Here is a 115,343-nt window from a genome sequence, read left to right as displayed (position 1 = left end):
GTGTGCGAAGTACCGGTGCTGGAGCTGCGCTTTCACTTTCACAACGAGGCACAGCTCAAGGATCTGGTGCGGCACTACGTGAAGGATCATCTCACCGGACAGACGCCGGCTGATCTGGCGCTGAAACTGCCGCCGCGCGGCGCATGGCTGGACAAGGTCACCGTACGCGATGTTAGGACTTCATCACGCCAGACACCCATGCGTGAACGCGAGGACATGCAGGTGCTCTTCACCGTGGCGGATCCTCTGCTGCATGAGCGTGGCAACCAGTCCGCTGCTTATGGCCGCGATGCGCAGGTGATGGCACTGCTAGGCAAACTGACGCATGAGCGCGCGCATGTGCTGCTCGTCGGCGCGGCCGGCAGCGGCAAGAGTACGATCATCTCCGATGCCGCGCGCCGCATGGCGCGGCTGAGCACGGAGGATGAGGCGGACAAATCCATGCGCACCTGGCGCTGCTGGCGTGGCAGCGGCGCGCGCATGATCGCCGGCATGAAATACCTTGGCCAATGGGAGGAACGCTGTGAGGAGTTCATCAGGCGCCTCAGCGAGATCGAAGGCATCTTCTGTGTGGAGAACCTGCTGGAGCTGCTGCGTGTGGGTGGCACCGAGGCCAATGACAGCGTGGGCGCTTTTCTGCTGCCGTATTTGCAGCGCCGTGATCTGCACATGGTCGCCGAGGCCACGCCTGCGGAGGTGGATGCCTGCCGTCGGCTCATGCCGGGCCTGCTGGATGTGTTTCAGATCATCCACGTGCCGCCGTTTGCGGATGCCGACGCGCTCTCGGTGCTGGAGCGTGTGGCGCATGCCTGCTCCACCGCCAGCAGGCTTGAGTTTGCGGCTGGCAGCGTGACGTTGGTGCACCGTTTGTTTCGTCGCTTCCAGCCCTATGCGGCGTTTCCAGGACCGGCGTCGGCTTTCATTCGCAAGCTGGCGGAGCAAGCAGCACGCAGACCTTTGGAGTCACGCCAGATTTCATGCGATGATGTGATGGCGCTGTTCATTCAACAGACCGGACTGCCTGAGCTGCTGCTGCGCGATGAGGTGACGCTGCCTCTGCCAGATGTTCACGCCACGCTCTCGCGGCAGATCATCGGCCAAGACGGTGCGGTGGATGCCGCGTCTCGTGTCATCACCAGCATCAAGGCGGGCATGACAGATCCTGGCAGGCCTCAGGGTGTGCTGCTCTTCTGCGGACCCACGGGTGTGGGCAAGACCGCGCTTGCGCGTGCGATGGCGGAGTTTTGCTTTGGAGCCGGTGCTGAGAAGGAACGCCTCGTTCGGCTGGACATGAGCGAGTACAGCGGCTGGGGCGCTGCGAACCGCCTGCTTCATGCTCCGAATGGGGATGCTGCCTCGTGGATTCAAAAGCTGCGCCGACAGCCCTTCAGCGTGCTGCTGTTTGATGAAGTCGAAAAAGCAGCCGCAGAAGTCTATGACGTGCTGCTGGGTCTGCTCGATGAAGGGCGCATCACCGATCGCTTTGGCCGTGTGACGGACTTCCGCAGCGCCATCATCGTGATGACCTCCAATCTCGGGGCCAGCGCGAAGGGCGCGATGGGTTTTGGTGCTGAAAATGTTGCGCCCGGTTTCGAGGGCGCGGTGAAGAAATTTTTCCGGCCCGAGTTTTTCAACCGCCTTGATGCGGTGGTGACGTTTGATGCGCTGACGAAAGAACACGTGCGAGAAATCGCGCTGAAGGAACTTCAGGACCTGTCCCAGCGCGAAGGTCTGTCTGCCGCCGGATTGAAACTGGAATGGAGTGACGCTTTGCTGGAAAAGCTCATCCAGGATGGCTATGATCATCGCTTTGGCGCGCGTCCGCTGCAGCGTGCGCTGGAGCGCCTCGTGGTGACTCCGCTGGCAAAGTGGCGGCTGGCACATCCGCAGCATCAAAAAGGGACGATCACCGCCGCGTGGACGGACGGCGCAGCGCAGCTGCTCTGGTCTTGATTTCCAAGGCCGCGAAGGCGGTGAGAAGCGATGCCTGTGGATGGCCGTGCCTCCATCGCACCCCGCATGAATGATCTCGACTACGCCCGTTCGCAGATGGCGATGTCGCTGGCCTTTCACATCATCTTTGCGGCCATGGGAATCGGCATGCCGGTGCTGATGTGTGCCGCCGAGTGGCTGCACCTGCGCACCGGCCGGCCGGTGTATCTGGACCTCTGCAAACGCTGGGCACGAGGCACCGCCATTCTTTTTGCGGTGGGCGCTGTTTCAGGCACGGTGCTCTCCTTTGAGCTGGGGCTGCTCTGGCCCGGCTTCATGAAGGAAGCAGGCGCGATCATTGGCATGCCGTTTTCTCTGGAGGGTTTCGCCTTTTTTTCGGAGGCCATTTTCCTCGGCATTTATCTCTATGGCTGGAAGCGCATCTCGCCGCTGATGCACTGGCTTGCTGGTGTGGTGCTGGCGGCGAGCGGCATTCTCTCGGGAGTGTTTGTGGTGACGGCCAATGCATGGATGAATGCGCCTGCTGGATTCAAGAGGGTGAACGGCAGGTTCATTGAGATCGATCCCATCGCGGCGATGCTCAATCCGGGCAGTCTGCATCAGGTGCTGCACATGACACTGGCAGCATTGGTGGCTCTGGGTTTTGCGGTGGCGGGTGTGCATGCCTTCTTTCTTCTGCGGGATCGCAGCAGCGAGTTTCATCGGGCCGCGCTGGGCATTGCGCTCGTCACCGCCTGCGTCAGCGCGCCGTTGCAGATCGTGAGCGGTGACTACAGCGCGCGCAGTGTGGCAAAACTGCAGCCGGTCAAGCTCGCTGCGATGGAGGCGCACTACCACACAGGGAAAGGTGCGCCTTTGTCCCTCGGCGGCGTTCCAAATGATGAACGGCAGACCATCGAGTACGCGGTGCGGATACCGAAGGGCCTGAGCTTCCTCGCCACGCATGATCCCGATGCACGCATTCCCGGACTGGAGGAATATCCCCGCGACGACTGGCCGAACGTACGCATCGTACACTGGGCGTTCGATCTGATGATTCTTTGCGGCATGGCACTGCTCGGCTTATCGGCGTGGACGGGAGGGTGCTGGTGGAGAAAACGCCCCCTGCGTGACAACCCATGGCTGCTGCGTGCGGTGGTGCTGGTATGCCCGCTGGGATTTGTAGCCCTCGAGGCGGGCTGGGTGGTGACGGAGGTGGGACGTCAGCCCTGGATCATTCAGGGCGTCATGCGCACGGCGGATGCAGTGACGCCCATGCAGCACATCGCCGTGCCCTTCTTCGCCTTCACGCTGCTGTATTTTTTTCTTTCCATCGTGCTCGTCGTCCTGATGCGGCGGCAGTTTCTCGAAACGACCGACACTCCTGCCTGAACACTCGCCATGGATGAAATGATCATCATCGCTTTCATGCTGTGCTCCCTGATCCTCTACGTGGTTCTGGGCGGTGCGGATTTTGGAGGAGGCATGTGGGATCTGCTGGCGCGTGGGCCGCGTGCCGAGATGCAACGAAAGGCCATCGCCGCGGCAATCAAGCCGGTGTGGGAGGCGAATCACGTGTGGCTCATTCTGATCATCGTGCTGCTTTTCACCGCCTTTCCACCCGCATTCGCCGTGCTGATGACGGCGCTGCACATTCCCTTCACGCTGATGCTGGGAGGCATCGTGCTGCGTGGCTCGGCTTTCATTTTCCGAAACTACGACTCCCAAGGCAAAGGAGTGCGGCATCTCTGGGGCGCGGTGTTTGGAGCCGCCTGCTTCTTCACGCCGTTTCTGCAGGGCATGGTGCTTGGCGCGCTTTCCACTGGAGACATCCGCCGCGCCGGAGACCGCATCTCTTCGGGTTTTCTTGCCGGATGGCTGACGCCGTTTGCCTTTGCATGCGGCGCTCTGGCGCTGGTGTTGTGCGCCTACCTGGCGGCCATCTACCTGACGCTGTACACGCGTAACGATGCTGAACTGCAGAATGATTTCCGGCGGCGTGCTCTAGGTGCAGGACTGGCGGTCGTTCCGGCAGCACTGATGGCTTTTCTCACTGCGAAGGAGGGAGCGCCCGATTTGTTTCGTGACTGGAATCAGGGCTGGGAACTGCTGTTGCTGGGCTGCGCAGGTGCCTGTGCATTGGCGGCATGGCTGGCGCTGTGGTGGCGCAGGATCGTGCTCGCACGTGCGGCCGCGGTGATGCAGGTCGCTCTTATGATCACGAGCTGGAGCGCTTCGCAGTACCCTCACCTGATCAAGCCGGACGTCACCTTCCATGCCAGCGCCGCGCCGGAGGCCACACTGCGTCTGCTCAGCCTGGCTCTGGGCATTGGCGCTGTGCTGCTGCTGCCCGCGCTGGTCTTTTTGTTTCGTCTCTTCAGCCACCCCGAACCCAGCAAGGACAACGTACAATGAATCTCAAAGGCAAAACCGCCATCGTCACCGGAGGCAACAGCGGCATCGGCCTCGCGATCGTCTTGGAACTCGCGCGCCAGGGCGCGAACATCGTCATCGACTATCTCGTGCATCCGGAGGCCACCGAAAAACTCGAAACCCAGGTGCGTGCGCTGGGCAACTGCGTCATCGGCGTGAAGGCAGATGTCAGCAAGGTTACCGAGCTGCAGGCGCTGTTTGCCCAGGCGGTGGAGGCCTTTAGCCGGGTGGACATCATGGTCAACAACGCCGGCGTGGAAACCCGCACCTCCGTTCTCGACACGACGGAGGAGCAGTATGACCGGGTGCTTTCCATTAATCTCAAAAGCGCGTTTTTCGGCACGCAACTCGCAGCGCAGCAGATGATCAAGCAGGGCGGCGGCGGGCGCATCATCAACATTAGCTCCGTGCATGAAGACTGGCCCATGCCGGGCAACACGGCGTACTGCCTGTCCAAAGGCGGCATGCGCATGCTGACGCGTACGGCAGGCGTGGAACTGGCGCCGCACAACATTCTCGTGGTCGGCGTGGGACCCGGTGCTGTGTCCACACCGATCAACAGCGTAACGATGAGCGATGAGGCGCTGTTAAAAAAACTCGATGCCTCCATTCCGCTCGGCCGCGTGGCAAAGCCGGAGGAGATTGCGAACCTCGTCGCGTTTCTAGCCGGTGATGGGGCGAGCTACCTGACGGCGACCACCATCTTTGCGGATGGTGGGATTATGCAGAGCAGTCCGGGGCTGTGAGCGGTGCACGTCCTTTGCTACCAAACAGGGGACCAAGATGGTCCCCCTCCTTGAAGTTGATCAATGCGAGGTCGCCTTCTCCGCACCGAGGCCGGTGTGGGCGCGAACGGTTAGCTCGGCGAACTTGGCCTCGGCTTCGAGATCACGTGCGGTGAAGATGGTACCAAGATAAGCGGCCAGGAAACCGATGGGGATGCTCACGATGCCCGGATTTTCCAATGGGAAGATGGCGCCGGCTTTGCCGAAGATGCCGTTCGGGCTGAGCAAAATCAGGATGATGGAGGAGAGCAGGCCCACGCTGAGGCCGGCCACTGCGCCCGAGGTGTTGAAGCGCTTCCAGAACACACTGAAGATGATCACCGGCAGGTTGGCGCTGGCAGCCACGGCAAAGGCCAGGCCGACGAGGAAGGCGGTGTTCACGCTGGGGCCGAGGAAGATGGCGATGCCGATGCTGACCGCGCCCACGCAGAAGGCGGTGATGCGCGCGACTTTCATTTCGGCTCCCGGACGGCTTGTTTTGCCGTGGTGAATGACGTTGGAATAGAAGTCATGCGCGAAGCTGGCGCTGGCGCTCATGGTCAGGCCCGCAACCACGGCAAGGATTGTGGCAAAGGCGACGGCGCTGATGAAGGCGAAGAAGTACTCCCCGCCCAGATGTCCGGCCAGGATGGGCGCGACCATGTTGATGTCAGGCTTGCCAAGGGCGGTGGTGATGTCCGCCTTCTTGAGGATGGTGGCGGCACCGAACCCAAAGAAGGTGGTCATGATGTAGAACAGGCCGATGATGGCCATGGCCCACACCACGCTGGAGCGCGCGGTCTTGGCATCTGGCACGGTGTAAAAACGCACGAGAATGTGCGGCAGGCCGGCGGTGCCCAGCACGAGGCCGAGGCAGAGGGAAATGAGATCCAGCGGCCCCCACGGACCGGCGGCGGCCACGCCATATTTCAAGCCAGGCTGCATGAGGTTTTTCGGTTCCGCGGTGCCACCGTAGTCGGCTTTGGAAACAGAGGTGAAGAACTCGGAGAAGCTGAAGTGGTGGTGCTTCAGCACCAGGAAGCTAAGAAGCAGCGCGCCTGCGATGAGCAGCAGCGCCTTGATGATCTGCACCCAGGTGGTGGCCAGCATGCCGCCAAAGACCACATACACCAGCATGAGCACGCCCACGCCAATCACCGCGGGCGCGAACTGAACATTGATCAGGCGCTCGATGATGCCGCCCGCGCCGACCATCTGCGCGATCATGTAGATGGTGGAGACCACCAGCGTGCTGAGGGAAGCCAGCGCGCGCACCGGACGAGGCTTCAGGCGGTAGGCCAGAAGGTCCGCCATGGTGTATTTGCCCGCATTGCGCAGCGGCTCTGCCACGATGAGCAGCACGGTGATGTAGGCCACCAGGAAGCCGACGGAGTACATGAAACCGTCATAGCCGGAGAAGCAAATAGCGCCCGAGATGCCAAGGAAAGAGGCGGCGCTCATGTAGTCACCTGCGACGGCAAGACCGTTCTGCCAGCCGGTGATGCTGCGGCCCGCCGCGAAGTAGGCGCTGGCCCCCGTGTTCTTTTTGGCAGCGTAGAAGGTGATAAGGAGCGTGAGGCCGACGAAGGCCGTGAACATGATCTGAGCGATTGTCATAGAAGAAAAAGAAGGTCGGAATTTAAAACCAGGAGGTCAGCAGCAAGCCATGGCTCTTTCTTAATGATGACCGTGGATCACTTCAGCGGCGGCTTTGTCCCACTTGGCCGCAACACGCACGTAGATGAAGGCCATGATCCAGGCCATGAAGAACTGCGAGAGCGCGAAGACGTAGGCGATGTTCACCTCTCCCCACACCTTTTGCTTCATGAGGTCGGGCCAGTAGCCGACGAGGATGGGCAGCGCGAGGTAGTAGATCAGGAAGAAGATCGTCGCGGGAACGATGAAGGCTTTTTTTCGCTTCATCAGCGCACGGAATTCCGGCTTCGCCTCCAGCTGCTCCCAGTTCACAGGTGATTTTTCGCTCATAGTGGGCGCGAGAGTATGAAGTGAGACGCTGGATGGCAAGGGGGGAAAGCAGCGGAGATGGAAAATGCCGCTGTTTTCTCCCTCTGGCATGGACCATGGCTTGACTCTCGGTAAATTACCTTGGAAAAAGGCCCATGACTTCACGGCAAAAGTGCGCGCAGTGCGGAATCCTCGCGATCTTTCAAGACGACTTCTGCACCTCGTGCTGGAGCCACCGCAAGAAGGGCAAGGTGCTGACGGAGGAGCAGATCGCCGCATGCAAGAAGCAAATGGCTGATGCCAATGAAAAGAAGCTCTGGCAGGCGGAACTGGAGAAGTGGCAGAACTGGATCCTGCTGCCGTCCATCCTGATGACGCTCTGGTACCTTTACGCGGCCTCCGTGCTGCTGCCCGTCCTGCTGAGAATCGGGGCTGGCAAGCCGGACATGGCCGTCTGCTTCCTCGGCGCCGCGGTTTTTGCGGGCGGCGGTTATCTGGTGGGAGGCTCCAAGGCCCTGCGCATCGCCTGCCCTTTGCTGATCGTCGCGAGCGTCTTGGCCATGATCCACATTGGAGATTTCCTGATCAATGTGGTCCCTGAGCTCGCGGAGCGGCAGAGCGACGAGAAGATCGCCAAAGGCATGCTCTTCGGCAGCATCCGCCTGGTGCTCTGCGGCGTGATCATCTTCTCAGCCATCAAGATCCTGCGCCTGAAGCGCCCGGGGGCCTGAGCACTCAGCTCACTCAAACGCGCTGGTCACTGGCTTGCCGTCAAACTCGACGGGCACCGGCAGATCAAGCAGCCACAATGCGGTGGCGGCGGTGTCGTAGGTAGTGACGGGGGCGCTGATGGTGTAGTTCTTCTTCACGCCTTTGCCCCAGACCACCCAAGGGATGATCATGTCGTCCGGAATGTTCAGGCCGTGCGTTTTGTCGTGCCCGCCGTGGTCGGCGCTGATGATCATGACGCTGGTGTCCGCGATGCCCGCGTCCTTGATGGCCTGCCACACCTGCCACAGGGCCTGGTCAGTGACTTTGAGTGCTTCTTTCTGCTGAGGGGAGCCCCAGCCGTCCTTGTGGCCGGCGGTGTCCACGTCCGGGAAATGAATGAAGGCTAGGCGCGGCTTCTTTTCCTTGATCCATGGCGCAGCCTGTTTGGCCACGGTTTGGGAGGGCTTTTTGTCTTTCTCGATTTCCTGAGATCCAGCCACGGGGGCGTCAGTCTGCGGACCGCCAAAGTCAAACACGTCCAGGGAATCCTTCAGCCAGAGGTGGCGAAACTTCACCTTGCCGACAAACATGCCGTCCACCGCCGAGGGGTCGGCAGCCTTGAGCAGCGAGAAGACCGTGGGCACCTTCACAAAGCCCTTCACTGGTGTGAAAGCGTTCCACAAAATCTGGTGCTTGTCCGGTCCGACTCCTGTGAGCATGGAGGTGTGGGACGGAAGCGTGATCGAAGGGAAAATCGTGCTGGCCTGCCACGTCACCGCGCCTTCAGCAGCGATTTTTTTCAGCGTCGGCGCTTCACTTTCCGCGATCACCGCCGGCTTGCCGCCATCGATGCTGATGATGAAAACGTGCTCCGCGCGCGGAGCCGCAAGTGCCTGAAGGCTGAAGGAGAGAGTGACAAGGACAGTGAGTACAGTGCGCATGACGGTGGGCGCGAAGTAACGCCCGCAGGTGATGATTGCTTCCACAAAATCGACATGCGGGTGCGGTTTAAGCGGCTTGCTCCTTGAGCAGTGTATTTCTCTGCGCCAATGGTGCGGACGAATGGAAGCCTGGATCGTCATAGGACTGCTCGTCTTAGCAGTCATCGCCTTTGCCACGGAGAAAATCTCCGTGGACATCGTCACTCTATCCCTGCTGTGCGTGCTGGTCATGTGCGGCATTTTGAAGGCCGACCGCGCCTTTGCAGGATTTGGAGACAGAGTGATCATTCTGCTGGCGGCCATTTTTGTCATCGGTGCCGCGTTGCGCGAGACTGGCGTGCTTGACATGATGGGCGGGGTGCTGGCGCAGACCTTCGGCACCCATCCCAAGCGGCTCATGGGCTTCATGATGGCCGTGGTGGCCGGCGTCTCCGCCTTCATGAACAACACCACCGTCACGGCCGTGTTTGTAGGTCCGGTGATGGGACTCGCCCGCAAGCTGCGCATCCCGCCCTCGCGCCTGCTCATGCCGCTGGCCTTTGCCTCCCTGATGGGCGGCACCTGTACGCTCATCGGCACCTCCACGAACGTCGCTGTCAGCGGGGCCATCTCCAAGCTGGGCCTGGAGCCGCTGCGCATGTTTGAGTTTACCGGCATTGGCCTCGTCCTCACGCTGACGGGCATTCTCTACATGGTCTTCATCGGCAGCCGCATGGTGCCGGAGCGCGACAAAGCGGCGGCCATCAGCGGGGACTCCATGCGCGACTACCTGGCCGAAGTCGTGGTGCTCCCTGGCTCTCCGCTCATCGGTCAGGCTGCATTTGATTCAGACTTTTCCGCGATGGACTTTCAGGTGCTGAAGATCCGCCGCGCCGACCATCCTCTGGATGCCGGACCCAACCTCCGATTCGAAGAAGGAGATGTCGTCCTAGTGTCTGGAAAGGTGGAAAATCTGATCCGCGTGAAGAAGATCGAAGGTCTCGACATTCTCGAAGACGTCACGCTGCGCTCCTCGGGCATCGATATGCGTGACGCGCAGGTGGCCGAGGTCGTTCTCACGCCGCGCTCCGGCTTTGTGGGCCGCTCCCTGCGTGAAAACAATTTCCGCCAGCGCACCGGCCTCTCCGTGCTCGCTCTCATGCGCGGGGACCGTGCGCTGATGCACCACATGGCGGATGAAAAGCTGCGGGCGGGCGATGTGCTTCTGCTGCAGGGGCCGAGCGACCGCTTCCGTGCCTTCGAGGAAGGCAATGACATGATCGTCATCACGCAGCATCAGTTCAGCGACGAGACGCGCAAACGCGGCCTCAGGCTGCTGGGCGCCTTTGTCCTCGCCGTGATCGCAAGCAGCTTTGACTGGATCCCCGATACGGCCGTGTTTGTGATGGTGGCCATCATGGCGGTAATGACGCGCTGCATCAAGCTGGAGAACGCTTACGCGAACATCGACTGGCGCCTGCTCATCCTGATCGGCGGCATGATGGCATTTGGCGAAGCGATGAAAACGTCCGGAGCTTCACTCATGATCGCGCAATTTATCACCGGCTGGCTTCAGCCCATGGGTGTGTTTGCCGTCTTCACCGGCTTCTGCCTGCTGACGATCCTGCTGACGCAGCCGATGTCCAATGCAGCAGCGGCGCTCGTCGTCCTGCCTGTGGCGCTGCAGGCCGCTGAAACAATGGGCGCAGATCCGCGCGCCTTTGCCATCGGCGTCATGCTCAGCGCCTCCGCCTCCACGCTCACACCGTTTGAGCCCAGCTGCATTCTCGTCTATGGCCCAGGTAAATACCGCTTTGCGGACTTTATCAAAGTGGGCGGCGGCCTGACGGTGGCGATGCTCCTCGTCATTCTGGCCATGGTGCCGGTGTTTTGGCCGCTGCAGGCGAAATAAAGGTGTCTGCCACCTTTGTCCGCCATGCCCGTCACTCAGGCCCCAGCCCGGTCTTCTGTTTCAACACGATTTTTTCCATGGCTTTCATCTTCGAATAAGGCGGATGCGGCAGGGACACGAGCGATGCGATCAGGCCGCCCTGATGCACCACGGCGCGCTCGTGGGAAAACGTGCGGAAGCTGTGATGTCCATGGTAGCTCCCCTGCCCGCTCTGGCCCGTGCCGCCAAAAGGCAGATGCGAATTGACGATGTGCAGCAGGGTGTTGTTGATGACCGTGCCGCCGGCGCTGGTCTCGCTCAGCATGCGCTGGATGAAGGCCTCATCGCCACCGAAGGCGTAGAGCGCGAGCGGCTTGCCGCCGGACTGAATGAACGAGAGCACCTCCTCCAGCGAATCATACGCTAGCACTGGCAGCAACGGCCCGAAGATCTCCTCCTGCATGATGAGCATGGATGGCGTGACTTCGGTCAAAACGGTGGGCGCCACATAGCAGGAGGCCTCGTCTGTGTCTCCGCCGATGGCCACCTGCGCACCTGCGGTGCTGGAGGTGTCCAGCAGACGCTTCATGCGCTGCCAGCCGCGGGCATCCACTACTCGCGCAAAGTCAGGCGAGGCACGGCGCTGCTCGGGGGTCTCGCCATAAAATTCTCGAATTCGCTGGCAGATGGCGGCCACAAACTCGCCACACAAGGCACGGGGCACCCACACATGATCCGGGCAGATGCAGGTCTGCCCCGCATTGAGGAATTTGCCAAACGCGATGGCTTGAGCTGCTTTGGAAATATCGGCGGTCTCATGCAGCACTGCGGGCGATTTGCCACCCAGCTCCAAGGTGACGGTGGCCAGGTGTTGCGCGGCTTTGGCCATGATCTTTTTTCCCACCGCGGGGCTGCCCGTGAAGAAGACATGATCAAAGGGGCATTCCATCAGCGCTTCCGCCGTCGGCACACCACCCATGAACGCGGCGACCTCATTGGACGAGAAGGTTTCGTTGATGAGCCTGGTCAGCACAGCCTCTGTCTGAGGCGTACGATCTGAGGCAGACATCATCACCACATTGCCCGCAGCGATCGCGCCCACGAGTGGCAGCAAAAACAGATGCACGGGATAATTCCACGGCGCAAGAATGAGCACCTGGCCCCTGGGCTCATGACGGATCTCGCTGCGAGAACCGAGCGTGAAGAGATGAGCGGCCACGCGTTTCGGTTTCATCCAGCGCTTCAGGCGCGCGCACACAAACGCGATCTCTTCCGTGATCGGAGCGATCTCAGAGAGCGCCACTTCTGCCTGACACTTGCCGAAATCATTCCGCATGGCCGCAACGATTTCATTGCGGTGCGAGATCAAAGCAGCGCGAAGCTTCTTCAGCTTTTCGATGCGCTGCTCCGCCGTGCTTTGCGCGATGTGCCAGCGATTTTTTCGCTGCGCTTCAAAAACTTCCTGGATCTGGGAGGAGTTCATGGAGACGAGAAGCTCAGGAGAAAACGAGTTGTTCCCAGCTCTTATGATTGGGAGTGATTAGGTTGCCTGAAAACTCATATCCGTAAGTACTGCGAACAACTCCAACAAGTGCGTTCCGCCTTGGAAATACAGGGGTTCCACGGGCACTCGCGGTGTGGACGGTTCCGGCAGCAAATGTGAGCGAACTGGAATAACCGGAGGTGTTCGCCCTTGTTCTCATGGCTTGCGGTTTTGTTGGTCGAGTTGTGCACGTGTTGTTCGCAGCAGTTCACCGAGCGCCGGATTGTCGAGCGCGGTCTGTGCGGCCTGCACTTCCGCATCTTTTTTGCTGCGTCCGCTCCCACGTCCCAGCTGGGCACCCTGCCAGGATACGGTGGCGATGAAGTTTTTGGCGTGGTCCGGTCCTTCGGCACCCACGATTTCATACTGTGGCGGTTCAATGCCCACGGCCTGAATGAGTTCCTGAAGCTGTCCTTTGGGATTGGCATCCAGAGGGCCGCGACTGAGGGCTTCGAGATCTTCAGCAAAAAGTCGTGCGGCGAATTCATGGGCGGCTGCACTCCCGGAGTCGAGGTGGATGGCGCCTGCCACGGCTTCGAGCGCATCGGCCAGTGTGGATTCGCGATTCCGGCCGCCGTTCGCCTCCTCCCCGCGTCCCATGCGCAGGTAGGCACCGAGCCCGATCCGGCGTGCGATGCGAGCAAGCGCCTTGGTGGACACCAGCTGGGCGCGCGCCTGGGTCAGCACGCCTTCGTCCGCCTGGTCCAGGCGGTGAAAGAGCAGATGGGAGAGTGCCAGCTGCAGCACGGCATCGCCCAGAAACTCAAGACGTTGATTGTCCGACTGGGCGCGCTGGCTTTCATAGCCGACACTGCCGTGCGTGAGCGCGATCTGGAGCAATGCGGGATCGCGAAAGGTATGACCGAGGACGTTTTCCAGCGCTTGCATGAGTGCCTCCTTTGTAGCCGGAAGTCCGGCAGCACTCCATGAAAAAAGTGGGGTGACCGACGGGACTCGAACCCGCAACAACCAGAATCACAATCTGGGGCTCTACCGTTGAACTACGGCCACCATCTCTAATCGAGAGTCAGGGATAGTAGCCAGACAAAGCCGGTGCGCCAGCGAAAAATCAGGGGGGTGCGGCCGGGGGGTGAAATCGGGTTCAGTGCTGGCGGCGGAACCACACCCAGGGCAGGGCGAAAGCGGCGGTGACGAGCACCGTGAGCACCCCAATCATGGCGGTCATGCCGAGGGTGATGAGGCCGCGATTGCTGCCAGCCGCCAGGGCGCCAAATCCCAGTCCGGTGCTCAGTCCGCAGTAGGCCAGCGAGCGGCCGAGGGAGGCAATGCGCTCACGGTTCATGCCGGGTTCCCGCAGGGAATGCATGACATGAATGGTGAAATCCAGCCCCAGGCCCAGACAAAGCGGCACTGCGCCCACGCTCATGAGGTTCCAGGTCAAACCACAGGCCGTCATGCTGCCAAGCAGGATCCAGCCGCTGGCTGCCAAGGTCAAGAATGCGAACAGCCGCTCCCGCCAGCCATGAAACACAAGCAAGAACAGCACGCACGCGATGACGACGGTCGGCACGCAGACGCGCAGGATTTCCTGTTTCAGCAGTGGCTCCAGGGAGGTGCGCAAAAAGGCCCAGCCTGCGGGGTGTGCGCCGGGGATCTTTTCCACCGCATGCAGCACCGGCGCATTTTCCAGGCTGCGCCCCGCAGTGAGGCGCACGGAACCGATGGCCATCAAACCGTGCTCCGCATGCTGGGAGACGATGCCGCCGAGGTTTTCGAGAACGATGGGTTTGGGCCACAGGGGCAGCGAGGGCTTGGTAGCAGCCCACGCCTGCCATTGCTTGAAAACTCGTTCGGTCAGAGCGTAGGCCACGTCGGTGAATCCCGCGGCATCCGTGGCCTGCCTGAGTGCATCCGAGCGCGTGGCGAGCGATTGCAGGAGGGCGAGGTTTGCCTGCTGCGCCGCTGCATCTGGCACGAGCGCGAGCGGCAGCATGTTCGCCTCGACTTCGTCACTCTTGAGGATCTTCTCCGCGGCGAGGATGCTCTCGCGCAGAGAGGAGCTGTCTTTGGCTGCGAAGATCAGCGGCACATTGCGCCCGGGTTCGGCGCTGCTGTTCAGCATGCGTTTCTCGATGTCGTCGATGACGTCAAAGGCCTCGCTCTTGTCAGGCCGCAGCACTGCGGAGCCGAAGTCCATCTTGGGCAGGCCTTTCCATCCCATCACCACACTGGCGGCGATGAGCGCGCCCAGAACGCACACGACCATGACGCCCTGCATCTTCATGGCAAAGCGTGTGGTGCCGTGGTGCTCCTCAAGTTTTCCCGTGGTCATGCCCAGTGGCAGAAAGCCAAAGATCATGACCGCCGCGCCGATCAGCACACCGAGCGCGGACAGGACACCGAGCTGGGCCACACCAGGCAGCTGGCTCAGCCCCAGCATGGCAAAGATGCCTGCGATGCTGACCGCAGACCACGTGACACTGGGCAACGCACGCCTGCAGATGCTGCCAAAACCTTCGCCTGGATGCTCGCGTGCCACATGCAGACCCACGACGCCAAAGTCTTCGATCAAGCCGGTGAGGATCGCCGCGAATCCCATCGACATCACATTGAGCGAGCCATAGATCGCACCTGCGGTTCCGAGCGTGAGCATGTTGGCGCAGAGGATGGCCAGCAGCAGCCAGAAGAGCGGCTTCACGCTGCGATGCAGCAGCCAGAAGAGGAAGCCGACGATGAATGTGACCGCGCCGATGGACTGCCGCATGTCTCCTTCCATGCCTGTGGCAATCTCTGCCTGAAACGCAGGATCACCGGTGAAGCCAATTTTCACGCCCTTGAGCTCTCCCTGCTGCGGCAGCCACTTTTCGCGCACTTCGGCTTTGATCTGCGTGAGCCAGGCATTGGCTCCGCGGTAGTCCGCCAGCGCCTGGCCCGGTGGTGTGACAAACAGCAGACGCAGGGTGCCGTCGCTGCTGCTGAACTCATCCGTCATGAGGCTGCTCATGTCCCCTCCCCCGCTCATGAGTGCCAGCGCGCCGCGTGCGAGACCCAGCGGATCATAACCGCTGAGCGTGGCGTTTTGCAGATCCAGCGAAGAGCTTGCCGCTGCCTTCGACTTTGCCAGCAGCGCATCGATGGAAGCGGGATCGAGCGATGCGGCCAGCTTGGCCACCTCCTGCGGCGGTGCGTTCAGCCAGAGATAGGCCACCACTTCGGCGATGATCGCGGGGTCCGATTGCAGCAGCGATTTGCTACGCACACTCGCGCTCAACTCCGGCTTTGCCGCCAGGTGCTCGGCCAGCGCATCCGCCGTGACCTCCACCAGCGCGGGATCTTCCGCCTGCACCGCGATGAGGAGCAGATTGCGTTTCTGCTCCCGCAGCAGCCTCGTGCCCTGCAGGCCAGGCAGCTCCTGAGGGAGCAGGCTCAACGGATCCACATCAAAGTCCAGCCGCGAAATCCCAAACCATCCCGCTGCAATGACGAGCAGGACAAAGAACAAACGAAGCGCGGCAGGTTTCCTCATGAGTGGCTGAAAGAAGCGGTGTCAGGAGGGATGTCCACTGTCGAATGGTCCTGCGTACGCACCACCTCTTTTAAACTCGCGCAAGCAGCCGCACCATGGGCTGGCGCATGGGCAGGTCGTGGGAGCGGCATCACTTCGGAATGGCTGTCCGCATGTCGTCAAAGACCTTGCCAGACTTCTGCTGGTTCTGCTGCTGAATCTCGGTCTGGCGTGTCGCGGCGAGTTGTATCTCGGCCATCGCCGTGTTGAAGGTTTTTAGGTCATTGTCATCGTTAAACAGGAACTTGCCGTTGCTCACCTGCCAATGACCGCGTCTTTTCCGCAGCAGCTCCATGATGTTTGCCATCTGGTCCACGACACTTTCCTCAAGCTTCCAAGTCTCGTTAAAGGTGGCGAGAGCCGGCGGTATGCCTTTCTCTGCGCCAACGGCGCCGCTTTCTTTTTCCGCGAGGCTGATGGTGCTGGCGCGAATCTTCTCCGGCAGGCTGGACAGCGCGGCGCGCATTTTGTCGCCCTGCTTTCTCACCAGCACACGGACGCGTGCCAGGATGGTCTCAGTCTCGCTGAAATCGGTGTCCGCCTGCACCCGTGCGGTATCGAGGAGGCGTGTGAATCCAGTCTTGTCGAGCTCCTCGGTGTATTCCTTTTGCAAGGCTGCCATTTCCTCAAAGTACTGCCGTGAGATGAGCACGAGTTTTTCCATGTCGCTCGCATCATCCGGCGCCGGGGTGGGTGTCGCGGAGGGTGGTGCATCTGCAGTGGGAGGGATTGCTCCCGCCTGCATCTTCTTCATGTCGTCCTCCAGCTTGTTCAGCTCCTCACGTGCTCTCTCGTTGCTTTGGGATGACTGCACCACAGGCCGTGACGCAGAGCCGAGGCGCTGCAGCAGCATGGCCCCCGCCATCATCAGCAAAGCGAAGAGCACCGCGCCGATGCCATAGCTGCGTGCCAGCACGCTCGTAAACGACTTTTTGCATGCGGCAGCGATTCCCGCGATCACAAGTGCGGTCACCACCGCGAAGATGCACACGGCCAGCGTATAACCGATGGCACCGCCTAAAACGGCTGGCAGGCCCGTGTTTCCGAGGGCGACGTCCAGGCTCGAAACAGGCTCGATGAACTTCTTCATCAGGCAGAAAAAGAACGTCACTCCCGTGCCGATGATGGGGAACCAGAGGCGCCCTTTGTCGGTCAGAGATGACTGCTGGCCCTGATGAAAGGACTGCCCCTGAGGAATCGCAGGTGGCTGGTAGGGCTGATATTCCTGCGAGGGCGCGGATGCGGGCGCTGCGCCTGGAACTTGGACCACGCCGCGGCAGCCTGGACAACCGACCTCCATGCCTGCCAGTGACACGTCGGCATCGATCGGCTGACCACAATGTTGGCAGTAGAATACAGGCATGAAATCAAAGAGTGAATGTTGCTATGAGCTGCGGGCGCAGTGCTGCTGGCGCTGGAACGACGTGGACCGCTGCGCTCTCACCGCTTTTTTCGTGATGGCGAAACGCGGTCTATTTGAAGGCTCCCGCCACCAGCATGGAGATCAGGAAAGCGGTGCCCAGCCCCCCAACGATCAGGCCAAAGATGGCCCGGCCCATGCCGTGTTTGGGATTTGCCGTCGTCCTGCTCTTCCGAATGTCCCGGATGGCCACGATGGAGACGATCACTGCCAGCGGCGCGGGCAGGACCACAAGGCTGAACAGTCCCAGATAACCCGCCGCGATGGCCCATCCGGAGCGGCCCACCGGCAGCAGCATGCGCATGGCAGCGCTGTCAGCCAACTTGGTGGGGGCGGCCATGGGCGGCGGCTGCGGCGTGCCGAAGACAGGTGGCGGCGGGGGGGATGGGATGGGCGGCGGAGTTTGCATGAGAAGTAGTGCGGGATTCGAGCAGCCACGGCATGCGGAACCCATGAGAAGGAGCAGGGCATGCCATACGGGGTCCTTTTAACAAGGCATCCGAAGAGCTGTCAACGGCATTCAGACTGGGATCCTGCCGCTGATCTTGCAGGCAGGCATTGTGCTGACCGAACTACGAGTCAATTGCGGTATCACAGCGGCCACTCAAGATCTGCACTAAATTTTTGGCTGCATAAATAAGGCACCCTGCGCAGACAGTTCCGAGTGCACTGGCAGCGCGCCTTTGAGAAGACTGCATCGCCAGCCAAGTGAAAAATCCCAATGGCAATGCCGCTATCAATGCCGCCGTCATTCTTATCAAACTAGACTTCCGGATGGTGGCTTTTTTCGCCCTCATTCCAACTGCGATCATTTCATCGGCCTCTTTCTCGATGATGCCGTGCTTATCGCTCAACCACTCGCGCACCTCAGATTCGGAGGCGTCCCAAGACATCTTGCCATTGAGTTGTTCCTGAATTTTGTCGCGGGTCATGGTTTTTTGGTATTACCGAATCGCTGAATGGAACACCGGCCTCATTCGCCGCATCTCCCAGCTCAACAGCCCCTCGGGGCTTCGCATCTGAATGAAGGTTATGACCATCCCAACTGCTGAAGACCGAAGATGTCATTCCAAATCTTGGTCATGTGCCGAATGCGACCATCTTCAAACTGCATCGCATACATATATTCAGCCGACAGCGTCTTGCCGGTAGGCTCAACCGGTCCTCCCGGTCCGGTATGCGTGCCGTAATAGACGCCGTAACCCGCAACGCACTGGCGCTCATGGTCTTCTGCGAAGAATCTCAGCTCGTAGCGTCCGTCCGGTACCGGCGTGAAAAAACCCTTCATCCAGTCGGTGTAACCTTCCAAGGTCTTGACGTCGGCGAGCGCCGCACCCTGCGCCGAGAACGTGGCATCTGGATGGCAGTACTCTTTACAAACCTGCCAGCCTTGACCGCTGTCACAGGCGTCAAAAAACAATCTGGCTTTGTCGTAGATGGTGCTCATGTGTTTGATTGGTTGTTAATCCAAAGCTGATTCTACCGGCGACCTTCTTGCCGGGGTACTGCGGGTGTTTTAGCTCTTGGGACCAGAATGGCAACCCCACAGTCGGCTTTCACGGGGGTGATGGATGGTGGCAGCGAGTTGACAGTGCGTGCAGCAGGCCGCATGACTCGCACGCATGACTGGCATCGCATCGCACGAACAAATCAGCGCACTCATCCGTCATCGTCGTTCCATCAAACCGGTGGACATGGATGCAGCGCGTGGCGTGGACCGCGCTCTGCTGTCACAAGTGCTCGAAGATGCCACCTGGGCGCCCACGCATGGACTGACGGAGCCGTGGAGGTTCATCGTTCATCAGGGAGCGGCACGTCAGCGTCTCGCGGACGCCATGCAGAGAGTGTATCGTGAGACGACCCCGGCGCATGAGTTCCGCGAGGACAAGATGAAGAAGATGGGGGAGAACCCGCTGCTCTCCGCCGTGGTGATCGCGGCGGTGATGGAACGTCGCGGTGGGGATAAAATTCCTGAACTCGAAGAGATCGAGGCAGTGGCCTGTGCGCTGCAAAATCTGCAGCTATCCGCCACGGCCGCAGGCCTGGCCTGCTACTGGTCTTCACCTCCGCTGCTGGGCACGCGCGAGTTTGCGGAGTGGTTGCAGATCGGTGCGGCGGATCGCTGCGTGGGCCTGATTTACCTCGGCTGGCCGCGCGCCGGACTGAACTGGCCGCGGAGCGTGCGCAAACCGGTCGAATCCAAAACCCTCTGGCTCGATGACTGAGTGGTTCAGCCATGCCTGGGATGCGACGACGCATTTTTTTACCACCATGCCCTGGGCCATGTGGGGTGTGTGGACGCTGACGATCTGCCTGCTCGTCGTGGGCATCGTCGGTTCCGTCGTGCCGTTTCTCCCCGGTCCGATGCTCATCTTTGCCGCGGCCATCATTCATACCGTGCTGCGTCCTGAGTCCGGCATGAGCCTCTGGGGTTTTGTCTTTTTATCTCTCGAACTGGTGCTGTCTTATGTGGTCGATTTTGCCAGCGGTGCCATGGGCGCGCGCTGGTTTGGCGCGAGCCGCTGGGGCATTGCCGGTGTGTTCATCGGCGGCATCGTGGGCATGTTCTTCATGCCGTTTGGTCTGGTGCTCGGCCCCTTGATTGGTGGCATTTCCTTCGAGCTGGTCTTTGCCAAAAAGCGGCTGCAGCCTGCGGCGAAATCCGCCTGGGGTTCACTGCTCGGCACGGGCGTGGGCCTGGTGCTGCGCCTCGTCGTCGCCTTCATCATGGTGGCGACTTTCTTTCTCGATGCGCTGGTGTGGTGAACCTCACGCCTTCCCATACAGCAGCATGCGCGCGCCGAAAGTGACAAGCACAAAGCCGAAGATTCGTGTGAGCGTCTCACTGCTCAGCGTCTTCATCCAGTTCGCTCCGAAGTAGGCGAAGATGGATGCGGACACCGCGGTGATGGCGGCCACTTTCCATTCCACGTAGCCGTTTCTAGCATTCTGTGTCGTGGCCATCAGCGCCGTGGGAATGATGATGGCCAGCGAAGTGGCGACCGCCGTTTTATGAGGCAGCTTCAGGAAGAACACAAACGCCGGCACCATGACCACGCCGCCGCCGACACCGCACAGTGCGGCGACCGCACCGCTGATAACACCGATGGCGAGACAGGTAAGAATGGTGGAGGTGGACATGGGAAAATCAGCGGGATTGACGGGCCAGCAGGCCCACGAGCAGACGCTCGAGCACGAGCTTGGGATCGAGCGATGAAGTGACGAGCTTTGAATTGGCAGCGAGGCAGGCTTTGAAGCCTGCGTGCAGTTCATCGAGTGTGAAGTTTCCTGCTTCTGGCAGCGCGAGAAACATGGGATACGCATTGAAGCCGGTGCCGTCTTTTTTCCGCGGCAGATGCGAGGTGGCCGTGGAGGGCAGTGCTTCAAGGGAGGAGCAGAAGCCGTTGTAGTTCATCTTGTTCAGCCGGTGGCGCGAACCGAGGTCCTTGATGAGAAGCAGGCTGCGCACCCGCGGAACGATGGCGGCGAGCAGCAGTCCGATGGCGTTCTGCCCCTGGTACATCAGCGTGCCCAGCAGGTCCAGCGCACGCGGCAGATCTCGTTTTCCGATGGCATTGCCCAGATCCCACAGCACCCCTGCCCTGCTCATGGACACCATGTGCTGCACCGTCTTCAATCCGGCACGCCGGCGCTCTCCGAGATAGAGGTCGATCTTTTCCAGTTCGTTCTCCATCTGCCGCGTGTCATCGCCGGCCATCTGCACCAGCAGTTCCAGCGCTCCGCTTTCAAAGGTGATGCCCAGATCCTTTGCTTTGCGCGAGGCCATGGCGAGCACCGGACCCTCCCAGCCTGCGCGGGAGGTGTCGGGTTTGTCGAAGACCTCCATCGCTGCGATTTTGGAAATGCGCTTGTAGGAGCCGCGGCGTTTGTCGATGGCCGTGGCGCTGATGACAAAGCTCACATCAGAACCGAGGCCGCGTTCGACCACGTCGAGAATGCGTTCAAATCCGTTCACCGCGTCCTGCCCTTTGCCGGGACCGGAGTCGCCGAGGAAGTTGGCGTTTTTCAGCCACACCACTTTGCTGCCGCCGAAGAATGGCAGCGTCTGCAGCGCCATGCATACATTGGAGCAGATGGTGCCGGCGTGCTCCGCATTGTCAGCGGTGCCGTCGATGATGTCGTTGCTAAAGTCTCCGGCATCCGGTGGTGTGAGGCTGCGCACCAGCATGAGCGCGGCCTCTTTCACCCGCGCCTCATCACTGCCCATGAAGACACTGATCTGGCTGGCTGCGGTTTTTTTCGGTGGCGGCATGCTTCACCGATGGAGCAGGATGCGCGCGGCATCAAGCCTCGCCGTGCGTGCGCGGTCTTGACATTCTTTCAGCGATTTGATGAAATCAGACAAATTCATCCACCACCATGAAAACATCATTGATTGGGTCCAGGGTTTCGACGGCGGTTTTGTTTCTCACCACTGCCTTGTTCATGTCCGCAGCGAGCATCTCAAAGGGAGCGGAAGATCTGAATGCCGTGTATCAGCAAGGACGGGCCGCCTATTATAAAGGAGACCTCGACACGGCCTACCGTCTTCTGTCCCGCGTGGCAGCGGCCAATCCAAAACACGCCGAGACCGCCAACATGCTGGCCTACATCCGCGCCAATTATCAGCCAAAGGATGACTCGCTGAAAAATCAGTACGCCGCGCTCATCCTGCCGAAGATCGAAATGTCTGACGTCACCCTCACGGAGGCAATCGAAGGTTTGCGGTCTCTCTCCAAAAATGCCAGCGGTGGGAAGGTGGTGCCCAATGTCATCGTGAAAGGCGCGGAGCTAGGAGAGAAAAAGCTGAGCCTGTCTCTCTCCAACGTGCCTTTGAGCGAAGCGCTAAACTATGTGACCCAGCTCAGCGGTGCCAAGGCCACTTACGAAAAGCATGCGGTCATTCTGAGTCCCGAAGCCGACACCACTACCTCGACCGCTGCGGCGAAGTGAAGGTGCCTAGATTCAAATGATTGATTTTGAGCAAGATAAGTGAGTTGTTCAAAGAACGTAACTGAGCAGGATACCAAGAAGTTTGGTATCAAGGGCAAATGCGCTTCCCAAGCTCGAGCCAAAGGGAGATCGAGGCCTGCTGGCATACACGAGGCTTGGGGTCTTGGGCATCGAGGCATTTGGCATCTTTCCAAAGATGACCATTGAATCGGCCGCTGCGGGGATCAGGTGTGGGCAAGAAAATGGGAGAGCGAAAGCTCTCCCATCCAAAACTCGGACTGAAGGTTTGTCCTCTCAGTCGTTGAAGAAGTGCCGCCCGGTCTGGCCGGCTTCGGTCTTGTTGTCCACCTCCCAGTACACATCTTCAAAGATGGTTTCCGGTTCGGGATAAGGACTGGACTTCGCAAACTCGGCTGAGTCCTCAGCTTCCTTCTGCGCTTCCTTGTCGATCTTCTTCAGGTCTTCTTCCGTGGCCACGCCCTCGTTGAGAAGGTTGCGCTTCCAAACCTGGATCGGGTCGTGGTCGTTCTGGAACTTCTCCACCTCTTCCTTGGTGCGGTACTTGAACTTGTTGGCGTCCGCGACGGAGTGGCCTTCCCAGCGGTAGGTGGCGATTTCGAGGATGCTCGGCTTCGACTCATTATGGGCGCGTGCGATGGCCTTGCCCACACCGGCGCGGACTTCATAGACGTCCTCACCATTGAACTGCTCCCAGGCCATGCCGTAGCCTTCGGCCCGTTTCGCCAGGAAATCCTGGTAAGCGGAGGAGCGCTGCTGGCTGGTTCCCATGGAGTAGCCATTGTTTTCGATCACATAGATCACGGGCAGATCCCACAGCTCGGCGAGATTCAGAGACTCATGGAAGGCACCCTGGTTCACTGCACCATCGCCGAGGAAGCAAAGGGCTGCACCTTTGAGGCCACGATATTTCAGGCCGTAGGCGAGTCCAAGGCCGAGAGGAGTCTGGCCGGCGACGATTCCGTGACCGCCCCAGTAGTTCTTGTCCGGCGCGAAATAGTGCATCGAGCCGCCCTTGCCGCGGGAGCAGCCGGTGGCCTTGCCGAAGAGTTCCGCCATGCACTCGTTCATGCCCATGCCCACAGCCAGTGCGTGACCATGATCGCGATAAGCGGTGATGACGTGATCGTTCTCACCCATCACGGAAACCGTGCCCACGGCCACGGATTCCTGGCCGATGTAAAGGTGAAGGAAGCCACCCATGCGACCAGCTTGGTAGTGCTGCAGGGACACCTGCTCGAAGCGGCGGATGCGGACCATCTTGCGGTAGAGCTCGATCTTGTCGGCAGCGGTAAGCTTCTGATTGATGGGGTCGGCAGCGTGTTTTGCCAGGGCGTTTGAAGGGGCGGTTGCAGTGGCCATGTGATAGGGTTCGATACTAGCTGGATGCATGCCGGAAGCAAGCAGGGTGTTTAGCCCGCGGAATGGGATGTAAAGGGTCCCTTGTGCAGGTGCCGGAATCCCTGCACAGGTAGGGCAAAACTGCCCTCAGTCCCCCAAGTCTATGGCGCTGCAAATCTCCACTTAGGGGCAGGTCGTTCTTCTGGCGGCGGTCCCCACCGCTGTCGCCCAGCGGCTACCCACAAGTCCTTCTCGCTCACGGCAGAGGCTGGAAGACTAGTCCCCTACCCCACACTGTGTGTCATACCCAGCGCAGGTAGGGCGGACTGTCCTCAGTCCGCCGTGGTCCATGGCATTGAAAACCTCCACTTTGGGCATGCTGCACCTCTAGCAGCGGTCCCCACCGCTGTCGCCCAGCGGCTACCCACAAGTCCTTCTCGCTCCCGGCAGAGGCTGGAAGACTAGTCCCCTAACCCCGCACTGTGTGTCATACCCAGCGCAGGTAGGGCGGACTGTCCTCAGTCCGCCGTGGTCCATGGCGCTGAAAACCTCCACTTTGGGCAGGAGGCATTTCCGGCAAGCGGTGGCCAACGCAGGCACCATGCACCCCTCACGTCCTTTCACTGACGGCGGAAGCGGAAGAACCCACCCCCGCTGCATGCTCCCAGCTCCCCCGCGATTCACCTTTTCTCCTCATCTCATGGTCAGATTGTCTCCTCGCCTTCCCCCCTTCCCCGCCGGTTTGAAACGCTTCCGGCGATTCCCTTTTGTTCCACATGGAACAATTCTGTGCCCTGTGCTACCCTGATCGCCCCCATGTCCAACAGCCTCTTTACCTTCCCCAAGCACTACGACGTCATTGTCTGCGGAGCCGGCCATGCCGGGGTGGAGGCGGCGATGGCGGCGGCAAGGCTGGGATGCCAGACGGCCATCCTCACTCAGAACTTGGACACCATTTCCCAGATGTCCTGCAACCCCGCCATCGGGGGTCTGGCCAAGGGTCATGTGGTGCGGGAGATCGACGCCCTCGGTGGTGTCATGGGCCGGAACACGGACGCCACAGGCATCCAGTTCCGCATGCTGAACGCCCGCAAAGGCCCCAGTGTGCAAGCCCCCCGGGCCCAGTGCGACAAGAAGGCCTATCAGTTCCGCATGAAGTGGCTGCTCGAAAACCAGCCCAATCTGGACATGCATCAAGGCAACGCTGCCGAGATCCTGGTCGAGAACGATGTCGTGGTCGGCGTGCGGACCAGCCTCGGCATGGTCTATCGGGCCAAGGCGGTGGTCATTTCCTCGGGCACTTTCATGCGCGGCCTTCTCCATGTGGGCCAGCAGAATCAGGCTGGGGGCCGCATGGGGGACAGCATTTCCACCCTTTCTGACAGCCTCCGCACCCTCGGCTTTGACGTCCAACGCTTCAAAACCGGCACCCCCTGCCGCCTCAACAGCCGCAGTATCGACTTCTCCAAGTGCGAGCTGCAGCCCGGCGACGAGCCAGCTCCGCGCTTCAGCTACCTCTCCGGGACCCTCCCGGAGGATGAACTTGAGGATCCCATGGAAGGCGCCACCCCCCTTCCCGGCACCGGTCCCAGCCAGTTCACCCTCAATTCCTGGGGTCCTGTAACGTTCCACGTGGAACAAATTCCCTGCTGGATCACCTACACCACCCCCCAAACTCACGACATCATCCGGGCCAACATCCACAAGTCGGCCATGTATTCCGGCAAGATCGAGGGGGTGGGACCCCGCTACTGCCCCTCCGTGGAGGACAAGGTGGTGCGCTTTGCGGAGAAGGAGAGGCACCAGATTTTCCTGGAACCTGAGGGTCGTCACACCCGCGAATTCTACGTGAACGGTGTCTCCACCTCCCTGCCGTTCGAGGTGCAATATGACTTTATCCGCTCGATCCCCGGCCTGGAAAAGGCCGAGATCATCCGCCCCGGTTACGCGGTGGAGTATGACTATTGCCCCCCAACCCAGCTCCACCCCACTCTGGAGACCAAGCGCGTCTCCGGCCTCTACTTCGCAGGGCAGATCAACGGCACCTCCGGCTACGAAGAAGCCGCCGGACAGGGTCTCATCGCGGGTGCCAATGCCGCCCTTAAGGCCACCGGCCGTCCCCCTTTCCTGCTCCAGCGCAGCCAGGCCTACCTGGCCGTGATGATCGACGACCTTGTGACCAAGGGCACCACCGAGCCCTACCGCCTCTTCACCTCTCGTGCCGAGTACCGCCTGCTCCTCCGCCAGGACAACTGTGACCTCCGCCTTACCCCGCTGGCAGCTCAGGCAGGTCTCGTCTCCCCTTTCCGCATCCGCCATACCGAGGTAAAAATTGCCGCCATCGCCGCCGCCCGCACCTTGCTGCAGGAGGCCCGTATGGGCGATGTGACGCTGGAAAAATGGCTGCGCCGCCCGGAGAGCACCCCTGCCCAGCTCCCCGCCGAGCTGTATTCCCGCTTCACCCCCGAGGTCTGGAGCCTGGTGGAAAACGACGTCAAATACGCCGGCTACATCACCCGGCAGGAAGACATGGTGGCCAAGACCTCCCGCATGGAGGAAAAGATGATTCCCGCCGACTTCGACTACCACGCCATCCCCGGCCTCAAAACCGAAGCCAAGCACCGCCTCACCGCCCTCCGCCCCGCCACCCTCGGCCAGGCCGCCCGCGCCCAAGGCGTGAACCCGGCGGACATCGCCCTGCTGGCGGTGATGCTGAAGAGAGGCATGAAGGAAACCGAGGGTGCTGAAGCGGAGTTGTAGATTTCCTTCTTGGAAGATTAAGCCTCGAATCTCAGCCCACCCACGAATGAATCCTCTCGATCCTTCTGGCTATCTCTTCTGGCTGATCCTTGCCTTTGGGCTCCTTGGTCTGGTACGACGTCGGCGTTCTAGGTCGGCAACTTCAGATACTCTGGAGAGCCGTTTCGTGATTCACCTGAGCGAAACGGAAGTTTCCTGCCACCGTCCGGATGGGATGATCGAAAGCGTGCGTTGGGATGATTTGCAGAAGGTGGAAGTGCTCACCAATAGCGACGGGCCACTGCTGCCTGATGTTTTCTGGTTGCTGCACGGTACGGAGAAAGGCTGCTGCATTCCGCAAGGTGCCACTGGGGATGGGGCGCTTCTGGACCGGCTGCAATAACTCCCCGGCTTTGACAATGGTGTCGTCATCGAGGCGATGGGCAGCACTAAGAAAGCCCATTTTATGTGCTGGCAGAGGCCTGGCTAAAGTCGGGATGTACATCCCAAAACTCTGGCATTCCAAGGCGGGAATCTAGTGTATTCTGACCGTCACTCCATCATGCATACCTTCCCTGCCATTGACCGCCTCAAGGCAACGCTGGATCAGCATCGGCCTCTGGACCCGGTCATCGTGCGGAATCTGCGGGAGGATCTCATCGTGCGCTGGACTTACCATTCCAATGCCATTGAGGGTAACACTCTCACGCTTCAGGAAACCAAGGTGGCGCTGGAGGGCATCACCATCGGCGGAAAAACTCTGCGCGAGCACTTGGAGGCGGTGAACCATCGCAATGCCATCCTGCTGCTGGAAGAGCTGGTGCAAAAAAACGAGCCTCTCACCGAGTGGACCATCAAGTCCCTTCATCAGCTCATTCTCAGAGGCATCGATGACGACAACGCCGGGCGTTATCGCAGTGTCAACGTACGTATCGCGGGGGCCGGGCACCTTCCGCCTGATCAGCTGATCGTGCCGCAGTTGATGGAGAGTTTTATCACTTGGTATCAAAACGAAGCCATGGCGATGCACCCCATCGAGCGCGCTGCCCGGGTGCATAGCGACTTCGTGAAGATCCACCCCTTTGCCGACGGCAACGGACGCACCTCACGCCTGCTCATGAATCTAGAGCTCATGAAGGCGGGTTACCCTCCCGCAGTACTTCCGGTCGAGATGCGCCTGGCGTATTACACCGCGCTCGATGCTGATCACGTCCGTGGGGAAAAGGACGACTTTGTTCAAATGGTGGGCAGCATTTCGAAAGACGCCTTCCGCCCCTACTTCCATGCCTTGAGCCTGCCTTGGGAAGAAAGCCAGTGATCCGAGTGGACATACGGGAGCGTTTCCAATAAAAAGCAGTCGTCTCTGGCGTAAATCACGCCCCTGTTCCTGTACGGGATCTGGCCGCAACATTCACCCTTTCTTCCTTCCCATGCTTGAATGGTTCACCGAAACAACGGGCCGTGAGCGGTTGGTTTATGGTCTGGTAGGTCTCGGCATCAATCTGGCACTGCTTTTCTTCGTGGGCCTGATCTGGTTCTGGCTTTGGGCAGTTACAGCCGTGCTGCTGCTCTCTTCCATGTTTGGAGAATGGTAAGATCCACTTCGAAATTTTCTAATCATGACATGCACCCCCCTTTCACTGCTGCGGCTACTTGCGATGGTCGCCGTTCTTCTGGCCGGACTGGCGCTCAGCACCCTTCCCGCCGCCGAGGCTCCCGCGAAAAACGGCAAATCCGGCAAAGGCAAAGCAGGCGGCGGCCCCGCACGATGGGAGGAGACGATCAAAAAATTTGAGGCGGCCGATGCCAGCACGCCGGCACCCAAGGGAGCGGTCCTGCTTGTGGGCGGGTCCAATGCACGACGCTGGACCGATGTGGGCACCTACTTCCAGGATCGCAAGGTTATCAATCGCGGGTTCGGCGGCGCGCAGCTCACGGACGTGCTGCATTACGCCGACCGCATTGTGATCCCCTATGCGCCGAAGGTCATCCTTCTCAACGCCGGCGGCAACGACCTCGCTGCCGGCAAGTCGCCCGAGCAGATCCGCGATGCCGCCCGCGACTTCATCACCAAGGTCCACGCCACCCTGCCAGACACCCGCATCTTCTGCATCGGCCTTCCTCCCGTGCGCCGTTCGAGTTCACCGGAAGTGCTGGCGGTGATCCAGAAGATGAACACCCTCCTGGCCGAACTCGCGAAGAGCGAAAAGAACACCGAATTCATCGACCTCTTCCCCGCCTTCCTTGATCCCGAGGGCAAACCACGTACCGACTTCTTCGTCGAAGACGGCACCCACTTCAGCCCCAAGGGATATGCCGCAGTGCGGGATCTGCTGAAGGGGAAATTTTGATCGCCATGCCTGCGGTGCGGTGCGGCATCCACAAAGGTGCCTCACTTTCCGGCCTGCACCACCAGTCCCCTCACCTCCACCGCCTCCCCGGGGCGCAGCTTGAAGCAAAAATAACATTTCATACCAGAAGATGCTTTGCCGTCCACGGCTGGGGCGGAGGCCTCTTCGATGCGTGCGGCGTACCGGCCCTCCTTGCGGCCCAGCAGGATGGAGCGCCAGCGGCTGTCCTGCGGCGGGTTCATGCAGGAGACACGCTGGTTGGCGCCGTCTGCGGCCTGGAGGTCAAAGGATTCCAGCTGCCCGCGATACTCCGCAGAGACGATGAAGTCGCCTGCCAGCTCGGTTCCGCGATAGACGAGAATGGCGCGGGGCCAGCCATCGTTCGTCGTGTTCCGTGCGGTCAGCACACCATTGGCGATCTGCACGCTCATCTTCTCCAGCGGGTGCTCGATCCAGCGGTTGTCTGCTTTGGACCAGCACCACACACGCCAGTCTGCCGTCTGCATGGCAATCTTGCGTGCGGCCATGGTGGATGGAGGTGGCTGGTTTGCCGCTGCTGCCGCAGGACCACTGCCGGCACCAGTCCGCAGCTCGCGGATCTTGAGATTGCGATACGCCACCTCCGCCCCGTGGTCCTGCAGGGCGATGGCCGTGGCACGCTTCACACCCACACCGGGGTAGGGCTTGTACTTGCTGCTGGCGATGATGCGCTGCAGCTCCGCGCTGCCCAGTTCGCACTCCGCCACCTTGCGGCCGTTGAGCCAGTGCTCCACATGGTTGCCATCCACCACTATGCGGCCCTGATTGAACTCGCCCACTGGCCGCAGCGTCTTCCCGACAGGCGTGATCAGCGAGTAGATGGAGGCTGCGAGTCGGTCCGCGGCATTGCCGGCGTGCGGCGCATCATCCAGCACCTGGTATTCAAAGCCGACCGGGCTTTCGCCAGTGTCCCCTGGGTAAAAATTCGCAGGGCGTTTCTCGCCTTCGGTGAAGAGATACTCTACGCCGCTGTTCCCGCCCGCACCCACGCGCCATTCAAAGGAGAACTCGAAGTTCGTGTACTTGGCGTCTGTCACCAGATCGCCGCCATGGCCGTTCGGGCGGCCATTGCCTTTGGGAAGAACAAGGCAGCCGTCCTCGATGCGCCAGGAGCCATTCGCCACATGGGTTTTGCCATACGTATGCCAGTTTGCGGTGCTGCGTCCATCAAACAGCAGCCGCCAGCCCGCGGCCTGTTCCTGCGGCGTCAGCGTGTTGGCATCCGCGGCCATGATGCTGGGGGATGGAAACAGCAGCGCCTTCGCCATCACAATCAAGCAGGATAAACGAAAGGAAGTCCGGAGCATGGCATGCGGGGTTTTCAAAATGAAAGCGGAAGGCCCGGGCGAACACAAGCAAGGAAACGATGGTCGTGCTTCCGGAACTAAGAAGCAGAAAGCGTTTCAAACACCAAAAATATCGCGGCACGATATTTCGGTGCATCAATTTTCAACGTCGAATCGTTAATACGAACCCATGAAGCGACTCAACCCCACCGTCTCCATTGTCCTTGGTCTTGCCATGCTGCTCGCACCCTCCTGCGCCCCGGTTCCTGGCGAAAACGGCACCTTCAATGGCAGGCCAGTCCTCACTCGCGCCAGTCATCCTTCGGGTGGTCCCATGCATGAGGTGAAGGGCCGCTACCTGGGCCGTCGCTACTTCACACCGCCCGGCTCCAAAAGCGGACTTCAGTGGGTCGATGTTTACGGCCAGTGAACAGCGCCGCCACGTGAGGCTGCAGCAGTCAGTTCCGAAATGATAAGAGTCTGCAAGCGCCCGCTGCGTCGTCAGGCTCCTTTTACCATCGCTCATCCACAGCAGGATATGGAATGTGGTCGCGAAGGGAGGAAAAACCACCGCTACCCCTTTCCGCCGGCTCATTTCGTTCTCGACAAAACGGCGGAGCATCGCGCATAACGTCATCCGTCAGCCATACTTCGACTGGGTGCGCTCCGCTGCTCTCTGAAAATGAGACTGGCAGTCGCAGCTGCATTCCGGCAACCGCTTGCCACCATGAAACGCCCCTACCCTCTTCATGTCCTTCTCGTCGTCGCACTGCTTGGACTTGCCTCTTTTTCTCAAGCTGCGGAGGACCGGGATGACGTGGCTGAGGCCTATTTTCAGGCGTTTGTGGTATGCAATGCCGGAATGAAAGCCGCGCTGGCAGGCCAGCGTGAGGCTGCCATTGCAAATTTGAAATCGGCACAGTCAGCCATTCTGGAGATCCAGAAAAGCCATCCCACCTGGCAGTCTGAGATAGTCGCCTTCCGGCTCAAGAAGATCGCCACCGCCCTCAAATCTCTGGGTGAAGAGTGAGCAACTTTCCGCATACTGCTGCGGCCTCCTCGCGCCTCATGACCTCAAACTCGCTGCTCAGCCTCCTGATGCGTGCCATCGGTCTGCGAAGAACGTCGGATTTTCGGCGCGGCACTGGCATGGCAAACCAGTTCGTCCGCATGCCCCGCGATCGCTATGACCCGGATGATCTGCTGAAGCAGGTCGCGCAGCAACAGCCCCGTCCCGTAGGCGGCATGTGGGAGTTGGAGCTGGAGAATGATCTCTGCGAAATCGGCATTACGCTGCCGGGCGCCAGCGGAGCTCCTGATCCCGAAGCAAAGGCGTTTCTCGTCGAAGTTCTGCGCCAGGTGCGCACGCTCGACAATCTGGTGCAGCTCTCCTGCGAGCAGGAGTGTGTCCGCACAGGGCTGGGTTCTGAGAACTACGAGCTTGCGATCAGCTGGGTGTTCGTCGGGCCGGAAAACCTGGCGGAGCAAACCTTGGCGCTCACCTACTACGGCATGTGTGTGAACACGGAATGGGATGCCAAGTTCAAACGCGATGCCTCAGGCACATGGCAGCCGGTGAATTTTCTGCAACCAGCCGCGGATGAAAAACCAGCGTGAAATGTCGTTTCACCCTTCTTCGCTCCACCGAATGTTGCGCCGCACACCCACATTGTGGAAATGCGCATCCGCATCCTGAATATAGCCCTCTTTGTCGATCTTCAGTCCTTCGGCTTTCAGGCGGCGGCGCTGCTTCCGGGCCGAAGCTTCAGGCATGTTGGGGCTGATGCGCGCATTCGCCGCCACCACCCGGTGCCATGGCAGTACGGCAGATTCCTCCGGTGTCAGATGGCCCAGCACCGTCGCCACATGGCGCGGGATCACATTCATGTGAATGGCGATGCTGCCATACGTGGTGAACCTGCCCTCCGGGATCAGCCCCACCAGCCGCACCACCTCCGCACGAATGCGGGCAAACGCGATGGATTTTTCTCGGGCGGCCATGAGTGCTGACCATGCGCAGTTCCCTCCCTTTGTCGATGGCGGCGAAGCACCGCCTGCTTCCATAACATCACGTGAAATGTCATGGCATCTTCGGGCACACTGGCACAGGTTTGCGTTCGCTATCACATCTTATGCAAAGCCCGATCGCCCCGCACAAAACCTTGGAAAGTGTCGAACTGGAACCCGGCCTCACCGCCTTCCGCTGCCCTAAAACCGGCGGCCATTGGATCCCGGCGCAGAATTACTGGAGCTGGCGCAGCGGCCTGCCCGCCGCAGAAGCAGCCGGGGCCAGCCATGCGGAGAATGCCGCGCCGGTGAGTGAGTATGACGATGTGGTGAAGCTCTGCCCCGAGTCCGGCACCGTCATGACGCGCTACCGGGTCGGGCATGGTCAGCCGTTTCGCGTGGAGCGCTCCCACACCGGCGGCATCTGGCTGGACGGCGGCGAATGGGAGGCTCTCTGCGCCGGGCATTTGAAAAGTTCCATCCACCTCATCTTCGCGGCCCCATGGCAGAAGGCCGTGCGGCAGGAGGCCTCAGACGCAAGCCATTTGGAGCACCTGCGGCAGAGGCTGGGTGCGGAACTGCTCGAGCGTGTGCAGGCTTTGCGCGCGGAACTGGCAGATCACCCGGAGCGTTCCGCGGCCCTGGCTCTTTTGAACGCCCCTGTGTGAGGGATGGATCGAAGTGGGCCGAGTTTTGCGGAGAGACTCCATGGCACAAATTTCGGCCCGCAAAAATCGAATGGGTGATCAGGAAGGGTCGTCAAAATCGGTGGAGCAAAAACCTCCCCAAACTTTATGAAAGCACTTCTTTCCCTTCTTGCAGCGGTCAGCGTGTTGAGCTTTGCAGCTCCGGCCAGCGCGGCCCATTACCCTTTCCCCACTCAGCGCCGCATCGTGAACTACGTCAATGGCATGCCCGTTTACGCTGTGTATCAGGTCGTGGGCTACAACCGCATGGGCCACCCCATTTATCAGTGGGTGACTCAGCCGATGCGCCCAGTGTATTCCAAGCCCATGCCTCCTGGTCACTGGAATCATTTTGATCACCACGACCATGGCCTGCACAAGGGCTGGTTTAAACACTAAGCGCTCGATGGCCTGGCTCGAAAAACGAAGGTGCTCTGTTTTTGGAGGCGGCCTTTCCAACAGTGCTGGACTTCACTGCGCATGAACGCCGCTGATCTGAAACACGCCGCTGTCGCTCGTCTTTGATTCCAGGTACCACGTCCCGGTAAGCAAATCCGAACCCGGTGGGAGGGAGCCGTGGTAAATCACAGCGGGCTCTTTCGAGTGGCGGAAAGTTTTGCGAAACTTCAGATGGGTGTAGCCGCTGTCGCTCTCGCAGGTCCCACGGATGTCCGACCAAACAAAGCCGTTCTGGAGGGTGCCGGTGCCGTTGTAGGCTTCTTTGATGACGCCGGTCACCTGCCCGGAACTGCGGGACTGCCGCAGTGATATCTCAAAGTTCACTGACTGGCCGGTCAGCTTCTGGTAGGCGCCCCCATACGTGTAGGAACCTTGGTAAACACCCTGCAGATTGGGTGCGGGAGTGCCGGAGAGCCCGTTATTGCCAATGGGGCCGGCGCAAGAGGTCATGGCCAGCAGCAGACCCATGCTGCACGCCCAGATCCGCCATGGCTGAAAAAGAAGACACAGGCCCCGCTTGGAGATTTCTTTCATCGGCCCAGTTTGCGTGCGGGGAGGCTGCGCTGTCAATTGGCTTGTCCCCTATCTTCACGGGGGCCTTCACCTTCATTTCGGCGGAACCGGTGCTGGCGGAGGCGCCGGTGTGGTCGCAGGCGCAGGAAGAGGGGGCGTGGAGGTGGGAACGGTCGATCCCGGCGAGAGCGCCTCCCTGGCATCTTCCTCTTTTTGTTCCGCTGCTTTGTTGGCTGCGCCCTCCTTGATCGCCGCCGCTTCTCGGTCGGCCTTTTCCCGGACCTCGACGGCCTTTTGCCGGGTTTCGGCATCCATCTTCGCCTGCGGCGGAGTGATGTCTTTATGGCATGCTCCCAGGTAAAGGGCCGGGAACAAAAAGATCAAACGAAAGGGGGAGTTCATGAAGGCACCTGGAGATTGGATTTACCCGTCAGGATCACCAAGGCATGGCAAAAGGGGCATATAAGATACGCAAGCCACGCAGCCCGCGGCTGTCGCCAATACAGCATTTCAACCGGGTGCGAGAAGCCCAAGCGCTGCGCAAAAGTGCGGCACAGGCTGTGGTGCGCTCAGAGATGCCTGGAGGCACCCCCATACCGGATTTCCTTGAAATTTACTTCCCGACCAGCAGCCGCACACATTCGGCATCGGGTGTTTCTGTCAGAGATTCCGGTATGGGGGAGTCAGCAACTTGCCTGCCCACGCGGATACGTTATAGGCCGATTCCGAGTTTCGCGTCTAAATGGACACTCAGAGTGCCCTCAACCGGAGTTTAGAAAATCCCAGTTCTCAAAGCCAGGCCGGATGCCGCGGATAGAACCCCGCATAGGAACGGCTGGCCACGCGCCAGCGCGGACCTTCCCCGGTCACCGTGCCGGAAGTGTCAAAGCGCAGGCCGCAGATCTGCATGAACACGTGGTGGCCGGGATTGACGAACAGCGTGACGTAACATCCAGGCCCAGGCCATGCATAGCGGGCGAAGGCCGAGGAGCTGAGCGGACGGTCCAGCAGCTGCGCGCGATACAGCACATGCGAGACGGAACCCGAGCAATCAAATCCGTTGTCGAACAACACCCGATGCCCGCCGCCCCATTTGTAGGGTTTCCCCACCAGTTCGTTCGCAGCCGCCACCAGCTGATGAATCACCGGCGGGTGGCTTTCGTGCGCAAAGGCATACAGACCATTGAAGTAGAGCGGCAGGACTGCAGGAGGCGCCATCATGTAGCCCAGTCCCCCTCCAATGGTGCCCAAGGCTCCCCAGATGCCCAGCTTCATCCAGTGCCTCCGCCCGACCAGCTGCCGTACACATTCGGCTTCGGGCGTGTCACTCAGAGATTCTGTGATGGGGGTGTCAGCCTCCTGATTTTCCACGTGTGAACGGTAGGAGCCCAGTCTGAGGCCTGCTTCTAAATCACCCCTCACTTTGGCCGCGAAACTGCCTTAGCCCCGTCCTAGGCCGCCACACAATCCACGCAACCAGCAGAAACAATGTTGGTTCCACACGTCCTGATGAACGTTGCATCCACAGACCAGAAGGGCAGATCCATCCGCCTCCTGCTCTCGCTTCCTCTGCTGCTGTGGCTCTTTGTGCTGCTGCATGTGCTGCGTCTTTCCACGGGCTTCAACTGGCTGGTCAAACACCTCACGCCCTACGTGGTGTTTGGCGTGATGACGCTGTGCCCTCTGGCGGCAGCATGGCAGGGCTGGCGCATGCTCCGGCAGCGAACATCCGTAGTTCTCGCGCGAGTGGCTCTGGTTGGGGGCAGTTTGCTCTTTGCAGGTTTCATCATCTACCCGGGCATTCCGCTTGTGCGCAAATGGACGGCGCCCAAGACTGCTAAGAATCCCAGCCAGCCCAGTGCGCTGCCGCCACTGCAGGGGCTGGCGGTGTTTCCTGGCGCGGAAGGTTTTGGCACGCGCACGCCGGCGGGGCGTGGTGGCAAGGTCATCGAAGTCACCTCCCTGGCAGATCACGGCGCAGGCTCTTTGCGTGAGGCCCTGAATGATCCTGCGCCGCGCACCATCGTTTTTCGTGTGGGCGGCACGATCGAGCTCGAGAGCCCGCTCATCGTCATGCATCCGTTTCTCACCCTCGCCGGCCAGACGGCACCTGGAGATGGTATCTGCCTGAAGAACGCCGGACTGACCCTCGCCACGCATGATGTGCTCATCCAGCACCTGCGCCTTCGCCCCGGCAGTGAAGGCCGCTCGATGGAACCTGATGACAATGATGCGCTTTCGATCCTGGGCACCCACGGCCGGGTGATCGATGGTGCGCATCATGTGGTGATCGATCACGTCTCTGCAAGCTGGAGCGAAGATGAAGCCGTGAGCACCTGGTTCGGTGCGCATGACATCACCTTCAGCTGGTGCATCGTCAGCGAGGCCTTGGATCAAAGCCGCCACCACAAAGGCCACCACAGTGCCGGCCTGCTGATTGGTGACGGCTGCGACCACGTCACCGTGCATCACACGCTGATGGCGCACAACGGCTTCCGCAATCCGCTCATCTCCGCCGGCGGCACGCACGACATCATCAACAACGTCGTCTATGATGCGGGGAATCTCGCCGCCGAAGTTTTTGACAATGACTCCAACTCCTTCGTGAACTTCGTCGGCAACTTCTTCAAACCCGGTCGCTCCACCGAGACCGGCTTGTACGAGATCATCGTCAATGCCAGCGGCACTCCAAAGATCTTCGTCGAGGGAAACAAAGGCCCGCATCGCGCGCAGAGCGGCGGCGATGACTGGTCCCTGGTGAGCTACAAATTTGACCAGAAGATCGCGCCCACGCAGTATCGCGCCGCACAGCGCTACGCCACCTGGCCGGTCACCGCTACCGATGCCGATACCGCTTATTCAAACGTGCTCGCCCAAGCCGGTGCCACACAACCCAAACGCGATGCCGTGGATGCACGCATCGTTGCCGACGTGAAAAATGGCACAGGTTCCATGATCAACTCACCCGCAGAGGTCGGTGGTCATCCGAAGCTGGCTGGAGGCACCGCTCCTCCAGACACCGATCACGATGGCATGCCTGATGCCTGGGAGCAGGCCCATGGCCATGACTCGCAAAATGCAGCGGATGGCAAGGCGGATGCCGACAGCGACGGCTACACCAACCTCGAGGAGTATCTGCATTCGCTGACGGAGTAGAGCCCAAGGAGAGGGATCATCCTGATCCCTCACACTTTCGTATCGTCCATCGTTCCCAAACCGGGGAACAAGATGGTCCCCATCCTTCCGTGGCACAAAAAAACCGCCGCCCCGTGAAGGGCGGCGGTTGTGCAGACAGATTGTGCTTCAGAATCAGGCGCCAGCCTTCTTCTCGTCCTTCTTCTTCGCAGCGGGTTTCGGACGCTCTGGCGGGGAGAGCGGCTCGGGAGCGGCTTCCGGCGGGAACTCGATGAGCGGGAAGGGATTGGCCTGCGGCTCCATGGCGTACTCGCGGTCCTTGAACTGACCGGATTTCGGATAGGGATAGTTGCCATCCTTATCGGCGACCAGTGGCGGCGGGCCGTCGAGGGTGAGCTGATCCACATTCGGAGAGAACTCGAAGGGGCTGTTGATGTAGTCGTTGTAGCGAATGACCTGGCCAGTGTGGGCAGCGGCACGGCCCATGGCGGTGGTCACGCTGGACTTGATGCCGCGCTCCACTTCGTTGTAGGGCTTGTCGTTGGTGATGGCCTCGATGAGGTCCTGCCACTCAAGGTCATACGGATTCGGCTCAGGCTGTTTGCCGCGCCAGATGATGTTGGAGCGCACCATGTTCTGGCCCTTGAAAGTCATGGCCTTGGAGGGGAAGTGACCTGCGGTGGAGACGATGGCGCTGCCCTTGGTGCCGTGCACCTGAGTGGCGAACTGCGTGTGCACGTTCAGCGCGGTGCGGCCTTCGAGGTAGAGCTTGGCGCCGTCCTTGAAGGTGTACTCGCAGGAGTAGTGGTCGAAGTTCTGATCAACATTGTCGCCACGATCCGTGCGGCCGCCGCTGGCCTGCACTTCCACCGGCCAGTCGTTCTTCATCCAGCAGGCTTCGTCGATGTTGTGGATGTTGAAGTCGCTGAAGCCGCCGCCGGAGGCCCACAGGAAGCTGTGGAAGTTTTTGATCTGCCAGAGCAGCTCGTTCGGATTGCGGGTCACATCACGACGCGGGGTGAACACGCTGCCGATGACGCCCTGCATGCGGTAGGCGCGCATGAGCATCAGGTCGCCGATTTCACCGTCCTGAATGCGGTTGAAAAGCTCTCCACGCACGCGGCAGTGGCGGCACATCAGGCCGACGCCCACCTTCAAATTCTTCTTCTTGGCCTCTTCGTTCAGCGCCAGCAGACGACGCGCCGTGGGGCCGTCGGTGCAGATGGGCTTTTCCATGAAGATGTTCACGCCCTTGTCGATCGCATACTTGAAGTGCACCCAGCGGAAGGCCACCGGGGTGGTGAAGATGGCCACGTCTCCTTTGCGCAGGGTGTCGATGGCGTTCTTGTAGGCGTCAAAGCCGATGAACTTGGCATCTTCAGACACGGACATGCGGTCAGGATGCTTCTTGGTCAGTCCTTCAAAGCTCTGATCGAGGCGTTCCTTGGAGACGTCCGCCATCGCCACCAGACGCGTCATGCGGGACTGCACTCCCATCGCATTGCTCGCGGCTCCAGTGCCACGACCACCGCAGCCAATCAGGGCCGTGCGGATTTCATCGCTGCCGGCGGCATGCACAAACGGAATGTTGATGCCGGAGAGCGCGGACAGAGTGGCGACTGTCTTCGTGGTGGTCTTGAGAAACTCGCGTCGCGATGCCGCGACAGGGTCGGTGATAATGGTATTCATGTGGAGCACTTTGGTACGTAGCCGGACCGGCGGAGCTTGCCAAAGAATCGTCACTATTCCTCTCCGGAAAATTGAGGCGCGCGGCGGCGATTGCGCACGCCACTTGTACGACGAGCCTTGTATGCTCGCGGCTCCGTCAGCCGAGCATCCCGCCGCGGGCGGAGATTTCTGAGAACGCGCGTGTCAGAGCGTTGTTCAGTTCATGCAGCGTCGCCTGTTCCAGCTGCGGGTCCAGCGTTGCGGTGAGAGTTGGCGGCAGAACGATCGCCTGATTGACAGAAGCCACCTTGCTCACCACGACGGGTGTATCGGCGGCTGCGACGGGCGGAGGCAGCGGTGTCTGGACCGGGTGCGGAGCTTCGAACAGGGTTGCCATGGAAAGGCCGCTCTTGGCCTCCTCCTTGGGCTTTGCCGCACACAGCTTGTGCAGGCTCGCCAGCTGGGCGTCCAGCTGGCTGTTAAACCAATCCCGCGTGCGCTGAATGTCCTGGACCAGCGATGCAAACTCATGGGCAAACGGTTCCCCGGAATGAATCGGAACGCCGGGAGGCGGCAGAGTGGCGGTGAGAGGTCGAGAGCTCATACTGCATGAAATCTATTAAAAATTCCATAAACAATCAAGCCTTCTTCACTCTCAAGACTCTGAAATTTCAAAATATCGGAGATCGAACTCTCTTAATTTTAAAGATCTATCGCACTGTAAATCAAAGTTTAGGGATAATTTGAATCATCATTTGGCCTTCTTTTTCCCCTTCCCCCCACGCTTTTGCACCAACGGCCAGTCCGGATCGGGTGTGCGGGAGGACTGCATCAGTGCCTCCGCTTTAGCCACAAGATCAGGTTTTTCCTTGGCCAGATCATGGGCCTCCGCTGCATCCGTTTTCAGATCATAGAGCTCGATGGCACTCTCAGGTCCATTGCGCACTGCTTTCCAGTCGCCAAAGCGCACCGCCTGCAGTGAGGCCGCTTCATGCAACTCCCAGTAAAAATGATCCCGCTTCGGCGCGGGGCCGCCTTTGAGGAAGGAAACCAGCGAGAGACCGTCTGTCTTGCACTCGGCAGGAATCTTGGCGCCGGCAAGTTCCGCTGCGGTTGGCAGGAAATCCCAGAAGGCCCACGGCTCATCCGTCACGCGTCCCGCAGGCACCTGCCCCGGCCAGCGTGCCAGCGCCGCCTGTCTCAGACCGCCCTCATAAAGGCTGCGCTTGTAGCCGCGCAAACCATTGGCGGCCTGGTCGAAGAGCTTCCCCATTTCGGAAGAGGGTTCAAAGGAGGAGCCGTTGTCGCCGGAGGTCATGACGAGGGTGTTGTCGTCGATGCCGCATTCTTTGAGCGTGGCGAGCAGCCGGCCCACATCGCTGTCCAGGCGGGTGACCATCGCGGCGTAGTTCTTCTGCTTTTCGGTCCAGGGCTTGTCCTTGTAGATGCCCTGGTCGTCGATCTCGAAGTCGCCATGCGGCAGCGTGATGGAGAAGTAGAGAAAGAACGGCCCTGCCTTGTGCTCGCGCACCCAGCGGATGACTTCGTCGGAGATGAGATTTTGCGCGTAGGTCTTGCCCACGCCTTTGCCGGTGTTGCCGGGGAGGTCAAAGCGCTTGTCGTCGTTGTAAAGATACGTGGGGAAGTAGCTGTGCGCGTGGCGCTGGCAGTTGTAGCCGTAGAAGTGGTCAAAGCCCAGCTTCAGCGGGCTGCCCGTGGTGTCGAACATGCCCATGCCCCACTTCCCCATGCAGGCGGTGGCGTAGCCGGCATCATGCAAAATCTGCGCGACGGTGATTGTGCCCGCCGGCAGCGGCTTCTGCCCTTCGGCGCCGATTTCTCGATTCGCCCGGATCGGGCAGTGCCCCGTGTGCAAACCAGTCATCAAGCAGGAACGCGAAGGCGCGCACACACTCGTGCCGCTGTACCCTTGCAGGTAGCGCGTGCCCTCCTTCGCCATGCGGTCCAGGTTCGGTGTCTGGATCAGTTTTTGCCCATAGCAGCCCAGATCTCCCTGCGCGAGGTCGTCGCTCAGGATAAAAACGAGGTTGGGCTGGCTGGCGGCGCTGGCTGGGAGAACGCAGGCAAATAGGAGTGGGACGAGGAGTCGGAGCATGGTGCGACTGGGAACGCTCGCATCACTGCCGATCTAGCCGAAGCCTGCGCGTGCTCGCCTTCGCCTGAGTTACCGGACATTGCAGAGCGTCTTTGCCACCGCTTTGGAGAAGGCGTCGGAAATGGTGTAGCGGCTCACGGTCGCGCCATAGAGTCCGCCGATCATGAAGTGCTTGTTGATGGAGAACTCACCGACCGGCACGCGCCTTGGCATCTGATACAACGTCACGGTTCCCTCCGTGCGGATCTGTCCGCTGCCGGGCAGCAGGGTGCGCGCAAAGAAGTTCCCGCCCGTGTAACGGGTGATGTTCACCTCTGCATGATAGCGTCGGGGTGCGCCCGTGGGAGGCAGAGAAATTGCCTGCACATCCCGGTCGATCTGGGCGCCGAGAGTCTCGCACGCCGCCCGCGACATCCGGCCGTCGGCAGAGGTGACGTTGGCGTGGAATTCATCCCCCTGGCAGACCTGGGCGGTGAGCGGCGCGATGATGGTGGCGCGCGGCGTGCTGGTGGCGCAGCTGGAGAGGAGGAGTGCCGCAGTGATGGTGGAAAGGCGGCGAAGGGTGTCGGGGATGTTCATGACAGATGATGAGAGATGAAAGCGGAATGTCCCAAGCATTTTTTAAATGGGACTGCCATAGGTCAAAACGGGGGAAGAAGGAAGGGCGGCTGCTTTATTGCTGCATTTGCACTCGATTCTGAAGAGAGAACAGGTGCAAAAAGAAGCGGCCCGGATTTGCTTCCGGGCCGCCGAGGCAGGTTTGGGTTTAGGATGCCATCACATCACACAAGATGTGCTGCTGACGCCATTCCGCCGCCGGCGGCGCAGCACCAAGGCACCGAAACCAGAGAGCAGAAACAGCACCCGGCTTGGCTCAGGCGCCACGAAGACGACGCCCGTGGTCATGAACTGGCTCACGTCCCAGAATTCGCCGTTGGTCAGAACCGGCAGCGTGAGATCTCCAAAGGTCCCACCTGCGCCCTGCAGGGTGCTGCCGATGGAGAAGGTGCCTCCCAGGCTGGTCCAGTCGAGGATGTTGAAAACGTCCCCGTAGGCTGCGGTGGTGGAATAGGAGGGAGAAAGGCTCGTGACGACCACGACACTGCCGGAGGAACCCGTGCCGCCGAGTGTGAGGGCACCGTTCACCGTGAGCAGGTCGTTGCTCGTGCCACCCGCGTCGTTCGCATGGCTGGCAGCCCATGTGGCCAGAGTGCCACCCGCTACGGCGTCGGCCAGACCCACGGCGTCGTTGTTGCTGGCGGTGCCGCTGATGTCCAGGCGGATGCTGGAGGCCGTGGCGACGGAGAGCGTGTTATTGATCGTGAGCGTTCCCACTCCCGTGCCGGCCGAGCCGCCCGGCTTGATGCTTCCCTGGGTCACCACGGTGGCACCATTGATGGTGCCCGTTCCCGCCAGGACAGCGCCGGCACCATTGACGGTGATGGCGCTGCTGCCGGTGGAACCTGCCTGCACATCGCCCACCTGAAAGGTGCCTGCGCTCACCGTTGTGGCGCCGGTGTAGCTGTTGGTACCCAGCAGTGTCAGTGTTCCGGTCGTCGTCTTCGTGACGGCACCGCCGCCGTTGATTTCATTGGCATTGGCCAGCACGCCAGACTGGGCGTTGAAGACGATCTGGTTCGTCGATGTCCCCATGTTTTTCCCGGTCAGATCCAGAGTGCCTCCATTCAGCGTCACAGTGGCCGTAGTGCCAGTGCCCCCGGTCTTGGTGATGTCCACATTCGAGGTGAAGGTGCCACCGGTGATGTTAAGCGTGCCCGTCGCGGTGCCAGTCGTTACGCTGTTGGCGGCCATCGCGAAACTGCCGCCTGCGTTCACCGTGAAGGAGGCCGTCCCGGAAAGATTGATGATGCCAGCACCCGTGCCCGAACCATTCGTGCCGGCCTTGGATCCCAGCAGCACGTTGTCGGCGGTGAAGGTGCCGCTGTCCATGCTGATCGTGCCGGTCGCTCCACCCGTGAGGGTGTTGTTGGCGATGCCGAGCTGCACGGAACCGGCGGTGATGGTTGCCACGTGCCCGCGCAGGTCGAGCACGCCGGAATCGGCCGCTCCCGTCGCGGTGCCGTTGTTGCTGCCGATGATGAAATTCGCTCCCGCTGCGCTCTTGCCACCGATCGTCACCGTGCCGGCGCTGCCCGCCGTCTGGGAGGCAAATTGAACAACCCCCGCCGCCTTCGAGAAACCAACGTTGAAGTTGTCCACCGCGAAGATGTTCGTGCCGGTTCCCAGCGTCAGAGTGCTCGTGGAATTGGAGTTGAGCGCGAGCGAGTGCGCCACATACAGCGTCGTCGCCGTGATGCTGTTCGCCGTGTTGGAAAGAATGACGATGCCATTGGTGAGCTGGCCGTAGCCGATGCGCACTTCGTTGAGCGCCGCCCCGCTGCTGCCGAGCGTCACACTGCCCAGACCCGAAAGATCCAGTGTGCCGGTGTGGGCGAAGTTGGCGGAAGCCTGGCCGATGCCGACCGTGACATTTTGTGTCCCCGTCGGTGTCATGACCAGCGCACCGCCTCCCGTCATGGTCAGCTTGCTGGTGCTGACCGCACCCTGGTCCGTGCCCACCAGCAGGCTGCCGGTGAGAGTCAGCGTCTCCGCCGCACCCACGGTGATCACGTTCGCCGTGGCACTGTTGGAGGAAACCGTCAGGCCTGCGAATTTCTGACTCGCGTTGGTCAGATCAATGTTCGCCGTGCTGGTGCTGTTGTTGCCGATTCCCACACTGGAGACCGTGGAGAGCGCATTGTCCGTGGCGATCGCCAGGGTGCCGGCGTTGATGATCGTCGCGCCGGTGTAGGTGCTGGCGTTTGAAGGGCCGCCGAAGGTGGTGGTGTTGGGGCCGTTGAGGGTGAGGCCTCCCGTGCCGTTCGCCAGAATGGGAGCATCGATCTCCACGCCGCCGGTGCTGTAGTTGTTAATCGCGACGGTGGCGTTGCTTGTGGAGCTCTTCAGGGCCGCTGTTGCAGCGCCTGTGTTGGTGATGGTGTAGCTGTTGCTGCCATTGAAAGACCAGCCATCGCTCGTGAGCACAAATCCGTTCAAGTCCAGCGTCCCAGCGCTGGCGGAGGTGTCCACGGTCACGGTGGCGGCGCCTTCATTCGCAGTCAGCGTCAGGCTGCTGCTGCCTGGGGCGGAAGGACCGCCGGCGTTGTTGTCCACCAGGTAGTTGGTGCTGCTGACGGCTCCAAACGCTGGCAGCAGATTGGAAACCACCAGGCGCACGACGTTTCCGCCCACCACGGTGGCGAAGCCGGTGCCGGTGCTGTCCGTGACGGTGATGCCGCTGTTGATGATGCCGTTGGTCAGCGTGGGATTCCAGGCAACGATGCCGGTGCCCAGGGTGTCCGTGGAGGCATCCGCACCACCCGCTGCGGTGTTGAAGTTCAGGGTGGAACCCGAACCCATGGTCACTGTGTTGCTGGTGATGGTCAGCTTTTGATTGGCACTGCCCAGAACGACATTCGCCACCGCATTGGCGCTCACGGCGATGCTGGCAATGATCTCATTCGTCACCGCGCCGGTCAGGCTCAGGGTCGCATTGCCCAAAGTTACGGCCGAAGCATCCCCGATGAGGTTGGTGGAGCCGCTGGCATAGTTCAACACCAGCGAGCCGCTGTTGATGGCGGTGGTGCCGGAGTAGGCGTTCGAGCCTGCAGCGGTGAAGGTCAGCGTGCCGCTGCCGGATTTGACGATATTGATCTTGCCCGCACCATCCGCGATCGTGGCGCCGAAGCTGCCGCTGCCGGTGCTGCTGGTCAGCGTGGATGTGGTGGCACTGGTGTTGGTCACATTGCCGCCCGTGCCGCTGAGAGCACCCACCACTTCATTCTTCCCGTTCATGTCCAGGGTGCCGCTGTTGATGACCACGCCGACCGTGTCCACGATCTGATCTCCACCCGTGCCTGCGAGCTGCACGGTGCCACCGGCGATGGTCAGAGTACTGGTGACGGTGTTCACACTGGCGCTGCTCGCCTTGGCGAGCACCAGCGTTCCTGCCGTGACGGTCGGTGCGACGCCGGAGTTGGTGGCCGAGCCCGCCAGAGTGAGCGTGCCAGCTCCTGTCTTGGTAAACGCTCCTGACAAGGCTGCGCCGGTGCCCACCGTCAGGTTTGTTCCCGCATTGGTGACCTCGATCTTGCCGCCCGCGCTGCTGGTGAAAGCCCGGTCGATGGAGACTGTCGCGCCGGTGTATTGGAAAGTGCCGGAAGCGCCGATGACCAGATTCGCCGCCGCATTGGAGGAAGCGCCCACGCCGCTTGCCGTGCCGCCGTTTGCCAGAGTGGAAACGCTCAGCACGCCGCCGCTCACGGTGGTTTTTCCTGTGTAAGTGTTCACTCCGCCCAGAGTCATGGTGCCCGTGCCGCTGTAGGTGACGGCGTTCGCAAATGCCGCACCGTTGCTGATCACGCCGGCGACGGAGATGTTTCCGGTGCCCGCGAACGTCTGGGTGATGGCAGCTGATCCGCCGGTCTGCAGCACCAGGCTGCCAAGGGCCAGTGTATTCCCCGCACCATTGACCGTCAGCGTCTGCGCGGAAGCGGTGGTATTTGATACCACACCGCCGAAGGTCAGCGTGGTGCCAGTGCCATTGAGGGTCACGGTGCGGCTGCCCGTCACAGACACCGCGCCGGTGCCGAAGTTGAGATTGTTGCTGGCAGTGCCTGCCGCTGTGGAGAAGGCAAAGCTGGCACCCAGGGTGATGGCATTGTTGGTCGCCTCTGTCAGAGCCGCTCCGCTGGTGTTGTCCAGGGTGCCTCCGCTGATCGTCAGGGCGCCGGAGCCAAGGGCATTCGTGCTGTTCACATTCAGCACGCCTGCGGAGAGAATGGTGCCGCCGGTGTGGCTGTTCGTTCCTGCGAGCGTCAGGGCTCCGGTGCCCGCCTTGGTCAGCACCAGGCCGGCGCTCGCTTCAGTGATGTTGCCCGTCACCGACAGTGGAGCCGTGACGGCATTGCTCACCGTCCATGTCTGGCTGGCACCCAGCACCACATCCGCGCTGATGGTGTTGGCGCCGGAGCCGGTGGCCACGGTGATGCCATTGCCGGCGGTGTTGCCATTGGCGTTGGTGGCATTGATCGTGAGTTTGTTTGACCCCGTGCCGGAGGCGATGGTCGAGCCTGCGGTGTTTGCCGTACCAGTGCCGCTGAAGGTGAGGCTGTTGATGGAGAAATTCGCGTCCAGTGTGGTGCTCAGATTCGTGGCGGTGTTCGCGGTGAAGGTGACGTTAGTGTTCGCCGAAGGCTGGATCAGCGTGTTTGCCGTGCCTGCCGCGGAGGTGGCAAAGTTCGTGTTAAAAGTGGTGCCGGTGTTGCTGGTGTTCCAGCTGCTGTCCTGGCTTCCCGTCCAAAACGCAGCAGTGGCTGCATTGGCGGTGGCGGAAACGGTGAGGATCTCGGCTGTGCCTATCGAGGAACTCAGCGAGAGTCCATACCGAACTCCTCCCACGGCGATATTGATTGTGCCGAGGCTGAAGTTGGCCGTGCCCAGTCCGCTGGCAGCTGTGATGAAGTTGTAGTTGCCCGTCGTGAGCGCGGTGCTGCCGATGCCGGTGATGTAAACCACGCCGCCCGCAGTCGTGGCGGCTCCCGTGATGGCGAGGCGGTCGATGGCCGTCGTTGTGCCGCCAATGTCAAAGTTCAGGCTGCCCGTGGTGTTGAAGGTGGTGGCGCCCGTTACGTTGAAGGTGCTCGTCGCACCGTCGTTCATGGTGAAGATGGAGCCTGCATTCAGCACCAGCGTGCTGCCGGCAGCGGTCGTGGCACCCGTCGTTCCCGGATTCACCGCCAGAGTGGCACCGCTGCTCACCGTGATGGCTGTGACGCCCAGGTTGGCGCCGCTGCCCAGCACCAGCGTGCCACCGGTGATGGCGGTCGCCCCCGTGTAGGTTTCGGTGTTGGTCAGCGTCCAGGTGCTGGTGTTGCTCTTTGTCAGCGAGAGGGTGTTGAGATTGTTGGAAATGACGCCTGAAATCACATTTCCGCTGCTGGTACCACCCAGGTTGAGAGTCTTGGCAAAGTTGTTGGAGCCAATATTGACTGCGCCCACGATAGTGACCGTTGCCGTGGTGGGATTCAGGACCACCGTCCCGCCCCCGCCTGCAGAGAGATTGAGGGAGGCAAAGGAAACTCCTGCCGTGCCGCTGGTTACATTCGTTCCTGCGGTGATGTTCACGGTGTTGTTTCCAAAGCCCACCGCGCCCAGCACATGAGTGATCCCCGCGCCTGCCGTGGCTCGGTCGGAGATGAGGCTGCTGGCGTTGTTGCTGCTGGAGCTCAGAACCAGCGCGTTCACGGAGGTGTCCGTCGCCAGACGCAGGGTCGCCGCGCCGTTGGTGGACAGGGTGATCGTGCGCGTTGTCGGCAGAGCGGCGGCATTGCCCAGCACGACCGTGCCACCATCGAGGGTGATCCCGCCGGTGCCCGCCAGCGAGTTCGCCGCATTCAGCGTCAGCGTGCCGGTGCCGTTTTTGGTGAAGGTAGGGTTGTTCGTGGCACCCTGCGTGATGATGCCGTTCACAGTGGTGTTCCCGGCACCTGAGAAAGTGATGGCGTTGTTCCCCACCGCCATCGCTCCGCCCAGGGTCAGCGTGCCTGCCGTGGAACCAATGGTGGAAGCCGAACCGAGCGTGACGGTGCCGCCGAAGGAATTGGTGCCGCTGATGTTCCGCAGGGCGCCTGCCGCGGAGATGCCCGTGCCGTTGATCGTCAGAGCCTCCGCTCCCACCGCGATGCTGCCGGAAAGCTCCAGCGCCGCGCCGGTGAAAACCGTCGTCCCGCTCGCAGTGCCGCCGAGTGCGGAGCTGTTCTGAATTTCCAGGGCCCCCGCATTGATCGTGGTCGTTCCCGTGTAGGTGTTCGTTCCTGCCAGCACCACACGTCCCGTGCCCGTTTTGCTCACGGAAACTGCTCCTCCACCCGCGTTGTTCGCCACGATGGCATTCACCGTCAGCGTGCCGGTGCTGTTCAGTTCATGCAGCGTCAGCGCTCCCGTTCCGGTAGCGCCAGCGGTGAGCGTGCCGTCATCCACCGCCGTGCCGATGGTCAGGTTTCCAGCCGTCGCGTCGGCAAGGATGCCCCCGGAATTGGCCAGCTGCAGGGTGTTCCCCGTGCCGAGGCTCATCGTGCGCGCTGCCGCGTCATTGTAGTCCAGGCCGGCGATCACCGTCGTGCCTGCAGCCTGGGTCGTATTCCCCGTGGAGCTGCTGTCCAGTGCCATGATGCCCGTGGAGGAATAACCGGCCACCTGGTCGATGGTCTTGCCTGTTTCATAGATGAAATCAGGCGTGGCCGCTGTCACGAAACCTCCCGCCACTTTGGCAAATGTGACGCCGCCCGTAGTGCTGGTGTAGGTGACGTTTCCCCCCATCAGCCCTGCCGCGTTCGTGGTGGCGATGCTGCCGGAGGCCGGAGCCACGATGTTCAGTGCGGCGGCGCTGTTGACCGTGATGGCCTTCAGATTGACGTTCAGTGTTCCGCCCGTGCCGGAGACGAGAGACAGGGTGTTGTTGCCGCTTGAAATCGTGGTGGAGGCAAAGGTCTGGCTGTCGGTTTCTGACGCGGCCCCGAGTACGCTGAGAGTAGCGCTTCCGTTCGTGGCAGCAGGATTCATGGTCAGCGCACTGGAACCGCTGACGATGTTGGTGGTGGTGCCGCCGGCGGAGGTGAAGTCCAGGGCCAGCGTGCCCTGCGTGATGGTGGTGGTTCCCGTGTAGGCGTTGGTCCCGGTGAGCGTGAAGATGTTCGAGCCCTGCTTGGTCAGCGCAAACAAAGCCGAACCATTGTCCGTGATGAGGCCGTCAAAGGTGGCGTTCGTGCTCGAACTCACGTTCAACGTGGTCGTTCCTGCGGTACCGGAGCCGTTCATCACCGTGCCCGTGCCGAGCAGACGGGAGATCGTGTCCCCGCTGAAGCGGTCATCGTAGGTCGCTCCGGATGCCAGCGTGATCACGCTGTTGGAAGACAAGCCCGCGCCGCCTGCCACGCGGAGCGTGGCAGTGCTGGCTACATTGATCGTGGTCATGTCAGAGGCCGCCGAACCGGAAAGGTTCAGGAAGAACACGCCCGCATTGATGTTGAGCGCACCGGTGGTGTTGATGTCCCCGCTCCAAGTCACCGTTCCCGTTCCGTTCTTGGTGATGGCCGACGTGTTGCTGGATGGAGTGGTCGCGGTGATGGCGAAGTTTCCTGTGCCATCAAACGTCAGCGTTCCTGCAGCCAGGGGAATGAGATTACCTGCAACAGTCAGCGTGCTGCCAGAGTTGTTCAGCCAGGTTTGACTCGCGGTCAGCGTCACTCCCAAATTGGCGGAACCCACCGTCGTCGCCAGTGCGCCGGCATTCAGGGTGATGCCACCGCTGCCGATCGTGAGAATCTGCCCCGAGGTGCTTGCGGAAAGCGTGTAGCCGGTGGTGGTCGTCTGGCCAAAAATCAGACCGTTGATGCTCTGCGTGCTGACATTCACGGTGCCCCCAGCACCCGTGTTGTTGCCGAATTGAGCGATGTCCGTAACGGCATCATTCGTTGTCGCCACATTCGTGGTGCCGTTCCAGAAGTTGGTGGCTCCCACGGTCCAGTTCCCCGCTCCATCCTGAGCGTCCGAGGTGGTTGAGTTGATGTCCCACAGCACAGTGGTCGCGAAGGACGGCGTGGCCAGCAGCAGGACGAAAGCTAAATGGGTCAGAGATTTGCGAAACGAGGGGAGGGTCAAGCTCACCGGCGAGGAAACCGCAGTGCAGGGCATCTTAAATTGGGGGCTGGGGGTTTTTAAAGGAAGAGCAACGATTGGGGCGTGCCTGTCGTTCGACCGCTATCAGGCCAGCAGTGCTTAAAATTAAACACACAATTCGCTGCGCATCCTTTGGGGGGGATCTCCCCTATCGCATCGTCGTGCCGCTGTCAAACTTCCCACGTATTAGCTGCGTGTGGCGCTCGCCGCCATCTCGCTACAGAATATTGGAGTACTGGGGCTCCGCATATCACGCGAAACCACTCCATGCTTCGACTGCAAAGCTCAGCAAAATGGTCGGCCGGCTTACCGCACCTGGCAAACCGTCTTCGCCACGCCTTCGGCAAAGGCGGCGTTGATCTTGTCCATGTTCACCGTCAGGCCATAGATGCCGCCGATCGCAAACGACTTGCGCACGATGAACTCTCCCATCGGCACATGCTTGGGCATCTGATAAATCGTCACCACGCCATCCACGTGCATCTGCCCCATGCCTGGCATCGCCGTGCGCACCACGCCGCTGCCTTTGGTGTAGCGCGTGATGTTCACCACCAGCTCATAGCTGTGGCGCGCGCCACCCGGCTGCGCCAGCGCCTGCACATTCTGCGTGATGCGGTCCGCGAGCATCATGCGCTCGCCTTCACTCATCCGGGCGTCCGTGGTGCTCACCTGCGTGCTGACCCGGTCTCCCTGGCAGACGACAGCCGTGAGCGGCGTCACAAACGTGGCATGGGGCGCACTCGTGGCGCAGTTGGAAAGCGTGAACGCAGCGGCGATGACGGAGAGAGCGCGGAGAGCTTGGGGGAGGTTCATGAGAGAGAATGGGAAGTGAATGCAGGGAGCAGCAGGAAAACATCCAAATATGAGTGACCTTGAGAGTTATTCAATCTTCCTCCTCCTGGAGTTCCGGCCAAAGTACTCATGAGCTTTGGCTCATTCCGAAGTTCTCGGTGCTGGGTCCGGCGCCTCAAGTCCGAACCAGACCTAATGCCGCTAGGCAAAAGAGGAGGCGTTGAAAGGAGCGCTGTACAAATAAACTGCACGGTTAACGGAAGGTGGATGCATACAGCATCCATCTATGATCCTTCACCCGCAGATTTTGAACTCTCCCTCCAGGCGCGGCTGTGGCGTTGGTTGGAGCAAAGGCTGCTGGAGAAGCCCGGGTTTGTTGAAGGGCGTCATCAGGGACCGCGGCAGAAGTTGCAGGGCTGGCAGATCATCGTGGGACTGACGGCGCAGTGCCTGCACTGCCGCAGCATCCTGCAGCACTTTTTCCTTCGCGGGTGAGCAGTTCGGCTTTAAGTCAGCGCCACGCCTTCTTCCGCAAATGAACTCCGCCGCATTCAACATCTTTGAGCGGATCGTGATGTCGGAGGCGGATGAGTATCAAGGGCAGCGGCTTCCGCGCATGGAAGTTCGCCGGGCTTCCATTCCCACGGAGGTGCTGCGGCGCCGCTTTAGTGGATGCTCGGACGCGCCCCGCTTTCCCGTCAGCGCACTGCTGAACGGAAAGGACGAAGGGACGGATCTCGCGGCGTTCTTCACGCTTGATCCCCTGGCAAACCGCGTGGAGCGCGATGTCGCGGAGCTGTTGTTTTCACATTATTCGCGCCGCGAACGGAATTCGCAGGGTCGTGCGGTGTTTGTTTTTTCCATGCCCGTGCCGGTGGAGGGCGGTCATCTTCTATACTATGGGGCAAACTTTGGATTTCTGACAGGACACGATTTGCTGTGCAGGTTTGAGGGCAGCTTTGACTCGCCCACCTCGTTGGAGTTCCTTCTTCTTGGCATGTCATGACAACCCAGCTTGCATGCCCCCATTGCCACAAGACTTCGACTCTTGAAGAAGTGCTGGAAGGGTCTCGCTTGTCGTGGCCTGCACAACGTTGGCTGTATTTCTACTGCCCGGCATGCGAACAGCCGTCCCATGTCGAGATTTCAGAATCGCGAGTGCGCATCGGTACGCTCGATGGTGTGCCGGGTCCTTGTTTTATCCCTGACACCACCATGGCTGTGCAGGATTTGCGGGTCACATCCAGCGAACAGGGCATCGAGCTTCGGTACGCAGGCAGAGTTTGGTTCGTGCAGGCACATCAATGACGGCGTCCGACGGATTGGACACGACTTCACTTCACCTTCACCCGCGCATAATAAATCGCCGTCTTCCCCTCATGGCTGGAGTGATACGTCACATGCAGCAGATCATCGTGCCAGTACAGTCCCGCGTAGCTGCAATCACCACCGCTGGGCAGCTCCAATATCGGCGTGAGGCTGGTGGGGGTCATGGCAAAGAGCACCATGTGGGGGCCGGGGGTGGCGCCAAAGCCGCGGGAAGCGGCGATGATTTTGCCGTCGGGAAGCTCGATGAAGTTAGGGCCGCCGAGGGGGAGGCCGGTGGCGGCCCAGGTCCAGTCGCGGTAGGGGGCTTTGGCGGTGCCGATCACGCCTTTGCGGTCGGCGCCGTTGCGGGAGACGAGGGCCAGCGCGGTGCCGTCTTTGAGGAAGCGCAGCGTGGTTTCCCCGGGCTGGCCCGGCACTTTCATGATGGAGGAAAGCTGCCACACACTGCCGTCCGAGCTCGCGTAGGTCTTGAGCGACCACTCAGCCTCGGGCGCAGGGCCGCCGGAGTTTGGGTGGATGTTGAAGCTCGCGCCGTAGAAGCGCTTGTCCGCGGGATTGATGGTGGCGCGCCAGAGCCAGTCGCCCTTGGTCAGCAGCTTTTGCCGAGGGGTCCAGACCTTGCCGTCCATGCTGGTGGAGTAGCGCGGCTGGCGCCCTTCTGTGGGGGACACGCTTTCGCACAAAAGGTAGAGCCGCTTTTCGTCCGGGGTGACGATGAGTTTGGGATCGCGCAGGTCCAGGCCTGCATCGTTCAGGGTCGTGTTTTCCACCCAGGTCTTGCCGCTGGCGGAAATGAGGGTGCGGATGGTGCCCTCCCCTTTGGTGGCGGACTCTGCCTCGCGGAAACAGCAGTAAAACAGGTTCTGAAACCGCGTCAGGTCCGTGAAGCCGTTGTGCGCGCCTTTGTCCCAGATTTTTTCCACGGAGACCAGCTCCGCCACGGGTGCCTGCGCGTGCAGCAGGCGGCTGGGCATGAGCAGGGTGCTGGCGGCGAGAAGCAACGACGGGAAGATGCGGGAGGTCATGGTGGGTTGGGCTATGCAATCGTACGCCATGACTCTCCCGGGATTTCAAGAAGAATGCCCGCATGAAACGCGGGTTTCCGCCTACTTCGTCATCTCCTCCTGCACGATCCTGGTGATCTCGGGCTGAAGTCCCTTCATCTTTTCCTGGGTCATTTTCATGACTTCTTTGAGGAGCGTGGCCTGCTTGGAGACGAACACCTGGCCCGCCGGGGACCCCATGAGTTCGGTGATGTCGGTCGCTTCCTTCTCGGAGTAAACCTGGGCGTAGGCGTTGATCATGTCGGCCTTCATCGTGCTCCAGCCCATGGTGCTCATCAGCTTGGCCTGCACTTTGGTCATGGCGGACTTGAACTTGTCCTGCTGCTCCTGCGGCAGGGCTTTGATCTGGTCCTCGCTGATGCCAATGCCGGATTCAAAGGAAGAGATCAGGTTGGCCTCATACTGGGCGTCGATCTTCATGACGGCGAACATCTTTTCGATCGCCGCGGCATGAGACGGGGCTACTTCCGCCTGGGCGGTGCAGAGAGAAAGGGCGGCGAAGGTGGCGAGGATGAGGAGTTTTTTCATAGGAGATGAAGCGCAAGGTTTAGCGCACCGGATTCAAATCGTGAAGGACCAAATGGCGGTCTTACAAAAAATCACGGATTCTGGAAATTGTCCGGGAGGGTGTGGAGTTGCATTTCGATTCATTGGAGAGCATCTGGAATCAAAGAGGCTGAATCGTGTCACGGAAATGGAACTCTCACCGGCTCTTCGGCCGCGTCACCACAAACAGCACGATGCCCAGGCAGGAGACGAGGAAGATGCCGATGTTCACCACCGTCAGCACCAGGTCGCGCGTCTTCTTGTCGGAGATGAATCCCAGCTTGTGAAAGTTGGTGAAGATGTTCGCCTCAAACTGCCGCTGCTTGTCGGTGTGGCGCGTCATGCTGCCGGTGGTGGTGGAGACATAGACGCGCGTCTCCAGCGCATCGCCCGCATCGAAGCGATACACGGGCAGCACGCGGAAAATGTTGATGTACTCGCTGTTGAAGTTCGTGAGGTAGTCCGTCTTCTTCACGCTTGCTCCGCCGAGAAACTTGGACGCGATCTCCGACGCGTAGGCTTCGTCCATCGCGGGATCCACACGGCCGTCCACCGCGCTCACGTAGCGCGGCCCGCCCGAGGTGGTGGTGAAAATTTTCTGCGTGGCCGGCGCCTTGACGAAAATCTGGTACCACGGCTGCCCGCCGATGCCGCGCAGGTTCACCGCCAGCACCTCCGGCTTGTCATCGCCCAGCTTTGCCACGGCCTCCGCCACGCTGAGCTTGATCGCGTTCACATCCATCCCTCCGCCCGAAGGCTTCACCGGCGGCGGCGGCGCCTGCGTGCTCGTCATCACATTATGAATGATCCCACTGCCTGAGGCGATGAGTACGGAGACACTGAAGGCCAGCCCGAGCCAGCGGTGAAGTTTGCGGATGATGCGGGAGTTCATGAGAGAAGGGGCGGATGGTCAGACAATGAGACAGGGGAGTTGGTAAGGCGGATGGCAGGTGTAGGAACGTTCGCTTTGCCGCAGAGAGGCGGAGGCGGCGGCGGCGGCGGATTGATAGAGGTCTGAAAAACTTAAGGGCGTGATTGATTGTTGGCTGGGTTCAATTTTTGAAAACCTCTGCTGCCTCTGCCCCTTTGCCTCTCTGCGGCAAATTCGAACGTCCTATCGGCTTGCACTCGGGTGTGCCCGAGGGCCGGGGCCCGGGGCGCATGCTGCTCGTCGCGAGACGGGCGGGCTTTCGCCGCACCCATCCCACGACCAGACAGCATTCTCACCATTTCCATTCGATGCCGCCGTAGAAGCTCCGCCCATCGCCAGGCAGAAACACCGCCGTGCTTCCTGCCACGGTGGCATTCGTCACCACGTTCACGGTGGGGCTGTAGATCTCGTTCGTCAGGTTGCGTGCCTCCACGTAGAAGGACAGGCCCTTCTTGGTGCGGTAGCCCAGCTTCATGCCCAGCAGCGCATACGGATCCGCAAACGTCGTGCGCGCCAGATCCGCGGCGTATTTGAAGGGAGACCACTCCAGCGTCGGCCCCACGTAGAAGCCGCTCGGGTGCTGGTAGAGCAGCTGCGCGCGGTAATACACCGGCGAATACCCCGGCAGCAGGCGGTCGCCATAGGCAGCGCTTTTGCTGAAGCGGAAGTCATTCCAGAGAAAATTCTGGTTCAGCATCAGCCGGTCTGAGGACACGGCCAGGTTCCGCAGCAGCTCCGCGTTCAGTGCGAACTCCACGCCCTGATGAATCGTCTGCCCCGCGTTCACCGTCGTTGTCGGCGTCAGCACCGGAGATCCCAGCGCCAGCAGCTCGCGCTCCACCCACGCATAGTAGTAGCTGAAATCCCACGAGATGCGGCTGCGCTGCCCGCGTGTGCCCAGCTCCAGCGTCGTCGCCGTCTGCGGCTTCAGCGCCAGCAGGCCGTTGCCCGCCGGCGTGGCTTCGCCGAGCGTCGGTGGCTCAAAGCTCCGGCTCGCATTGAAATAAATTTGAGTCTTCGGGTCCACCTCATACAGCAGGCCCAGCTTCGGGCTGAAACCCCAGGCCTCGATGCGGTCGCTGTTGTTCACCAGGTTCGGCAGTCCGGTGAACTGCCCCGGCGGATTCACCCCGCCAAACGTCTGCAGCTCATCCAGCTCGCGCGAGGCATACGCCACATTCGCACCCGCCACCAGGGAGAGCTTGTCCGTCAGTTGCAGCTTGTCCTGAAAGTAGAAGCTGAAATTCGTGGCCTGCAGCCGGTAGGCACCCACCTGCGCACCGCGTGTACCGTTGATGTTGAAGAAGCGGTTGTCGTTCGTGCCGCCGTACATGAAGTTAGTGCCCACCGTGAAAGTGTTGTCACGGCCCAGCAGCTTCCCCTTGTGATCATAGCGCAAATCAAAGCCCAGATCATTGCTGAGCTGGTCGATCACCTGGAAGATCGGATGGTTCAGATCCTTCCACGACCAGAAGGCGCTGAAGGTCAGCGTGTTGCTGTCCCCGTCGCTGTACGTCAGCTTGTTCGCCAGTCGGAAGAGCCGGTAGTCACGCTCCTGATACCCCGCGCCGCCAGGCACCGTCGGGATGAAGGACCCCGGCGCCGCCATCTGCGGATTTGCCATCATCTGCGCCTTCGTCAGGTTCCCAGGAAGCTGCGAGTTGCTGTCCACATACGTGATGTACACGCGGTTCTCCAGATTGGGGCTGATCTTCGTGCCGATGTTCGCAAACACCCGGAAGCTCTCCTGCTTGCTCCAGTCCCGGAAGCCGTCCGTGTGCGAGGCCGTGATGCTCACATACACATCCGTGTTTCCGCTCACGAAGCCCGAGGAAATCTGCCCGCGGTACGTGTTGAAGCTGCCCACCTCCATCCGCGCCTGCGAAGCCGGAGCCGTGTAGCCCGTGTTGGAGATGAAATTGATCGCACCGCCCAGCGTTGCGGAGCCGTACTGCAGCGCATTCGCACCGCGGAACACCTCCACGTAGTTCGCCGTCAGCGGTTCGATCGCCTGCATGTCAAAGCCGCCGTCCGCCAGGTTCAGCGGCATGCCGTCCTGCATCATCCAGATGCCGCGTCCGTGAAACGTGCGCTGCAAGCCGCTGCCACGAATGGCCAGGCGCGACTCCTCCGCGCCGAAGCGCGACTGCACCAGCACGCCGGGTGCGAAATCCAGCGCGTCCTTCAGCGTGGAGGCGCGGCCGGTCTTGTAGAATTCCGCATCCATCACGTTCGCGCCGCCGGCCACGGACTGGAAGATCTGCTCCTTCCGCGTCTCGAGGCTCGGCACGGTGAGTGAGGGCGAATCTTTCGTCGCGGTGATGACGACTTCCTTGAGCGGAGTCGGAGTGGTTTGGGAGGCTTGGGTCGGTTTGGCAGACTGCGCGAACGCAGCGCCGGAGAGAGCTAGCAAAGAGAAAAGAGAAAGTGGTTTCATGTAGTGAGAGTGGTCAGAGGCACCGCTGCGCGTCGCGGCGTGTGCACAGGATTGTTTTGCGCCGGGAGTTGGGCACCGGCAGCGGGTTCGCGGCGCGGCGTTTTTTTGGAAAACGGCGCCACAGGGTCAGTTCACGTCAGGCCAGCCCGCGTCGTGGCGGTGGCGTCTCCGGCATCTCATTGCGTTTCATCATCATCTCGCGGATCATCGCGAATGAAATCGTATCGCCTGCTGGAGGAATCAGCACCACTGTGCGAACCAGCACCGCGTTCAGCCCTTTCACGGCATCATCTTCCTGCGTGCCTTGGTCGTGGTTGTCGGAGTCCTGCGTCCCCTCCTGCACCTTCTTGCACAGCGCGCAGCCATGCTGACCGTCAAAGGTCTTCTCCACGGCCTCAATCACCGATCCCTCCCGTGCAAAGCTGATGAACATTCCCGTCCACGCGATGCCCTGCAGCAGCGCCCATTGCAGACCCAGCGCCAGGCACAGCACCACCACCATTCCGCGCTGCGCGTGGCGCAGCCAGGGGCGTTGAGGTGCATTTTGGGCGGAAAGCATGGGTGGCGAGTATGGAAGCGGGAGATTCGGTGTCAAGACAAGCAAGGGTCTACTTTGCAGCATCAGGCGGCACACCGGCAAAGCTCATGCACCCCAGCAGGAACAGCGTTCCATTTATGGTTTCGCAAGTCCTTCGGGCAGCTTGGAGAGGCGTTCAAGCTCGGTGACTTCGTGGAAGAACCACGGTTTGCCGTCCTTCACTTTGAAGATGATCGTCTTGCTGGCGTATTTGAGGCCGTCGTGCTCCTTCCATTCGCTGAAACGATAGAAGTCACCGCGCCAGTCGAGGCGGTGGAGGAGGGAGGTCTCCTTGTCGAAGTAGAAGCTCATCGCGGGCGTGACGCTGCCGCTGACGCGGAGACCTGCACAGTTTTTCCCTTCGTCGGTAAGGTCAGGGATGATCTCGAACTTGGACTTTTCATCAACGAGCAGGTCGAGCGACCATGCGCGCACATCATCCTTCGCCGGTTCGGCACCACGTTCCTTTTTGTTGATCCACCACTTGTCCGGCTGGGAGAGGATGGACTCGCGAGTGGAGCGCTTTTTGCCCTCGGCTGGTTCGGGCGTGCTGCCAAAGTGGAAGATTTCCTTGATGCGAAAGTTTTTGAGCAGCTTGTCCTTTCCACCGACGGCGCTGAGGGCTTTTTCGACAAGGGGCTTCGGATCGGCGGTCTGGGCCTGTGAGAAGGTGGTGAGCGAGATGGCAGCGAAGAGGCAGAAAAGACGAGGGTTCATGGAAGGCAGGTGATACGGCAGGCGAACATGGAAGTTAACAGCGGGGCTGAAAATGGTGTGTCGCAGGCTGGGGTGTGGCGCGGATTTTATTCTGCGGGATTGTCGAGGAGGAACTGTACATCGCGCCTGAGCTGTTCAGACATGCGTGCGGCTTCTTCACGCAGAGGAAGAAACACCGCGTAGTGGCCGCGCACACGGCCCTGGCGGTCCACAAGCACGAGGCGCAGATCGTACTTGTAGAGATCGAGCGGGCTCATGCGCTTTTCTGGCGGTACGGCGGTCGGGGCCTGGAGTCGCAGCCCAGAGGTCATAAAGTCCCAGGTGGGCTGCTGCTCGCCTACCACGAACCACCATGGATCTGCGGGTCTGACGCCGACGCCTTGCGCATAAGAGTTGAGGAAAGCCGGCGTGTCCTGCTGAGGTGACAGAGCCAGCGAGACCTGCAGGAAGTCCGGCCGCTCCCGATAGGCGGCATTCAGCCTCCTCATCTGGGTCATGATGGGAGCGCTCCCATGCGGACAGACCGTGTACAGGGCGGCTATGACGGTGACTTTGCCGCGCAGGGCGGAAAGATCCACCTTCTGCCCGCTGCGTTCGGTCACTTCGAAGTGGCCGCCGATTTGTGCCACAACCGGCAGCGCCATTTTTGCGGGCTGGGACGGGCTCTGCGGAGGCGCCTGCACACCATGGCGTCCAAACAGCAGCACTCCAGCGACGGCCATGCCGATGCCAAGCACCATCCTCACCCAGGAGCCAATGCTGACGTGATGCCCGGCACTGGCGGTGGGGGGATGAATGTCCGGTGAAGGTGAAACTGGAGGTGTTGGAGGCATTGGATCAATCCACGCTGATTTTTTTGTCTCGGCTTCCGTCCACATGACGCTGCGAACTTCTCCGTGCGTGGAGGCGGCCTCAAGGCATGCCGGAACTTATTTGGCTTTGACGAGCTTCAGGCTGCGTATGTCATAGGTCTTGGCGTAGTCGCCCAGGGCCTTGACGGCATCCTTCTTGGTGATCGTGGCCGAAGTGGCGGTGATCTCGAGCTTTGGCACTCCGCCCTCCTTTTCTGCGGGCAGCACTTTCACCGTTTCCACTCCTTTCATTTTGGCGAGGGCGGTTTGCACATGGTCGGAACAGGCGCTGCACATGACGCCGGCGACTTCTCCTTTGTAGAGAAAAGTGACGGGTTCCCCGGCGCTGCAGGAAACGATGGCGACAAGACTGAGGAGGAGGGTGATGATGTGTTTCATAGGTTTGGATGTGGTTTGATTTGCTTTGGTTTGTTATTCTGCGGGATTGTCGAGAAGGCGCTGCACGTCACGGCCGAGCTTTTCGGTCATGAGCGTGGCGATCTCGGGTTGAGGGTGAAAGACAGCGTAGTAGCCGCGCACGCGGCCCTGGCGGTCGATGAGCACGAGGCGCAGGTCGTGCTCGTAAAAGTCCAGCGGATTGATGCGCTTTTCCTCCGGGATGGGAACAGGAGCCTGCAATTGCAGTTCATGCGTCATGTAGTCCCAGATGCGCTGCTGCTCACCGGTCACGAACCACCAGGGATCTTCCGGCTTCGCGCCCACGCCTTCGGCGTAGGCTTTGAGGAAGTCCGGGGTGTCGCGCTCCGGCGCCACGGCGAGCGAGACCAGATGGAAATCCGGCCGCGTGCGATAGGCGGCATTGAGCTTTTGCATCTGCGCCACTACTGCCGCGCACCCATGCGGGCAGACGGTGTAGAGGCAGGCCATGACGGTGACCTTCCCGCGCAGGGCGGAAAGCTTCACCGTCTGCCCGCTGCGCTCGGTGACTTCCAGGTCGCCTGTGATTTGAGCGACCACAGGCAGCGGTGTCTGTGGGAGAGCCTGCCGGGCATAATGCCCCAGCATCAGCACGCCCGCTATGGCCATGCCAATGCCCAGCCCCATGCGCAGCCATGAGCCGGTGCTGACGCGAACGTCTGCACCGGCGGAGGTATAGCGAATGCTCGGAGGCGGCGGTTCCGGAGTCACGGGGCCGGCCTTGTTGCCAAAATTGCTGCGCACATAGGTCAGCACGCCGGCGATCTGCTCGTCACTCAGCGCCCCTCCCTGCGGCGGCATCATCGGCGCTAGAGAGGTGAAAGGTGCGCCATTGATGGTGATGGGGCCGGTAAACCCGTGCAGCACCATGCGGATCATGCGGTCAGGCTTCTTCACGTTCACCCAGTCCGATCCCGCGAGCGGTGGAAACATGGGTGGCAGGCCCTGCCCCGTGGGCTGGTGGCATGCGATGCACACGGTGGAGTAGATGCGCTGGCCCGTGGCCAGCAGGTCTGCCCCGCCGCCAGCAGCCGGTGCGGGAGCAGGAGAAGTGGCCGCCGCAGCAGGCGCTGGAGACGGGGCGTTGGCCGCAGCCGGTGCCGCAGCCGGAACAGCTTCCGTTTCCAGTGCCACCGGTTCAGGCTTGGCACGCAACGCTCCGAAGGAGCCGATGACAAACGCGCCCACAATGAGGAAGAGGCCGCCGCCCATCACCGTGCCGGTGCCATAGGTGAGCAGATCCGTGATGCGAGAGGCGAGTTCGCCTGAGGAGGAAGAAGATGATTTCTTGGACATGTGTTTGAAGGATGAACTGGGTGTTTGTTGACTGGGTTATTCCGTGGGGATCTTGCTGATCTCCGCTTCCGTCCACATGGCGGTGCGGGCTTTCTCGGCTTCACGGATGGCCTTGACCTCATCGGCTGTCACAACGCTGGCCTTGTTGCCAAAGCTGTTGCGCACATAGGTCAGCACATCGGCGATCTGCGTGTCGCTCAGTGCCGCGCCCTGCGGTGGCATCAGCGGCGCGGGAGAGGCAAAGGGTTTGCCATTCAGAGTGATGGGTCCGGTGAAGCCATGCAGCACCATGCGGATGATGCGGTCCGGCTTCTTCGCCGCCACCCAGTCCGAGCTGGCCAGCGGAGGGAACATGCCCGGCAGGCCCAGCCCGGTGGGCTGATGGCACGCGAAGCAGACCTGCATGTAAACCGTCTGGCCGCGTGTGATGGACTCCGCCGAGGGAGCCGCATCCTGCGCATGGATGAGCGAAGTGAAAGGCAGCACGCAAACGGCTGCGAGGAAGTGTTTGAGGGAAGTTTTCATGAATGTTGGGGGATGGGGTTTTTTTTGGATAGGTTGATTCGATGAGGGTGACCGGGGCTCGTGCTTCAGCCGCCTTTGAGGATGGCTTCCACTTTCTGGTGAAAGCCTGCGAGCATCTCCACCATGAGCTGCCTGGTCTTGGCAGGTGCTTTGGCAGGATCTCCTGCCGTCGTGGGCGGATGCGGGTCGTATTCGGCCAGCAAAGCCAGGCAGTCCGTGTATTCCCGGTCCCGCCATTTCAGGGACATGTGCAGGCCAAAATCCATGCCGGCGGTGACACCGGCGGCGGTGATGACCTTGCCATCCTCCACGATACGGTTGTTGGAAACCGTGGCACCAAAGTGATGCAGCAGATCTTTGACCAGCCAGTGGGAGGTGGCCTTCCTGCCTTTCAGCAGACCAGCGGCACCGAGGATGAGCGAGCCGGTGCAGACGGAGGAGACGACCTTCGCCGCCGCTCCCGCCTTGCGGATGAAAGCCATCGTCTCCGCGTCCTGCATGGCGGCCAGAGTGCCCGTCGTGCCACCAGGCACGCAGAGCAGATCCAGCGCCGCCGGGCAGTCGGCGAAGGTGATGTCGGGCATGATTTTCACGCCCGAGTCTGAACTGACGAGTTCCATGCTCTTCGCCGCCAGCAGCACTTTGGCTCCCATCAGGGAGGACAGAAAGTAATGCGGGCCGATGAGATCGAGCGCCGTGAATCCAGGGTAAAGCACCTGCACGATCACTTCGTGCCCCATCCAGCCGGGAGGCATGGCGGACATGTCATGTGCAGGCTTGGGTGTCTCTGCGGCAGCCTGGGCGCTGGTAGTTTGTGCCAGCGCGGCCAGGCCGGGCAGCACGCAGGTGAGTTGACGTAGAAATTCACGACGCTCGGTCTTCATGGAGTTCAGGCGTTGAGATTAAAAGCGCACCGTGGCCTGGCAGAAGACGTTGAAGGGCGCGTTGGGAGCCACCGATCCGCCCAGGAATGCCTGCGGCTGGTAGTAGCGTGCGTCGAAGAGGTTCTGAATGCCCACAGACACCGTGGCCGGGCCGCGTGTGTAGCCGAGTTGGGCGTCCACCGTGGCGTAGGCCGGAGTGGAGAAGGTGTTGGCGGAGTTCCCCGGACGGGAGGTGCCCATGCTCACACCCATGCCAATGCCAAAGCCGCGGAAGATGCCCTCGCTGTGGTCATAACGCACCGCCACACGCCCCGTGTGCTCCGGGATACGCGGCAGGCGTGCTCCGGTGGGCAGGGTCGTGTCTGAAACAATGCGGGCATCCTGCCATGCATAGTTCATCAGAACGGTGAAACCATTGAGCGGCTTCCAGATCAGGTCTGCTTCGATGCCGTAGGCGCGCTGCACACCGGATTGAACGCTGAGCAGGCCCGTGGAGACGGGCACGTTCGTGCGCTCATTGCGGAACCAGGCCAGTGAGCCCTGCAGCTTCTTGCTGAGCTCAAACTTCAGCCCTGCCTCCATCTGCTCTCCGCTGATGACCTTCTTAGCCCCTGCGATGGGCACGCCCACCGGTGCCTGGAAGCCCTGGCCCCAGCCCGCAAAGGCCGTCATCCAGCTCGTCACATCCACCGAGGCCCCCGCACGGCTGGTGAGGCGGTGCTCGTTCAGGCGGGAGTCGATGCCCGCCGCCGTGTCCACATCGTGCACCTTGAGCTGGCTGTAGCGCAGGGAGCCCATGAGATGGAATTTTTCGGCAAACGTGACCTGATCCTGCACAAATCCGGCGATGGTCTGGTAGTCGTTGTGCTGGTCTGAGAAAGGAAGGCCGCCGCCCGCCCAGGCCGGGTAGGAGGAGGACGGATTGCTCATGTCCATGATGCCGATGAACGGGTTCACCAGCAGCACGCCGTTGTCGGTGGTCTGGTCAAAGTCCATGCCCGTCGTCAGGCTGTGCTTGAGGGCTCCGGTTTCAAACTTGCCGTTCACCCGCGCATTGAAGGCAAAGGAGTGCATGTTTTGCAGCAGCGTGCCGGAGTCCACCGGGTAGAACGAGCCGAATGGCGCGCCAAAGAAGCTGGGGAACACCGAGAACTGGTCAAAGTTCATGTCGATGAAGTTGGCTTCGAGGATCACGTTCCAGTCGCTGTTGAAGCTGTGCTTCAGCTCGGCGTTCAGGCTGCGGGTCTTGGATGAGGTCGCAGGCTGGCCTTCCGCGCGGAAGATGTCGTAGCGGCCAAAGGTGAATCCTCCGGGGGCCACCGTGCCGGCACCGGGCAGGCCGCTGTAGTCTGTCATGGAGCGGTCGGAATAGCGGCCACGCAGCGTCAGGGTGGTGTCATCGCTCAGGGAGATGGCCAGCGTGGGGAAGAAGCTGGTCAGGTGCCCCTTGATGAATGCATTCACGTCACGTGTGTCGCGCACATCTCCAGTGATGCGGAAGAGAATGCGCCCCTTGTCATCCAGGGGCTGGTTCACATCCCAGATGTTGCCGTAGGAGCCCCAGGTGCCCGCGCTCATGCCCACCATGTAGTGGGCTTCCTTTTCAGGCCGCTTGGAGACGAAGTTCAGCAGGCCGCCCAGAGGGCCGCCGGCAGCGCCGCCAAACATCGTGCCGGTGGGGCCTTTCACCACCTCCACGCGCTCGGTGTTGATCAGCGTCTCGGAGGCGGGTCCGGGATAGTAGAGCTGGAAGCTGTCCAGGTACGGCGCGGACTGAAAGCCGCGGATGTAGTACTGGGTGTTGTTCATTTCACGCCAGTCGTTGCCCACCACACCGCTGAAGTTTTTCACCACATCCCCCGGGTGCTGGGTCAGCTGGTTGTCCATCAGCTTGCGGGTGATGACCTGCGCGGACTGCGGCAGCTGTCGCAACGGCACCTCCGAGCGAGTGGTCATGTTGGCATAAGGTGCCAGATAGGGGTCCGCCTGCGCAGTGATGAGGATCTCCGGCAGCACTGTGGGCTCCTGGCGCGCGAGGTCTGCGGGCGTGGAGGCAGGCTTGGGTGTGGTCTTGGATTTGGTCGCAGGCGTCTGAGCCAAAGCGCTGCCAGCAAGAACAGGCAGAAGCAGAGTTGCCAGGCCGCAGGCCAGACGAGAAAAGGAGAAATGAGCTAGCATAATAAAAAGCGAAAATGGAGAAATTGGAAAAAGGGGGCAGAACTCCGCCTGGATGCCTGAAGGCATGACGGGGCCGCCTGGATTCGACAGACTTGCGCGGGCAGCACGCGACAGACGCACCGGCATCAGCATGCTGAACGGTGCATGGACGCACGATGCGTCCGCGGTGCCTCAACCAACGAGATTGCTAGACTTCGCCGCGTCGTGGCGGCGGAAAGGGAGGCTTGGTGCGTCGTACGATGCCGTGTGGAAAATCTGGCAGTGGGGAAAGTGTAGGCGCTGGCGGAGTCAGGACGAGCTCCGCAGGAAAGGTCAGCGCCAGTTCAATCTTCTGTTTGGGGTCCGCCTGCCGCGTCTCCTTTTTCTCAGACTGTTTGCCCTTTTTGATCGCAAGGCAGAGCGGGCAGGGATGCTCGCTGTCGAAGGTCTGGCTCACTCCGGTGAGCAGAGAGCCTCCCTGCACTGTGTAGGTGACGAGCATGCCCGCCCAGGCGGCGGATTGCAGCACGACCCAGTGCAGCCCGATGGAAAACATCAGGGCGGCAACAATGAAGAGGCGTGCGGCGCGGCGGAGCATGCTGGGGGGGCGGCCTTGATCCGAGGAGGCTCCGCAGACAGTCGCGGAGCCTCCTGGAGATCAGGCGAGGAGGTTATTTGCCTTTGAAGCCATCATGGCAGGCTTTGCAGTTCACGGCTTTCTTGAAGTCGCTGACACCGGAAGCGTCCTTGGACTGGACCTTCTTCACAGCGCTGATGAGCGCATCACACTTCTCCGCCCAGACGGCCTTGTCGCCCTTCGGCGGCGTGGCACCCTTCATGTCTTCATAGGCTTTGAGCAGTGTGCTGAGGTCAGCACTGGTGGCTTCGCCTTTGCCGACCTTTTTGCAAAGGGCGTCTTCGGGCTTGTGGTATTTCTTCATGACGTCCTTGATCACATCGTCAGCGGCGGCAGATCCGATGCCAATGGCGGTAAGCAGGAGGGCGAGTGCTGTCTTCTTCATTTGTGGTGTTGGGTGTGTGGTGTTTGTGTTTCAAATCCGTCGCATGATGCGACGAACCGGAAATCTTTCGCCGCCGCCCGGAGACCGGCTGAACGGGAGCGTCTGGTGGAAACACGGCTTGCGCCGTGAAACACTGTTCACCAGAAAGGATGGGTGATCTGTGGGAGATCATGTGATGCAGGGCATCAGCCCCGCACAAAATCAGAGCGCTGGCTTTTTTAAAAGCCGGTCGGTCAGATCAAACCAGCCCGTGTCTGGGCGGTGGTGTCTCCGGCAGTTCGGTGCGTTGCACCAGCCTTTCGTGCAGCGGCACGAATGAAAAAATGTTTCCCGCAGGTGCGGTCAGAGCCGTCATCTCCACCAGCACCGCATTGATCTTCTGCAAAGACTGCCCCGCCTGCTGCTGATTCCCGCGCTTGGAGGAGTTCTGGCCTTCCTTCACCCTTTTGCACAGCGCGCAGCCATGCTGCCCGTCAAAGGTCTTCTGCACCGCCTCCATCACGGACCCTTCCTTGGCAAAGGAGATCAGCATCCCCGTCCACGCCACCCCTTGCAGCAGCGCCCAGTGCATCCCCAGAGTCAGGCAGATCGCCCCCACGACCACCAGCCGCGCGATTCGCGGCAGCAGCGGCACTTCAGTTCGGGACGACATGGCCGCGAGTATGGGAGGCGCAATGCGCGGTGTCAACCCTCTTGCCGGAGCCCGAGATTCATCTTGAACAAAGAGCAGTGAATTTTGTATGCTTTGTTTTTATACCATGAAAAGCCGCCTCCTGCTTCTCTTCGCTTTCGGCATCCAGTGCCTTCTTTTGCATGCTCAAACCGTGCCCGCTGAAATGGAGCGCCTGCAGACCGCCTATGAGGCCGCACGCGAACGTGTCACCCGTCCGCTGGATGAAAAGTACCTCGCAGAACTCCTCAAACTGCAGGACACCTACACCAAGGCCGCCAAGCTCGAGGAAGCCCTGGTCATCGCCAATGAGATCAAAGGCATGAAGGAGCGCCTCGGTCTCGGCGGCAAATCCACGACTTCCTCCAGAACTGTTTCGACCTCCTCCTCCTCTTCCTCCGGCTCGAAGGAAACCATCGTCACCATTCCTGCCAATGATCCCAACGGACGCCGCATCGGCGCCGTGAAAAAAGGAGACACCATCTCCCTCGAATACGTGACCGGAAAATGGAAGAGCAAGGGCGGCATCGCCACGGAGAATCCTGACGATCCCAAAGCCACTTACAAAGACGATGACCGCCTCGTCATCGCAGAGCCTGCGGATGACAAAGGCATGCCCGGCAAGGTCCTCGCCATCGTCGATCCCGAGACCACGCTCAAGCCCTTCACCTACCTCGTCCAAACCTCCCGGCCCGAGGTCGTGCTTCGCATCAACACCAACAGCGAACGCAAAGAGAACCCCGGCGAAGTGACCTACAAGCTCAAGGTCAGCCATTAGACCAGCACTCGAAGAGAGTTGTTTGGATTGGAGGCTGCAGCGGGCCTCCAACCACCCCTCACTTCATATTCTCAAACCACGCCAGCAGATCCAGAATCTGCTCCGCCTTCAGCGAGTTCAGCAAGCCCTGCGGCATCGGCGAAATCTCCGACACTCTGCGTTCTTTGATCATCGCCTTCGCGATCTCCGTCTTCTCCGCTGCCAGCGGATTCGTCTTCAGCACCACGCGCTCATCATCCTCGCTCTCCAGACTGCCGGTGATGGTTTTCCCATCGCTCGTCTTCACCGTCACGTAGCGGAACTTCTCATCGATGAACTTGGACGGATTCAAAATATGGTCCAGCAGATCGCGCCGGTTGAAGCGCGCCGACACCTGCACCAGATCCGGCCCAAACACGCCCGCAGGCAGCGCGGGGTCATTGCTCACTTTATGGCAGAACACACACTGCGCGCGGATGAGCGCATCCTTCGCGCTCTCGCGGTTGCGCGTCTTCGCATCCATCTTCGCCAGCAGCGGCGTCAGATCATCGAGCGTCCAGTTCTTGAACGAATGCCCCGGCAGCGCATGCGCGGACAGCACCGCAGGCTTCGCCGGCGAGATCACCGCCGCCAGCTCCTTCGCCTCCTCTGGCTTCAGCGCCGCCGCCAGCTCGCTGCGCGTATCACTGATCGCTTTGAAAAAGGTCGAAGCCCCGTTCATCTTCTCCGCCTTGTTCAGCGCCTCAAACACGATGCGCCTTTGCTCCAGAGTCCAGCCCTCCTTCAGGTAACGCAGCATGAAAGGGTAATACAGCAGGTCCTCCGAAGTCGTAGCCGCCTTGAGCAGCGGCATCGTTTTCGCGATGACCGTGGGGGATTTGAGATAGACCAGGAGGCGGCAGGCTTCGCGGTTGAGGAAAACGTCATCGCGCGGAAACACTACCCAGGCCATCAGCTTCTGATGATGCGCCTCATCCGGTGCGCCATGGCGTGCGATGGCCACGGCGACGACGCGCAGCGCATCCAGCGTGGGTGCGGGCGCTGCTTTCGTCACCGCATCCAAAATGGCGGGCAGGTCCGCAGGTTGGCCGACACGCGCGAGAGCTAGAAGCGCATGAATGCTCTTCCCCGCCAAGGCACGCTCTCTCCACAGAGCGGGATCAGATTTTTCCAGGTCCAGACGCGCGGCGTTGGTCACAAACCGATCAGGGGATTCGATGCCTTGAAAGGTGAAGGAGAGATCCGCTGTCCAGCCTCCGTCCACGCTTCGTTCGCGTATCGTGTCTGCTTGCAGCTCAGTGCCGGAGGAGTGGCGTAAGAGGCGGTTGGGCATCGGAGAAAGAGAGGGCTTCTTGCCAGCCCAGGACACTCGATAAAGTCCGCTCTGGGTTCCTCGTCCGCCCGTGATGAACCACATGGCACCGTCCGGCCCGATGCAGCCGTCGGTGACATTCAGCGGCCTGCCCGTCACAAAATCTGCCTGCATCGCCGTGTATGCAGCTCCTTCGGATTTGCAAAAAGCCACCTGGATGATGCGCCCATAGCTCCAGTCCAGCAGGTACAACACGCGACGATACGAATCTGGAAAAGCCGCTTCATACCCAAAGAAAATCCCCGTGGGCGAAGACAGCCCAATATCGATCACACTCGGCAGCGTGTCCGCATACCATGCCGGAAAACGCCCCGTGCCACGCCGCCAGCCGTAGTCCGCACCCGGCACGATCTGCAGCACCCGCGTCGGCATATACCAAGGCGTGCCCACATCGCGCTCCATATCGGCGTCAAAGGTAAACAGCTCGCCATAGTAGTTAAACGCAATATCCAGCGGATTCCGCAAGCCGCCCGCGATCAGCGTCACCTTGCTTCCATCCGGCTTCACTTTCAGGATGTGCCCCGCAGGCAGCTCCACGTTGCCGTCAAACATGCTGCTGTCCCACGGGTTCGGAATCAGCTGATCATTCGCATAATTCTTCAGTGGCGAATCAGGATCGAGGTTCTTTGGCAGCAGCACGTTGTTGCCATGCGCCACGTAGATGTCCCCGTCCGGACCGAGCTTGATGTGATTGCGGCCATGGCCCACACCGCCCTCCGTGCGCATCAGCACCTTTCGCTCTTCAAACACACCATCGCCATCCGCATCCGTGAGGCGGTAGAGCGCCTTGGTGTTGTTCGCATTCGCGAACAGCGAACCATGCGCATAGAGCAGCCCACGACACTCCAGCAGCTCATCATCGATCACCTCCACCTTCTGGTCCCCGCTGCCGCTCAGCGTCAGACGTAGCAGGCCCTTCTTCTCCTTCCCCAGTGTGATGCGTCCCTGCGGATCAAACGCCATGGACACCCACGAATCCTCCCCCGGCTGCGCCGAGCGAATCAGCTCCGCTTTGAAGCCCGGCGGCACGGTCAGTGTCGCGGCATCCGTCGCCTGATTCTGCGCTCCCGGTTTCGCCAGTTGCCAGGAGTTGTAGGCATCAAAGGTCTTCTTCAAATCAAACGGGTTCTTCGCCGCGTCCGCATCCGTCGCCCCTGCCACCACCGCATTCTGCCAGCTCGCATCCGTCACGATCCAGCGCACCGCAGCCAGATCGCCATTGAGTTCCAGCAGCGCCGCCGCCTTCGCCTTGCCCGGCACACGCAGGCCCAGCACATGCTCTTTGCCATCGCCCAGCTGCCGCGTCAGGTCCGTGCCACTCGCCGCCTCCGCCGCTTTCACCGTGGCGATGCTGTTGCCATCCAGCATTACCTCCACCGCCGCATCACCGGCCGTCAGCAGCACCGCTTTGAGCAGCTTGCCCTCATGCTTCACCTTCTGCGTAAACGTCGCTCCCCCATCAGCCGCCGCCAGCCATTGCGGCACCGGTGGTCGGTTGGCCATTTGGGCGAAAGCACTTGCGGACAACAGCAGAATCAAAAAGCAGCGTGGCATGGGCACAAAACGCGCCCCGCCGCACCGGCCTGTCGCCATGCATCAAAACGTCGTCTCGCTCCCCACCGTGAAGGTCACGTTTTGGATCCCCGCCTTGTGCAGCGAATTGAGCACATCAATGATGCGCTCGTAGCTCGCCTGCTCCTCCGCCTGCAGCGTCACCAGCACCTTTTGATTCTGCCGTTTGGAGGACTCCTGCGCGCGGATGAGGCTTTCCGTCAGCCGTGGCAACGCCTTGGCCTTGGGCGTGTCAAACTCCTGCTCGTTCATCGTCACCGTGCCATCCTCCGCGATGCCGATGGTGATTTCATCGGGCGGAAAATCGACGGGCGACGTCGTCGTTCCTGGACAAGGCAGCCACGTTCTCAATTCCCGCTCCACCTTCACGCTTCCTGTCATCACCATGAAAAACAGCATGATCACGAAGACCACATCGATCATGGGGGCGATTTGAAAACCAATCGCGGTGGTGTCGGAGTGGATGGTGTTTTTCATGGCGTCTGGCAGCATGACGGGGGTCGTAATCCAATCTTGGGGTGCAAATTGCGGATTTTTGCAGGCTCGCCACCCGCCTCTCCGACCCCAGGATGGACATTTTTTGACCATTATAATCCATTCTCAGATGACCTCAGGGCGTTGAATGGCAATGCAATGCGCACTGCGGTTCAACCTTTCTTAAGAACGTAGGCTTGACATTGATTTGAAAATGAGTCCTCTACTCTCACCGTGAAAAGTAAAATCTATATACTCGACGACCACCCTATCGTTATCGAAGGGCTTAAGAAACTGATCGACCAGCAGGAAGACATGCAGGTGATCGGTAGTGCTGAAGACGCCAACACCGCGCTCCAGCAGATCACCAAGATCAAGCCCGACGTAGTCGTTCTTGACATCACGTTGAAGGATCGCAGCGGCGTGGACCTCATCAAAAAGCTCCGTGCCAGCCATCCGAACATGCAGATTCTGGTGTACTCCATGCACGACGAAAACGTGTATGCAGAGCGCTGCCTGCGTGCCGGTGCCATGGGCTACGTCATGAAGGGAGAGCCCAGCACCCGCGTGCTTCAGGGCCTTCGTCAGGTCGCCGCCGGTTCCTTCTTCTTCAGCGCCGCTCTGCTCGGCAGCATCGTCTCCGGTGGCGGCCCTCGTGGCGGCTCCCGTGGCGAGCCCGCCCGCATGCTCAGCGACCGCCAGCTTGAAATCTTCGAGATGGTGGGCCGTGGTTTCGACTCCCACAGCATCGCCGAAAAGCTGGCCCTCAGCGCCAAGACCGTGGACGCCCACAAGGCCAACATCCGTCAGAAGCTCGGCCTCGCCTCCGCCCGCGAACTCCTCATGGAAGCCGTCCGCTGGGTCGAGAAATAGGATCTGTCTCTTCTCACAACACCAACCTCTTCAACGGGCGGCGCTTCGGCACCGCCCGTTTTCGTTGGTGCTGTCCTTCAGAGAGGCCTCTTCAAAAGAGGGACAAATCGTCGATCCAAGAAATCAAGAGTCCACGGATCGGAGCGCCAAAGGCGCGCTCTATCGCAGCCCAGGGCGAAGCCCTGGGAACAGGCCATTAACCTCCATCCCGCATCTGGTCGAGCCCTGAAAGGGCGGCCTAATTCACTGCGCCTACACGACCTCCAACTGATCCTTTCAATCCCACACATACCTTTCATCGAACCGGATTTTATGCCGGGAGAGAAACTCCCGGTACTCTTCCTGAAATGTCTTCACGCGATGATGCTCCTCCTGATTGCGAATGTAATTCGCCACTTTGGGCACGTTGGATTCGCTCACTGAGAAGGCTCCATATCCCGCCTGCCAGGCGAAGGTTCCTAACTCCGGCCCTTGGGTCTTGATCCATTTGGAGGACGACTTTTTCACATCCTCCACCACCTGCGCGAGCGTGACCGTGCGGCCCATGTTGAAAAGAAGATGAACGTGATCAGCCACCGAGTTGATAAGCACCGCCGACGAGTTCAAATTCGCCAGCACCGTGGCCATGTAAGCGTGAAGATCAGGACGCACCTTCGCCGTGAGAAACGGCACCCGCTCCTTCGTGGAGAAGATCAAGTGTATGTAAAGATTTGCGAGCGATTGCGGCATGGACGGTGCGATAACTGGCAAAGTTAGGCCGCCCTTTCAGGGCTTCACACCTTTAAAAGGGCACACATCGCCAAACCCAGGGCTTCGCCCTGGGCTGCGATAGCCCGCGCCTTCGGCGCTCAAGAGCCAGACACGCCGCACCTTTCCACCGCGCAGTGATACGAACAGCGCCCGATCGAATTCTGATCCTGTTTTCGAATGCACGCCGCATTCGTGTTGGAAATTCCGAACTACCTTAGATGCCCTGCAAAGGGGCAGAGAGGCAGAGGGAGCAGAGAATCAATGCCTTCAAATCTCTGCTCCTTTGCCCCTCTGCGGCCAGCCGAATTTCCTCAACGTCGTCTCCACGCCCAAACCTCAATCCTTCACCACCGCATCCATATCCGCCCGCGCCTTCACCCGCATGCGTTCCTTCATCGTCGCCAGCACGTCCGGCTGCTGGGCCGCCACGTCTTTTGTCTCATTCGGGTCCGCCAGAATATCATACAGCTCGTACTTCGCCTTCTCCCCGCTGCCATGTTCCACCAGCTTCCATGGATCGCACCGCAGCGCGCGTGATTTAAAACCAGGCGCCACCGTGTACAGCATGCGCGGCTGAGGCGGCGCACCCTCCACCAGCTGCGGCCACAGGTTCACACCATCCCATTTCAAATCCTTCGCAGGCTTGAACCCCACCAGCGCGCAGAAGGTCGGCATCCAGTCGATGATCTGCACCGGCGCGTCATGCTTCCCCGGCTTCACCACGCCCGGCCAGTTCAGCACGCACGGCACCCGCGTGCCGCCCTCATACACCGTCCCCTTTTCATTGCGCAGCGGCTTGTTGTTCCCCGTCAGCGGTCCGGACTCATAGCCGTCCGGCGGATAGGACTGCCCGTTGTTCTCCGCCGTGCTCCCGCCGTTGTCACTGGTAAAAACGAGCATCGTGCTGCCGCGCTGCCCGTTCTTCTCCAGCGCCTCCACGATCTGCCCCACCGCTGCGTCCAGGTGCATGATGCACGCTGCATACTGCCGCGCCACCGCCCCCGTCAAACCCGCGGGCACCTTGCTCACCCACTCCTCCGGCTCTTTCACCGGCAGATGCACCGCCGTCATCGGCACGTAGAGGAAAAACGGCGCACTGTCCTTCCGCTTTCCCAGCCACTCGCAGGCCTCCTTGGCGATGAGGTCCGTCACGTGCCCCTTCTCCTCAATGAGCTTCTCATTCCGCTGCCACGTCACCATGAACGGCCCCTTTTTGTAGTGATGGTCCCACGGGCCCACCCCGCCCGCCAGCGAGCCATAGCTGTGATCAAACCCAAAGTGGTTCGGACCCCACTCCGGCTTCGAGCCCAGATGCCACTTGCCCGTCAGGCACGTTTCATAGCCCAGCGTTTTCAGCGCCAGCGGCAGCGTCATCGTATCCCACGGCAGCGCCCGCTCATTCTGCGGCGTCGTCACCCCAAAGCGGCTCCAGCAGCGTCCCGTCATCAGCCCCGTGCGCGTCGGGCTGCAAACCGGTGCCGAATAATGGTGCGTCAGCTCCAGCCCCTCCGCCGCCAGCTTGTCCAGCACCGGCGTCGGCGCGTTCCCGCCGTGAAACGCCACATCCGCCCAGCCCAGGTCATCCGCCATGATGAAGACAATGTTCGGCTTGGCCGGGACCGATGTCGCATGCAGCGGCAGTGAATACGGCAGTAGCAGACAGCAAATCGTGAGCAGAAAAAGAAAGCGTTGCATGGGAGGCCAAACGAAGCCCGCCGCGCCGATCTCGCATGAAGGGTTGCGTGCTCCAAAGCGTTGCGGCATAAGGAAAGGCACATGGGCCGCTCCAAAGACTCCGCCAGTTTCTCCACGCGCACCGTGCAGTGGCTGGTTTACGCCCTGTTCCGGTGCATTGAAGGCGTGCTCTGGCTCCTGCCGCTTATCGTCATCTGGTACATCGGCCGCGTCCTCGGCGCCATCGCCTACGTCCTCGGCGGCAAATACCGCCGCCTCGCCCAGCACAATTTGCGCATCGCCTTCGGTCGCGAAAAATCCCCTGCCGAGCTCCGCCGCATCGCCCGCGAGCATTTTCGCAGCCTCTTTGCCAACATCCTCTGCGGCTTCAAGCTCCCCCTCATGACCGAGGCGCAAATCTGCATGCGCCTGCAGGCCAGCGGAACGGAACGTGCCCAGTCCGCCTACAACGACGAACGGCGTCCTGTCCTGAATCTGGTGCTGCATGCCAGCTGCTGGGAACTCCTCACTCAGGTGCCATCCATGTATGTGCGCGGTCATCAGGCCGCCGCCATATACCAGCCCCTGCGCAATCCCTGGCTCAATGCCCTCGTCCTGCGCCGCCGCGAAAAGCTCGGCTACACCTTGTTCGACCGGCAGAGCGGCTTCAATGGACCCATGAAGTTCATGCGCGACGGCGGTCAGGTCGGCGTCCTCGTCGATCAGCATGCCGGCGACCACGGCCTCTGGTGCCCTTTCTTTGACCGCCTTGCCTCCACCACCACCATTGGTGCCCTCATGGCCATGCGCACCGATGCCGTCGTGCTCCCCATGATGGTGTACAATGACGGCCCCGCCCGCTGGCGGCTGCTCTGCGCCCCAGAAGTCAGGGCAGATCCATCCCAGCCCGGTGCCGAAGGTCTCACCCTCGCCATCAACGCCGCCGTGGAGGGCCTCATCCGCAAGCAGCCCGAAGCCTGGTTCTGGGTGCACAACCGCTGGAAAACTCCCAAGCCCCACTTCCTCCTCTCCAACTACCGCCGTGGCGTCGCCTTCCCCGCAGGCTACGACATGGAGCGCCTGCAGCCCTTTGAGCTGCTCATCCGCAGCCCCAACTGGCTCGGCGATGCCTGCATGGCCTTCCCCATGGTCCGTGCCATCAAACGCGGCCGCCCCGACCTCAAGATCACCATCCTCGGCCCCGACAAGCTCGAAGAACTCTGGCTCTCCATGCCCGAAGTCTCCCGCTACATCGCCAAGCCCGCCAAGGAAGGCCTCTTCGCCGTCGCCAAACGCATCAAGGCCACCGGCGTGAAGTTTGACGCCGCCGTCCTCTGCACCAATTCCACCCGCAGCACCCTCGAAATCTGGCTCGCCGGCATCCCCCGCCGCGTCGGCGTCCGCGGCTCCTTCCGCGCCAAACTGCTCAACCAGATCATCAAGCCCCCGAAGGTCAAAATCGACAAGGAGCACCACGCCCACCGCTACCTCCGCATCGCCAAAGGCATCGGGGCAGACATCGAGCAGCCCGGCCTCTGGGACTCCGGCACGCCCCCCGTCTCCACCTCCGACGGCACCATCCGCGTTGCCGTCTGCGCCGGAGCCGAATACGGCCCCGCCAAACGCTGGCCCCTCGATCGCTTCGCCGCCGTCATCAATCAAATCTCCGCCCAGCACCCCCAGTTCCGCTGGCAATTGGTCGGCGCGCCGAATGAAAAGGAAATGGGCGAAAAACTCTCCGCCATGCTCCCGGCGGCCCCGCACGAAAACCTCGTCGGTAAGACCCGCCTCTCCCAGCTCATCACCACCCTGCGCGGCTGCCAGCTGCTCCTCACCAACGACACCGGCACCATGCACCTGGCCGCCGCGCTGGGCATCCCCACCGTCAGCATCTTCGGCTCCACCTGCCCCATCGAAACCGGCCCCCTCGGCGACCGCCACACCGTCATCCAGCACAAGATCGAATGCAGCCCCTGCTTTGATCGCGAATGCCGCTTCGGCCACTACAACTGCATGCAGCTCGTCACCCCCGAAGAAGTCGCCGCCGCCGTCCTCGCCCACTTCCCGCAAGCCTCGTCATAGCCGCACCGCCACGCGCCATTTGGAGTGCGGTCGCGGAGATGCAAGGCGCAGACTTGCATCGCAGCTACCGCTTTCGTGGGTTCAGGACATTCCTTCGGCCTCATGTCGTCCTCCAGCACGCGCCTGTGTGCTTTCGCCTGCGTGGTGATCCACGCCCTCCCGCCCCAATACCATCTCCCAATACACCATGGTATGCCCTTCTTCCCTACTCACCCACAAAAAAGGCGGGCTGTCTCCAGCCCGCCTCGTTCGCTTCATTATTTGCTCGCTTCGTCACTTCTTCGCGCCCCACGTCGCCACCGGCGTCGCCGTGTGCGTGGCCGCTTCGTCCAGCGCAAAGGTGATGCACAGGCTCTGCGCTCCCTTGCTTCCCGGGATCTCCGCCTTCAGCACGTGCACCTTTTCCTTGATCAGATCACGCGCCTGCTCGCTGGCGGCCTCCGGCGGCTCCTCCACCTTGAAGGTTGCAGAGGCTGGTGAAACAATAGTCGCCACCAGCGTCTTCCCGCTCTGTGTCAGCTTCGCCGTCTGTCCCGAAGGGCTCACCTCCGCCTTCGTGTGCATGCTCCACACGATCGTGCCGGTGTTCTTCATGAACAGGTCATCCTGGATCACAATGTAAGGCTTCGCTCCGCGCACCACCATCACGCCGCGGTGCACATCCTTCGCCGGCTTCGAGTACGCCTTCGTCATGTCCACCACCGCCGCTCCGCGTTCCGGTGTCGAGTTCCCCAGCAGCACCGCCGCCTTCGCATCCTGCTCCTGGTCATTGCCATCGATCACCAGCGTGTTCTGCCCCTTCGTGTTTTCCACGTAAAGCGTGAAGCGCTTCGTGCGGTCCGCGCCCGGCTTCACATCCGAACCAGGCACCCGGTCATTCTCACGCCCGAGTTCGATGCCCCAGCGCTGTCCGCCTGCGTCCATCACAAAGCTGCCGATGTCCAGCTGCGCTGTTGCATCCTCATTTTCGCCGCCCTTCACCGCGATGAAGTAGTCGTCCTTGTCCCATCCGGAGCGCGAGGTCGCCACAAAGCCCCCCGGCTGCGCATAGTCCAGCGTGTCCGCCGTGCCGTCTCCCGCCGCATGCGGATTGTAGTAGATGAAGTTCCCCACCTGCCCGAAGTAGGCGGACCCCACTGCCATCTTGCCTCCCGCAGCCACCGCGCGGATGCCCGGATTGCCCGTCACGCCGCACAGCCACGTGGCCACCCACGGCCGCACCGAGACCGCGCTCTTCGCATCGCCAAAGTTAAACCCCTGTCCGCTCGGTCCCATCAGGTGCATCCGCGCCGTGTTAAACTGCGGGATCCCCTCCAGCAGGCTGAGCCCCAGGTCCTTGCCTGTCGCCGCCTTCAGCGAGCTTGCGACCATCGCCACATAGTCCATCACCTCTTCCCCGGCCTGCAGCCCCTCGGGCCACACCCCTGCCGGCGCAAATCGCACGATCCCTTTGCCAAACACCTTCGCCGCTGCGTCCGCCGCTTTTTTCGCCGTCGCCGGATCATCATCCACCAGGCAGATCGCCGAGAGCAGCAGCGCGGAGGCCGCCGCCATCTGCTTGCTGTCCGGTGGCAGCTTGCCCACATCCGGCTTCGCCTGCTGCCCTTTCACCGGCGCCTTCGGTGGCGTCCCCTTCTTCGAAGCACCTGTCTGCCCGCCGGACACCCCTTTCGCACTCTCAGGGATCTCCTCCCCTTCCAGGTGCGCGATCAGTGCGCCGATCCCCTTCTCCGCAAGGCACGTGCGGATCGTCGCCGCCTGGTCGTTGTTCAGCCCCGCGCGGAACCAGTCATAGCCCAGCGACACCGCCACCACCATGTCCGTCACATTGTCCATCAGGTCCGGGTGCCAGTCACGGAAGGACACCTTGTCCGTGAACGCCAGCAGTTCATCGATCCCCTTGCTCTGCCATTTCAAATCGCCCTCGCAGTAGTGCAGCGCACCCATCAGACCGATGCGGTAGATCGCCTTCGGCCCCTCACCACCCGTGTCACCATTGATGCGCGTCAGCGCCGGATCCTGCACCAGATCTTCTCCGGACGCCTTCAGCGACTCCAGCATTTTCGTCAGCACCGGATCCGCCGCGATCTGCGCTTTCAGCGCCGCCCACTCCGCCGCGTTGTGGATCAGCCTCGGCCTTCCCTTGATGCCGCTCAGGTAATCATTCGTCGCAGGCGCTTTGAATTTCGCCAACGGCACGATCGCCACCGTCGGGCGTGGCGGCGCAGGCTTCTTCACCACCGCCGCCGCTTTGGAGCCGCCCTTCGGCGTCGCCGGTGGAGTGGTCGCAGGTGGCGGAGTTGCCGGAGGTGTTCCCGCCGGAGTCGCAGGCATCGCCACCGCTGGCGGAGTGGCAGGGGCCGCCTGCATCGCCGCATAGCGTGTTTTCGCATACTCAAAATCCGCCGGGCTCAGCTTCGCGATCTCCACGTCAAATTCACGCCCGTCCTTCATCTTGATCTTCACCGTCTTTGCCACCGCATCCACGGACACCAGCGTCGCCTCCACCGTCTTGCCCGCCGTGTTCGTCCACATGCGGTATTCCTCCGCCAGCTGCCCACTCGCATGGGAGGCGGCCATCAAGCACACGGAAGCAACAGCAAGGAAACGCGCGGTAGTTTTCATAACAGAATGTTAGGGGAGAGGATAAACCAGCGGCTGACAGCGCACAGGTCAAGCATAAACGCAGCATCTCCCCCCAGAGTTTGGGACAAATCATGTCCCTCCCAAGAATAACTCTCCTCTCCCCGTGCTGCCGGTGCCCCCGCGATTCTCCACAAAAATCTTCCTCCTCCTCTTCCTCCTTTCCCCCACCGCGCCTGCGTCCCCGTAAGTAGTCAGTTCGGGGTTCGCTTCGCCGCAGCCCATCCGGTTCTTCATCCTTCATAATGCTTCCGTCCTACCCCTAAGAATTTACCGAGTCTTTACACATCTAGACTCGTCACCAGCCCCACTTCCTGATAAAAAATTCTCGAAATCCATTCCATCACCCTCAGCCCATGCGCGCGTTCCTATCCCTCCTCTTCGTTTCGTGCCTCGCCTCCGCCCTCGCGCAGACACCCGCGCCGCCTCCTCCACAGACGCCCCCCGGCCCGCCAGCGCTCATCCCACCCGTCGCCACACCTCCCAAAGTCGCGCCTCCACCCGCCGCCGCTACGGCCCCCGCATCTCCTCCTAGAATTGCCCCCCCTCCCCCCGCTCCCGCGCCCACCACCATCGTCCGCGAGCGCGAGCGCCGCGTCTACGTCCCCTTCGATGAACTCGAAAAAGTCTTCAAAGACGGCGGCAAAGGCGTCTTCCTCCCCTACCGCGAATTCCTCGATCTCTGGAACGAGCTCAGCCTGAAACGCGAAGAAACCGAAAAAGCCCCGCCCGCCGAAGCCGTCCTCGCCAAGGCCGAGTACACCGGCCGCGTCGAAGGAGACAGCGTCATCCTCGAGGCCAAAATCACCGCCGAATCCTTCAAGAAAGGCTGGGTCCTTCTCCCCTTCACCGAAAAGGCTGTTCCCGGCATCGGCGAGGCCTCCACCGGCAAGGCCGTCCTGCGCTCCCGCTCGGATGGCAGCGATCTCATGCTCCCAGAAAAAGGCGTCTACGAGATCACCCTCAAAATCTACGCCCCCATTATCCGCACCTCCGGCAGATCACGCGTCACCCTCAATCTCCCCCGCGCCGCCGTCTCCCGCCTCAGCCTCACCGTCCCCGGAGAAGGCCTCGAGTTTCAGCTCGAGCCCGCCGCCGCCTTCACCACTCAGGTCGCCGGTGGTCAGACCCAGTTCGCCTGTTTCTTCGGCGCCGCCTCGCAGCAGGACATCGCCTGGAAGTCCGCCCAGGCCGTCACGCAGATGAGCCCCCTCGTCCTCGCGGAGAACAAGCTCACCACCCAGATCGGCATCGGCTCCGTCGCCACCACCGCAGACATCGCCCTGCGCATCCTCCGCGCACCCATCAATGAATTGAAAATCGCCATCCCTGCCGATCAGGAAATCCTCGGCGTCACCGGCGCTGGCATCAAAGAATGGAAGATCGAAACCGGCCCCATCGCCGGCAATCCCGCCCAGGCCCGCAAAACCATCGTCATCCTCCCGGAAAAACCTCTGCGCGATGACTACTCCCTCCAGCTTCAGCTCGAAGGCCCTGTTGCCAAGCTCCCCTCCGAGGTCAGCGTTCCAGACATCGAGATCGTCGGTGCCGCTCAGGCCCATGGAGAAGTCGTCCTCGGTGCTGAGTCCCAGCTCGATGTCACCCCCAAGACCCTCACCTCCGCCACCCGCTCCCTTGCTGGCGACAGCCGCTCCCAGGTCGGCACCTTCCGCATCCTCCGCCAGCCTTACAAGCTCACTCTCGACGTTGCCGAGGCCAAGCCCCAGGTCGAAGCCACCAGCCTCACCAAGCTCTCCGTCCGCCGCGAGGCCGCCTCTCTCACCGCAGACTTCAGCTACGTCGTCCGCCGCGTCGGCATCTTTGAGGCCCGCCTCACCCCGCCCGCCGACTGGAACATCACCGATGTCAAAGGCCAGATCGAATCTTGGAATCTCGACGGCACCGATCTCGTCATCAAGCTGCCCAAACAGACCGTCGGCGACTTCAAGTTCACCGTCACCGCCCGCCAGACCCGCCCGCAGGCCACCGCAGACGTCGTCCTCCCCGTCTTCACCCCGCAAAACGTCACCCGTCACGAGGCCCTCGTCGGTGCCACCATCCATTCCAGTTTGGAACCCAATACCAAGGAACTCGGCGGCTTCCAGCAGGAGGACGTCAGCGCCGTGCGGCTTCAGAGCGAGCCCAACGCCACCGAGATCGCCTTCCGCTATCGCGACGCCGCCAAGCCCGCCACCCTCAGCCTCAAAAGCCGCAGCTCTCAGGTCAGCGTCGAAGTCCTCACCCTTGTCGAGGTGAAGGAGCAGTCCACCCGCCACTCCTGGACCCTCGCCTTTGACGTCGCCTACGCCGCCACAGACCGCTTCATCCTCGCCGTCCCCAAGGACGTCGCAGACCAGATCCGCTTCGTCGATCAGCAGGTGAAGGAGATCAACAAAGCCTACCAGCCCCCGCAGCCCATAACCCTGCCAGACGCCGCCAGCTACATCCTCTGGGAGGTCATCCTCCGCAGCGAGCGCCAGGGTTCCTTCTCCCTCACCCTCAATCTCGAACGCCCCATCACCCTTGAAGCCGGCAAGACTGGCAAGTTCGACCTCCTCCATGTGCACGTCCCCGGCGCCTTTCAGGAAACCGGCCAGGTCGCCGTCGTGAAGGCCCCCAGCCTCGAAATCCGCAAGGCAGAACCCGAAACCCTCGAAGAGATCGACGCCCGCGAGCTCCGCGGAGAGCTCCAGCGCACCGGCGTCTTCCTCGCCTACAAATACCGCTCTCTCCCCATCAAGCTCGGCGTCGAACTCGCCAAAAACAGCTTCATCCCCGTCCCGCAGGCCGTCATCACCCACGCCGCCCTCACCACCGCCGTCGCCACAGACAAAGCGCAGACCACCGAGGTCATCTACTGGGTCAAAAACAATGACCTCCAGTTCCTCGTCGTCCGCCTCCCACAGGGCTCCCGCCTCCAGTCAGACGTCTTTGTCGATCGCGAAGCCCAGCAGCCCATGCGCCGTGAAGTCAGCGAGGACATGCTCGTCCGCCTCCCCAGTGGAGATGCCGCCCGCACCGCCTTCCCCGTCCGCTTCGTCTTTGAGTCCCCCAGCCCTGCTCCGGGCGAAAAACTCGGCAACTGGGGCAGCCTCTCCGTCAATGTCCCCCAGGTCGCCGAGGTCGGCATCATGGAGACCCGCCACACCCTCCTCCTGCCGGAGAAAGAGTGGCACTACACTGCCTTCAGCGGCCCCCTCTCCCTCCAGTCCCACGAGACCTCCTGGCAGAAGATGCAGAACTTCCTCAATGACGTCCTCCCCGCCTTCGGTCCCCAGCTCGATGTCCTGAATCAGGCCCAGGACAGCCGTTTCCCCATCGTGCAGGACGACGTCCGCACCCTCTACGGCTCCCAGGTGCAGCAGCAGGGCCACCCCGAGACGCTCCACCGCCTGGGCCCTCCGGCAGAGATCGGCGTCAGCTTCCGTAGCCGCCGCATCACCTACCTCTATCAGGCCCTTGCCTTCCTCATCTCCCTCATCGCCGGCGTCCGCTGCTGGACCTCCCCGCCGGCGAAAAAGCTCCGCTACCTCGCCATCTTCGGCCTCGGTTCCATGCTCCTCACCGGCCTTGTCGGTGCTGCCAATATCCCCGTCCTCCTCGCCGCCATGCTGGCCGCCTTCATCCTCCTCCTCATCTGGATCTTCACCGGCCTCCTCGGCTTCAGCCTCCACACCTGGCACCGCTACGAAACCTGGCGCACCAAACCCCGCGCCACCCCCCCCTCCGTCCCGCCCTCCACCCCACCGACCCCTCCCAGCACCCCTCCGGCTGCTCCACCGACTCCTCCCCCCCCACCCGCCGCTCCCCCCGCCTCCCCAACCCCCGCCGCGTAACCGCGATGAACCCCACTCATCCCCTTCATCGCCCCCCCAGCCCCGGTAGGGCGGCCTGTCCCCAAGCCGTCGCGACACCCAGCCCCGGCAAAGGTAGGGCGGCTTGTCCCCAAGCCGTCGCGACACCCAGCTCCGGCAAAGGTAGGGCGGCTTGTCCCCAAGCCGCCGCCACACCCAGCCCCGGCAAAGGTAGGGCGGCTTGTCCCCAAGCCGCCGCCACCCAGCGCCCTCCTCTGGAGTGCGGTTACCCAACCCCCGCACCAGCGTCCCCGGACTGCGGTGCTTCAGCACCGCACTCGCTCCACCCCACGCCCCCTCCCTCCCCATCGTCCTCGTCCTCCTACTCGTCCTCGATCAAATCGCCCCGCAATCTCCCCTCCACTCCGCGAGCATCCAGCATCCCCCCCTCCGCCAATTCCCAATTCCCAGTTTTCAGTTCTCAGTTTTCAGTCCCTCTACGCTCCCCCAGCTCCCCTAGGATTGGGACCATCCTGGTCCCACAACCCCCCACCATTCCCCCCACCTCCGCAAGTCCTCGCCCCTCCCTCATCCCGCACCTCCCCCGCCCCCTCCTCGCCATTCTGGCTTTCATCCTTCATCTTTCATCCTTCATCCTTTCAGCTGAGCCCCCACGCCAGGAACTCTGGGTCCCCACCCAAAGCCTCGAAACCGTCCTCAAGTCCTACCCCAACGCCGTCCTCCTTTCCCCGGAGCAGTACGCCATCCTCATCCGCGACGCCGGCAAGACCAAGCCCGAGGACAACCCCGACCCCAAGCTCGCCCCTCCGAAGCTCATCGCCATCGAGTCCCTCCGCCTGGACGGCAAGGTCGCCCCCGGTGCCGCAACCGTCATCCTGCGCGGAGAGCTCTCCCTCCAGCTCCCTTCCAAGGACTGGCTCAGCACCAGCATTCCCTGGCCCTTTGAAATGAGCAGCGTCACCTCCGAAGGGAGCGTCCTCGCCCACCTCGAACCCGGCACGGACAAAGCCAGCGCCTCCAAAACCTCCGCCACCCGCCTTCTCACCCTCTACGCCAAAGGCCCCGGCGCCGCCAAGCTCCGCTTTGAGGCCCAGGTCCCCCTCTCGCTACGTCTGTCATCCGGAGAACGCACCCTGGAGCTCCCGGATCTCCCCTTCACCGGTGCCTTGCACCTCACCCTGCCCGCTGGCGTAAGCCTCCTCGCCGGTTCCGCCTACGAGCGCAGCGGAGACAAAGACACCCTCACCGTCGCCTTTGACCACCGCAGCTACGACGACAGCGGCTCCGCTCTCCAGCCCGGCACCCCCCGTGCCCTCCGCGTGCGCTGGGTCGAGGCCGCCCCCTCCGTCGCCTCCCAGCCCCTGCGCTTCTCAGAAGCCGCCGCCGCGGACATCGCCATCACGGAGACAGACGTCTCCACCGTCCTGAGCTTCGGCGTCCAGATCCAGAGCAGCTCCGAGCGCGAGACCGAGTTCCAGTGGCAGCTCGCGGGCAAAGACACCCAGGTCACCGATGTCTCCGGCAGCGCCCTCCGCCGCTGGCGTCAGCAGGGCGACAAGCTCTTCGTCACCCTTGAGCGCGACGGCGCCATGCACAGCCTCACCGTGAAGCTCCGCCGCATCATCAGCACCCTCGCGGACGCTGGAGAGCCGCCCCTCCTCAAGCTCAGTCCGCCCCTGCAGACCCGGGCCGTCTTCAATCTCGCCCAGGACCTCGATTTCCTCAATCTCTCCGGCGCACGCCAGGTCGATTCCCGCACCTTCGAGTTCCAGCTCGGCGTCGATCAGCCCCGCCTCGTCCTCCGCACCTCCAAGCCCCGCATCGAATCCGACGTCGATGTCATCGCCCGCATCGACAAAGACAGCGTGCAGATCGAGCGCAAGCTCGTCTTCCGCAGCGACCGTCCCGTCACCGAAGTCAAAGTCACCCTCCCGCCGGAGGAGGAGTTCATCGCCATCCTTTCCGCTCCCATCAAAGTCATTGGGGCAAACGGCCAGGAGAAAATCGAGCGCACGCAGTATGAAAACACAGCACGTCTTTCCCCCACGAGTTCAGCGCCCGTCACGGTCAGCAACAGTGCTCAGCAGCTCTCCATCGCCAACAACGTCGCCTCCTCCACCGACCGTCTCATCACCCCAAACGTCGTCAGCCAGCCGGTTTTCCCCGAGGTGCGGATCGCCGTAGCCAATGCTGCCGCTCCGCCTTCACCCACCCTCTATCCCCTCACCTGGCGTCGCGTCGGCCAGACCATCGCCCTTCTGCCCCTCCGGCCCATCGATCCGTCCACGCCCCTCGAGCTCAGCATCACCTCCCGCCTCAAGCTCGCCAAAGCCTGGACCGGCCCCAAGAATCCCGAAACCCTCACCCTCCGTCAGCTCGATATTCCCGATGCCGTCAAAGTCGCCGGCTACACCGCCCTCGACTTCGATGACGCCTGGCGCGTCTCTCTGAAGGAAGTCAAAGGCCTCGAAGACCGGGACGCCCGCCTCACCCCCGTCAAAGGCCGCATGGCTTGGTTCGGCCTCCGCCAGCACTCGCTCACCTTTGAAGTCGAACGCGCCGAGGCCGTCTTCTCCACCGAAGTCACCGCCTACGCCCTCCCCCGCTCCCGCACCATCGAGATCGAAGGCCAGTTCGCCCTCGACATCAGCGGCGCCCCCCTCCGCACCTTCCAAGTCAAACTCCCCCTCGCCAACGCCAAGCTCCTCCGCGTCACCTCCCCCCTCGTCGGCGAGCAAAAACTCGATGAAGCCACCGGCACCTGGACCTACACCCTCCTCCAGGAGTCCAAAGGCCACCACACCATCCGCTGGCGCATGAGCCTCCCCAGTGACGCCAGTGATGCGGGCACTCCTGCCCGCAGTTCCGGTGGTGATGCGGGCACTCCTGCCCGCAACCCCAACACCCCCGCCCCCAACCCACCCCCTGCCTCTCCTCCTCAGACCCCCTCTACCCCCCAACCAAACCCTCACGCCACCCTCCCCCTCCTCACCCTCCCGCAGTCCCGCCGCTTCTCCGGCACCTGGGTCATCGAGGCCAACACAGACACCCAGCTCTCCACCAAGATCCAAAACATGCAGCCGCTCGATGTGCTGCGCGTCCCCCTCGTCAGCGGCTACCAGCCCCGCCACCGCATCACCAGCGCCTTCACCTACGGCGCGGGAGACAGCTCGCTCACCGTCACCGCCCGCCGCCACGCCCACTCCGAGCTCGCCGCCCTCGTGGTGAACAGCATGCACCTCGCCTCCGTCCTCGGCGCAGACGGCCACGCCCTCCACCAAGCCACGCTGGATCTCTCCCATTCCGGCGAGCAGTTCGTCAGTCTGCACCTGCCAGCAAACTCGGAGCTCCTCAGCACCTCCAGCGGTGGTCAGGCCGTCAAACCCGTGCGCAGCGTGGAAAACGCCATCTCCATCCCCCTTCCTGCCGGTTCCGCCAACGCGCCCCACACCGTCGTCAGCGTGCAGTACCGCCAGTCCGGCATTCCCTGGGACAACAGCGGCACCGAAAACCTCGAACCCATCCGCCTCGTCGGCAACGTCCCCATCCTCTCCACCGACTGGATCGTGTACGCCCCCGCCACCTACGGCTACGGCACCGTGGACACCACCCTCGCTCCCTCCCACCCCCTCAATGACGCCGACGCCCCCGGCCTCATCCCCCGCCTCGTCTCCATCCTCGGCAAGCCCTTCCAAAACATCTTCGACCATACCTTCGGACGGGCCTATGAGTATAATCGGAACGTCGATTTCCTCCCCGGCGGTCCATCCGCCAGCCTGCCCGCCACCGCACCCGGCTGGACGCGCTCGCCAAGCGGCGAATTGAGTCATGAAAGTCCTCTTCGCCAAGTCCGGCTTGATCAAGTGCGTGCACACATGGATCGCGGCGACACGCTGTTCAGCCAAGGAGACTACGATCAGGCGCTCAACTCCTACAGGAATGCCGTTGAGGCGCTGCCCAACAAACCTGAACTCAAAGATTGGATCGACCTTGCCAACCTCAAATTCGCGGATTGCAGCGTGGTGGTGGCGAAGGAACGTGCCAAGAAAGGCCAGTTGCCTGAGGCACGACAGTTGTTAGACGCAGCTCTCACCTATTTGCCGCAACACAAAGGAGCCACGGCGATGTTGAAGAATCTCAACGACCCTAGTCGCTGGGTCACAGATCCAACCGCCGAGCACATGAAAAACGTCACCCAGGTTCAGGCGGGTCTCCTCACCGCCAACAGCTCCATCGAACTTGGCGACTACGATACCGCCATCGCCCAATATCAAGACGTGCTGCGCATCGATCCCTACAACACCGCCGCCCGTCGCGGCATGGAAAACGCCGAGCGCAAAAGAACGGCCTACTTCAAGACCGCCTACGATCACCAGCGCGCCAAGATGCTCGCCCAAGTGAATGAACGGTGGGAGGACAAAGTCCCGGCGCCCGGCATGACGCGTCTCCTCCCCGCTGAAAACATCGCCAGGGAAATTCCCATGATGAAGGCTAAGAGCGACTTCGGCTCCCCCCAAGCCTACCTCGCCGACAAGATGAACAAGATCATCTTCCCCACCGTGAGCTTTCAAGATGCCACCGTCGAGGAAGCCATCGAATACCTCCGCGTGAAATCCCGCGATCTGGACACCTTCACCGAGGCCGGCGGCGTCAAAGGAGTCAACATCATCCTCAGAACCGGCGATGCTCCCTCCACCGCCCGCATCAGCCTCGATCTCAGGGACATTCCCTTGAGCGAAGCCCTGCGCTACGTCACCGAGCTGGCGCAGATGAAATACAAAGTCGAAGCCAACGCCGTGATGGTGACCCCGATTGTTGAAGGCACGCCGGAACTGCTCACCCGCAGCTACCCGGTGCCACCAGATTTCCTCGCACAGATCACGCCCTCAGCGCTGGGCGCACCCCCTGCGCAGGATCCCTTCGCACCCACTCCCCCGGCTGCGGGCCAAAGTCCTCTCCAGCGCACAACTGCCAGAAGCGGACTCGAAGCCATCGGCATCACCTTCCCCGAGGGTGCCGCAGCCTCATACAACCCCGCCAACTCACAGCTGGTCGTGCGCAACACCCAGGCTAATCTCGACCTCGTGGAAGCCTACGTTTCCACCATTGGAGGAGGGCTTAACCCTGGACTGGCTGATCGTACAGCGTCGGGTGGCATCGAAGGCAGGCAGCTTGCCCCTGCGGCGGATGGATTCGTCGGTTCCGGATATGGCGTTGGCCGCTCACCCGGTGCCTACCTCACCGAGAAGATGAACAAGATCATCCTTCCCTCCGTGCATTTTGAGGGCGCCACCATCGAAGAGGCCATCGAATACCTGCGGGTGAAGACACGCGATCTCGACGCCTTCGCCGAAACATCCGGCAGCAGAGGCGTCAACCTCATCATGAGAAACGGCGATGCTCCCTCCAACGCCAGCATCAGCCTTGACCTCAAAGAAGTCCCTCTCGGCGAAGCCCTCCGCTACGTCACCGAACTGGCCCAGATGAAATACAAAGTCGAAGAACACGCCGTGCTCATTGTCCCCCTCTCGGAAAATTCCAGCGAGCAGGTCACTCGTACCTACCGCGTTCCGCCCGATTTCCTCTCCGCAGGCGGTCAGGGGTTCAGGTCAGCCAGACAAGTCCTCGAAGGTGCGGGCATCACCTTCCCGGAAGGCGCGACTGCAAACTACTTCCCTGCAAACTCCACCCTCGTGGTGCGCAACACCGTTCCAAACCTCGATCTCATCGAGGCCTATGTGGAGTCGATCCCAAAAAGGTCCGGCCGCCTTCTCGCGAGCGTGGATGAAATGCAGTTCGGCGACCAGGCTCAGGCCAAATCCGGCCTCATCCCTCTCGATGTAGAAATGCCCAAGACCGGCCGGCTCCTCCGCTTCCAGGGTGCCCAGGCACCCGAGACCCTGTCTCTCCACTACACCTCCTGGTCCCAGCAGATGGTGCGCGCCGTCATCGCCATGGCTTTGGGCATGGCCCTCTTCTGGCGTCTGGGTCGGCGACGTCCCTGGTTCCTCACCACTCTCGTTCTCATCCTCATCATCTGGGCTGCCCCCCTCTTCCTCCAAGGCCCCACCCTCGCCCTCGCCAACGCCCTCACCTTCGGCTGGCTCTCCGCCCTCCTCCTCCACACCCTCGGCCGCCTCTTCTCCTTCACCCACCCCACCCTCTCAACTTCTCAGGAGGCCCTGGCATGAACTCCCCTTCCCTCTCGTCCCCGTCCTCCCACTCGAACTCGTCCTCGATCAAATCGCCCCGCGATCTCCCCCACCTCCGCAAGTCCCCCAGCCTCCAGATCAGTACGATAGACATTGCCTCGCTTCGCTCGCCCTGCGGGGAGCCTGTGGCTGGCTATCTCCGCTTCGCTCCGGTTCCTGTCTGTCGTCCAGTGCCCCGCAATCTCCCTTCCCTCCGCGCCACCCCCAGCCCCTCCCCCGCGCCAACGTCCTCGTCCTCCTACTCGAACTCGTCCTCGATCAAATCGCCCCGCCCTCTCCCTCCACTCCGCGTCACCTCTCGCCCCTCCGCCAATTTACAATTCCCAGTTCTCAGTTCTCAGTTTTCAGTCCCACGACGCCCCGCCACCCCCCCCACCTCCGCAAGTCCCCATCCCTCCGTCATCCACCATCCAGCCTCCTTCACCCAGCATCTCCCCCGCCCCCTCTTCGCCACTCTGGCCTTCATCCTTCATCTTTCATCCTTCATCCTTTCCCCCGCCTCCGCCCAAACTCCCCCTCCTCCTCCCGACCCTGCCGCCCACACCGTCATCATCCCCTACGACGTCAAACAACCCCTCGACTCCCAAAAAGCCGAGCGCTTTTACCTCGGCTACGACGATTTCCAGCGCCTCTGGAAACTCGCCAAGGAAAACCGCCGCGCCCTCCCCCCCGAGACCGACGCCACTCAGAGTGCCGTCATTCACAGCGCCCTCTACAAAGGCCGCATCGAAGAAAACGGCCTCGTCCTCGAAGCACGCATCACCGCCACTTCCCGCGGCGACTGGACCAAGCTGGAGCTTCCCTTTGGCACCCTCAACACCAAGGCCCTCGTGGGCGAAGTCCGTATCGATGGCAAGTCCGCCGCCCTTTCCAACAGCACCCTCACGCTCGAACGCCCCGGCCCCCACACCATCGATCTCACCGCCACCCTTCCCCTCGTGCGCGACTGGAAAGAGATCACTCTCACCCTCCCTCCCGCACTCTCCAGCGTCCTCTCCCTCAGCACCCCCAAGGCCGACGGCTGGCTCCGCATCAACGGCACCGCCGCCGCCTCCGTCGAAGAGCAGCCCTCCGCCCGCGTCTTCACTCAAACCCTCGGCACCCAGCACGAACTCCGCCTCGAGCGCTCCTCCCGCGGCCTCGAACGCGGCGAGTCCCCCGTCCCCTCCGCCACCGTCCGCGGCACCCTCACCCTCCGCGAACTCCAGCCGGAAACCTTCAACGCCGATCTCGAATACGAATTCCCCGGCACCGTCCGCCGCACCCTCGAATTCGCCATCGATGAAGGCGGCCTGGACATCGGCTCCCTCGACATCTCCGCCACTCTCCCCAACTCCGGAAAAATCTCCGTCCCCGCTCTGACCACCCAGACCCGACGGGAAGGCGGCAAGGTCATCTTCACCATCACCCTCCGCCACGAAGTCAGCCACAACGCCGTCATCCGCCTCCAGGGCGCCAAACGCTACCTCAGCGCTCCCGGCCAGCGCAGCCTCTCCCTCATCCAGCCCCTCGCCCTCCGCGTCAAACAGGACATCACCCTCCTGCACGACGACTCCATCAAGCTCAAGGTCGCCGGCGGCACCGCCCAGCGCTCCACCAGCTCCGACCGCGGCACCCTCCAGGACGCCGGCCGCTGGCAATGGAACGGCCCCACCGCCCCCACCTACGACGTCCAGCCCGCCGCCCTCTACGCTGAAGCCGACGTCAGCTACGTCTTCCAGCTTACCGAGCAGAAAGCCGAACTCCTTGCCGCCCTCACCCTCAAGCGCAAACGCGGCCTCTGGACCAACGCCGTCGTCGGCCTCCCCGCCGGCTACGAAGTCCAGGCCGTCCAAGGCCCCGCCCTCCTCTCCTGGCAGCACGAAGGCTCCCAGCTCTACCTCCAGCTCCGCTCAGACCTCGCCGGCTCCGAAGCCCGCATCGTCGTCCACTTGGCCAAGGTTACCCCCCAGCCCGTCACCACCTGGACCCTCGAACCCCTCAAACTCGAAAACTACGAAAAGGTCGGCGGCAAGGCCCTCATCGTCGCCCATGCCGCCAACGAGGTAAAATTGCCGAATCCGACACACAACTCCGCTTTGAAAGAGCTCGACGCCACCGTCCTCGACAGCGTCTTCGCCATCGCTCCCCCCATGGAAAAGAAGCGCGGCCTGCAGCACGAAGGCACCTCCTGGACCCTGGACGTCTCCCTCACCCGCCAGCCCTCCCGCTTCACCGCCGAGACCATGCTCCTCGTCCTCGCCTCCGACGCAGGCATCCGCATTTCGCAGCAAGTGGTGGCATTGGTGGAACAAGGCGCCGTCAGGCAGCTCAGCATCCGCCTCCCCGCCTCCCTCCCCGAAGCCGTCGTCAGCGGCCCCCTCCTCCGCGAAACCCGCTCCCGCATCGAAAACAACGAGCGCATCTACGAATGCTCCTTCCAAACCGAAGTCCTGGACCGCGCCGAACTGACCTTCGACCTCGACCTCCCCCTCACCACCGACCTCGACGTCCCCTTCGTCAAAGTCCCGGAAGCCAGCCGCCTTACCCGCTGGTTTGTCCTCGACAACGCCTCCGCCCGCGAAGCCAAGGTCACCACCCAGACCGCCCTGGAGCCCGTGGCCCGCGACAGCGTACCCTACCTGCCCGCCGGCCTGCTCCGCCCCCAGTTCTTCCGTGCCACAGGAGAGGGTGCGTTAAAGATTGCGTATCAACAGCTTACCAGCACCGAGGGGAATGCCGCCCTCATCACCCTGGCAGACCTGACCACCATTCTGCGCGCCGATGGCACCCGCTGGGACGTGGCCCAGTATTCCCTGATCAACCGCTCCCTGCAGTTCCTCCCCATCATTCTGCCCGACCATGCCGAACTCATCAGCGTCAGCGTCTCAGGCGAGCCCGTGCGTGCCGATGAGGAAACTCAAAACGGTAAACGCGTCCGCCTCATCCCCCTCATCCACACCCGCCCCGGCCAGCGTGCGCTGGAGGTGAAGATGATCTACCGCTTCGCCAAAAGTGGCAAACTGCAGGATTCTGCCAGGCTGGACGACCCCGAAGTCGTCGGCCTGTCCGTGGAGCGCACCACCTGGACCGTCTGGACCCCCCAAGGATGGAACCTCAAGGACTTTGATGGAAACATGACCGCCACCGCCGAAGAAGGCCGCGAACTGCTGCAGCTCGACGGCATGCTCAGCGAACTCGGAGAAGCCAACCGCCTCCTCTCCTCCGGCAAGCTGAACTACAACGAAGCCGAGGCTGCCTACCGCGATGCCAATGCGCTGGCCCAAATGGTGCAGCAAAAGAAAAACGATCTCCTCAGCAGGGGCGACCGCCGCAGGTCCGTCGATATCCCCCGGCAGGAGCAGGTGGACACCGAGGTGAAGCAGCAGCAGGAACTCCTGAAGGGAAACTGGAACAGCAACTACGCCAACGGGAAAGCAGCTGCAAAAAACAGCAGGAACGAGCAGGGAAAGACCTCCTGGGACTTTAACAACGAGGCGCCGCGGGAGCAGCAGATGCGCCTGGCAGGAAACAACACCTTCACCGGCTCCGTCACCACCAACGGCGGCCAGCTTTTCAACGACAACGTGGCCGTGGACAACAGCTACTTCGCCAACGGCGCTCCGGCAGCGCCCAAGGAAGGAGCACTGATTGTCGGTGGTGCCAACACCTACACCGGCGCCACGACCGTGACTGCGGGCGGAGTTCTCAGCGTCAACAGCCTCAACGTGTCGAACCCGGTCTTTGGTTCACCCACTTTGCAAAACCAAGGGAGCACTCTGAACGCCAACGGCTCCTCCAACCTCGTCAACTCCAATGCCCGCAGCAACAACCTCGGCGCGAATTCGCAGCTGATGGCCTTCAATCAAACCGCCGCGATGTCCGAAAAACCAAAGGCTGCGCCTGCTGATGGCAACGTGACGACGAACAGTGTGCTGTTTGGTGGCAGGGACATGCAGTCCCTCCCTGGCGGCGGCGCCGGTGTGACCGTGAACACTCCAGCGCTCATCACCGCGGAAGGTGGCAATGCGATGATCGCCGATGGCGCAACGATTAGTGGAGGCAGTCTGGGTCGGACTGAGTTCAACACAAGTATGGCCGGCACTTCTGCGACAGCGAATGTAGGCGCGAACACATTGGGTGGCTTGGCAACGGCGACAGGGAGTTCACGCACGGGGGGCGTCGAACTCGCAGCTGGTAGTGGAAGCTTGGTCCTGAATACCCCTGCGCAGGGTCCCCAAGTGCTCCAACAGGCGTTGCCGATTCCCCAGCAAGTTGGGCAGCCGGCGGCCGCTGCTCCAGCGATGGGTGCTGATCCTTTCGGCGCACCTGCGGCTCCTGCCGCTGCGCCGGCGATGGGGAGCGATCCGTTTGGTGGAGAGCGGGGCGCGGGGCTTGTCGCGGTGGAAAAAGCCAAGGCTGTTCCGTTAGGAGATGACGATGGCGATGGTAAAAAGCGGAAAGACACCGTCACGCTTGCACAAACGGTGGAATCTCTGCGTCCCACGGGACGGCGTGCGCTTGGCATTGATCTGCCGCTGGATGGCACGGCGCATCATTTCTCGAAGCTGAAGGACCACGCGGTGCTGGAGGTGGCGATTCAGCGCATCGGAGATCCGAAAACAACCTCGCGCATCATCTTCCTCACCGGCGGCCTGCTGCTCTGGCTGGCGATCGGATGGAAGATGAAGCGCCGCTGCCGCATGGCGTGACCGGTCCGTCTGAAGCACGACGGGCCTTGCCTCCTGCCGGCCAGCGGCATCGTGCCGCACCGCTGTTCTTCTCCCTTCCGCCACCACATCGTCACTTGCATCCCGTGCCCGTGTGCTTCATTCGCGGCGCTTGAACCCGCTCCACCTCATCGATGCCATCGGTCCGTTTTTTCGCGGGCATGACGTGCGTACGATCAACTGGTCCAAGATTCCCTGGCACCATCTGCCGAAGGTGAAGGATTCCGCCGCGGACGCGTGGTGGGTGCAGGTGCGCGCGGACCTGACGCGCCTGGCGGACCAAGCCGCCGCGTGGGGCTTCAACGCCGTCTCGCTGGATGACGTGACGCATCTGGCGGATCATGAATGGCTGGAGCCGGAGCTGCGAGCGCGCATCGCCTGCTACCGCGAGGAATTTGCCCGCTGCTTTGAGATCTTCACCACACGAGGTCTGCAGGTGCATCTGACCATGGATGTGATGACCTACACGCCCGAGCTGCGGCGGCGCATGGCCGAGGCGAAACGCCCGGTGAACGAATACCTCGCCGAATTGCTGGATGGTTTCTTTGCCAGCTTCCCGCAGGTGGCGGGCATCATCATCCGCATTGGTGAGTCGGATGGCAAAGGCGTGCACGATGAGTTCCGCAGCGAACTCGTCATCCAGAAACCCGCGCAGGCTCGCCGGCTTCTGCTCGATCTGCTGCCGGTGTGCGAGAAGCACGCACGCCGCCTCATCTTCCGCACCTGGACGGTGGGTGCGTATCGCATCGGCGATCTCATGTGGCACCGCCGCACCTTCACGAGTGTGTTTGAGGGGCTGACCAGTCCGGCGCTGGTCATCTCCATGAAATACGGCGAGTCCGATTTCTTCCGCTACCTGCCGCTGAACTCCAACTTCTTCCGCACCGATGTGGCGAAGATCGTGGAGCTGCAAACGCGGCGTGAGTACGAAGGCTGCGGCGAGTACCCCAGCTTCACCGGCTGGGAGTATGAACGCTACGCGCAGGAGCTGAAGCACGCGAAGAACGTCATCGGCTGCATGGTCTGGTGCCAGACCGGCGGCTGGGTGCCCTTCCGCCGCATTGCGTTCATCGACCCCGAGGCCATCTGGACGGACCTGAACACTTTCGTGACCCTGCGCGTGATGAAGGACAGCATGCCTGTGGAAGAGGCCATTCGCGCGTTTGCCAAAGAGCGCTCCCTCGGCGATGCCGAAGCTCTCATCGAACTGCTGCGCTACTCCGACGAGGTGATCCGCGAGCTGCTGTATGTGGAGGAATTTGCGCAGCAAAAACTCTTCTTCCGCCGCGTGCGCATCCCGCCGCTGCTGCAGGTGTACTGGGGGAACATTTTCATCAATCACAGCGTCAAAAAGCTGCTGCTGTACTTCGTGCAGGAGCCCGGCGCCGCGCTGCTCAGCGCCGCGCGCTGCATGGACCGCCTGGAGCAGATGATCGCCCTCGCTCCCCGTGCCGGTGTGCCTGTGGCCGACCTGGAATACATGCGCGACACCTTCCGCCTGCTGGCACTGGCGCGTGAGTACTACTTCACCGAGTTCACGCCTGAGATGGAAACCCGCCTGCGCGAGGCGAAGCGCGAGTACAAGTCCAAATACGCCAAGCGCGGCCTGCGCGCGCGCTACCGCATCAAGACCGACTTCAAGCCCTTCTGGCTGCACCGCCGCTATCTCGGCTGGGCCGTGGAGCTGCTCATGCGCCGCCGCCGAGGCTACCGTCTCATCGACCGCCTGCTCATCCTGCACGTGCTGTCCATGATCTACCGCTTCATCGCCGTGCGGAAGCCGCACTGGATCCCTGGGTTTGCCAAGGAGAGTGCGATGGGCGTGGATGTGGTGTTTCGGTGAGAGTGCGATGGACACTCCTGCCCGTCGATCAGCGCTCACGTACGGCACCCACAATTCCCAAACAAGGCCACACGACCGCCACAGCAACGGGATGGAAAAGCGCATGCGGACCTGGACACTGCGGGCTCGTTATTCGAAAACAATGCAGCAGGCGAAAGCGCTGGTCGTCGGGCAGGAGTGCCCAACGTACCTCTACAGCTTCACCTCCCACCCCTTGCGGTAGCCACCATCCCTGCCCCAGAATTTCATCGCCTCCGCGTTGTCCAAAATTTTCCCGGTCTTTGGATCGCACTTCACGACGGTGTTGGTGCGGTAGGCCATGTTTCCCAAATGGCACAGCATGGTGCTCTTCTGGCCTTCTTCGATGGGGCTGTTCAGCTTGGCATTGCCACGGATGGCCTCGATGAAGTTGCCCATGTGCGCGGGATCACCGCCGCCGGCGCCTTTGCCTTTGCTGACTTCCACGCCCTTCATGTCGTAGTTCGTCCACGAGTCGCGCTGCACGGCCATGGTGCCGTTGTCCCCATAGAAAATCACTTCGCCCAGCGGCTTCTCGGCGGCCCGAGGGTGGCAGCTGCTCTGCACCCATTCGCAGCCGGCATGGCCGAAGTCATAGACCGCCGTGCCGGTGTCCGGCGTCTCCTGGGCATCATCATAAAAATAGCGGCCGCCGTTGTAGGTGGTGCGCAGAGGATACTCGCCCTTCAGGCCCCAGCGCAGGATGTCCAGGGTGTGAATGCCGTTGTTTCCCAGCTCGCCATTGCCCCAGTGCCAGAACCAGTGCCAGTCGTAGTGGGCCATCTTTTTGAAGTCGTGCTTCACATCGTCCGGCACGGGGCCCTGCCAGAGGTTGTAGTCGATGTCCGGTGCGGCTGGCTTCTCGTTTGTGGCCACGGATTTGCGGGTGTTGTAGTAGAAGCCGCGGCCAAAGCGCACGGTGCCGATGGCGCCGCCGTGCAGGGCTTCAATCGCCTCTTTCATCCAGGTGCGGCGCTGGTTGCCCATCTGCACCAGGCGGCCGTATTTTTTGGAGGCCGCCACGATCATCTGCGCCTCCTCGGCGTTCTGGCTGCCGGGTTTCTCCACATACACATGCTTGCCCGCCTGCATGCAGAGGATGGCTGCCGGCGTGTGCCAGAAATTCGGCGTGGCGATGAAGACGGCGTCCAGCGTTTTGTCGTCCAGGAAGGTGCGGAAGTCCTTCACGCCCACGCAGGAGACCTTCTGCGTGTCGTTTACCACCTTGAGGCCAGCCTCCAGGCGCTTGGGGTCCACTTCCGCGAGGTAGGCGATCTCCACGCCCGGAATTTTCAGCAGGGCCTGCACATGCTGCATGCCGCGCCCCAGGGCCACCACGGCCACCTTGATCTTCTTTCCGGCTTCATCCGCGGCGTAGATTTTGGGAAGGGCTGACACCGCGGCCAGCGCGGACGTTTGGTGGAAAAAAGTGCGGCGGTTCATGATGGAGAAAGCAAATCGGTTCACTGCGGCGCGGTCTTGCGGCCAATCCCATCTTCCTCCCCCCTCCCTGCCGCAGGAGGAAGAGGAGGAGCAGGATTGCCAAAACGCCCTTTTTGCGCCAATGATGGGCGCTCATGACTTTCGCCGAACTTCACCGCATCTATCACCAGCCCTTTTTCGACCTCCTCAAGCAGGCCCGCGCCGTGCATGACGAGCACTGGACCGGCAACGAAGTGCAGCTTTGCACCCTGCTGAGCATCAAGACCGGCGGCTGCAGCGAAGACTGCGGCTACTGCGCCCAGAGCGCCCGCTACACCACCGGTGTGCAGGCGGAGAAGCTGATGCCCAAGGAGCAGATCATGGAGCGTGCGCTCGCGGCCCGTGCCAGCGGCTCCACCCGTTTTTGCATGGGCGCCGCCTGGAAAGGCGTGCGCAAAGGCACCCAGAAATTTGACCAAGTGCTCGACATCGTGCGCGACGTTTCCAAGCTCGGCATGGAAGTCTGCGTCACCCTCGGCGAGCTCGGCGCGGACGAGGCCACCGATCTGAAGGAAGCCGGTGTCACCGCCTACAACCACAACGTGGATACTTCTCCGGAGCATTATCCGAACATCGTCAGCACCCACACCTATGAGGACCGGCTGCGCACCATCCGCCACGCGCAGGATGCTGGCATGTCCGTCTGCTGCGGCGGCATCCTCGGCCTCGGCGAGACCATTGAGGACCGCCTGAAAATGCTGGAAGTGATTTCGAACTTCAATCCCCAGCCCGAGAGCATTCCGATCAATGCCCTCATGCCCATCAAAGGCACCCCCATGGGCGACAACGAAGTCGTCGATTCCTTCGCCTTCATCCGCATGATCGCCGTCACCCGCATCGCCGTGCCGAAGGCCAAAGTGCGCCTCAGCGCTGGCCGCACGAATCTGAGCCGCGAAGCCCAGGCCCTCGCCTACTTCGCCGGAGCCAACTCCATCTTCTACGGCGACAAACTCCTCACCGCCGCCAACCCCCGCGCCAACGAGGACATGAAACTCCTCCGCGACCTCGGCCTCGCCCCCCAGGCTCCCAATCCGGAAATGGAAGCGCCGGAAGCCACGGAAGGCCGCCCGCTGATGCCGTGCTGCACCGAAGAGCATGCGTGTGAGATGGAAAAGGCGAACGGGTGCTGCTGATGCAGGAACGAGTTCATCGTGATGAGTCTTCGAATGAAGACTCAATCTAGAGGATTCGATTCAGCGTATGACGGTTGCACTGATTCTCCCAATAGCACAATCCGATGAACACCGAGCAACAACCAGTCACCAAGGAATTCTATGCCTTGGTGGATCGATTTATCGGGCTTGCCAATGAGCTGACAGGCGATCACGCCACTTCCCGTATTAGTTCGGTCATCCTCTATGCTGCGGCACGATACAACGCTCATTGCATGGCGGCTCTCGATCATGACGCTGCTAACAACCGGACTGCAGCCACGGACTACTTTGTGGGACAGTATCGATCCATGCTCGACGAGAACATGGACAATCTCTTGAGCCCTAAGAAGTGATTCACTGCTTGGAGTGTTGCCATATACGTCTTGCTTCGACTTATTCAGCTACGTAAAAATCACCATGATGAGTCTCCGTGTGAAAGCCATCATCTCGGGGATCGTGATCGAGGGTGTTCTGTTCGCATCGATGCATGTGGACGGATGGGGCCCATGCGGGCCAAACACACAGTTGGGTGTTGTAACCACTATTCTTCAGATACCTGGAGTGATTCTCGCCGCGCCATTTGCGTGGCTGCACCTGCCTTCAGTACTGGATATTCCCATCTTCTTTATCTGCTGCAGTTTGTTCTGGGCTCTGATCAGCTATGCGTTTTTGATAACACGCGATAAACGCTGACCACTCGCAATCACACCGCCGCCTTCAACAACCGCGCCAGATACATCCCCGCCGTCTTCCCCACCTCCACCACCTCCGTGTGGTGCAGCGTCTGCGCCCGCAAACCCGCAGCCCAATTCGTGAGCATCGAAATGCCTGCTACCTCCATCCCAAGCGCACGTGCCTGAATAGCCTCCGCCACCGTGGACATGCCCACGGCATCTGCACCGAGCGTGCGCAGCATGCGGATCTCCGCCGGCGTCTCGTACTGCGGCCCCAGCAGCCCGGCATACACGCCCGCGTGCAGTTTCAAACCGATCTCCAAACTCGCCGCATGGAACTTCTCGCACCATGACCGCGAATAGACCTCGCTCATGTCATGGAAATTCGGACCGCCGAGCAGCGGCGTGGTGCCCTGAAGATTGATATGATCCGTGATCAGCATCAGCCCCCCGACATGAAAATTCTCATGGATCGCCCCCGCCGCATTGGTGAGCACGATGCGCTTCACACCGATCTCGTGCATGAAGCGGATGCCTGCGGTGACCTCATGTGCTGTGAGCCCTTCATACAAATGCCGCCGACCCTGAGCGAGGAGGATCGGTTTGCCATGATGATGGGCCATCACAAAGCGCCCCGCATGCCCCGGCACCGTGGAAGCACTCAGTCCAGGCACCTCGCCATATGCGACTTCACTTTCGATTCCAAACGCATCTGCCACGGCTCCAAGACCGGAGCCCAGCACGATGGCAGTTTCAGGGCGGGCGTTTTGAAGAGCAGTAAGTGACATGGGCGTGAGCAAAGTGGTCCGCACAGTCCCCTGTGCGGGGAGCGCCGTCACGAGACGCTCGTCCTACCGCACAGGGGACTGTGCGGACCACTATCTGGCGGCAATGCGCGCCTTCAACTCCTCATGCAGTTTCTCCACCTGTGGCATGGCGATTCCCGCCGAGCTCGCGCGCCGCACCGGCTCGCCCCAGATGGCGTCCAGCTCCACCTCGCTGCCGGCGAGGAAATCGATGAGGCTGCTTGGCTTGTAGGCGGACATGGTGCGCGTTCGGTCGATCATGTCGTCGATGAGTGTGAGGGGGATCTCATGCCCGAGATGGCCTGCGGTGTCGATGATCTCGCGCATCAGGTCACGCACGCGCTTTTCCAAAACGGGGTCCGCCAGGATGGCGGCGGTATCCTTGTTGCCTGCGGCGATGGACAGGCCGTTGAACGGGATATTCCACACCAGCTTTTTCCATCGTGCGGCGATGAGGCTGGGCTCCACGTGACACTGAATGCCGCAGCGCTGAAGCTCCGCAGCCAGCGCCTCCGTGCGCACCTGCGGGGAGCCGCTGTGTTCTCCGAGTGCGATCTGCCCCTGGGCGATGTGGTGGATGTCTCCGGGAGCGATGCGGTTGATGCACACAAAACACAGCCCGCCCAGCACATGGGCGGAGCCAAAATGCCGCGCCAGGAAGTCATCGCTGCCCAGGCCGTTTTGCAGGGTGAGGATCACCGTCTTGGCGTGCAGCAGCGGCGGGAGCAAAGAGAGGAGCGCTTCATTCGCCGTCGCCTTCATGGCGATGATGACCAGATCGCAAGGCCCGATCTCCGCCGTGCTGCGGTGGCAGAGCACCTGCGGCAAATCGAAGTCGCCATGCAGGCTGCGGATTTTGAGCCCGTGCTGATGCACATGAGCATAGTCCGAGCGCATGAGAAAATGCACTTCATGCCCATGCTGTGCCAGACGTCCGCCATAGTAGCAGCCCACCGCGCCGGAGCCGACGATGGCGATGCGGGGGTGGTCGAGATTCATACTCCTAGTCTGCGTGGCGTCGGGAATTCTTCAAATCATCATGCGAAAGCACGAGGGCGAATTTGGAGTGCGGCATGCGGAGCTGCCGCTTTCGAGTGTCTCGTGGTGTGCGTGTGGTCGTGGGGCTGCGAGCGACTCCAGGCTGCCGCTTTTGGGAGGTTTTGGTATGCGCCTGTTTTCCTGCACGGCGGAAAGCGGTAGCTGCGCTCGTGCCTCGCTGCGCGACCGCACTCCAAATTTCTGCCGTGGCTACTTCACCATCAAATAATGCCGCGTCTTGCCATGGCGTTGCTTGTTGGTCAGCGGTGGCAGGTCGAGGTGGAAAAAGTGGCGCAGGGTTTTGGTGTGGTGCTTCAGCGTCTGCTTGGCAGCCTCCTTCAGCTCCTTCCATCTACGCCACGGATGATCTGGCGCATGCGTGATGTGTCTCAGCAAACTCAGCCATTCCACATACGCGCGGGAGATGTCGCCTTCGGCGATGCCGGCTTTGAGATCCTGCGCGCCGGGCTGTTCAGGATGCAGCAGCGCATCGAGCAGTTCCGCCGCGCCTTCGCCGTAGTCTTCCGGCAGGCCGTTGTCCAGATAGCCCTGATGATTGACGAAGCCGTAGGTGCCACGGCACACGGCCGCGAGACGTTCGGAGCCGCAGGTGAGCGGCAGGTCAAATTTGGAGCCGCTGCGCAGGTTCGCCATGTGGTGTACCAGCTCATCGGCGTGGTAGCTTTCATCCTCCAGCGCCGCCACGATGGCCAGGCCTTCGCCATGCTGGAAGAAGCTGAAGATCTCCCCGCGCCGTGTGGGCACGCCCTTGGAATCGATGAGCCCGAGCGAACGCCAGGAGTGAATGGGTGATCCGCCGCGCGGCTGGCGGTCGGTGGTAGTGGTCTCGGCGGTGTGCACACCGGTTTCATTCTTCACCACGATGCTGCGCTCCTGCGGCATGAAAAGCAGCCTGCCATGCGCGTCCTCATACGCCATCACCTCGACAGGCGAGAGATCAAAGCAGGCAAAGACGAGATTCTCCTTCATCACGGTGCCGATGAATTCCGGGGCTACATCCTGAATAGCCTCCTCCACGCTGGAGAGAATGTGCCTGGCCAGGTCTCCCGCATGCAGCACGGTGATCTCCTCCAGCGGTACTGTCTCTGCGTTGCGCGGCAGCTTGAGCAGACGGCGGATGGACTTGGTGGGCTTCACCTGATCTCCGACCGGTGTGCCGAGGCTGATTTCCACGCCGTAGATCACGTCTTTCTCGCGGCGGATTTTTCCCACGCGGCCGATGCCATGGGCAAACCGCGCTGCAAAGGCGGGCACGCCCAACAGGGCATGCACGCGGCTCAGCGGGGCACGGTGCAGAGCGTGCTTGTGTTTGCGCTCCCACTCGCCGTAGGAGTTGAGCACCTGCTTCTCCGTGGCCTCCAGGCCGAAGAGCGCCTTCGCGTTTTCGTGCCGCGGCTGCACCACGTCCGGCTCCAGCTCTTCCAGCCCGAGCAGCGGCGGTACTTTGGCAAAGAGCCTGCCCGCGAAGCGTGTGGCGGCATCAAAGGGGTTCTCCTCGCGCAGCGCGGCGTGCTTCATCACGCGCAGGAAGATGGGCCAGGCCAGCAGCTCGCTGCGGTGCAGGCGCGCGGGGCGAGCGTCAAAGATGGAGGGGCTGTCGCGGCTGGTGATCACGTGGCCCTTGTCATCCAGCCCGCGCCTTCCGGCGCGGCCGTACATCTGCAGCAGTTCATCGGGTGCCAGCTTGTGCTCGCTCCTGCCATCATGAAAGGTGGTGCCCGCCACGTGCACGCTGCGCACGGAGAAATTGATGCCTGCCGCGAGACCCATCGTCGCGGCAATGACACGGAGCTGCCCGGCCTTCGCCAGCGGTTCGATCACACCCGCGCGGGCGCCATAAGACAATCCGCTGTGGTGAAAAGCCACGCGTTTTTCCAGCAGCGTGGCCAAATCCTTGCCGCATACGGCCCGCTGTTCCGCGGTAAGTTCCAGCGGATCACCCATCGGCAGATCAGCAGCAAGTCTTCGAGCAATCGACTCCGCCTCCTTGCGGCGTGGCGCAAAGATCAGCAGCGGCGCGAGATCGGCCATCATCACCGCCGCGGCAAAGCGCGGCCAGTAGTTTTGAAACTGCTTCTGCCGCTGCGGCAGGGTCTCCATGGGCGCTTCCTCCAGCGGAACGGGCCGCTCACGCGTCATCACCACCTCGGCTTTGCGTCCCAGGCTCACCAGCCATGCCGCCACATCTTCAGGGTTGGCCACCGAGCCGCTGAGCAGCAGCAGCCGCGTCTCCTGCGGAGCGAGTGCGATGGCCGCTTCATAGTTCGCGCCACGTGAATGATCCGAGATCATCTGGTATTCATCGACCACCAGCAGCGCCGGACCTTCACCACGCACCAGCCGCTCCAGCTGCGTCTCCAGCGTGGCCACCACCACCGGTGCATCCACATGCTCCGCGATGTCCCCCGTGGCAATGCCCACATGCCACTTCGCCTCCTTCCACTCTGCATATTTGTCGTTCGCCAGCGCGCGCGTGGGCACGGTGTAGATCGCCTGACCTTGCAGATGCCGCCCCTGATGCAGCAGTTCAAAGATATACGTCTTCCCTGCCCCGGTCGGCGCGCTCACCACCACATCGCTTCCCGTGCGCAGCAGATTCACCGCCTGGTGCTGCCATGGATCGGGGAGTTTGAGCTGGTTGAGGGATGGAAGCATGGGTTGAGGCTAGACGTGGCAATGTCTTCACCTAGAATCAATGCATGATCTCCACAGGATTCAGAAAGTTTCATCCCTTTGCCAGCAGGCAAACATTACGCCTGTGCTTCATGGCGGGACTCGTTTTCGGACTTGTGGGCTGCAACTACGGCACCATGACCGTCGGCAGCTACGACGGCACCACCGGCAAGACCAGCACCACCGTTTACTCGAAGTACTATGACAACGGCGTCTGGCTCCTGAAAGACAAGCTTGGAATCGTGGTCGTGGTGGATCATGATAAAAAGCAGATCCCCATCGCTCACGGCATCGTGCAGTCGATAGGAGCGCTCGGGCCGGGGGATTCCTATGCCTCTGGCAAAGTGTCGGTCGTTCTTTGGAACTTCGACTCCGTGCCGCATCAGGTGAAGTTCAAACGTTTGCTCACCCGCGGCGGCGAGCTGGACTTTCAGAATCAGGTGATTACCGCAGTTTCGCATGAACTGATTGAAACAGAGGTCGGCGTCATTCCGATCTTCAACTACGGCAAATCAGTCCAGATGACTCTGGAGCTCGAGGTTGCAGGAAAGCCTCGTCGCATCGAACTCGAACTGCCGCGACGCACTCTGCAGCAATTGAAGCAGTACTTTTCCCCTGGCTCTGTCAGCCCATATCCATGGGGCGGACGCAGCGTCAAGGGGTGAAGGGCTTCACTGAATCGATCAACAAGCGCAGATTTTCCCTTGCCCGCACTTCAAACCGTTCGCGTGCCCAGCCGGTGAGGTAAATCTGCTGGCGATTCAAAAAGATCGTCAGAATCTCCGCACGCTTCTCGGCATACACCGCCTGCGGCACCCAGGCATACTCTGCACGAATCTGTTGCTCATACTCCAGTACACGCCCCATGGGCTGCGCGAAGATAGCCAGATCAATGTCGATGATCCAGGCATCATCCGCGCCGTCTCCCGGCAGGTGGGATTTGGTCAGCATGATAAGCCGCGCCACCTCGCCGCCCGCTCCAGCATCCAGAGCCATCTTCGCGCTGAGTTCTTCATTCTCGCTGCCTTGGGGATCATACACCGCATCATGAAACCAAAGGGCCATCTCGATGAGGTCCGGCTGTGCCATCAGGCCGGTCTTCTTCGCCTCATCCAGGCATAGCAGGCATTCTTCGAGATGCTGCAGGGTATGGTCGGCGCGCTGTGGCTCTGAATAGGCCGTCATAAGCCGCGCATGCCATGCGGCGCCGTCAGTGGTAAGGCCCAGGCGCTGCCAGAGGGACTGCCATCTTTGCAGGCTGGTTCTCATGCGGCCATTTCGATCTGCTCCAACTGTTTCAGCACACAGGCTGTAAGCGCCTGGGTCACGTGCGTTAGGAATTCATAGTTAAGCGTGTCAGGCTCATCCGTGGCCTGATGGTAGTGGGGATTGCGAAACTCGGATGTGTCCGTCCACATGATGGAAGGAATGCCGGCTTTCCAAAACGGGGCATGATCACTGCGGTGCAGCACAGGGAAGTATTTTTCCACACCCAGCAGCACTTCGACGCCATAGGCAGGCAGCTGGGGGCGTTCTGTTCGGATGGTTTGCAGCGCCTTCTTCATCGCGCCCGCACCTTTGTTGTTGGTGAGCAGTCCGATGAAGTCGCCACGGTCTGGCATTTTGAGGGGCAGACCGGGAGGAACTTTCTGTGAGCCGGGAAGACTGCTGGCATAACCCACCATTTCCAAAACATGCGCGCATGCCACACGGTAGCCGGCCGTGGGCAGAAAGTGCTGCACCCAGTCGCTGCTGCCGAGCAGGCCGTCCTCCTCGCAGTTGAAGGCTACGAACACCACGGGCAGATCCGGTAGAAATTCCGCGCAGAGTTTGGCGCAGCCCAGCATCGCGGCCACGGCGCTGCCATTGTCGTCAGCTCCGGGAGTTTGCGGCACGCTGTCGTAGTGCGCTCCGACCAGGATGACCTCGCCTCCCGAGAAAGAAGGCTCGGCGATGACATTGCGGTAGGGACCTTGAAAGCTCACCTGGTAGCCCCAGCTGCTCAATTCTTTGGCAATCCAGTCAGCCGTGGTGCGGTTGGCGGTGGCATTGAATTTGAAATGGCGTGGAATGGAGATGTACTCCACCCAGGAACGCAGCATGAGCGGCGTGAGGCCAGCCAGCAGCTCCGTGATATCCTCGTTCGGCTTTCCATTTTTCAAACGGCTGGCGTTTCGAATGAGCATGATGCGCGATCATGGATCATTTTGGTTTGATTTGCCAGATGAAGCTTTTTTCCGTGAGTTATTCACAGCAATCATCTCACCCCCGCGCTTGAATCCACATCGCAGCGCGGTATCGCTGACTGCATCCATGGATTGCCGCCAAATCGAAATCGTCAACAGCCTCATGACCTCATACCAGGAGGTGGGCGGGATCAACCACGTCGATTGCGGCAATCTGCCGTCCAAGCGCGCCATTGCCGTCCTTTGCGAAGATTTGCTGCACCTGCTTTTTCCCGGCTTCTTTTCGGACGAGGCGGTGTCTTCCCAGGAGCTGGAGCTGATGACGAATGAACTCGTCGCCAGCATCCGCGAGCGGCTGAATGTGGAGGTGCGGCGCAGCCTGCGGCTGAATGGCAACCACGAGAATCGTGATGCGGAGGCATCCGACATCGTGTGCAGCTTCCTCATGGGCCTGGCCGAGGTGCGCGCCCTGCTGAAGATGGATGTGGAGGCGGCGTATGCGGGAGATCCCGCGGCGCGTGGCTTTGAGGAGATCATCCTTGCCTATCCCGGACTCGAAGCCATCGCCATTCAGCGCACGGCGCATGTGCTCTATTTGAAAAACGTGCCGGTGATCCCGCGCATGATGACGGAGTGGGCGCACAGCCGCACGGGCATCGATATTCATCCCGGTGCGGAGATCGGCACGCATTTCTTCATCGATCACGGAACCGGTGTGGTTATTGGCGAGACCACCACTCTCGGCAATCACGTGAAGCTTTATCAGGGCGTCGGTCTTGTGGCGCGTTCGCTGGCCGCCGGGCAGGGGCTGCGTGGCAAGAAGAGGCATCCCACTCTGGAAGACAACGTCACCGTCTATGCCAATGCCACGATTGTTGGCGGCGACACGATCATTGGTGCGCGCAGTACCATTGGTGCAAACGTATTCATCCTCGAATCCGTGGCACCGGACATGCTCTACGCACTCGGTGAACAGGAACACAAGGTCCAGGTCAAAAAGAAGAAGTAAGTCGTGAGCATGCTCGATCTCTCCCAGCTCAGCTTTGATTTCTCCGCGCTGCCGCACTGGTTGCCGTTCAGCACCGTGCGTGAACTTCCGCCCGCACCGACCCCCGCTGCCGATGCTGCGGATGAGGAAACCATTCTCGATGGACGCGATGAGAAACTGGAGGAGCAGACACGGGCCATGCTGCTGGCGCTGGATCTGCCAGGCGGAGCCAAGCTCGTAACGGTGACGTGGAATGCCCGCCTGCGCAGCACCGCGGGCTATGCGCGCTATCCGGGCTGGGCCATCGAGCTGAACCCGCGGCTGCGCGAGTTTGAAGGCCAGGTGGATCGCACGTTGAAACATGAGCTGGCGCATTTGATCGCGTATCATCGCAGCGGACGGAAGCGCATCGAGCCGCACGGGCGCGAATGGCGGCAGGCTTGTGCCGATCTTGGCATCGCCGGAGAAAAGGCCCACCACCGTCTGCCGCTGCCGCGCAATGAGGTTGAGCGCAAGCTGACCTACGCCTGCCCTGTCTGCCAGACCACTGTGCATCGTGTGCGCAAATTTCGCCGTCCCACCGCCTGCCTGAAGTGCTGCCGCCTGCACGCCGGCGGCAAGTATGACGGACGCTTCCGTCTGGCGCTGGTGGCGCAGGCCTGAGACCATCGTGCCAGGGCTTCACTCGTTCCTTGAGATAGTCGCGGAGCTTTCCTTCAAGCTGCCGCAGGAACTTGCGGCCGGGGAGCAGGAACGAGGGCGCCGCTCATCGCAATGCCGAGGATGCCACCGACGAGGCCGGCGCCGAGCGCCCAGAGGGCGACGGGTCTTTTCCAGTCCATCACCTGCTCGAAGGCGGGAGAGGCGCGCTCCTGGATGTAAACATCGTCGTGGTCGATGGAGGACTGAAGCTCATCTGCCTTCGCGAATGCTTTGTCGAAGGCGCTCTTGGAAGCGATGGCTTTTTCCCTGAGGTTGCGGAGATCTGCAATGGTGGATTCGTGGCGCTGGATTGCGGCCATGATGTCCTTGATCTCAGCCTCGAGGGCGGAGATGCGGTCCCGCAGGGGGACGCGGGCGGCATCGTTTTCGGCCAGGGGCTTGAGCTGGAGGCGGAGTTCATCGCGCTGGGTTTGCTGAGCTTTGAGGCGGGCCAGGAGGCGTGCATGATCTGAAGTGGCGGCGAGCGACTCCACATCCGTGGGCGCGGCCTTGAGGGCGGCCTGGGCCTGCTTCATCTCCTTTTGCCGGTCTGCCGCTGCCTCGAGCACCTGCCGCAGGGCTTCGCCCTGGATGCTTTCGCGCATTTCATGACGGGAGGCTACGAACTCATCGAGCAGAGCATTGAGGAGGGCGCGGGTGTATCTGGGGTCTGAGCCGGTGGCGACGAGGTTGATAACGCCGATGTCCTTGGTCTGGGGTATGCGGATGCTCACGGGAACCCTGGGGAAGTCCGGATTGAGCACTTTCACGCGTTCCAGAGCGCGGCTGTACATCTCCTGGCCTTCGAGGGCTTCAGTGATGCTGACGTATTCCGGTGGGCGTTCGTCTTTCTCCGCCTTGCCAGAAATGGCCCCAAGATTTGTCCAGATCTTGGCGATGGAGATGTACTCCGAACTTTTTTCGGTGATCTGATTCGCCTGCTGCCGCACACCCGCGATGGCGCCCGCCACGGCAGCGAGCACCGCGCAGGCGAGGATGACAAGGAGGCGGAGCAAGATGCGGGCGATGCTCATGGTCCGATGAACGGAGCAGAGGGTAGATCTGGCTCAGAGGGCGGCGGGGGCTTGCGGTCTGGGAGCCCGGATCAGGAGAAGGCTCAGCAGGAGGCCGATGAAGGCGCCGGCGAGGCCGAAGATGACACCCCCGATAACGATGCCACTGACCGCGACACCGCCGAGCTTCACACCGCCGGAAGCAGCGCCAGTGAAGGGATCCTGCAGGACGGCAACGTGCTCGCTGGCCGGGGTGGCGCGCTCCTGAATGGCGACGTAGTCGGAGGCGCTGTTGAACACGACCTGAATTTTTTCCACTTCATGGAAAAGCTTTTCATAGGCCATGGTGTTCAGCCGGTGTTTCTCCGTCAGCGTCCGCAATTCCGCGAGGTCAGACTCGTAGCGCTTCAGATCCGTCTCGATGCCTTGGATCTCGGATTCGGTGGCTTCGAGCTGGGACTGCAGCGGGGCCTTGGTGGCGTCTGCGGCTTCGAGAGGCTTGATCTTGAGGCGGAGGTCATCGCGCTGGTTGCGGAGGGAATTGAGGCGAGTGACGAGGCGCTCGAGCTCCGCCTTCACGCTCGGGGTGTCCACTTTGGCGCGCACTTTTTCGAGCGCGGCTTCGGAGGTCTCCATGTCCTTCTGCTTGGTTACGACTTCCTGCAGGAACTGCTGGAGCACCCTGCCCTGCGCCGCCTCTCGGATGCTTTGACGGAAGGCGATGAATTCATCGAGCAGGGCATCGAGAAAAATGCGGGTGTATTTGGGGTCTGTGCCGGTGGCCAGGATGTTGAAGATGGAGCTGCCTTTGGATTGTGAGACGCGGATGTCCACATCGCTGTCCTTGAGGTCCGGGTTCAGGGCTCTGACGCGCTCCAGGGCGCGGCTTTTCATTTCGGCGGATTCGCAGGTTTCGAGGATCGTGCCGTAGAAGTCCGCCTGCTGCTCGCGCCAGTTGCTGCTGTCGTTGCCGGCCACTTCTCTGCCTGCGACGAGCTTTGCCATGGAGCGGAATTGCTGGGGCTTGTCCAGCGAGCGAACTTCCTCAACTTTGCCGGCGATGATGGGTGAGGTTTGCTGCATGACGCCGAAGCCCGCACCGCCCAGGGCGAAAACCAGCGTGATGAGGAAACGGGTCAGGATGCGGGAGGAGGTGCTCATGGGTGGGAAAAGGAGGCCTCTTCTGCCAGATTGGCAAGGCGGTGGCAAGGTAAATCAAGAGCTTAGGGATTCGAATGGGGGTAGGTGAAGGCTTACGCATGAAGGAGGCAGCGAAGGCGGAGGCCCCATTCGAAAGGACGAAAAGGACGGAAGCGACCGAAAGGACACAGAACGCCACGACAGCCAGATGTTTGGACGCTGTTCGTGCGTAAGCCTTGGGGTAACGGGGATGCTCGTTAGAGGGCAGTGGGCGAACGCGAGGGCGGGACGGGATCAGGATGATCACTTTCCCTTTCTGGCATGAAAAAGCCCAGGCCTTGGAAGGGGCCTGGGCTGAGAGGGGGCCGGAAGCCGCACTCGGAGAGTGCGGAGCACTTCACGCTGGGCGGTTACTTCGCCTCGGGCTTGATCTTGCCTTTCTCTTCGAGCTTGTGCTTGAACTTCTCGGTCTTGGGATCGACCACGGCGCGGACGTAGCCTTGGTTGGGGTTGAGGGCTTTGAAGTTCTGGTGGTAGTCTTCAGCAGGGTAGAATTTTTTGAGCGGGGCGATCTCGGTGGCGATGGGGTCTTTCCACTTCTTCTGAACTTCGGCCTTGGAGGCTTCGGCGATCTTGTGCTGCTCTTCGGTGGTGTAGTAAATGGCGGAGCGGTACTGGGTGCCGTAGTCATTGCCCTGGTAGGCGGTGCCTTTGGGCAGGAACTTGCCGTGGTGCATGCCGTCTTCCTTGGTCACGCTGGTGGGATCGTGCGCATCCCAGAAGAGGTCGATGATCTCCTTGTAGCTGACGACGGCGGGGTCGAACTCGATTTTGACGACTTCGGCGTGGCCGGTGTCTCCAGTGCAGACCTGCTCGTAGGTGGGATTGAGAGTCTTGCCACCGGCGTAGCCGCTGACGACGCTTTTAACCCCTTTGACGAGGAGGTACTGGGCCTCGACACACCAGAAGCAGCCGCCACCGATGACGGCGGTCTCGGTTTTGGGAGCGTCTGCGGCTGAGGAGGTCGGGGCTAGGGAGGCCATGAGGAAAAGGGTGAGGAGGGTGAGCGCGGTTTTCATGGGATAGATACGAACGAGTTGGGGCGGAGAGTCAATGATCCGTGCTGTGAGAGGTGAAACTTTCGGGGGAATTCCCGAAAAACGGCAGAGGATGGCTGAAAGGGGATGAAGAAGAGGGGAGAGGATGGCCGCAAAAAACACAAAGAGGCGCAAAAAATGAGTCTCATTGGGAGGTTTTGGCTTTTTGTTCCCTTTTGCGTTTCATGACGGCCAATTCCATTCTGTCATTATGGATGAAATCTCAACTCTCTGCGGCCGGGTGGGCGAAACGAAACTGCGCGACATGGTGACGGCGTTTTACCGGCGGGTGCGGGTGGATGATGTGATCGGCAAGATGTATCCGCCGGATGACTGGGAGAACGCGGAGAAGAGGCTGGCGGATTTCATCGTGTATCGCTTTGGCGGGCCGCAGACCTACATTGAGGAGAGGGGGCATCCGCGGCTGCGGGGCAGGCACATGCCGTTTTCCATTGGCGAGGCGGAGAGGGACCGGTGGATGAAGCTGATGGGAGAGGCGATGGAGGAAGTGAAGCTGCCAGAAGGTGAGGGGCCGATCATTCACGGCTTTTTTGCGCAGGTGGCGGACATGATGCGGAACCGCGAAGGGTGATGGGAATTGCTGCAAAGAGATTGAGTGGCCGCAAAAAGGGGCAAAGGTTCGCAAAACCTGAAGATGAAAAATGAACTGCTGATTCTCGCTCCTTTGCCGGACTTTCTGATGAACCCGCTGCTGGCGGCGAACACCTGCCATGATTATTTTCATGCCAGCAACAAAGCGGCGCTGCTGGCGCAGGTGGGGGCAAAGGTGCGCGGCATTGTGATGGCGGGGGGCAGTGTGGCCCCGGTGGCGCTGCTGGAGCAGCTGCCGAAGCTGGAGATCATCAGCGTGTTTGGCGTGGGCTATGACGGGGTGCCGGTGGACTGGTGCAAGGCGCACAACATCCACGTGACGAACACGCCGGACGTGCTGACGGAGGATGTGGCGGACACGGCGAGCGCGCTGGTGCTGATGACGAGCCGCAGGCTGATCGCAGCGAACCGTTTCCTGCATGAGGGGGCGTGGCTGCAGGGGGCATTTCCTCTGGCGCATGCGCTGCATGGCAAGCTGGCGGGCATCGTGGGCCTGGGGCGCATCGGCAAGGCGATCGCGCTGCGGCTGGGGGCGCATGGCATGCGCGTGGCGTATCATGGGCGCACGAAGCAGGCGGTGAACTGGAAGTATTTTGAGTCGCTGATCGAGCTGGCGAAGGCGGTGGATTTTCTGGTGGTGGCCTGCCCAGGGGGCGCGGCGACGAAGCACCTGATCAATGCCGAGGTGCTGGCGGCGCTTGGCACGAAAGGCACGCTGATCAACATCGCGCGCGGCTCGGTGGTGGACGAGGGGGCGCTGATCGCGGCGCTGCAAAACGGGACGATCCGGGGCGCGGGGCTGGATGTGTTTGCGGACGAGCCTCGTGTACCGGAAGCGCTGATGCAGTGCGAGAATGCCGTGCTGCTGCCGCACCTGGGCAGTGGCACGCACGAGACGCGCGCGGCGATGGCGCGGCTGGTGGTGGAGAATCTGGCGGCGCACTTCAGCGGAGCGGCGCTGCTGACGCCGGTGTGCTGAGGTTTTCCTCCTAGGATTGCCTGATCGTTTTGGCCGATTGCCTGCTTGCCCTTGCGGTCTGAGATACTATTGAACCTTATGGGCAAACTCATTCTTGGAGCAATTCTCACCGCCATCGTCGTCTTCGCCTGGGAGGGGATTTCGTGGATGGCCATCGGCTGGCACCAAAATGGATTCCGGACGTTTCGTGATGAATCTGCCGTAGTGGATGTGGTGAAGGCGAATGTGACTTCCGGCCATGGCATCTACCTGCTGCCGGCGGTGAGCGAGGCGCCGAAAATCGCGACGGCGGAGGAGAAGAAGGAGTTCGTAGCGAAGCAGGCGAAGGCGGTGAAGGATGGCCCGTATGTGTATGCGGTCATCCGCCCGGGCAAGGGAGAGGTGAGCATGGGAACGAATTTGGCGCTGAGCTTTGTCCGCTGCCTGATCTGCGCCTTTTTGATCGCGGCGCTGCTGTCTCAGACGGCGCTGCACTATCCGGCTCGCATTGCCTTCGTGGCGGCGGCGGGACTGTTTGCGGGACTGACGTCCGATCTGCCGATGTGGATCTGGTTTGAAAATCCGGCGCGTGATGCCGTGGTGAACATCGCGGATCATGTGATCGCGTGGATCTTCGGCGGTGCGGTGCTGGGGATCTTCGTGGGCAAGGAGCCGGTGGCGGAGCCGTGAGAAAGGGCTGACGAAGGACTCAGACCAACTCTCAAAAATCTTGTCACATTGCCCGGACGGCGGAGCGGCCCCATTGGCCGCGTTAGTCGCTTGCCTGTTATTCTTCAATAGCAGGCGGCGCTCCCGCCTTGCCACTGGGGCCGCTGCGCTCGCCGGTTCAATATGACAATCTTTTCGAGAACTGGTCTAAGCGCGAGGATGCGCGGACTCGTACACTTCCTTCATGCGCTGCGTGGAGACGTGGGTATAGATCTGCGTGGTGGAGAGGCTGGCGTGGCCGAGGAGCTCCTGGACGCTGCGGAGGTCGGCACCGTTGTTGAGGAGGTGGGTGGCGAAGCTGTGGCGGAGCTTGTGCGGGGTGAGGTGGACGGGGATGCCGGAAGCGCGCCAATATTTCATGATGACGTCGTCCACGGCCTGGGCGGTGATGCGTTTGCGCAGCTTGCTGAGGAAGAGGGGGCCGTCATGCACGCCGGCTTTGAGGCGGTAGCGCTGGACGGCCTCAAGGGCTTTGGAGCCGACGGGGCAGAGGCGCTCCTTTTTGCCTTTGCCGAAGACGCGCACGGTTTCGGTGTAGGTGTCGATGTCTGCGACGTTCAGGGAGACGAGCTCGCTGAGGCGCATGCCGGTGCTGTAGAAAAGCTCGAGGATGGCGGTGTCGCGCTCGGGTGCCCATGCGGCGTCGCGTTTGGATTTTTCGAGGGACAGCGGGAGGGCGAGCATGGCCTCGACCTGGGAGATGGTGAGGACGACGGGGAGTTTTTTCTCGCGCTTGGGGAGCTGGACATCGAGGAGGGGATTGGTCTTCCAGCCGCGGCGGCGGGTGAGCCATTTGAAGAAGGAGCGCAGGGCGGCGAACTGGAGGCGGATGGTGGCGCGGCCGCGCTCACGCTTCATGAGGTCGAAGAGGAAGGCGCGGAAGTCATCGGCGGTGAGCTCGGCCCAGCCTTTGAAGGGGGTGCGCCATTCGCGAAACTGCCGGAGGGCGAGTTCGTAGTTGGCCAGGGTGCGATCCGAGGAGCGGCGCTCGGCTTCCATGAACTCAAGGAAGCCGGTGGCGAGCGGGTCCGGGGCTGGCGCGGGCTCCGAAGTGGCTTTGTCCATGGGGGGTGCGCTGTCCATGGCGTGCTTATATTGGCTTAGCCGGGGATCTGTTTGGCGCGGCAGACGGTGCAGATTTCTTCGCCGGAGTCCAGGACGCGGAAGTCGAGGTGGGAGTCGTCCAGCTCGGTCTTTTTGCAGACGGAGCACTGGTGGAAGAAGGTGCCTTCGGGGGCCTTGGCGGAGTCGAAGCGGCTGCGGCGGGAGGCCACCTGGGCCATGCGGGCGCGCTCGCTGATGAAGCCGGGGCCGAAAGCGATGAGGAAGTTCAGGTGGCCGACGAGCACCGGAAGGATAAGGCCGGGATTGCCAATGACCATGAGGATGGTGAGGCCGGCGCTGATGGCGGCGACCCACTTCATTTTGATGGGGAGCACGAAGTAGATGTAGATCTCTTCATCGGGGAAGAGGGTGGCAAAGGCGAAGAGCAGAGTCTGGTAGAGAAACAGGCCCTGAGCTGGCCAGCCGAAGAGGAGGGTGCCGAGTGTGACGGCGAACATCCAGCCGAAGATGTAGAGATTGACCCGAAACGCTCCCCAGGCGCCTTCGATGCCGCGGCCGATCCACATCATGAACATCGTGCCGATGAGCGCCCAGATGAGGGAGAAATTCCGGGGGATGAAGATGTGGGTGACGAGGCGCCAGACTTCGCCGTGCAGCACGCGTTCAGGATTGAGCTCCAGGAACTGCAGGTAAGCAGCGGCGCCATCCTTGTTCATGACCATGATGATGACGAGGACGAGGAGCTGAAAGCCGGCGATGATCTGCACGAGGCCGTGAATGGCGAAGCGGCCGAATTTGGACTCGAGTTTGGGGATGATGGACATGTCTGGGGTGTCTGGTAGTCCGGTTTCAGCCGGGAGCCAAGAGAAGACTGGTACGGCTGTGAGGGCAGAATGGGCGCTCCTGCGAATCTATTTCGGGACCTACGCAGCGTCATCGAATTTCGTCTGGCATCGCTGCGAGGGAGGGTTAGCTTCATCCTATGCAAGCTGTGACGCTCACTCTGCCGGCCGAGTCTTTGGTCGGTGTACGCATTCCGCCGCGTGAATTGGAGCGGGAACTGCGCTGCAGGCTTGCGACCGCGCTGTTTTCGGATGGCATTCTGTCTGGTGCGGCGGCTTGCCGGATGGCGGGTTTGAGCAAAGTGGAATTTCAGCATCTGCTGGGTGAACGTGAGGTCACTCAGCCTTTGGCAGAGCAGGACCTGGAACAGTATCTTAGCAACTTCGCCGCGTGGAAAGTGCGATGAATTCCTGGTTTTCGGCAAACGTGTCTGCGTACTGGGCCATAGCCAAACTGGACTACAAAATTAGTTCTGTATTCAACTTGGATAAGGAGATCCCGCTTGGAACTGGCAAATGTGCTGGCGCAGTGATTGCCGCGGCCAATCCCTTGCTTCCATATCAATATGCATGCATGTCTTAAAAAGCTCTCATCAAGACTATTGCTGGCAATGGCATCCTCATTGATTCTCCTCTTGATTTTTTACTTCAAAAAACCTGACCTAGGCCCGAAGATAATAAGAGACCAGTTTGTAACGGATCTTTTGAGACAGGACATCACAGCGGTGAGTACCAGAGGTTTTTTTCATTTTGTTTTCAATTCATCAGAACAAAAAACTCAATTTATCAAGCTGATTGCTGAGGCGAGACTATGGGAAGAGCGAACTCATGGCATGGAGATAGGAAGCGCCGAATTTCGACGAGATAAACAATTCTATTCAGTTCATCTCGATGAAAGCAGCGTTGATCATTGTGACTTTATCATCGTGGATGCTAGCGGCCCTGTCTATGGACGGATTACGCTTGGAATACCAAAGGATTTATCGCGTCCATATCTTGAGCAGTATCAGAAGATGATTAACCACCAAGAAAAAGCTAGGGGGCGATAGTTGACAGAAATGTATCGGGTGTCCAAAGCCACGTAATGCAATTATAGCGGGTCAGAGCCGTAGGCGTATAACTCTGCAAAAATGATGCTATTTATTTCAGGCATTTTGTTGAGATGCGCCTGACGTGAATGCATGGCGGGAAGAGGTATGGCTTAACACACCCAATTCAGCCCGGGGCCAGGAGGAAAACGACTACCAGGCACAGGGCGGCGAGCCAATCGCGGGTACCGAAGTGGTCGGCGTCTCCGGTGAAGCGGAGGAGTTTGAAGAGGGCGCCGGTGGGGCAGGCGTAGCGGCAGTAGGCGAGGGGGGTGAAGAGGGACCAGAGGAGGCCGCCGATGGCGATGGCGATGCTGGCCCATCCGGCGACGCGGAAGAGGTAGGCGTCGAAGGGTTCGAGTGCGTTCAGATTGACGGGCCAGGCAAAGGCCGCGCTGAAGAGGACGAGGGCGAGGAGGAGGAAGGGGAGTTTGGAGAGGGTCTTGTCGATGGTTTTGGAAGGGGACCATTGCCAGGGGAGGCGGCGCACGAGGAGCTGCTGCAGGGCGCCGTGAGGGCAGATGTGGTGGCAGTAGAGCTGTTTGCTGGTGAAGACGGGGCCGAGGAGGGCGATGGTGGCGAGGAGGACGAGGCCGGTGGCATTTTTCCAGGGGGTGCCGTGGGCGGCCCAACCAGCGAGGAGGCCCTGGGAGAGCATTTCTCCGGCGATGAAACCGCCGTAGAGGACGAGCAGGGCGTGGTGCAGGTGGCGGCACCAGGCGCGACCGCGCAGGGGGGTGAAGGCCATCGCAAAGGCGGCGAGGAGGATGGTCACATGACCGGTGTCCTGCCAGCGCCATCGTGAGCGAAGCTGCTGCCACCAGGTGCGGCGGGCTTCGCTTTCTTTGAGCCAGGATTCGGCGCGGACGCGGACGCCTTCGGCGATGCCA

97 protein-coding genes and 1 tRNA gene (2 of these 98 cut by a window edge) are annotated in these 115,343 nt (G+C 61.3%); 41 read left to right on the top strand and 57 right to left on the bottom strand.

The features are described 5' to 3' along the window. From ACILSR_RS09350 to ACILSR_RS09335, 4 genes are all read left to right on the top strand, one after another. A protein-coding gene (locus tag ACILSR_RS09350; RefSeq protein WP_395749491.1) for an AAA family ATPase crosses the window boundary here: on the top strand, positions 1-1,953 show its 3' portion. The gene continues 327 nt to the left of window position 1, outside the view; only the last 1,953 of its 2,280 coding nucleotides appear in the window; the start codon falls outside the window, past its left edge; its stop codon occupies positions 1,951-1,953. Positions 1,954-2,019: 66 nt separating this feature from the next. Further along, positions 2,020-3,324: a cytochrome ubiquinol oxidase subunit I gene (locus ACILSR_RS09345; RefSeq protein WP_395749490.1), complete on the top strand. Its 1,305-nt coding sequence runs from the start codon at positions 2,020-2,022 to the stop codon at positions 3,322-3,324. A gap of 9 nt (positions 3,325-3,333) precedes the next feature. Then, positions 3,334-4,347 carry a cytochrome d ubiquinol oxidase subunit II gene (locus ACILSR_RS09340; protein WP_395749489.1) on the top strand — a complete coding sequence of 338 codons (1,014 nt, stop codon included), beginning with the start codon at positions 3,334-3,336 and terminating at the stop codon, positions 4,345-4,347. Then, positions 4,344-5,111, top strand: coding sequence for an SDR family NAD(P)-dependent oxidoreductase (locus tag ACILSR_RS09335; protein ID WP_395749488.1), 768 nt, complete (start codon positions 4,344-4,346; stop codon positions 5,109-5,111). Before ACILSR_RS09340 ends, ACILSR_RS09335 begins: the two co-directional genes overlap by 4 nt. Before the next feature lie 60 nt (positions 5,112-5,171). Here ACILSR_RS09335 and ACILSR_RS09330 read toward each other — a convergent pair whose 3' ends face one another. Together ACILSR_RS09330 and ACILSR_RS09325 are read right to left on the bottom strand one after the other, a co-directional pair. After that, on the bottom strand, positions 5,172-6,746 hold the full coding sequence (locus ACILSR_RS09330; RefSeq protein ID WP_395749487.1) for a cation acetate symporter: 1,575 nt from the start codon (positions 6,744-6,746) through the stop codon (positions 5,172-5,174). Between the two features lie 60 nt (positions 6,747-6,806). Beyond that, on the bottom strand, positions 6,807-7,115 hold the full coding sequence (locus ACILSR_RS09325) for a DUF485 domain-containing protein (protein WP_395749486.1): 309 nt from the start codon (positions 7,113-7,115) through the stop codon (positions 6,807-6,809). Positions 7,116-7,249: 134 nt separating this feature from the next. On the opposite strand from ACILSR_RS09325, the gene ACILSR_RS09320 reads away from it, so the two are divergent. Next, positions 7,250-7,825, top strand: a complete 576-nt coding sequence (locus ACILSR_RS09320) for a hypothetical protein (RefSeq protein ID WP_395749485.1) — start codon at positions 7,250-7,252, stop codon at positions 7,823-7,825. Positions 7,826-7,834: 9 nt separating this feature from the next. Here ACILSR_RS09320 and ACILSR_RS09315 read toward each other — a convergent pair whose 3' ends face one another. After that, entirely contained in the window at positions 7,835-8,746 is a 912-nt protein-coding gene (locus ACILSR_RS09315; protein ID WP_395749484.1) for an alkaline phosphatase family protein, read from the bottom strand. Between the two features lie 121 nt (positions 8,747-8,867). On the opposite strand from ACILSR_RS09315, the gene ACILSR_RS09310 reads away from it, so the two are divergent. Then, positions 8,868-10,637, top strand: coding sequence for an SLC13 family permease (locus tag ACILSR_RS09310; protein ID WP_395749483.1), 1,770 nt, complete (start codon positions 8,868-8,870; stop codon positions 10,635-10,637). Between the two features lie 31 nt (positions 10,638-10,668). Here ACILSR_RS09310 and ACILSR_RS09305 read toward each other — a convergent pair whose 3' ends face one another. The 8 genes from ACILSR_RS09305 to ACILSR_RS09270 all read right to left on the bottom strand — a co-directional run bounded on the left by ACILSR_RS09305 (position 10,669) and on the right by ACILSR_RS09270 (position 18,552). Continuing rightward, positions 10,669-12,099 carry an aldehyde dehydrogenase family protein gene (locus tag ACILSR_RS09305; protein WP_395749482.1) on the bottom strand — a complete coding sequence of 477 codons (1,431 nt, stop codon included), beginning with the start codon at positions 12,097-12,099 and terminating at the stop codon, positions 10,669-10,671. Between the two features lie 216 nt (positions 12,100-12,315). Next, complete coding sequence (rnc, locus tag ACILSR_RS09300) at positions 12,316-13,047, bottom strand: ribonuclease III (RefSeq protein ID WP_395749481.1); 732 nt, start codon at positions 13,045-13,047, stop codon at positions 12,316-12,318. Between the two features lie 48 nt (positions 13,048-13,095). Further along, positions 13,096-13,170: transfer RNA gene (locus tag ACILSR_RS09295), tRNA-His, on the bottom strand. 91 nt (positions 13,171-13,261) lie between these two features. After that, entirely contained in the window at positions 13,262-15,646 is a 2,385-nt protein-coding gene (locus ACILSR_RS09290; RefSeq protein ID WP_395749480.1) for an MMPL family transporter, read from the bottom strand. Between the two features lie 130 nt (positions 15,647-15,776). After that, entirely contained in the window at positions 15,777-17,048 is a 1,272-nt protein-coding gene (locus ACILSR_RS09285; protein ID WP_395749479.1) for a hypothetical protein, read from the bottom strand. A gap of 109 nt (positions 17,049-17,157) precedes the next feature. Then, entirely contained in the window at positions 17,158-17,514 is a 357-nt protein-coding gene (locus ACILSR_RS09280) for a DUF4190 domain-containing protein (RefSeq protein WP_395749478.1), read from the bottom strand. Between the two features lie 163 nt (positions 17,515-17,677). Then, positions 17,678-18,037 (bottom strand): hypothetical protein, encoded by a 360-nt coding sequence (locus ACILSR_RS09275; RefSeq protein WP_395749477.1) that lies wholly within the window; start codon positions 18,035-18,037, stop codon positions 17,678-17,680. A gap of 98 nt (positions 18,038-18,135) precedes the next feature. Further along, complete coding sequence (locus ACILSR_RS09270) at positions 18,136-18,552, bottom strand: ester cyclase (protein WP_395749476.1); 417 nt, start codon at positions 18,550-18,552, stop codon at positions 18,136-18,138. Between the two features lie 175 nt (positions 18,553-18,727). Between ACILSR_RS09270 and ACILSR_RS09265 the strand changes: the two genes are divergently transcribed. Both ACILSR_RS09265 and ACILSR_RS09260 read left to right on the top strand, forming a co-directional pair. Next, on the top strand, positions 18,728-19,330 hold the full coding sequence (locus ACILSR_RS09265; protein ID WP_395749475.1) for a nitroreductase: 603 nt from the start codon (positions 18,728-18,730) through the stop codon (positions 19,328-19,330). Further along, positions 19,323-19,871: a DUF456 domain-containing protein gene (locus tag ACILSR_RS09260; protein ID WP_395749474.1), complete on the top strand. Its 549-nt coding sequence runs from the start codon at positions 19,323-19,325 to the stop codon at positions 19,869-19,871. Before ACILSR_RS09265 ends, ACILSR_RS09260 begins: the two co-directional genes overlap by 8 nt. A gap of 3 nt (positions 19,872-19,874) precedes the next feature. On the opposite strand, the gene ACILSR_RS09255 is transcribed toward ACILSR_RS09260, so the two are convergent. Together ACILSR_RS09255 and holA are read right to left on the bottom strand one after the other, a co-directional pair. Further along, positions 19,875-20,246, bottom strand: coding sequence for a TSUP family transporter (locus tag ACILSR_RS09255; protein WP_395738140.1), 372 nt, complete (start codon positions 20,244-20,246; stop codon positions 19,875-19,877). 7 nt (positions 20,247-20,253) lie between these two features. Then, entirely contained in the window at positions 20,254-21,378 is a 1,125-nt protein-coding gene (holA, locus tag ACILSR_RS09250) for a DNA polymerase III subunit delta (RefSeq protein ID WP_395749473.1), read from the bottom strand. 107 nt (positions 21,379-21,485) lie between these two features. Between holA and ACILSR_RS09245 the strand changes: the two genes are divergently transcribed. After that, positions 21,486-22,058 (top strand): tetratricopeptide repeat protein, encoded by a 573-nt coding sequence (locus tag ACILSR_RS09245; protein WP_395749472.1) that lies wholly within the window; start codon positions 21,486-21,488, stop codon positions 22,056-22,058. Positions 22,059-22,352: 294 nt separating this feature from the next. Here the strand turns inward: ACILSR_RS09245 and pdhA are convergent, their stop codons facing one another. After that, positions 22,353-23,468 carry a pyruvate dehydrogenase (acetyl-transferring) E1 component subunit alpha gene (pdhA, locus tag ACILSR_RS09240; protein WP_395749471.1) on the bottom strand — a complete coding sequence of 372 codons (1,116 nt, stop codon included), beginning with the start codon at positions 23,466-23,468 and terminating at the stop codon, positions 22,353-22,355. A gap of 765 nt (positions 23,469-24,233) precedes the next feature. On the opposite strand from pdhA, the gene ACILSR_RS09235 reads away from it, so the two are divergent. The 5 genes from ACILSR_RS09235 to ACILSR_RS09215 all read left to right on the top strand — a co-directional run bounded on the left by ACILSR_RS09235 (position 24,234) and on the right by ACILSR_RS09215 (position 28,507). Beyond that, positions 24,234-26,177 carry a tRNA uridine-5-carboxymethylaminomethyl modification enzyme MnmG/GidA gene (locus tag ACILSR_RS09235; RefSeq protein WP_395749470.1) on the top strand — a complete coding sequence of 648 codons (1,944 nt, stop codon included), beginning with the start codon at positions 24,234-24,236 and terminating at the stop codon, positions 26,175-26,177. 46 nt (positions 26,178-26,223) lie between these two features. After that, positions 26,224-26,559, top strand: coding sequence for a hypothetical protein (locus ACILSR_RS09230; protein WP_395749469.1), 336 nt, complete (start codon positions 26,224-26,226; stop codon positions 26,557-26,559). 159 nt (positions 26,560-26,718) lie between these two features. Continuing rightward, the gene (locus ACILSR_RS09225) at positions 26,719-27,474 is read left to right on the top strand and encodes a Fic family protein (protein ID WP_395749468.1); all 756 of its coding nucleotides are present in this window, start codon (positions 26,719-26,721) and stop codon (positions 27,472-27,474) included. Between the two features lie 112 nt (positions 27,475-27,586). Continuing rightward, a complete protein-coding gene (locus tag ACILSR_RS09220; protein ID WP_395749467.1) occupies positions 27,587-27,751 on the top strand; it encodes a hypothetical protein in 165 nt (54 codons plus the stop codon). A 24-nt stretch (positions 27,752-27,775) separates the two neighbouring features. Beyond that, the gene (locus ACILSR_RS09215) at positions 27,776-28,507 is read left to right on the top strand and encodes a GDSL-type esterase/lipase family protein (protein ID WP_395749466.1); all 732 of its coding nucleotides are present in this window, start codon (positions 27,776-27,778) and stop codon (positions 28,505-28,507) included. A 41-nt stretch (positions 28,508-28,548) separates the two neighbouring features. Here the strand turns inward: ACILSR_RS09215 and ACILSR_RS09210 are convergent, their stop codons facing one another. Continuing rightward, positions 28,549-29,853, bottom strand: a complete 1,305-nt coding sequence (locus ACILSR_RS09210; protein WP_395749465.1) for a DUF1080 domain-containing protein — start codon at positions 29,851-29,853, stop codon at positions 28,549-28,551. Between the two features lie 169 nt (positions 29,854-30,022). Between ACILSR_RS09210 and ACILSR_RS09205 the strand changes: the two genes are divergently transcribed. The 3 genes from ACILSR_RS09205 (at position 30,023) to ACILSR_RS09195 (ending at position 31,449) form a co-directional block, all read left to right on the top strand. After that, positions 30,023-30,262 (top strand): hypothetical protein, encoded by a 240-nt coding sequence (locus ACILSR_RS09205; protein ID WP_395749464.1) that lies wholly within the window; start codon positions 30,023-30,025, stop codon positions 30,260-30,262. 297 nt (positions 30,263-30,559) lie between these two features. Then, complete coding sequence (locus ACILSR_RS09200; protein WP_395749463.1) at positions 30,560-30,862, top strand: hypothetical protein; 303 nt, start codon at positions 30,560-30,562, stop codon at positions 30,860-30,862. A gap of 38 nt (positions 30,863-30,900) precedes the next feature. Then, positions 30,901-31,449 (top strand): hypothetical protein, encoded by a 549-nt coding sequence (locus tag ACILSR_RS09195; RefSeq protein ID WP_395749462.1) that lies wholly within the window; start codon positions 30,901-30,903, stop codon positions 31,447-31,449. Positions 31,450-31,458: 9 nt separating this feature from the next. Here ACILSR_RS09195 and ACILSR_RS09190 read toward each other — a convergent pair whose 3' ends face one another. Beyond that, entirely contained in the window at positions 31,459-31,833 is a 375-nt protein-coding gene (locus ACILSR_RS09190; protein ID WP_395749461.1) for an MGMT family protein, read from the bottom strand. A gap of 131 nt (positions 31,834-31,964) precedes the next feature. Between ACILSR_RS09190 and ACILSR_RS09185 the strand changes: the two genes are divergently transcribed. After that, positions 31,965-32,507 (top strand): hypothetical protein, encoded by a 543-nt coding sequence (locus ACILSR_RS09185; RefSeq protein WP_395749460.1) that lies wholly within the window; start codon positions 31,965-31,967, stop codon positions 32,505-32,507. A 126-nt stretch (positions 32,508-32,633) separates the two neighbouring features. Further along, on the top strand, positions 32,634-32,924 hold the full coding sequence (locus tag ACILSR_RS09180; protein WP_395749459.1) for a hypothetical protein: 291 nt from the start codon (positions 32,634-32,636) through the stop codon (positions 32,922-32,924). Positions 32,925-32,996: 72 nt separating this feature from the next. Here ACILSR_RS09180 and ACILSR_RS09175 read toward each other — a convergent pair whose 3' ends face one another. From ACILSR_RS09175 to ACILSR_RS09165, 3 genes are all read right to left on the bottom strand, one after another. Next, positions 32,997-33,434 carry a hypothetical protein gene (locus tag ACILSR_RS09175; protein WP_395749458.1) on the bottom strand — a complete coding sequence of 146 codons (438 nt, stop codon included), beginning with the start codon at positions 33,432-33,434 and terminating at the stop codon, positions 32,997-32,999. A gap of 156 nt (positions 33,435-33,590) precedes the next feature. Continuing rightward, positions 33,591-33,899, bottom strand: a complete 309-nt coding sequence (locus ACILSR_RS09170; protein WP_395749457.1) for a hypothetical protein — start codon at positions 33,897-33,899, stop codon at positions 33,591-33,593. 387 nt (positions 33,900-34,286) lie between these two features. Then, entirely contained in the window at positions 34,287-34,868 is a 582-nt protein-coding gene (locus tag ACILSR_RS09165; RefSeq protein ID WP_395749456.1) for a hypothetical protein, read from the bottom strand. A gap of 138 nt (positions 34,869-35,006) precedes the next feature. On the opposite strand from ACILSR_RS09165, the gene ACILSR_RS09160 reads away from it, so the two are divergent. Continuing rightward, positions 35,007-36,653, top strand: a complete 1,647-nt coding sequence (locus tag ACILSR_RS09160; RefSeq protein WP_395749455.1) for a polysaccharide lyase family 1 protein — start codon at positions 35,007-35,009, stop codon at positions 36,651-36,653. Positions 36,654-36,806: 153 nt separating this feature from the next. Here ACILSR_RS09160 and ACILSR_RS09155 read toward each other — a convergent pair whose 3' ends face one another. The 6 genes from ACILSR_RS09155 to ACILSR_RS09130 form a co-directional block, all read right to left on the bottom strand. Continuing rightward, entirely contained in the window at positions 36,807-38,321 is a 1,515-nt protein-coding gene (locus ACILSR_RS09155) for a Gfo/Idh/MocA family protein (RefSeq protein ID WP_395749454.1), read from the bottom strand. Between the two features lie 136 nt (positions 38,322-38,457). Next, the gene (locus tag ACILSR_RS09150) at positions 38,458-38,904 is read right to left on the bottom strand and encodes a hypothetical protein (RefSeq protein ID WP_395749453.1); all 447 of its coding nucleotides are present in this window, start codon (positions 38,902-38,904) and stop codon (positions 38,458-38,460) included. 147 nt (positions 38,905-39,051) lie between these two features. Continuing rightward, positions 39,052-40,416, bottom strand: a complete 1,365-nt coding sequence (locus ACILSR_RS09145) for an arylsulfatase (protein ID WP_395749452.1) — start codon at positions 40,414-40,416, stop codon at positions 39,052-39,054. 69 nt (positions 40,417-40,485) lie between these two features. Next, positions 40,486-40,995 carry a hypothetical protein gene (locus ACILSR_RS09140; RefSeq protein ID WP_395749451.1) on the bottom strand — a complete coding sequence of 170 codons (510 nt, stop codon included), beginning with the start codon at positions 40,993-40,995 and terminating at the stop codon, positions 40,486-40,488. A gap of 198 nt (positions 40,996-41,193) precedes the next feature. After that, complete coding sequence (locus tag ACILSR_RS09135) at positions 41,194-49,170, bottom strand: autotransporter-associated beta strand repeat-containing protein (protein ID WP_395749450.1); 7,977 nt, start codon at positions 49,168-49,170, stop codon at positions 41,194-41,196. A 291-nt stretch (positions 49,171-49,461) separates the two neighbouring features. After that, positions 49,462-49,968 carry a hypothetical protein gene (locus tag ACILSR_RS09130; protein ID WP_395749449.1) on the bottom strand — a complete coding sequence of 169 codons (507 nt, stop codon included), beginning with the start codon at positions 49,966-49,968 and terminating at the stop codon, positions 49,462-49,464. Between the two features lie 246 nt (positions 49,969-50,214). Here ACILSR_RS09130 and ACILSR_RS09125 point away from each other — a divergent pair, with 246 nt between their 5' ends. From ACILSR_RS09125 to ACILSR_RS09115, 3 genes are read left to right on the top strand one after another with little or no spacing between them, the layout of a single operon-like run. Further along, positions 50,215-50,442 (top strand): hypothetical protein, encoded by a 228-nt coding sequence (locus tag ACILSR_RS09125; protein ID WP_395749448.1) that lies wholly within the window; start codon positions 50,215-50,217, stop codon positions 50,440-50,442. A 40-nt stretch (positions 50,443-50,482) separates the two neighbouring features. Beyond that, positions 50,483-50,953, top strand: coding sequence for a hypothetical protein (locus ACILSR_RS09120; protein ID WP_395749447.1), 471 nt, complete (start codon positions 50,483-50,485; stop codon positions 50,951-50,953). Further along, on the top strand, positions 50,950-51,255 hold the full coding sequence (locus tag ACILSR_RS09115; RefSeq protein WP_395749446.1) for a hypothetical protein: 306 nt from the start codon (positions 50,950-50,952) through the stop codon (positions 51,253-51,255). Before ACILSR_RS09120 ends, ACILSR_RS09115 begins: the two co-directional genes overlap by 4 nt. A 26-nt stretch (positions 51,256-51,281) precedes the next feature. Here the strand turns inward: ACILSR_RS09115 and ACILSR_RS09110 are convergent, their stop codons facing one another. From ACILSR_RS09110 to ACILSR_RS09040, 15 genes are all read right to left on the bottom strand, one after another. Beyond that, positions 51,282-52,301, bottom strand: coding sequence for a sialidase family protein (locus ACILSR_RS09110; RefSeq protein WP_395749445.1), 1,020 nt, complete (start codon positions 52,299-52,301; stop codon positions 51,282-51,284). Positions 52,302-52,382: 81 nt separating this feature from the next. Continuing rightward, the gene (locus ACILSR_RS09105) at positions 52,383-52,868 is read right to left on the bottom strand and encodes a DUF2059 domain-containing protein (protein WP_395749444.1); all 486 of its coding nucleotides are present in this window, start codon (positions 52,866-52,868) and stop codon (positions 52,383-52,385) included. 175 nt (positions 52,869-53,043) lie between these two features. Then, positions 53,044-53,778, bottom strand: coding sequence for a hypothetical protein (locus tag ACILSR_RS09100; protein WP_395749443.1), 735 nt, complete (start codon positions 53,776-53,778; stop codon positions 53,044-53,046). A gap of 331 nt (positions 53,779-54,109) precedes the next feature. Beyond that, a complete protein-coding gene (locus ACILSR_RS09095) occupies positions 54,110-56,254 on the bottom strand; it encodes a TonB-dependent receptor family protein (protein WP_395749442.1) in 2,145 nt (714 codons plus the stop codon). A gap of 136 nt (positions 56,255-56,390) precedes the next feature. Beyond that, positions 56,391-56,813, bottom strand: a complete 423-nt coding sequence (locus ACILSR_RS09090; RefSeq protein WP_395749441.1) for a hypothetical protein — start codon at positions 56,811-56,813, stop codon at positions 56,391-56,393. A gap of 114 nt (positions 56,814-56,927) precedes the next feature. Beyond that, a complete protein-coding gene (locus ACILSR_RS09085) occupies positions 56,928-57,548 on the bottom strand; it encodes a hypothetical protein (RefSeq protein ID WP_395749440.1) in 621 nt (206 codons plus the stop codon). Between the two features lie 86 nt (positions 57,549-57,634). Next, positions 57,635-58,381 carry an SCO family protein gene (locus tag ACILSR_RS09080; protein ID WP_395749439.1) on the bottom strand — a complete coding sequence of 249 codons (747 nt, stop codon included), beginning with the start codon at positions 58,379-58,381 and terminating at the stop codon, positions 57,635-57,637. A gap of 96 nt (positions 58,382-58,477) precedes the next feature. Further along, the gene (locus ACILSR_RS09075; protein ID WP_395749438.1) at positions 58,478-58,798 is read right to left on the bottom strand and encodes a heavy metal-associated domain-containing protein; all 321 of its coding nucleotides are present in this window, start codon (positions 58,796-58,798) and stop codon (positions 58,478-58,480) included. A gap of 33 nt (positions 58,799-58,831) precedes the next feature. Beyond that, positions 58,832-60,133, bottom strand: coding sequence for an SCO family protein (locus ACILSR_RS09070; protein ID WP_395749437.1), 1,302 nt, complete (start codon positions 60,131-60,133; stop codon positions 58,832-58,834). A gap of 36 nt (positions 60,134-60,169) precedes the next feature. Next, a complete protein-coding gene (locus ACILSR_RS09065; protein WP_395749436.1) occupies positions 60,170-60,658 on the bottom strand; it encodes a c-type cytochrome in 489 nt (162 codons plus the stop codon). A gap of 65 nt (positions 60,659-60,723) precedes the next feature. Beyond that, positions 60,724-61,542 carry a DJ-1/PfpI family protein gene (locus tag ACILSR_RS09060; RefSeq protein ID WP_395749435.1) on the bottom strand — a complete coding sequence of 273 codons (819 nt, stop codon included), beginning with the start codon at positions 61,540-61,542 and terminating at the stop codon, positions 60,724-60,726. 18 nt (positions 61,543-61,560) lie between these two features. Further along, positions 61,561-63,720, bottom strand: a complete 2,160-nt coding sequence (locus ACILSR_RS09055; protein ID WP_395749434.1) for a TonB-dependent siderophore receptor — start codon at positions 63,718-63,720, stop codon at positions 61,561-61,563. 187 nt (positions 63,721-63,907) lie between these two features. Next, positions 63,908-64,297 carry a hypothetical protein gene (locus ACILSR_RS09050; RefSeq protein ID WP_395749433.1) on the bottom strand — a complete coding sequence of 130 codons (390 nt, stop codon included), beginning with the start codon at positions 64,295-64,297 and terminating at the stop codon, positions 63,908-63,910. A gap of 73 nt (positions 64,298-64,370) precedes the next feature. Then, complete coding sequence (locus ACILSR_RS09045) at positions 64,371-64,721, bottom strand: hypothetical protein (protein ID WP_395749432.1); 351 nt, start codon at positions 64,719-64,721, stop codon at positions 64,371-64,373. A gap of 238 nt (positions 64,722-64,959) precedes the next feature. After that, positions 64,960-65,373, bottom strand: a complete 414-nt coding sequence (locus tag ACILSR_RS09040; protein WP_395749431.1) for a hypothetical protein — start codon at positions 65,371-65,373, stop codon at positions 64,960-64,962. 106 nt (positions 65,374-65,479) lie between these two features. On the opposite strand from ACILSR_RS09040, the gene ACILSR_RS09035 reads away from it, so the two are divergent. Then, the gene (locus ACILSR_RS09035) at positions 65,480-66,169 is read left to right on the top strand and encodes a hypothetical protein (protein ID WP_395749430.1); all 690 of its coding nucleotides are present in this window, start codon (positions 65,480-65,482) and stop codon (positions 66,167-66,169) included. Between the two features lie 58 nt (positions 66,170-66,227). On the opposite strand, the gene ACILSR_RS09030 is transcribed toward ACILSR_RS09035, so the two are convergent. Beyond that, positions 66,228-69,023 carry a hypothetical protein gene (locus ACILSR_RS09030; RefSeq protein WP_395749429.1) on the bottom strand — a complete coding sequence of 932 codons (2,796 nt, stop codon included), beginning with the start codon at positions 69,021-69,023 and terminating at the stop codon, positions 66,228-66,230. A gap of 93 nt (positions 69,024-69,116) precedes the next feature. Beyond that, the gene (locus tag ACILSR_RS09025) at positions 69,117-69,569 is read right to left on the bottom strand and encodes an ExbD/TolR family protein (protein ID WP_395749428.1); all 453 of its coding nucleotides are present in this window, start codon (positions 69,567-69,569) and stop codon (positions 69,117-69,119) included. 231 nt (positions 69,570-69,800) lie between these two features. Between ACILSR_RS09025 and ACILSR_RS09020 the strand changes: the two genes are divergently transcribed. Then, complete coding sequence (locus ACILSR_RS09020; protein ID WP_395749427.1) at positions 69,801-70,439, top strand: response regulator; 639 nt, start codon at positions 69,801-69,803, stop codon at positions 70,437-70,439. A gap of 276 nt (positions 70,440-70,715) precedes the next feature. Here ACILSR_RS09020 and tnpA read toward each other — a convergent pair whose 3' ends face one another. Further along, on the bottom strand, positions 70,716-71,168 hold the full coding sequence (gene tnpA, locus ACILSR_RS09015) for an IS200/IS605 family transposase (protein ID WP_395749426.1): 453 nt from the start codon (positions 71,166-71,168) through the stop codon (positions 70,716-70,718). Between the two features lie 357 nt (positions 71,169-71,525). Then, positions 71,526-72,884, bottom strand: coding sequence for a sulfatase-like hydrolase/transferase (locus ACILSR_RS09010; protein ID WP_395749425.1), 1,359 nt, complete (start codon positions 72,882-72,884; stop codon positions 71,526-71,528). An 81-nt stretch (positions 72,885-72,965) separates the two neighbouring features. Between ACILSR_RS09010 and waaF the strand changes: the two genes are divergently transcribed. Then, positions 72,966-74,945: a lipopolysaccharide heptosyltransferase II gene (gene waaF, locus ACILSR_RS09005; RefSeq protein ID WP_395749424.1), complete on the top strand. Its 1,980-nt coding sequence runs from the start codon at positions 72,966-72,968 to the stop codon at positions 74,943-74,945. A 273-nt stretch (positions 74,946-75,218) separates the two neighbouring features. Here waaF and ACILSR_RS09000 read toward each other — a convergent pair whose 3' ends face one another. Further along, complete coding sequence (locus tag ACILSR_RS09000; protein WP_395749423.1) at positions 75,219-77,570, bottom strand: heparinase II/III family protein; 2,352 nt, start codon at positions 77,568-77,570, stop codon at positions 75,219-75,221. A gap of 374 nt (positions 77,571-77,944) precedes the next feature. On the opposite strand from ACILSR_RS09000, the gene ACILSR_RS08995 reads away from it, so the two are divergent. The 4 genes from ACILSR_RS08995 (at position 77,945) to ACILSR_RS08980 (ending at position 94,167) form a co-directional block, all read left to right on the top strand. Next, positions 77,945-81,424 (top strand): hypothetical protein, encoded by a 3,480-nt coding sequence (locus tag ACILSR_RS08995; protein WP_395749422.1) that lies wholly within the window; start codon positions 77,945-77,947, stop codon positions 81,422-81,424. A 5-nt stretch (positions 81,425-81,429) separates the two neighbouring features. Further along, a complete protein-coding gene (locus ACILSR_RS08990; protein WP_395749421.1) occupies positions 81,430-87,594 on the top strand; it encodes a hypothetical protein in 6,165 nt (2,054 codons plus the stop codon). Beyond that, positions 87,591-92,306 carry a hypothetical protein gene (locus ACILSR_RS08985; protein WP_395749420.1) on the top strand — a complete coding sequence of 1,572 codons (4,716 nt, stop codon included), beginning with the start codon at positions 87,591-87,593 and terminating at the stop codon, positions 92,304-92,306. Before ACILSR_RS08990 ends, ACILSR_RS08985 begins: the two co-directional genes overlap by 4 nt. A 130-nt stretch (positions 92,307-92,436) precedes the next feature. Further along, positions 92,437-94,167: a hypothetical protein gene (locus ACILSR_RS08980; RefSeq protein ID WP_395749419.1), complete on the top strand. Its 1,731-nt coding sequence runs from the start codon at positions 92,437-92,439 to the stop codon at positions 94,165-94,167. 192 nt (positions 94,168-94,359) lie between these two features. On the opposite strand, the gene ACILSR_RS08975 is transcribed toward ACILSR_RS08980, so the two are convergent. Then, positions 94,360-95,628 (bottom strand): Gfo/Idh/MocA family protein, encoded by a 1,269-nt coding sequence (locus ACILSR_RS08975; protein WP_395749418.1) that lies wholly within the window; start codon positions 95,626-95,628, stop codon positions 94,360-94,362. A gap of 134 nt (positions 95,629-95,762) precedes the next feature. Between ACILSR_RS08975 and bioB the strand changes: the two genes are divergently transcribed. The 3 genes from bioB to ACILSR_RS08960 all read left to right on the top strand — a co-directional run bounded on the left by bioB (position 95,763) and on the right by ACILSR_RS08960 (position 97,514). Continuing rightward, positions 95,763-96,800 carry a biotin synthase BioB gene (bioB, locus tag ACILSR_RS08970; RefSeq protein WP_395749417.1) on the top strand — a complete coding sequence of 346 codons (1,038 nt, stop codon included), beginning with the start codon at positions 95,763-95,765 and terminating at the stop codon, positions 96,798-96,800. Positions 96,801-96,904: 104 nt separating this feature from the next. Further along, positions 96,905-97,174, top strand: coding sequence for a DUF3144 domain-containing protein (locus ACILSR_RS08965; RefSeq protein WP_395749416.1), 270 nt, complete (start codon positions 96,905-96,907; stop codon positions 97,172-97,174). A 64-nt stretch (positions 97,175-97,238) separates the two neighbouring features. Continuing rightward, a complete protein-coding gene (locus tag ACILSR_RS08960; RefSeq protein ID WP_395749415.1) occupies positions 97,239-97,514 on the top strand; it encodes a hypothetical protein in 276 nt (91 codons plus the stop codon). A gap of 10 nt (positions 97,515-97,524) precedes the next feature. Here ACILSR_RS08960 and ACILSR_RS08955 read toward each other — a convergent pair whose 3' ends face one another. The 3 genes from ACILSR_RS08955 to ACILSR_RS08945 form a co-directional block, all read right to left on the bottom strand. Then, positions 97,525-98,283 (bottom strand): purine-nucleoside phosphorylase, encoded by a 759-nt coding sequence (locus ACILSR_RS08955; protein WP_395749414.1) that lies wholly within the window; start codon positions 98,281-98,283, stop codon positions 97,525-97,527. A 90-nt stretch (positions 98,284-98,373) separates the two neighbouring features. After that, positions 98,374-99,300 (bottom strand): 2-dehydropantoate 2-reductase, encoded by a 927-nt coding sequence (locus ACILSR_RS08950; RefSeq protein WP_395749413.1) that lies wholly within the window; start codon positions 99,298-99,300, stop codon positions 98,374-98,376. Positions 99,301-99,549: 249 nt separating this feature from the next. After that, positions 99,550-102,015, bottom strand: coding sequence for a DEAD/DEAH box helicase (locus ACILSR_RS08945; protein WP_395749412.1), 2,466 nt, complete (start codon positions 102,013-102,015; stop codon positions 99,550-99,552). Positions 102,016-102,059: 44 nt separating this feature from the next. On the opposite strand from ACILSR_RS08945, the gene ACILSR_RS08940 reads away from it, so the two are divergent. Then, the gene (locus tag ACILSR_RS08940; protein WP_395749411.1) at positions 102,060-102,698 is read left to right on the top strand and encodes a hypothetical protein; all 639 of its coding nucleotides are present in this window, start codon (positions 102,060-102,062) and stop codon (positions 102,696-102,698) included. Here the strand turns inward: ACILSR_RS08940 and ACILSR_RS08935 are convergent. Both ACILSR_RS08935 and ACILSR_RS08930 read right to left on the bottom strand, forming a co-directional pair. Next, positions 102,688-103,302 carry an N-methyl-D-aspartate receptor NMDAR2C subunit gene (locus tag ACILSR_RS08935; RefSeq protein WP_395749410.1) on the bottom strand — a complete coding sequence of 205 codons (615 nt, stop codon included), beginning with the start codon at positions 103,300-103,302 and terminating at the stop codon, positions 102,688-102,690. The two genes, ACILSR_RS08940 and ACILSR_RS08935, sit on opposite strands and share 11 nt — an antisense overlap. Then, the gene (locus ACILSR_RS08930) at positions 103,299-104,219 is read right to left on the bottom strand and encodes a M28 family peptidase (protein ID WP_395749409.1); all 921 of its coding nucleotides are present in this window, start codon (positions 104,217-104,219) and stop codon (positions 103,299-103,301) included. The genes ACILSR_RS08935 and ACILSR_RS08930 overlap by 4 nt, the downstream gene beginning before the upstream one ends. Positions 104,220-104,346: 127 nt before the next feature. Between ACILSR_RS08930 and ACILSR_RS08925 the strand changes: the two genes are divergently transcribed. Beyond that, positions 104,347-105,228: a serine O-acetyltransferase gene (locus ACILSR_RS08925; protein ID WP_395749408.1), complete on the top strand. Its 882-nt coding sequence runs from the start codon at positions 104,347-104,349 to the stop codon at positions 105,226-105,228. Between the two features lie 9 nt (positions 105,229-105,237). Then, the gene (locus tag ACILSR_RS08920; RefSeq protein ID WP_395749407.1) at positions 105,238-105,870 is read left to right on the top strand and encodes a SprT-like domain-containing protein; all 633 of its coding nucleotides are present in this window, start codon (positions 105,238-105,240) and stop codon (positions 105,868-105,870) included. A gap of 53 nt (positions 105,871-105,923) precedes the next feature. Here the strand turns inward: ACILSR_RS08920 and ACILSR_RS08915 are convergent, their stop codons facing one another. From ACILSR_RS08915 to msrA, 3 genes are all read right to left on the bottom strand, one after another. Next, on the bottom strand, positions 105,924-106,943 hold the full coding sequence (locus ACILSR_RS08915) for a hypothetical protein (protein ID WP_395749406.1): 1,020 nt from the start codon (positions 106,941-106,943) through the stop codon (positions 105,924-105,926). Between the two features lie 33 nt (positions 106,944-106,976). Next, on the bottom strand, positions 106,977-108,083 hold the full coding sequence (locus ACILSR_RS08910; RefSeq protein WP_395749405.1) for a hypothetical protein: 1,107 nt from the start codon (positions 108,081-108,083) through the stop codon (positions 106,977-106,979). 389 nt (positions 108,084-108,472) lie between these two features. Continuing rightward, the gene (msrA, locus tag ACILSR_RS08905; RefSeq protein WP_395749404.1) at positions 108,473-109,141 is read right to left on the bottom strand and encodes a peptide-methionine (S)-S-oxide reductase MsrA; all 669 of its coding nucleotides are present in this window, start codon (positions 109,139-109,141) and stop codon (positions 108,473-108,475) included. Positions 109,142-109,370: 229 nt separating this feature from the next. On the opposite strand from msrA, the gene ACILSR_RS08900 reads away from it, so the two are divergent. The 3 genes from ACILSR_RS08900 to ACILSR_RS08890 all read left to right on the top strand — a co-directional run bounded on the left by ACILSR_RS08900 (position 109,371) and on the right by ACILSR_RS08890 (position 111,419). Then, entirely contained in the window at positions 109,371-109,751 is a 381-nt protein-coding gene (locus ACILSR_RS08900; protein WP_395749403.1) for a globin, read from the top strand. 63 nt (positions 109,752-109,814) lie between these two features. Further along, the gene (locus ACILSR_RS08895) at positions 109,815-110,750 is read left to right on the top strand and encodes a 2-hydroxyacid dehydrogenase (protein ID WP_395749402.1); all 936 of its coding nucleotides are present in this window, start codon (positions 109,815-109,817) and stop codon (positions 110,748-110,750) included. Positions 110,751-110,828: 78 nt separating this feature from the next. Continuing rightward, positions 110,829-111,419 carry a hypothetical protein gene (locus tag ACILSR_RS08890; RefSeq protein ID WP_395749401.1) on the top strand — a complete coding sequence of 197 codons (591 nt, stop codon included), beginning with the start codon at positions 110,829-110,831 and terminating at the stop codon, positions 111,417-111,419. 186 nt (positions 111,420-111,605) lie between these two features. Here the strand turns inward: ACILSR_RS08890 and xerA are convergent, their stop codons facing one another. Together xerA and ACILSR_RS08880 are read right to left on the bottom strand one after the other, a co-directional pair. After that, the gene (gene xerA / locus ACILSR_RS08885) at positions 111,606-112,541 is read right to left on the bottom strand and encodes a site-specific tyrosine recombinase/integron integrase (protein WP_395749400.1); all 936 of its coding nucleotides are present in this window, start codon (positions 112,539-112,541) and stop codon (positions 111,606-111,608) included. A 17-nt stretch (positions 112,542-112,558) separates the two neighbouring features. Further along, positions 112,559-113,347, bottom strand: coding sequence for a hypothetical protein (locus tag ACILSR_RS08880; protein ID WP_395749399.1), 789 nt, complete (start codon positions 113,345-113,347; stop codon positions 112,559-112,561). 158 nt (positions 113,348-113,505) lie between these two features. On the opposite strand from ACILSR_RS08880, the gene ACILSR_RS08875 reads away from it, so the two are divergent. Together ACILSR_RS08875 and ACILSR_RS08870 are read left to right on the top strand one after the other, a co-directional pair. Continuing rightward, complete coding sequence (locus ACILSR_RS08875) at positions 113,506-113,772, top strand: UPF0175 family protein (protein WP_395749398.1); 267 nt, start codon at positions 113,506-113,508, stop codon at positions 113,770-113,772. Positions 113,773-114,000: 228 nt separating this feature from the next. Next, positions 114,001-114,414 carry a hypothetical protein gene (locus ACILSR_RS08870; protein WP_395749397.1) on the top strand — a complete coding sequence of 138 codons (414 nt, stop codon included), beginning with the start codon at positions 114,001-114,003 and terminating at the stop codon, positions 114,412-114,414. Positions 114,415-114,580: 166 nt separating this feature from the next. Here ACILSR_RS08870 and ACILSR_RS08865 read toward each other — a convergent pair whose 3' ends face one another. Then, on the bottom strand, positions 114,581-115,343 hold the final stretch of the coding sequence (locus ACILSR_RS08865; protein ID WP_395749396.1) for an FMN-binding protein. It continues 917 nt past the right edge of the window; 763 of the gene's 1,680 nt are visible here — the last part of the coding sequence; the start codon falls outside the window, past its right edge — the gene reads right to left on this strand; it ends in the stop codon at positions 114,581-114,583.

The sequence above is a fragment of the Prosthecobacter sp. genome, assembly GCF_044222565.1.
Taxonomy (GTDB): domain Bacteria; phylum Verrucomicrobiota; class Verrucomicrobiia; order Verrucomicrobiales; family Verrucomicrobiaceae; genus Prosthecobacter.
This window is presented reverse-complemented; position numbering and strand designations above follow the sequence as displayed.

Coding starts and splice junctions, on each gene's coding strand:
- bioB (WP_395749417.1), top strand. CDS start 95,763: ATGACTTTCGCCGAACTTCACCGCATCTATCACCAGCCCTTTTTCGAC.
- ACILSR_RS09120 (WP_395749447.1), top strand. CDS start 50,483: ATGAACTCCGCCGCATTCAACATCTTTGAGCGGATCGTGATGTCGGAG.
- ACILSR_RS08990 (WP_395749421.1), top strand. CDS start 81,430: ATGAACCCCACTCATCCCCTTCATCGCCCCCCCAGCCCCGGTAGGGCG.
- waaF (WP_395749424.1), top strand. CDS start 72,966: ATGGGCCGCTCCAAAGACTCCGCCAGTTTCTCCACGCGCACCGTGCAG.
- ACILSR_RS09065 (WP_395749436.1), bottom strand. CDS start 60,658: ATGAAAACTTCCCTCAAACACTTCCTCGCAGCCGTTTGCGTGCTGCCT.
- ACILSR_RS09070 (WP_395749437.1), bottom strand. CDS start 60,133: ATGTCCAAGAAATCATCTTCTTCCTCCTCAGGCGAACTCGCCTCTCGC.
- ACILSR_RS08950 (WP_395749413.1), bottom strand. CDS start 99,300: ATGAATCTCGACCACCCCCGCATCGCCATCGTCGGCTCCGGCGCGGTG.
- ACILSR_RS09185 (WP_395749460.1), top strand. CDS start 31,965: ATGCAAAGCCCGATCGCCCCGCACAAAACCTTGGAAAGTGTCGAACTG.
- ACILSR_RS08960 (WP_395749415.1), top strand. CDS start 97,239: ATGATGAGTCTCCGTGTGAAAGCCATCATCTCGGGGATCGTGATCGAG.
- ACILSR_RS08925 (WP_395749408.1), top strand. CDS start 104,347: ATGGATTGCCGCCAAATCGAAATCGTCAACAGCCTCATGACCTCATAC.
- ACILSR_RS08935 (WP_395749410.1), bottom strand. CDS start 103,302: ATGAGAACCAGCCTGCAAAGATGGCAGTCCCTCTGGCAGCGCCTGGGC.
- ACILSR_RS09345 (WP_395749490.1), top strand. CDS start 2,020: ATGAATGATCTCGACTACGCCCGTTCGCAGATGGCGATGTCGCTGGCC.
- ACILSR_RS09000 (WP_395749423.1), bottom strand. CDS start 77,570: ATGAAAACTACCGCGCGTTTCCTTGCTGTTGCTTCCGTGTGCTTGATG.
- ACILSR_RS09025 (WP_395749428.1), bottom strand. CDS start 69,569: ATGAAAAACACCATCCACTCCGACACCACCGCGATTGGTTTTCAAATC.
- ACILSR_RS09060 (WP_395749435.1), bottom strand. CDS start 61,542: ATGAAGACCGAGCGTCGTGAATTTCTACGTCAACTCACCTGCGTGCTG.
- ACILSR_RS09155 (WP_395749454.1), bottom strand. CDS start 38,321: ATGAATACCATTATCACCGACCCTGTCGCGGCATCGCGACGCGAGTTT.
- ACILSR_RS09335 (WP_395749488.1), top strand. CDS start 4,344: ATGAATCTCAAAGGCAAAACCGCCATCGTCACCGGAGGCAACAGCGGC.
- ACILSR_RS08955 (WP_395749414.1), bottom strand. CDS start 98,283: ATGTCACTTACTGCTCTTCAAAACGCCCGCCCTGAAACTGCCATCGTG.
- ACILSR_RS08920 (WP_395749407.1), top strand. CDS start 105,238: ATGCTCGATCTCTCCCAGCTCAGCTTTGATTTCTCCGCGCTGCCGCAC.
- ACILSR_RS09260 (WP_395749474.1), top strand. CDS start 19,323: ATGACTGAGTGGTTCAGCCATGCCTGGGATGCGACGACGCATTTTTTT.
- ACILSR_RS08940 (WP_395749411.1), top strand. CDS start 102,060: ATGATCTCCACAGGATTCAGAAAGTTTCATCCCTTTGCCAGCAGGCAA.
- ACILSR_RS09105 (WP_395749444.1), bottom strand. CDS start 52,868: ATGAAAAAACTCCTCATCCTCGCCACCTTCGCCGCCCTTTCTCTCTGC.
- xerA (WP_395749400.1), bottom strand. CDS start 112,541: ATGGACAGCGCACCCCCCATGGACAAAGCCACTTCGGAGCCCGCGCCA.
- ACILSR_RS08930 (WP_395749409.1), bottom strand. CDS start 104,219: ATGCTCATTCGAAACGCCAGCCGTTTGAAAAATGGAAAGCCGAACGAG.
- ACILSR_RS08995 (WP_395749422.1), top strand. CDS start 77,945: ATGCGCGCGTTCCTATCCCTCCTCTTCGTTTCGTGCCTCGCCTCCGCC.
- ACILSR_RS09055 (WP_395749434.1), bottom strand. CDS start 63,720: ATGCTAGCTCATTTCTCCTTTTCTCGTCTGGCCTGCGGCCTGGCAACT.
- ACILSR_RS08975 (WP_395749418.1), bottom strand. CDS start 95,628: ATGAACCGCCGCACTTTTTTCCACCAAACGTCCGCGCTGGCCGCGGTG.
- ACILSR_RS09100 (WP_395749443.1), bottom strand. CDS start 53,778: ATGAACTCCCGCATCATCCGCAAACTTCACCGCTGGCTCGGGCTGGCC.
- ACILSR_RS09150 (WP_395749453.1), bottom strand. CDS start 38,904: ATGAGCTCTCGACCTCTCACCGCCACTCTGCCGCCTCCCGGCGTTCCG.
- ACILSR_RS08875 (WP_395749398.1), top strand. CDS start 113,506: ATGCAAGCTGTGACGCTCACTCTGCCGGCCGAGTCTTTGGTCGGTGTA.
- ACILSR_RS09170 (WP_395749457.1), bottom strand. CDS start 33,899: ATGAACTCCCCCTTTCGTTTGATCTTTTTGTTCCCGGCCCTTTACCTG.
- ACILSR_RS09180 (WP_395749459.1), top strand. CDS start 32,634: ATGAAAGCACTTCTTTCCCTTCTTGCAGCGGTCAGCGTGTTGAGCTTT.
- ACILSR_RS09210 (WP_395749465.1), bottom strand. CDS start 29,853: ATGCTCCGGACTTCCTTTCGTTTATCCTGCTTGATTGTGATGGCGAAG.
- ACILSR_RS09305 (WP_395749482.1), bottom strand. CDS start 12,099: ATGAACTCCTCCCAGATCCAGGAAGTTTTTGAAGCGCAGCGAAAAAAT.
- tnpA (WP_395749426.1), bottom strand. CDS start 71,168: ATGCCGCAATCGCTCGCAAATCTTTACATACACTTGATCTTCTCCACG.
- ACILSR_RS09200 (WP_395749463.1), top strand. CDS start 30,560: ATGAAACGCCCCTACCCTCTTCATGTCCTTCTCGTCGTCGCACTGCTT.
- ACILSR_RS09190 (WP_395749461.1), bottom strand. CDS start 31,833: ATGGCCGCCCGAGAAAAATCCATCGCGTTTGCCCGCATTCGTGCGGAG.
- ACILSR_RS09315 (WP_395749484.1), bottom strand. CDS start 8,746: ATGCGCACTGTACTCACTGTCCTTGTCACTCTCTCCTTCAGCCTTCAG.
- ACILSR_RS09220 (WP_395749467.1), top strand. CDS start 27,587: ATGCTTGAATGGTTCACCGAAACAACGGGCCGTGAGCGGTTGGTTTAT.
- ACILSR_RS09290 (WP_395749480.1), bottom strand. CDS start 15,646: ATGAGGAAACCTGCCGCGCTTCGTTTGTTCTTTGTCCTGCTCGTCATT.
- ACILSR_RS09145 (WP_395749452.1), bottom strand. CDS start 40,416: ATGCTCCGACTCCTCGTCCCACTCCTATTTGCCTGCGTTCTCCCAGCC.
- ACILSR_RS09035 (WP_395749430.1), top strand. CDS start 65,480: ATGAAAAGCCGCCTCCTGCTTCTCTTCGCTTTCGGCATCCAGTGCCTT.
- ACILSR_RS09040 (WP_395749431.1), bottom strand. CDS start 65,373: ATGTCGTCCCGAACTGAAGTGCCGCTGCTGCCGCGAATCGCGCGGCTG.
- ACILSR_RS09340 (WP_395749489.1), top strand. CDS start 3,334: ATGGATGAAATGATCATCATCGCTTTCATGCTGTGCTCCCTGATCCTC.
- ACILSR_RS09320 (WP_395749485.1), top strand. CDS start 7,250: ATGACTTCACGGCAAAAGTGCGCGCAGTGCGGAATCCTCGCGATCTTT.
- ACILSR_RS08965 (WP_395749416.1), top strand. CDS start 96,905: ATGAACACCGAGCAACAACCAGTCACCAAGGAATTCTATGCCTTGGTG.
- ACILSR_RS08895 (WP_395749402.1), top strand. CDS start 109,815: ATGAAAAATGAACTGCTGATTCTCGCTCCTTTGCCGGACTTTCTGATG.
- ACILSR_RS09195 (WP_395749462.1), top strand. CDS start 30,901: ATGACCTCAAACTCGCTGCTCAGCCTCCTGATGCGTGCCATCGGTCTG.
- ACILSR_RS09285 (WP_395749479.1), bottom strand. CDS start 17,048: ATGCCTGTATTCTACTGCCAACATTGTGGTCAGCCGATCGATGCCGAC.
- ACILSR_RS08900 (WP_395749403.1), top strand. CDS start 109,371: ATGGATGAAATCTCAACTCTCTGCGGCCGGGTGGGCGAAACGAAACTG.
- ACILSR_RS09275 (WP_395749477.1), bottom strand. CDS start 18,037: ATGACCCGCGACAAAATTCAGGAACAACTCAATGGCAAGATGTCTTGG.
- ACILSR_RS09045 (WP_395749432.1), bottom strand. CDS start 64,721: ATGAAGAAGACAGCACTCGCCCTCCTGCTTACCGCCATTGGCATCGGA.
- ACILSR_RS09325 (WP_395749486.1), bottom strand. CDS start 7,115: ATGAGCGAAAAATCACCTGTGAACTGGGAGCAGCTGGAGGCGAAGCCG.
- ACILSR_RS09075 (WP_395749438.1), bottom strand. CDS start 58,798: ATGAAACACATCATCACCCTCCTCCTCAGTCTTGTCGCCATCGTTTCC.
- ACILSR_RS08915 (WP_395749406.1), bottom strand. CDS start 106,943: ATGAGCATCGCCCGCATCTTGCTCCGCCTCCTTGTCATCCTCGCCTGC.
- ACILSR_RS09010 (WP_395749425.1), bottom strand. CDS start 72,884: ATGCAACGCTTTCTTTTTCTGCTCACGATTTGCTGTCTGCTACTGCCG.
- ACILSR_RS09125 (WP_395749448.1), top strand. CDS start 50,215: ATGCATACAGCATCCATCTATGATCCTTCACCCGCAGATTTTGAACTC.
- ACILSR_RS09140 (WP_395749451.1), bottom strand. CDS start 40,995: ATGAACATCCCCGACACCCTTCGCCGCCTTTCCACCATCACTGCGGCA.
- ACILSR_RS09245 (WP_395749472.1), top strand. CDS start 21,486: ATGAAAACATCATTGATTGGGTCCAGGGTTTCGACGGCGGTTTTGTTT.
- ACILSR_RS09030 (WP_395749429.1), bottom strand. CDS start 69,023: ATGGCCAACCGACCACCGGTGCCGCAATGGCTGGCGGCGGCTGATGGG.
- ACILSR_RS09085 (WP_395749440.1), bottom strand. CDS start 57,548: ATGAACCCTCGTCTTTTCTGCCTCTTCGCTGCCATCTCGCTCACCACC.
- ACILSR_RS09175 (WP_395749458.1), bottom strand. CDS start 33,434: ATGACCTCTTGCGCCGGCCCCATTGGCAATAACGGGCTCTCCGGCACT.
- ACILSR_RS09135 (WP_395749450.1), bottom strand. CDS start 49,170: ATGCCCTGCACTGCGGTTTCCTCGCCGGTGAGCTTGACCCTCCCCTCG.
- ACILSR_RS08880 (WP_395749399.1), bottom strand. CDS start 113,347: ATGTCCATCATCCCCAAACTCGAGTCCAAATTCGGCCGCTTCGCCATT.
- ACILSR_RS09130 (WP_395749449.1), bottom strand. CDS start 49,968: ATGAACCTCCCCCAAGCTCTCCGCGCTCTCTCCGTCATCGCCGCTGCG.
- ACILSR_RS08945 (WP_395749412.1), bottom strand. CDS start 102,015: ATGCTTCCATCCCTCAACCAGCTCAAACTCCCCGATCCATGGCAGCAC.
- ACILSR_RS08910 (WP_395749405.1), bottom strand. CDS start 108,083: ATGAGCACCTCCTCCCGCATCCTGACCCGTTTCCTCATCACGCTGGTT.
- ACILSR_RS09115 (WP_395749446.1), top strand. CDS start 50,950: ATGACAACCCAGCTTGCATGCCCCCATTGCCACAAGACTTCGACTCTT.
- ACILSR_RS09225 (WP_395749468.1), top strand. CDS start 26,719: ATGCATACCTTCCCTGCCATTGACCGCCTCAAGGCAACGCTGGATCAG.
- ACILSR_RS09265 (WP_395749475.1), top strand. CDS start 18,728: ATGACTGGCATCGCATCGCACGAACAAATCAGCGCACTCATCCGTCAT.
- ACILSR_RS09235 (WP_395749470.1), top strand. CDS start 24,234: ATGTCCAACAGCCTCTTTACCTTCCCCAAGCACTACGACGTCATTGTC.
- ACILSR_RS09110 (WP_395749445.1), bottom strand. CDS start 52,301: ATGACCTCCCGCATCTTCCCGTCGTTGCTTCTCGCCGCCAGCACCCTG.
- ACILSR_RS09330 (WP_395749487.1), bottom strand. CDS start 6,746: ATGACAATCGCTCAGATCATGTTCACGGCCTTCGTCGGCCTCACGCTC.
- ACILSR_RS09090 (WP_395749441.1), bottom strand. CDS start 56,813: ATGCTTTCCGCCCAAAATGCACCTCAACGCCCCTGGCTGCGCCACGCG.
- ACILSR_RS09310 (WP_395749483.1), top strand. CDS start 8,868: ATGGAAGCCTGGATCGTCATAGGACTGCTCGTCTTAGCAGTCATCGCC.
- ACILSR_RS09080 (WP_395749439.1), bottom strand. CDS start 58,381: ATGCCTCCAACACCTCCAGTTTCACCTTCACCGGACATTCATCCCCCC.
- holA (WP_395749473.1), bottom strand. CDS start 21,378: ATGCCGCCACCGAAAAAAACCGCAGCCAGCCAGATCAGTGTCTTCATG.
- ACILSR_RS09160 (WP_395749455.1), top strand. CDS start 35,007: ATGAACGTTGCATCCACAGACCAGAAGGGCAGATCCATCCGCCTCCTG.
- ACILSR_RS09270 (WP_395749476.1), bottom strand. CDS start 18,552: ATGAGCACCATCTACGACAAAGCCAGATTGTTTTTTGACGCCTGTGAC.
- ACILSR_RS09215 (WP_395749466.1), top strand. CDS start 27,776: ATGACATGCACCCCCCTTTCACTGCTGCGGCTACTTGCGATGGTCGCC.
- pdhA (WP_395749471.1), bottom strand. CDS start 23,468: ATGCATCCAGCTAGTATCGAACCCTATCACATGGCCACTGCAACCGCC.
- ACILSR_RS09095 (WP_395749442.1), bottom strand. CDS start 56,254: ATGAAACCACTTTCTCTTTTCTCTTTGCTAGCTCTCTCCGGCGCTGCG.
- ACILSR_RS08985 (WP_395749420.1), top strand. CDS start 87,591: ATGAACTCCCCTTCCCTCTCGTCCCCGTCCTCCCACTCGAACTCGTCC.
- rnc (WP_395749481.1), bottom strand. CDS start 13,047: ATGCAAGCGCTGGAAAACGTCCTCGGTCATACCTTTCGCGATCCCGCA.
- ACILSR_RS08890 (WP_395749401.1), top strand. CDS start 110,829: ATGGGCAAACTCATTCTTGGAGCAATTCTCACCGCCATCGTCGTCTTC.
- ACILSR_RS09050 (WP_395749433.1), bottom strand. CDS start 64,297: ATGCTCCGCCGCGCCGCACGCCTCTTCATTGTTGCCGCCCTGATGTTT.
- ACILSR_RS09280 (WP_395749478.1), bottom strand. CDS start 17,514: ATGCAAACTCCGCCGCCCATCCCATCCCCCCCGCCGCCACCTGTCTTC.
- ACILSR_RS09205 (WP_395749464.1), top strand. CDS start 30,023: ATGAAGCGACTCAACCCCACCGTCTCCATTGTCCTTGGTCTTGCCATG.
- ACILSR_RS09230 (WP_395749469.1), top strand. CDS start 26,224: ATGAATCCTCTCGATCCTTCTGGCTATCTCTTCTGGCTGATCCTTGCC.
- msrA (WP_395749404.1), bottom strand. CDS start 109,141: ATGAAAACCGCGCTCACCCTCCTCACCCTTTTCCTCATGGCCTCCCTA.
- ACILSR_RS09255 (WP_395738140.1), bottom strand. CDS start 20,246: ATGTCCACCTCCACCATTCTTACCTGTCTCGCCATCGGTGTTATCAGC.